Origin of the sequence: Acinetobacter faecalis, from assembly GCF_034187745.1 — a bacterium.
Taxonomy (GTDB): Bacteria; Pseudomonadota; Gammaproteobacteria; order Pseudomonadales; family Moraxellaceae; genus Acinetobacter; species Acinetobacter faecalis.
In genome coordinates, this window is record NZ_JAXHPF010000010.1 from 1 (window position 1) to 95409 (window position 95409).

The 95409-nt window shown below is 37.0% G+C and carries 91 protein-coding genes, 2 tRNA genes and 2 pseudogenes; 31 read left to right on the plus strand and 64 right to left on the minus strand.

The genetic code is table 11. From position 1 onward, the window contains the following. Positions 1-357: 357 nt before the first annotated feature. The 3 genes from SKM54_RS10615 to def form a co-directional block, all read right to left on the minus strand. Entirely contained in the window at positions 358-2418 is a 2061-nt protein-coding gene (locus tag SKM54_RS10615; RefSeq protein WP_321095319.1) for a TonB-dependent copper receptor, read from the minus strand. A gap of 70 nt (positions 2419-2488) precedes the next feature. Next, positions 2489-2911 (minus strand): DUF2946 family protein, encoded by a 423-nt coding sequence (locus SKM54_RS10620; RefSeq protein ID WP_321088812.1) that lies wholly within the window; start codon positions 2909-2911, stop codon positions 2489-2491. Between the two features lie 84 nt (positions 2912-2995). Then, complete coding sequence (def, locus tag SKM54_RS10625) at positions 2996-3526, minus strand: peptide deformylase (RefSeq protein WP_154773704.1); 531 nt, start codon at positions 3524-3526, stop codon at positions 2996-2998. A gap of 120 nt (positions 3527-3646) precedes the next feature. Here def and SKM54_RS10630 point away from each other — a divergent pair, with 120 nt between their 5' ends. From SKM54_RS10630 to SKM54_RS10640, 3 genes are read left to right on the plus strand one after another with little or no spacing between them, the layout of a single operon-like run. Beyond that, entirely contained in the window at positions 3647-4804 is a 1158-nt protein-coding gene (locus SKM54_RS10630; RefSeq protein ID WP_248103087.1) for a LysM peptidoglycan-binding domain-containing protein, read from the plus strand. A 10-nt stretch (positions 4805-4814) separates the two neighbouring features. Next, complete coding sequence (gene dprA, locus SKM54_RS10635) at positions 4815-5972, plus strand: DNA-processing protein DprA (protein ID WP_321095320.1); 1158 nt, start codon at positions 4815-4817, stop codon at positions 5970-5972. Between the two features lie 39 nt (positions 5973-6011). Beyond that, on the plus strand, positions 6012-6581 hold the full coding sequence (locus tag SKM54_RS10640; RefSeq protein ID WP_321095321.1) for an L-threonylcarbamoyladenylate synthase: 570 nt from the start codon (positions 6012-6014) through the stop codon (positions 6579-6581). Between the two features lie 394 nt (positions 6582-6975). On the opposite strand, the gene SKM54_RS10645 is transcribed toward SKM54_RS10640, so the two are convergent. Beyond that, the gene (locus tag SKM54_RS10645; protein WP_321090169.1) at positions 6976-7860 is read right to left on the minus strand and encodes a DMT family transporter; all 885 of its coding nucleotides are present in this window, start codon (positions 7858-7860) and stop codon (positions 6976-6978) included. 150 nt (positions 7861-8010) lie between these two features. Here SKM54_RS10645 and SKM54_RS10650 point away from each other — a divergent pair, with 150 nt between their 5' ends. The 4 genes from SKM54_RS10650 (at position 8011) to SKM54_RS10665 (ending at position 10690) form a co-directional block, all read left to right on the plus strand. After that, complete coding sequence (locus SKM54_RS10650; protein WP_321090168.1) at positions 8011-8760, plus strand: helix-turn-helix transcriptional regulator; 750 nt, start codon at positions 8011-8013, stop codon at positions 8758-8760. A 189-nt stretch (positions 8761-8949) separates the two neighbouring features. Then, the gene (locus tag SKM54_RS10655) at positions 8950-9492 is read left to right on the plus strand and encodes a glutathione peroxidase (protein ID WP_321095322.1); all 543 of its coding nucleotides are present in this window, start codon (positions 8950-8952) and stop codon (positions 9490-9492) included. A 141-nt stretch (positions 9493-9633) separates the two neighbouring features. Then, complete coding sequence (locus tag SKM54_RS10660; RefSeq protein WP_321095323.1) at positions 9634-10203, plus strand: hypothetical protein; 570 nt, start codon at positions 9634-9636, stop codon at positions 10201-10203. 43 nt (positions 10204-10246) lie between these two features. Beyond that, entirely contained in the window at positions 10247-10690 is a 444-nt protein-coding gene (locus SKM54_RS10665) for an AAA family ATPase (RefSeq protein WP_321095324.1), read from the plus strand. Positions 10691-10701: 11 nt separating this feature from the next. Here SKM54_RS10665 and SKM54_RS10670 read toward each other — a convergent pair whose 3' ends face one another. From SKM54_RS10670 to SKM54_RS10720, 11 genes are all read right to left on the minus strand, one after another. Next, complete coding sequence (locus SKM54_RS10670) at positions 10702-11364, minus strand: hypothetical protein (protein ID WP_321095325.1); 663 nt, start codon at positions 11362-11364, stop codon at positions 10702-10704. 77 nt (positions 11365-11441) lie between these two features. Beyond that, positions 11442-11861: a F0F1 ATP synthase subunit epsilon gene (locus SKM54_RS10675; protein ID WP_154773164.1), complete on the minus strand. Its 420-nt coding sequence runs from the start codon at positions 11859-11861 to the stop codon at positions 11442-11444. A gap of 26 nt (positions 11862-11887) precedes the next feature. Next, entirely contained in the window at positions 11888-13282 is a 1395-nt protein-coding gene (gene atpD, locus SKM54_RS10680) for a F0F1 ATP synthase subunit beta (protein WP_104221778.1), read from the minus strand. A 26-nt stretch (positions 13283-13308) separates the two neighbouring features. Continuing rightward, positions 13309-14178, minus strand: coding sequence for a F0F1 ATP synthase subunit gamma (gene atpG / locus SKM54_RS10685; protein ID WP_154773165.1), 870 nt, complete (start codon positions 14176-14178; stop codon positions 13309-13311). 89 nt (positions 14179-14267) lie between these two features. Continuing rightward, entirely contained in the window at positions 14268-15812 is a 1545-nt protein-coding gene (gene atpA / locus SKM54_RS10690) for a F0F1 ATP synthase subunit alpha (protein WP_154773166.1), read from the minus strand. 42 nt (positions 15813-15854) lie between these two features. Beyond that, positions 15855-16391, minus strand: coding sequence for a F0F1 ATP synthase subunit delta (locus SKM54_RS10695; protein WP_154773167.1), 537 nt, complete (start codon positions 16389-16391; stop codon positions 15855-15857). A 12-nt stretch (positions 16392-16403) separates the two neighbouring features. After that, the gene (locus tag SKM54_RS10700; protein ID WP_154773168.1) at positions 16404-16874 is read right to left on the minus strand and encodes a F0F1 ATP synthase subunit B; all 471 of its coding nucleotides are present in this window, start codon (positions 16872-16874) and stop codon (positions 16404-16406) included. Between the two features lie 38 nt (positions 16875-16912). Next, entirely contained in the window at positions 16913-17158 is a 246-nt protein-coding gene (gene atpE / locus SKM54_RS10705; RefSeq protein WP_000424060.1) for a F0F1 ATP synthase subunit C, read from the minus strand. Between the two features lie 87 nt (positions 17159-17245). Then, positions 17246-18121: a F0F1 ATP synthase subunit A gene (gene atpB / locus SKM54_RS10710; RefSeq protein ID WP_154773169.1), complete on the minus strand. Its 876-nt coding sequence runs from the start codon at positions 18119-18121 to the stop codon at positions 17246-17248. A gap of 106 nt (positions 18122-18227) precedes the next feature. Beyond that, entirely contained in the window at positions 18228-18626 is a 399-nt protein-coding gene (locus tag SKM54_RS10715; protein WP_154773170.1) for an ATP synthase subunit I, read from the minus strand. A gap of 171 nt (positions 18627-18797) precedes the next feature. Further along, entirely contained in the window at positions 18798-19637 is an 840-nt protein-coding gene (locus tag SKM54_RS10720; protein WP_321095326.1) for a metal ABC transporter solute-binding protein, Zn/Mn family, read from the minus strand. Between the two features lie 134 nt (positions 19638-19771). On the opposite strand from SKM54_RS10720, the gene SKM54_RS10725 reads away from it, so the two are divergent. The 3 genes from SKM54_RS10725 to znuB are packed head-to-tail and all read left to right on the plus strand — an operon-like array spanning position 19772 to position 21837. Then, positions 19772-20269, plus strand: coding sequence for a transcriptional repressor (locus SKM54_RS10725; protein ID WP_154773172.1), 498 nt, complete (start codon positions 19772-19774; stop codon positions 20267-20269). Continuing rightward, a complete protein-coding gene (gene znuC / locus SKM54_RS10730; protein ID WP_248103060.1) occupies positions 20251-21033 on the plus strand; it encodes a metal ABC transporter ATP-binding protein in 783 nt (260 codons plus the stop codon). Before SKM54_RS10725 ends, znuC begins: the two co-directional genes overlap by 19 nt. Positions 21034-21036: 3 nt before the next feature. Beyond that, positions 21037-21837, plus strand: a complete 801-nt coding sequence (znuB, locus tag SKM54_RS10735; protein WP_321095327.1) for a zinc ABC transporter permease subunit ZnuB — start codon at positions 21037-21039, stop codon at positions 21835-21837. A 259-nt stretch (positions 21838-22096) separates the two neighbouring features. Here the strand turns inward: znuB and SKM54_RS10740 are convergent, their stop codons facing one another. After that, entirely contained in the window at positions 22097-22717 is a 621-nt protein-coding gene (locus tag SKM54_RS10740; protein ID WP_248103054.1) for a LysE family transporter, read from the minus strand. A 161-nt stretch (positions 22718-22878) separates the two neighbouring features. Between SKM54_RS10740 and SKM54_RS10745 the strand changes: the two genes are divergently transcribed. Continuing rightward, positions 22879-23799 carry a Dyp-type peroxidase gene (locus SKM54_RS10745; protein WP_321095328.1) on the plus strand — a complete coding sequence of 307 codons (921 nt, stop codon included), beginning with the start codon at positions 22879-22881 and terminating at the stop codon, positions 23797-23799. A gap of 48 nt (positions 23800-23847) precedes the next feature. Here SKM54_RS10745 and SKM54_RS10750 read toward each other — a convergent pair whose 3' ends face one another. Beyond that, a complete protein-coding gene (locus SKM54_RS10750) occupies positions 23848-25548 on the minus strand; it encodes an NAD-dependent malic enzyme (protein WP_248103051.1) in 1701 nt (566 codons plus the stop codon). Positions 25549-25897: 349 nt separating this feature from the next. Further along, positions 25898-26164 carry a DUF2798 domain-containing protein gene (locus SKM54_RS10755; RefSeq protein ID WP_248103095.1) on the minus strand — a complete coding sequence of 89 codons (267 nt, stop codon included), beginning with the start codon at positions 26162-26164 and terminating at the stop codon, positions 25898-25900. Positions 26165-26379: 215 nt separating this feature from the next. Here SKM54_RS10755 and argS point away from each other — a divergent pair, with 215 nt between their 5' ends. Together argS and SKM54_RS10765 are read left to right on the plus strand one after the other, a co-directional pair. Continuing rightward, positions 26380-28170 (plus strand): arginine--tRNA ligase, encoded by a 1791-nt coding sequence (argS, locus tag SKM54_RS10760; RefSeq protein ID WP_321090161.1) that lies wholly within the window; start codon positions 26380-26382, stop codon positions 28168-28170. Positions 28171-28461: 291 nt separating this feature from the next. Next, positions 28462-29058 carry an SPOR domain-containing protein gene (locus SKM54_RS10765; RefSeq protein ID WP_321090160.1) on the plus strand — a complete coding sequence of 199 codons (597 nt, stop codon included), beginning with the start codon at positions 28462-28464 and terminating at the stop codon, positions 29056-29058. Between the two features lie 52 nt (positions 29059-29110). Here SKM54_RS10765 and SKM54_RS10770 read toward each other — a convergent pair whose 3' ends face one another. The 3 genes from SKM54_RS10770 to SKM54_RS10780 all read right to left on the minus strand — a co-directional run bounded on the left by SKM54_RS10770 (position 29111) and on the right by SKM54_RS10780 (position 31210). Beyond that, positions 29111-29764, minus strand: a complete 654-nt coding sequence (locus SKM54_RS10770) for a glutathione S-transferase (protein ID WP_321090159.1) — start codon at positions 29762-29764, stop codon at positions 29111-29113. A gap of 83 nt (positions 29765-29847) precedes the next feature. Beyond that, positions 29848-30246 (minus strand): OsmC family protein, encoded by a 399-nt coding sequence (locus SKM54_RS10775; RefSeq protein ID WP_154773180.1) that lies wholly within the window; start codon positions 30244-30246, stop codon positions 29848-29850. 16 nt (positions 30247-30262) lie between these two features. Continuing rightward, on the minus strand, positions 30263-31210 hold the full coding sequence (locus SKM54_RS10780; protein ID WP_321095329.1) for a pirin family protein: 948 nt from the start codon (positions 31208-31210) through the stop codon (positions 30263-30265). 395 nt (positions 31211-31605) lie between these two features. Here SKM54_RS10780 and SKM54_RS10785 point away from each other — a divergent pair, with 395 nt between their 5' ends. Beyond that, positions 31606-32775, plus strand: a complete 1170-nt coding sequence (locus SKM54_RS10785) for a GGDEF domain-containing protein (protein WP_321090157.1) — start codon at positions 31606-31608, stop codon at positions 32773-32775. 17 nt (positions 32776-32792) lie between these two features. On the opposite strand, the gene SKM54_RS10790 is transcribed toward SKM54_RS10785, so the two are convergent. The 6 genes from SKM54_RS10790 to SKM54_RS10815 all read right to left on the minus strand — a co-directional run bounded on the left by SKM54_RS10790 (position 32793) and on the right by SKM54_RS10815 (position 37860). Beyond that, complete coding sequence (locus SKM54_RS10790; RefSeq protein ID WP_321095330.1) at positions 32793-34169, minus strand: L-serine ammonia-lyase; 1377 nt, start codon at positions 34167-34169, stop codon at positions 32793-32795. Between the two features lie 251 nt (positions 34170-34420). Beyond that, the gene (locus SKM54_RS10795; RefSeq protein WP_321095331.1) at positions 34421-34894 is read right to left on the minus strand and encodes an HNH endonuclease; all 474 of its coding nucleotides are present in this window, start codon (positions 34892-34894) and stop codon (positions 34421-34423) included. A gap of 56 nt (positions 34895-34950) precedes the next feature. Continuing rightward, entirely contained in the window at positions 34951-35094 is a 144-nt protein-coding gene (locus SKM54_RS10800) for a hypothetical protein (protein ID WP_321095332.1), read from the minus strand. Between the two features lie 142 nt (positions 35095-35236). Further along, entirely contained in the window at positions 35237-36805 is a 1569-nt protein-coding gene (gene guaA / locus SKM54_RS10805; protein WP_311918101.1) for a glutamine-hydrolyzing GMP synthase, read from the minus strand. Between the two features lie 140 nt (positions 36806-36945). Continuing rightward, positions 36946-37314 (minus strand): NirD/YgiW/YdeI family stress tolerance protein, encoded by a 369-nt coding sequence (locus tag SKM54_RS10810; RefSeq protein ID WP_154773184.1) that lies wholly within the window; start codon positions 37312-37314, stop codon positions 36946-36948. A 129-nt stretch (positions 37315-37443) separates the two neighbouring features. After that, a complete protein-coding gene (locus SKM54_RS10815; protein ID WP_321095333.1) occupies positions 37444-37860 on the minus strand; it encodes a DoxX family protein in 417 nt (138 codons plus the stop codon). A gap of 193 nt (positions 37861-38053) precedes the next feature. On the opposite strand from SKM54_RS10815, the gene SKM54_RS10820 reads away from it, so the two are divergent. Beyond that, positions 38054-38692 carry a DedA family protein gene (locus tag SKM54_RS10820; RefSeq protein WP_321095334.1) on the plus strand — a complete coding sequence of 213 codons (639 nt, stop codon included), beginning with the start codon at positions 38054-38056 and terminating at the stop codon, positions 38690-38692. Here the strand turns inward: SKM54_RS10820 and SKM54_RS10825 are convergent. The 5 genes from SKM54_RS10825 to SKM54_RS10845 form a co-directional block, all read right to left on the minus strand. After that, a complete protein-coding gene (locus tag SKM54_RS10825; protein WP_321095335.1) occupies positions 38689-39279 on the minus strand; it encodes a LysE family translocator in 591 nt (196 codons plus the stop codon). The two genes, SKM54_RS10820 and SKM54_RS10825, sit on opposite strands and share 4 nt — an antisense overlap. A 214-nt stretch (positions 39280-39493) precedes the next feature. Continuing rightward, positions 39494-39883 carry a hypothetical protein gene (locus SKM54_RS10830; RefSeq protein WP_321095336.1) on the minus strand — a complete coding sequence of 130 codons (390 nt, stop codon included), beginning with the start codon at positions 39881-39883 and terminating at the stop codon, positions 39494-39496. 4 nt (positions 39884-39887) lie between these two features. Then, entirely contained in the window at positions 39888-40730 is an 843-nt protein-coding gene (locus SKM54_RS10835; protein ID WP_321095337.1) for a ParA family protein, read from the minus strand. A gap of 80 nt (positions 40731-40810) precedes the next feature. Beyond that, the gene (locus tag SKM54_RS10840; protein WP_321090151.1) at positions 40811-41200 is read right to left on the minus strand and encodes a SirB2 family protein; all 390 of its coding nucleotides are present in this window, start codon (positions 41198-41200) and stop codon (positions 40811-40813) included. A gap of 15 nt (positions 41201-41215) precedes the next feature. Beyond that, complete coding sequence (locus tag SKM54_RS10845) at positions 41216-41527, minus strand: BolA family protein (RefSeq protein ID WP_154773191.1); 312 nt, start codon at positions 41525-41527, stop codon at positions 41216-41218. Positions 41528-41760: 233 nt separating this feature from the next. Between SKM54_RS10845 and SKM54_RS10850 the strand changes: the two genes are divergently transcribed. The 10 genes from SKM54_RS10850 to SKM54_RS10895 all read left to right on the plus strand — a co-directional run bounded on the left by SKM54_RS10850 (position 41761) and on the right by SKM54_RS10895 (position 50555). After that, positions 41761-41833, plus strand: a tRNA-Gly gene (locus tag SKM54_RS10850). A 47-nt stretch (positions 41834-41880) separates the two neighbouring features. Continuing rightward, positions 41881-41956, plus strand: a tRNA-Gly gene (locus SKM54_RS10855). A 446-nt stretch (positions 41957-42402) separates the two neighbouring features. Continuing rightward, a complete protein-coding gene (ribBA, locus tag SKM54_RS10860) occupies positions 42403-43518 on the plus strand; it encodes a bifunctional 3,4-dihydroxy-2-butanone-4-phosphate synthase/GTP cyclohydrolase II (protein ID WP_248103292.1) in 1116 nt (371 codons plus the stop codon). Between the two features lie 18 nt (positions 43519-43536). Next, positions 43537-44007: a 6,7-dimethyl-8-ribityllumazine synthase gene (gene ribH / locus SKM54_RS10865; RefSeq protein ID WP_152873952.1), complete on the plus strand. Its 471-nt coding sequence runs from the start codon at positions 43537-43539 to the stop codon at positions 44005-44007. Between the two features lie 3 nt (positions 44008-44010). Next, positions 44011-44460 (plus strand): transcription antitermination factor NusB, encoded by a 450-nt coding sequence (gene nusB / locus SKM54_RS10870; RefSeq protein ID WP_154773158.1) that lies wholly within the window; start codon positions 44011-44013, stop codon positions 44458-44460. A gap of 19 nt (positions 44461-44479) precedes the next feature. Then, positions 44480-45397, plus strand: coding sequence for a thiamine-phosphate kinase (thiL, locus tag SKM54_RS10875; RefSeq protein WP_154773157.1), 918 nt, complete (start codon positions 44480-44482; stop codon positions 45395-45397). After that, positions 45375-45896: a phosphatidylglycerophosphatase A family protein gene (locus tag SKM54_RS10880; RefSeq protein WP_154773156.1), complete on the plus strand. Its 522-nt coding sequence runs from the start codon at positions 45375-45377 to the stop codon at positions 45894-45896. The genes thiL and SKM54_RS10880 overlap by 23 nt, the downstream gene beginning before the upstream one ends. Before the next feature lie 21 nt (positions 45897-45917). Then, positions 45918-47282 carry a bifunctional UDP-N-acetylglucosamine diphosphorylase/glucosamine-1-phosphate N-acetyltransferase GlmU gene (glmU, locus tag SKM54_RS10885; RefSeq protein WP_321095338.1) on the plus strand — a complete coding sequence of 455 codons (1365 nt, stop codon included), beginning with the start codon at positions 45918-45920 and terminating at the stop codon, positions 47280-47282. A 12-nt stretch (positions 47283-47294) separates the two neighbouring features. Then, entirely contained in the window at positions 47295-49133 is a 1839-nt protein-coding gene (gene glmS / locus SKM54_RS10890) for a glutamine--fructose-6-phosphate transaminase (isomerizing) (RefSeq protein WP_321095339.1), read from the plus strand. A 51-nt stretch (positions 49134-49184) separates the two neighbouring features. Then, positions 49185-50555, plus strand: coding sequence for a phosphohexomutase domain-containing protein (locus SKM54_RS10895; RefSeq protein ID WP_154773153.1), 1371 nt, complete (start codon positions 49185-49187; stop codon positions 50553-50555). 65 nt (positions 50556-50620) lie between these two features. On the opposite strand, the gene galE is transcribed toward SKM54_RS10895, so the two are convergent. The 17 genes from galE to dapB all read right to left on the minus strand — a co-directional run bounded on the left by galE (position 50621) and on the right by dapB (position 69104). Next, positions 50621-51640 (minus strand): UDP-glucose 4-epimerase GalE, encoded by a 1020-nt coding sequence (gene galE / locus SKM54_RS10900; RefSeq protein WP_321090146.1) that lies wholly within the window; start codon positions 51638-51640, stop codon positions 50621-50623. Further along, positions 51633-53306, minus strand: coding sequence for a glucose-6-phosphate isomerase (pgi, locus tag SKM54_RS10905; protein WP_321095340.1), 1674 nt, complete (start codon positions 53304-53306; stop codon positions 51633-51635). The genes galE and pgi overlap by 8 nt, the downstream gene beginning before the upstream one ends. Continuing rightward, the gene (locus SKM54_RS10910) at positions 53306-54562 is read right to left on the minus strand and encodes a nucleotide sugar dehydrogenase (RefSeq protein WP_321095341.1); all 1257 of its coding nucleotides are present in this window, start codon (positions 54560-54562) and stop codon (positions 53306-53308) included. Before SKM54_RS10910 ends, pgi begins: the two co-directional genes overlap by 1 nt. Before the next feature lie 13 nt (positions 54563-54575). Then, positions 54576-55454: a UTP--glucose-1-phosphate uridylyltransferase GalU gene (galU, locus tag SKM54_RS10915; RefSeq protein ID WP_154773149.1), complete on the minus strand. Its 879-nt coding sequence runs from the start codon at positions 55452-55454 to the stop codon at positions 54576-54578. A gap of 26 nt (positions 55455-55480) precedes the next feature. Further along, positions 55481-57355, minus strand: a complete 1875-nt coding sequence (locus tag SKM54_RS10920) for a polysaccharide biosynthesis protein (protein WP_321092265.1) — start codon at positions 57353-57355, stop codon at positions 55481-55483. Between the two features lie 119 nt (positions 57356-57474). Further along, the gene (locus SKM54_RS10925) at positions 57475-58644 is read right to left on the minus strand and encodes a DegT/DnrJ/EryC1/StrS family aminotransferase (protein WP_321095342.1); all 1170 of its coding nucleotides are present in this window, start codon (positions 58642-58644) and stop codon (positions 57475-57477) included. Between the two features lie 21 nt (positions 58645-58665). Then, positions 58666-59337, minus strand: a complete 672-nt coding sequence (locus SKM54_RS10930) for a NeuD/PglB/VioB family sugar acetyltransferase (RefSeq protein WP_321090138.1) — start codon at positions 59335-59337, stop codon at positions 58666-58668. Continuing rightward, positions 59330-59938, minus strand: a complete 609-nt coding sequence (locus SKM54_RS10935; protein ID WP_321095343.1) for a sugar transferase — start codon at positions 59936-59938, stop codon at positions 59330-59332. The genes SKM54_RS10930 and SKM54_RS10935 overlap by 8 nt, the downstream gene beginning before the upstream one ends. Continuing rightward, entirely contained in the window at positions 59935-61077 is a 1143-nt protein-coding gene (locus SKM54_RS10940) for a glycosyltransferase family 4 protein (protein ID WP_321095344.1), read from the minus strand. Before SKM54_RS10940 ends, SKM54_RS10935 begins: the two co-directional genes overlap by 4 nt. Beyond that, entirely contained in the window at positions 61074-62168 is a 1095-nt protein-coding gene (locus SKM54_RS10945; RefSeq protein ID WP_321095345.1) for a glycosyltransferase, read from the minus strand. Before SKM54_RS10945 ends, SKM54_RS10940 begins: the two co-directional genes overlap by 4 nt. Then, positions 62165-63283, minus strand: coding sequence for a glycosyltransferase (locus tag SKM54_RS10950; protein WP_321095346.1), 1119 nt, complete (start codon positions 63281-63283; stop codon positions 62165-62167). The genes SKM54_RS10945 and SKM54_RS10950 overlap by 4 nt, the downstream gene beginning before the upstream one ends. Before the next feature lie 24 nt (positions 63284-63307). Next, positions 63308-63853 (minus strand): acyltransferase, encoded by a 546-nt coding sequence (locus SKM54_RS10955; protein ID WP_321092281.1) that lies wholly within the window; start codon positions 63851-63853, stop codon positions 63308-63310. Positions 63854-64013: 160 nt separating this feature from the next. Continuing rightward, positions 64014-64619 (minus strand): acyltransferase, encoded by a 606-nt coding sequence (locus SKM54_RS10960; RefSeq protein ID WP_321092284.1) that lies wholly within the window; start codon positions 64617-64619, stop codon positions 64014-64016. Further along, positions 64616-65791: a lipopolysaccharide biosynthesis protein gene (locus SKM54_RS10965; RefSeq protein WP_321092287.1), complete on the minus strand. Its 1176-nt coding sequence runs from the start codon at positions 65789-65791 to the stop codon at positions 64616-64618. The genes SKM54_RS10960 and SKM54_RS10965 overlap by 4 nt, the downstream gene beginning before the upstream one ends. After that, on the minus strand, positions 65788-66813 hold the full coding sequence (locus tag SKM54_RS10970) for an NAD-dependent epimerase/dehydratase family protein (RefSeq protein WP_321095347.1): 1026 nt from the start codon (positions 66811-66813) through the stop codon (positions 65788-65790). The genes SKM54_RS10965 and SKM54_RS10970 overlap by 4 nt, the downstream gene beginning before the upstream one ends. Positions 66814-66839: 26 nt before the next feature. Next, positions 66840-68117 carry a Vi polysaccharide biosynthesis UDP-N-acetylglucosamine C-6 dehydrogenase TviB gene (tviB, locus tag SKM54_RS10975; protein WP_321092293.1) on the minus strand — a complete coding sequence of 426 codons (1278 nt, stop codon included), beginning with the start codon at positions 68115-68117 and terminating at the stop codon, positions 66840-66842. A gap of 165 nt (positions 68118-68282) precedes the next feature. Beyond that, positions 68283-69104 carry a 4-hydroxy-tetrahydrodipicolinate reductase gene (gene dapB / locus SKM54_RS10980; RefSeq protein WP_321095348.1) on the minus strand — a complete coding sequence of 274 codons (822 nt, stop codon included), beginning with the start codon at positions 69102-69104 and terminating at the stop codon, positions 68283-68285. A gap of 379 nt (positions 69105-69483) precedes the next feature. Between dapB and SKM54_RS10985 the strand changes: the two genes are divergently transcribed. Next, complete coding sequence (locus SKM54_RS10985) at positions 69484-70176, plus strand: outer membrane protein (protein WP_321095349.1); 693 nt, start codon at positions 69484-69486, stop codon at positions 70174-70176. Positions 70177-70237: 61 nt separating this feature from the next. Here the strand turns inward: SKM54_RS10985 and dnaJ are convergent, their stop codons facing one another. Both dnaJ and SKM54_RS10995 read right to left on the minus strand, forming a co-directional pair. Continuing rightward, complete coding sequence (gene dnaJ / locus SKM54_RS10990; protein WP_154773136.1) at positions 70238-71350, minus strand: molecular chaperone DnaJ; 1113 nt, start codon at positions 71348-71350, stop codon at positions 70238-70240. Between the two features lie 104 nt (positions 71351-71454). Then, on the minus strand, positions 71455-71832 hold the full coding sequence (locus SKM54_RS10995) for a hypothetical protein (RefSeq protein ID WP_321092297.1): 378 nt from the start codon (positions 71830-71832) through the stop codon (positions 71455-71457). Positions 71833-72433: 601 nt separating this feature from the next. Between SKM54_RS10995 and ppc the strand changes: the two genes are divergently transcribed. The 3 genes from ppc (at position 72434) to SKM54_RS11010 (ending at position 77717) form a co-directional block, all read left to right on the plus strand. Then, the gene (gene ppc / locus SKM54_RS11000; RefSeq protein ID WP_321095350.1) at positions 72434-75118 is read left to right on the plus strand and encodes a phosphoenolpyruvate carboxylase; all 2685 of its coding nucleotides are present in this window, start codon (positions 72434-72436) and stop codon (positions 75116-75118) included. A 296-nt stretch (positions 75119-75414) separates the two neighbouring features. Continuing rightward, on the plus strand, positions 75415-76716 hold the full coding sequence (locus SKM54_RS11005) for a solute carrier family 23 protein (protein WP_154773133.1): 1302 nt from the start codon (positions 75415-75417) through the stop codon (positions 76714-76716). A gap of 95 nt (positions 76717-76811) precedes the next feature. After that, positions 76812-77717 carry a LysR family transcriptional regulator gene (locus SKM54_RS11010; RefSeq protein ID WP_321095351.1) on the plus strand — a complete coding sequence of 302 codons (906 nt, stop codon included), beginning with the start codon at positions 76812-76814 and terminating at the stop codon, positions 77715-77717. A gap of 74 nt (positions 77718-77791) precedes the next feature. On the opposite strand, the gene SKM54_RS11015 is transcribed toward SKM54_RS11010, so the two are convergent. The 8 genes and pseudogenes from SKM54_RS11015 to SKM54_RS12395 all read right to left on the minus strand — a co-directional run. Continuing rightward, a complete protein-coding gene (locus tag SKM54_RS11015; protein WP_321095352.1) occupies positions 77792-78514 on the minus strand; it encodes a sulfite exporter TauE/SafE family protein in 723 nt (240 codons plus the stop codon). A 143-nt stretch (positions 78515-78657) separates the two neighbouring features. Beyond that, positions 78658-78942, minus strand: coding sequence for a chorismate mutase (locus tag SKM54_RS11020; protein WP_321090122.1), 285 nt, complete (start codon positions 78940-78942; stop codon positions 78658-78660). After that, positions 78939-80240, minus strand: coding sequence for a hypothetical protein (locus tag SKM54_RS11025; RefSeq protein WP_321095353.1), 1302 nt, complete (start codon positions 80238-80240; stop codon positions 78939-78941). The genes SKM54_RS11020 and SKM54_RS11025 overlap by 4 nt, the downstream gene beginning before the upstream one ends. A gap of 257 nt (positions 80241-80497) precedes the next feature. Beyond that, complete coding sequence (gene ilvD, locus SKM54_RS11030; protein ID WP_154773807.1) at positions 80498-82327, minus strand: dihydroxy-acid dehydratase; 1830 nt, start codon at positions 82325-82327, stop codon at positions 80498-80500. A gap of 314 nt (positions 82328-82641) precedes the next feature. Further along, positions 82642-83049, minus strand: coding sequence for a hypothetical protein (locus SKM54_RS11035; protein ID WP_321095354.1), 408 nt, complete (start codon positions 83047-83049; stop codon positions 82642-82644). 125 nt (positions 83050-83174) lie between these two features. Further along, positions 83175-83969, minus strand: coding sequence for an OmpA family protein (locus tag SKM54_RS11040; protein WP_321095355.1), 795 nt, complete (start codon positions 83967-83969; stop codon positions 83175-83177). 70 nt (positions 83970-84039) lie between these two features. After that, positions 84040-84555: pseudogene (locus SKM54_RS12390) on the minus strand (YadA-like family protein); the annotation flags it as partial. A 954-nt stretch (positions 84556-85509) separates the two neighbouring features. Beyond that, positions 85510-86988 (minus strand): annotated as a pseudogene (locus tag SKM54_RS12395) (ESPR-type extended signal peptide-containing protein); the annotation flags it as partial. A 271-nt stretch (positions 86989-87259) separates the two neighbouring features. Between SKM54_RS12395 and fmt the strand changes: the two are divergent. Both fmt and rsmB read left to right on the plus strand, forming a co-directional pair. Continuing rightward, positions 87260-88219, plus strand: a complete 960-nt coding sequence (gene fmt, locus SKM54_RS11050) for a methionyl-tRNA formyltransferase (RefSeq protein ID WP_321095357.1) — start codon at positions 87260-87262, stop codon at positions 88217-88219. After that, positions 88219-89523: a 16S rRNA (cytosine(967)-C(5))-methyltransferase RsmB gene (rsmB, locus tag SKM54_RS11055; RefSeq protein WP_321095358.1), complete on the plus strand. Its 1305-nt coding sequence runs from the start codon at positions 88219-88221 to the stop codon at positions 89521-89523. Before fmt ends, rsmB begins: the two co-directional genes overlap by 1 nt. A gap of 61 nt (positions 89524-89584) precedes the next feature. Here the strand turns inward: rsmB and SKM54_RS11060 are convergent, their stop codons facing one another. The 5 genes from SKM54_RS11060 to SKM54_RS11080 all read right to left on the minus strand — a co-directional run bounded on the left by SKM54_RS11060 (position 89585) and on the right by SKM54_RS11080 (position 95249). Beyond that, entirely contained in the window at positions 89585-89692 is a 108-nt protein-coding gene (locus SKM54_RS11060; RefSeq protein WP_154773724.1) for a methionine/alanine import family NSS transporter small subunit, read from the minus strand. A gap of 1 nt (position 89693) precedes the next feature. Continuing rightward, the gene (locus SKM54_RS11065; RefSeq protein WP_154773725.1) at positions 89694-91178 is read right to left on the minus strand and encodes a sodium-dependent transporter; all 1485 of its coding nucleotides are present in this window, start codon (positions 91176-91178) and stop codon (positions 89694-89696) included. 344 nt (positions 91179-91522) lie between these two features. Beyond that, positions 91523-92092, minus strand: a complete 570-nt coding sequence (locus tag SKM54_RS11070) for a DUF1287 domain-containing protein (RefSeq protein ID WP_407060936.1) — start codon at positions 92090-92092, stop codon at positions 91523-91525. Positions 92093-92168: 76 nt separating this feature from the next. After that, positions 92169-93614, minus strand: a complete 1446-nt coding sequence (locus SKM54_RS11075) for an aldehyde dehydrogenase family protein (protein ID WP_321095359.1) — start codon at positions 93612-93614, stop codon at positions 92169-92171. Between the two features lie 369 nt (positions 93615-93983). Beyond that, positions 93984-95249: a glutamate carboxypeptidase gene (locus tag SKM54_RS11080; RefSeq protein WP_321095360.1), complete on the minus strand. Its 1266-nt coding sequence runs from the start codon at positions 95247-95249 to the stop codon at positions 93984-93986. Between the last annotated feature and the right edge of the window lie 160 nt (positions 95250-95409).

The following is a 95409-nucleotide window of genomic DNA, read 5'->3' on the forward strand; positions in this document are numbered from 1 at the left end:
TCAGATGTGTTGCAACACCTTTTATAAATATTTTATTTTGCATGTTTATTTTATAATCCACAAAATTCATAAACACCTGAAATTTAAATAAAATTTATTTTAAATATATTTAATTTCTATTAAAGAAAATCACAAATCAAGAATAAATTATTGTTTTATATTAATTTATCTAAAAATAAACATCCAACTTGCTTAAAGAAAATCCTATTATTGTTCTATTTACCAACAATATGATGAATATATATTCAATATCAATATGTCTTTTAAGAAAATATGAGATCACAAGCTATATCTTCCTATAAAAAAAGCCACTACTAGAAAGTAATGGCTTTTAAAATATTTAAAATTTCAATTTAATTAGAACTTCATACTCATACGAGCCCAATAATTGCGTCCCGTATTATTAAATTGCTGATCACTTGCAAATCCATCTCCAAAACCTGCGTTACCCATTTTATTCAAATGCTCGGTATAGGTTTTATCTAATACGTTATCAATACCAACCGATAAATCTATATCTTTCGTTAAGTTGTATGAGCCATTAATAGACAAGGTCGTAAATCCTGCACTTTCTTTCAGGTCATAACCAACAATATTACCTTCGTTTTGACTAATACGATTTTGACCATCGACTACGCGCCACAATAATCCAAAATTATATTTGTCTTGCACATAACGTAAATTCACACGTGCTTCTAAAGGTGAAATTTGTGGTAACGGCGTATTGTCTGTGGTGTTTTTACCCCATGCATACATTGCGCTCACATCTGCCTGAATTGCATCTGTAAATTGATAACCAATTCCTGCTTCAGCACCTGCAATAGTTGCATCCACATTACGCGTATGAGCTTGCAACATTTTCATATGCCCTGTTGATGGCAAATACGTCGTAAGAACATAATCATTGATGATACCTGCGTATGCAGAAACCCATGAATTAAAAGCACCATGTTGATGTTGATATCCAGCATCTAACTGCAAAGTTTTTTCGGTATCAATATTATTAAATGTATTTGGATTGCCATTACCAGATTTTGGGCTAAACAATTCCCAATAATCAGGCATACGCTCTACATAACCTAAACCTATATATGTTTTACCATCATCATGGTCGGGATGTGTATTTTCAAATCGAATAAAACCGCTCGCTAATGTTTTATCTAATTTGCGGTTATAACTACTATCAATAGAAGCCTGACGTTCATCTTTTACATTCACTTGATCTAAACGAAGACCTGAAACCAAACGATTTTGATCATCGAAGTGATACGTTAACTCACCAAAACCACCAACCGATTGATATTTCATATCTGTCATACGTGGTTGATCTTGATACGAGATTTTAGAGTCGCCACTACGCTTTGAATGTTCGTTATTTTGGCTATCTACACCTGTAACAAGTTGAACTTTATCCCACTCACTTGTTACAGCCACTCGAGCGTTTAATGTTTTACGTGCCACATTCGTTGCCGTTCTATCAGGCATCATCATGCTTGGCTTAAAATCACGTAAGCTATAATTATCCATCACATGATCATTAAAGTTATAGTTGACTTGTGCTTCAATTTTTTTAATGACCTCTGTGACATTTTTCTTTTCAAAGCGCAGCCCTAAGCTTTCACGCGCAAATTTAGAACCATCCATGCCACGACCTACATAAACAGCCTCACCATCTGCTTTACCACCCGTAAGTTCTAACCAAGTGTTTTCATCAGGCGTCCAACCCAGCGCAAGATCTGTATTCCAACGCTCCCAATCCGATGGAACTTTGTTTCCATCACCATCTTTATAGCTATCTGAAACTGAACGATTGGCATTTAAGCGGACATATTTATGTTCATCACCAATTGCGGTTTCAAGATTATGATCTAAACGACCAAATGAACCCATCAGCACACTTGCTTGCCCACGATAATGCTTATCTTCTGTGAATTTTTCTGGTGTACGTTCAAAAATTACTGTTGCCGCTGAACCAGTATTTGCATATTGAACTGTTTGAGGTCCTTTAATCACTGAAATTCGATCGTAACTTTCAGGTGAAATATAAGATGTAGGTGAATCCATACGACTTGGACAAGCGCCTAAATTTTCTGTGCCATCTGTCAAAATTTTAATACGTGAACCAAACATACCGCGGAATGTGACATCACCATTTGTACCTGCACCACTATTTACAGAACTAAAACCCACAATACTTTGCAAGTAATCTGCACCATCTGTTGCAGGAATTGGCTGAATAGGTTGCTTAGGATCTGCACGTACAATTAGACCGTGCGCATCATTACCCGCTTGAGCAGTAACCGTAATTGGCGCAAGTTTTTTCGAATCATTTAAATCATCTGCAAATACAACAGTTGAATAACAAGCAACACAAATTGCAGCCGCAAGAGGCTGTAAAAAGAATTTTGGCTGAGCCATTTTTTTCTCACTTAAAACATAAATAAAACAAGGCTGGAATCAGTAAAGACCCAAATTAAAAAGTTTTGATTTATGCAGAAAGTGGTGGGGCTCGCCCTTGAGGAATAAGAAAAAGTTGCTGAAGTACAAACCAAACATGTGTAAATGTTTTTTGAAATGCAATTAAACGAATTTGAATTCGGTCAAAGACTTCTTTTACATCAAGCTCTGGAGGTAAAACTAAATTTGCATGTACCGTACAATATTGACAGTGATGATTTGCATCATGCTCATGCCCTGCATGTTCAGCAGTTTGCGTATGATGTGAATGAGATATGTGGTTTGAATGAATGCTATATTCAGAATGTACAGAAATTTTTAACAAAAGCGCACGCGTAATGGTTTCACAGACCGGAGCAACTTGATATTGCTTCGGCAATAAAGGCTGTATATAAACAGCAATTTGTAAAAATACTGCAAAAGCTGCCAGCAGTAAGCCACCACGTAATAGCAAAGGCAAATCCTAAAATTTGTCGCGAGCAAGTATAACAAAGCCCAATAAAAATTGGGCTTTGAGTTACAAACTTTTGCTAAGGAATTAGCGTTTTGCTGGAACCTTTTCTTTTTGACGCTGACGAGCAGCTTTTTCAATTTTCTCACGCGCACGTTGACGCTTTAAAGGAGAGAGATAATCTACAAAAAGTTTACCGTTTAAGTGATCCATTTCATGCTGAATACAAACAGCGAGAAGTTCATCTGCTTCCAACTCAAAAGCATTACCCTCTAAGTTGATTGCCTCAATTTTTACGCGTGACGGACGTTCAACTTTATCGTATATTTGAGGCACTGAAAGACAACCCTCTTCATAAGGTTGAGTATCTTCAGTTAATGGGGTAACTTTCGGGTTAATAAAAACCATGGGTTCATCTTTGTTTTCAGATAAATCCATAACAATAAGCTGAATATGTTTATCGACTTGCGTAGCAGCCAAACCAATTCCTGGCGCAGCGTACATCGTTTCAAACATGTCTGCAGCAAGCTGACGAATTTCATCAGTAACTTCTTCGACTGGTTGTGCAATGGTACGAAGACGTGGGTCGGGGAAACTTAAAATAGGTAATAAGGCCATATTGCGTCCTCACTTATGCCATTGATCAAAAAACCAAAATGAAGGAATGCTTCATCGAAAAAATGTGTGTAAGATCGTTATTATAACGCAACTACATACATAATTTTAGGAATTATGATAATGAAAAAGGTTTTGAAGGACACTTCTTCTTTGCGTGTCTTGGGGTTTAAAAAACAAATTCTAGCTCTTGCTGTTTGCTTTGGCGTTGGTCTAGGTACAATCAGCATTGCTGAAGCTGCGCCTTCTCGCAATGTTAATCCGCCTGCATTAAAAGTAAATGCACCCAATGTTTATATTGTGAAAAAGGGCGATACGCTTTGGGATATTTCAAAAAAATTCCTCAAAAACCCGTACCGCTGGCGTGAAATTTGGGCAGGTAATAAACACGTTAAAAATCCACATTGGATTTTTCCTGGCGACCGTTTACTCATGTGTACCTATAACGGTAAGCCTTTAATTGGAAAAGATGAAGGTGATGGTTGTGATGGTATTATTCGTCGCTATGACAATCAAACCATCAACTTACAACCACAAGTTCGCGTAGAATCTTTAAACAATACTATTCCAGTCATTCCACTAGATAGCATTAAAAACTGGTTAGAACGCTCAACTATTGTTCCTGTGAATTCTACCAAAAACATACCTTATGTTGTTGGTGCTAAAGATCAGCGAGTTCTAGCCGCAAAAGGTCAGAATATTTATGTTCGTGGTAATGGCTTAGAAATAGGTCAGCGTTACAGCGTTTACCGTGAAAATGATCCCTACATCATGCTTGATGCTAAAGGTAAAAAGTATAATGCAGGCTTAGAGCTTGTTGAGGTTGCATCTGGTATTGCAACAAAGCAAGCTGGCGATATCACCACACTAGAAGTTACAGATTCTTATAATTCTGAAATTCGTCGTGGTTATTTCGTAATGCAAGAATATGAAGCAATGTTGCCAACACTATTTTATCCTGTAAATGCTGAAGAAGTGATTGCAGGCGGTAAAGTTATTCGTGTTCAAGGCTCTATTGGCGCTGCGGCTGTTGGAAGTGTAGTTAGCCTTGACCGTGGCACAAACCAAGGTGTTAAAGTTGGACATGTTTTCAACGTAAATGAATTAGGTCAAACCATAAAAGACCAAGTTACAAATGAAACAATTCAGCTTCCTTCTGAAAATGTCGGTAGTGTTATGGTATTCAAAGCTTTTGACAACATTAGCTATGCTTATGTACTAGAAAGTTCACTGCCTATTAATGTTGGTGCAGCACTTACGCCACCCATTATGAATGACTAGTTGAACGAAGATGTTGAGCCATTTATCAAAATCTCAAACTGAAACAATTGCGATCTGGTACGTGGTTCAACATTCACTATCTAGTTTTTATAAAATTCAAAAACATTTCAAAACACTTGAACAAGCATTAAAACCTGAAAATATTAGCCAATGGCAAAATTTAGCATTACATAAAAATCATCTTCAGCGTTTAGAAAAATTTCATACTTTAGAAGGTCAAAATGACTTTCAACAATTACTCAACCAAATTAAGCAATCTTCAGATTTTGTTCTTATAGAAACAGATTCTTGCTATCCAACTCAACTTTTACCTTATAGCGATAGACCGCCGATTCTTTTTGGGCAAGGCAATGCGCAAACCCTTTTACAGCCACAAGTTGCAATTGTAGGTAGTCGTAAATCGAGCACGCATGGTCGACAAGTTGCTTATGACTTCGCTTACTATTTAAGTGAAAAAGGTTTTTATATTAATAGTGGATTAGCACAAGGAATAGATGAAGCATCACATCAAGGTGGATTAAAAAATCAACGCACAATTGCTGTTATGGGTACAGGTTTAGACATCACCTATCCATCTCAAAATACAACATTAAGACAAGACATTATTCAGAATAATGGTGCAGTGATTACCGAATTTTTACCCACAACTAAACCATTACAACAACATTTTCCAAGAAGAAATCGAATTGTTAGCGGATTAAGCCTAGGTGTTATCGTAGCTGAAGCAACTTTAGAGAGCGGTTCACTTATTACCGCCAAACTTGCTGCTGAACAAGGTAAATTAATTTTTGCAATTCCCGGACATATTTACAGTGAATTTCATCAAGGATGCCATCAACTTATACGTGAAGGTGCAATTTTAATTGACCATCCCGAACAAGTTGTTGAAGATTTAGCCTTACCAACACAATGGCAAGCAAAACAAGCAGAAACCCAAAACACACCATCAAAATTATTTGAAAAAAATAATGAAGAATCATCTGATATTCCAGATTATTTAATTACTTTATATAAACAACTCGATTGGGTTGGACAAGATATAGACCAACTTGCAGCAATACTAAATCTTGATATTGCTACGCTTACAGCTTACTTAATGGAATTAGAATTAAGTGGATTATGCATGCAACAATCAGGTTTATATGTACGTTGTCGTTCCAATAAATAAGGTTCACAATAGCCCTTTGTTTTTGAAAGGCTCCCTCCCATGATCACTACTTCTGCCACTGAAGCTGCGAACCTCCTTAAAAATGGACAAGTACTCGCCTATCCAACAGAAGCTGTTTGGGGATTAGGTTGCGACCCTCACAATGAACAAGCATTCCAAGAAATTCTTAGGTTAAAACGAAGACCTATTGAAAAAGGCGTTATTCTGTTAGCAGGTCAAATTTCACAAATAGAACATCTACTAGTAAATTTAGACCGTGAAATGCAAAAGCAAGTTATCGATTCTTGGAGCAATAGACACCCTGCTGAACGTGCCACAACATGGCTTTTACCTGCAACCAAAGACATTCCTGCATGGATTAAAGGCAATCACCCCAAAGTTGCCGTTCGTGTAACAACACACCCTTTGTGCATTGCTTTATGCCATGCGTTTAATGGCTATATTGTTTCTACAAGTGCTAATTCTGCAGGCTTAGAACCTGCACGCTCATTACAAGAAGCAAATACTTATTTTGCAAATAAACTCAATTATTTGAACGGTGATTTAGGCTTAAGCCGTGAACCAAGTAAAATTATAGATGCAGAAACCGGCGAGATAATTCGTGCTTAATATTTTAAAAGTATTACAAGCTAAATTTATTAGACAAAAAAAAGCTCAACCATATAGGGATGGTTGAGCATAAAAAGGATGTGTAATCACATCCAGAGGGTCTTGCATATCTCTGGGTTAGTAACAAGGATGTTTAAAAAAACAAGTACTTAATTAACTAACTGAGACTATTATTAATTAAATATTATTCAATATGAAATATAATAAAATTATCTATTAATATAAAAAATCTATTAATAACCAACTGTTAAAATTATAATCAAATTATCTCACTATTTTATTGAACATTTTTTTAAATTTGTATTTTTATTCAACATATAAAATTTATATATATCGAATAAAAAAATATTAAAATAAAATTCAATTGATTATTATCCAACCAAAATGCTTGGTTTTAGGCTTTCTTTTGCGCCAAAATAATTCCCAAGACAATAATAATGCCACCAATCGTATGATAAATCGTCCATGCTTCCTTTAACCATAAATATGCAATGAGTGCTGTAAAGACAGGCATTAAATTCATAAAAATACTGGTTCTATTTGGACCATTTTTTTGAATAGAGAGCATCCAAATTAACGGTGCTATAAAAGATGGGAAAATACCTGCATATAAAACGCTTGCTACATTTTTTGTGTTTATAGCATCTAAACCCAACCACATTAAAAATGGTAAATGATAAATAAGCGCGAAAATAATCTGCACATACAAACTGAGCATCAGTGGAATTTGTAGCTTCCACTTTTTAAGAAACACACCATAAAATGCATAAAAGAATACGGCTGCAATCATTAGCAAGTCACCTAAATGACCACCTAAATTCAGTAAACTTGTAATACTCCCCTGTGCAATCACAAATATAAGACCACTAAACGAAAGGATTCCACCGACCACGGCAAACTTACTTGGAAAATCTTTAAGAATCACCATCGACACAAAAATGGTAAATATTGGAATAAATGCGTTAATAATCCCCATATTTGTTGCACTTGTATAATGGGCTGCAGCATAGGCAATCCCTTGATACAGCACCATGCCAAATGCAGATAACACAGCAAGTTTTGGTAAATAAGGACGTATAGAAGACCATTCTCGAATAAGCTTTATAGACATAAATGGCGTTAAAATAAGAAAGGCAACCAACCATCTATAAAAACTAATGCTCACAGGCGAAATATAGTCTGCAACATAGCGTGTTACAGCAACATTCAGTGCCCAAATAAACACGGCAATTAATGGCAATAAAACTGCCCAATTATTTGTTTTGGCTTGCTGATTCATAAATATTTCATGTCTTAAATGCGAGTGATTATTGTGCAAAAAGTCTGAAACAATTTAAATACTGAATTTCAGACATCTATACCGTATATTCGACATTGTAAAAATAAGAATAATTTCCTAAAACTCACCAACTCATTGAACCTATACGACATGATTGAACTTGAAAAATATATAACAGTAGAAGAATTTTTTTATGAAAAAGATGATGTTGTGAATCCCCATGCATCTATTTGGGGAGATTTTAATTTTTGCCTAAATGGTATTTTAGAATATGAAATTGATGGGCATACACAATTATCTCCACCTAGCTACGGTATTTGGATTCCATCTCGTACAACGCATCACTGTAAAGCAATTGAACAAACCAAAATTCATTATGTCGCTATTCGTTTTCATCCAAACTTATGCCAAAATTTTTCTAAAAATGCAGAGATTTTAGGAGTAAGTTTCTTTCTTAGAACATTGGTTGAGGAAATTCTAAATTTTAAAGTTAATGCTAAAAATTTAAATATTTACCGTAACTTACTTCAAGTTTTATTAGATCAACTGATTGTAGCACCCAAATATAATCACTACTTACCGCAAAGCCATCACCCTGTTTTAAAAGAAGTTTTAGAAAACTTATCTTCTCCTAAAAATTTAGCATGCAGTCTTCATCAACTCATTTCACAAGCTCCAATTACAGAGCGTCACTTATTACGCTTATGCCAACAGGAACTGAATATGACGATTTCTGAATGGCGTAATCGGGCTAAAATTTTATATGCCATTACCCAATTACGTCAGGGTGAATCAATAAAAAAAATTGGATATGATTTAGGCTATAACCACAGCTCGAGCTTTATTGAATTTTTTAAAAGATATACAGATCAAACACCGAATCAACTTAAATCTTCCTAATGCAGGCTTGAAAGAACAGCATTCTAAAAACATCATCTTGGTTAATTCGGCATTAAAAAATAACATTGCTGTTTTCATATTCAATTATTTTAAATGTACAAATTTACCTCAAATTCAGCAAAAAATTCACTTGCTCCTCTCATTAATAACCGCTAAAACATTTGAGTACTTATTATTAGAGAATTTGTCATGGCTTCTGTATACAACATTCCAGTAAAAACCATTCAAGGTGAAAATATCACGTTAAATCAATATGAAGGTAAGGTTTTACTTCTTGTAAATGTTGCGTCTAAATGTGGTTTAACACCTCAATATGAAGGCTTAGAAAAACTTTATACAGAAAAGAAAAATGCAGGATTAGAAATTTTAGGATTCCCTGCAAATAACTTTTTGGCACAAGAACCAGGTTCAGATGAAGAAATTCAAGAATTTTGCTCTGTAAATTACAAAGTAGACTTCCCTCTTTTCTCTAAAATTTCTGTTGCGGGTGAAGACAAGCATCCACTTTACCAAACTTTAACGCAAGCTATTCCAGAACGCATTGGTGAAGGTCCTTGGTGGAAAGACCTTGTAGATTATGGTTTAACGCCAAATGAACCACCTGAAGTTCTATGGAATTTCGAAAAATTCCTCGTATCTAAAACAGGTGAAATTGTTGCGCGTTTTGCACCAGATATCGCTGCAGATGATTCTCGCATTGTAGATGCAATTAATGCTGAACTGGCAAAATAAGCTTCATTTAATCCATTAAGAAGAAAAGAGCATACACATGCTCTTTTTTTACAAAAGTAATGTTATAACTTTGCAAAAATCTGTTTTTTCTCCACATTTCCCCCTTATATTAAAACTCTCTTTATCAATGCTGTGCTGATTATGAAAAAAGTTATTCAAGGTGCGTTACTCCCTTTTGTTATTTTTAGCGCAGGAGTTCTTTTAATTGGTTGTGAACAAAATCAATTACCTGAAACCACATCAGATAAAGGTGAAACTGAACAATCTCTTGATGTTTCATCTAATAATGAAGCACCTGAAAATTTAAAAAGTGGCAATATGCTTTATATTGTTCGCGATGTTGCAGATATGCAAATGAAAGCTGGCGAATATATTGAGCAATTAAAACAAACGCAGACCGATCTTGAAAGTGCGGTTAATGCACAAAATCAAGAACAACTACAAACAGCAGCAACCCAGCTACAAACTCAATTGAAAGAGTTGAATCAAGTTTTAGAGTCTTTAAATTTAAAGAGTCAGGAAATTGATAGTATCCGTGCAAATATCTTATCTGCCAATGAAAAAGTCCTAAATTCATCTTTCTTGAATGGTGATCTAGATTTATCTAAGGTCGATTTAGAGAAAATTGAACAGCAAATGGGTAGCGTTCAAGATGAAATGATTAAACTTGCAAGCATGATGATTTCATCAAGTGACAAAAGTTCATCATAAGTTATGATAGGTTTAATCTACTCTTTTCGTTGATTTTGCTTTTATGCAACTTATTATTTTTACAGGTGTTCAAGCTTCTGGAAAGTCGAGTTTTTATTTATTGAATTTAGCGCATAGTCATTTGCGTATAAATTTAGATATGCTAAAAACTCGCCATCGCGAAAATATTATTTTTGAAGCGGGTTTAGCCTCTAAAACCAAAATGGTTATAGACAATACCAACCCCACTAAAGCAGACCGAGCGCGTTATATTCAACGCGCTATCGACGCAGGCTTTGAAGTCATTTCTTATTATTTTGAAACAGATTTTCAAAGTACTTTAGAGCGTAATAGTCAACGCGAAGGTAAAGCAAATATTCCAGAAGTTGGTGTTCGAGCAACCTATAAAAAATTAGAAATACCAAGTTTAGATGAAGGCTTTGATGAAATATTTAAGGTGCAGATTTTGGGGAATGGGGAGTTTTCGATTCACCCCCTAATCATTTAACAAAACATGAATCACATTAAAAGGATATGTTTAGACATCAAATCACATATTCTTCTATCATATTGCTCTATAATTATTGGTAGTTGCTCTTTTAAATTCTTAGCATCATCAAAATGTTCAGAATGAAAAACCTCCCCCTCCCTTTCGTGATACTCATCCAAAATTGGATTTAAAATCCCCTCAAGTTTTTCTTCAAATTCTTGGATTACTTCTTTATAAGTGTCATCTTTAAAAATAATTGCATAATAATCAAATTTGTTAATTAATTCTTTTAGTCTAAATTTAACATTAGATGTACTATTAATTAATCCACCATCTTCAAAGTCCTCAACTTCACCCTGATTTCTATAAATATCTTCAAGCCAAGAATTATGAATATTTTGAAGCATATAGATTGCATCTTTTAACTCTACATACTTATTAAAGTTTTTCTGAAGATAAGTACTTTTTAAGTTTTCTCTATGTTGAATTTTCCAGTTATCAAGCAAAAGATACGCAACAATTGCAGCATATAACGTCGCCCCCATACTCAAACAGGTTGCTAAGGTAGCTCCCTTATCGGTTGATATAGGTAAAATAAATAGAATTGTAACTAACAATACATATGTAAAAATAAGTAAGAACATTGAAAGCATTCTTCTATAAAGGCTTAGTCCTGAAAACTTTTTCAACATTAATTCCTATTTTTTTGATTACTTATACCATAAAAAAACCACCCTTTCGGGTGGTTTTTTTAATCTCAAACCATCTCTTATTGAGCGCGGTTTTTGATTTTGCGGATCGTTTCCAACTGAGCAGCAGTTTCTGCAAGAGCAGCCAATGCAGCAGCAGCGTCCAAATCGCTCTTTTGATTCGCAAGCAATGCTTCAGCGTTTTTACGCGCTTCAATAATTGCAGCTTCATCTAAGTTGTCAGCACGAACTGCAGTATCTGCAAGAACAGTAACAACATGCGGTTGAACTTCTAGAACACCACCCGATACATAGATTAACTCTTCTGTACCGTTTTCCAACACAACGCGGATTGCGCCAGGTTGAAGCAAAGTTACTAACGGAGCATGTCCAGGCATAATACCTAACTCACCGCCAGCACCTTTAGCAATTAGCATAGTTACAGTGCCAGAGTACAAAGACTCTTTTACACTTACAACGTCACATTGCATAGTCGCCATGAGAATCTCCTAAATTAGGGAACTAATTAAAGTTTCTCAGCTTTAGCAATAACTTCGTCAATACCACCAACCATGTAGAACGCTTGTTCTGGGATATGATCGTATTCACCAGCTAAAAGACCTTTAAAGCCACGAATCGTTTCTTTAAGTGGTACAAGTTTACCAGGAGCACCAGTAAACACTTCAGCTACGTGGAACGGTTGAGAGAAGAAACGTTGGATCTTACGTGCACGGTATACAGTAAGTTTGTCTTCTTCTGCCAATTCGTCCATACCAAGAATTGCGATAATGTCTTTCAATTCTTTGTAACGTTGAAGAACGTTTTGAACTGAACGAGCAATTTCGTAATGCTCAGTACCAACCACTAATGGGTCTAACTGACGTGAAGTAGAGTCTAGTGGATCGATCGCTGGGTAAATACCAGAAGATGCGATATCACGGCTCAATACAACAGTTGCGTCTAAGTGAGCAAACGTTGTAGCAGGCGATGGATCTGTTAAGTCATCGGCAGGTACGTATACCGCTTGAATAGACGTAATAGAACCAGACTTAGTAGATGTAATACGTTCTTGAAGAACACCCATCTCTTCTGCAAGAGTTGGTTGGTAACCTACAGCAGACGGCATACGACCTAGAAGTGCTGATACTTCAGTACCTGCTAGTGTATAACGGTAGATGTTATCTACGAACAATAGAACGTCACGGCCTTTACCGTTTTCGTCTTTCTCGTCACGGAAATACTCAGCCATAGTAAGACCAGTCAACGCTACGCGTAAACGGTTACCTGGTGGCTCGTTCATCTGACCGTAAACCATCGCTACTTTGTCAAGTACGTTAGAGTCTTTCATCTCGTGATAGAAGTCATTACCTTCACGAGTACGCTCACCAACACCAGCAAACACAGATAAACCTGAGTGAGCTTTAGCGATGTTGTTGATCAACTCCATCATGTTTACAGTTTTACCAACACCGGCACCACCGAATAAACCAACTTTACCACCTTTAGCGAACGGGCAAAGTAAGTCAATTACTTTAATACCAGTTTCTAAAAGGTCAGTAGAAGCAGCTTGTTCAGCGTAAGATGGCGCTTGACGGTGAATTGGTAAACGCGCTTCAGTAGCAACAGGACCAGCTTCGTCGATAGGGCGACCAAGAACGTCCATGATACGACCAAGAGTCGCTGTACCAACTGGTACAGAGATAGGCGCGTTAGTGTTAGTTACGTTCAAACCACGCTTAAGGCCTTCAGTAGAACCCATTGCAATAGTACGAACTACGCCATCACCAAGTTGTTGCTGAACTTCTAATGTAGTTTCAGTACCATCAACATGGAGAGCGTCATAGATCTTAGGAACGCTGTTGCGTTCAAACTCGACGTCGATAACCGCGCCGATGATCTGAATGATACGACCGCTACTCATTGCTGTCTCCTCAATTCAAAATAATGTTAAACGGCAGCGGCACCACCAACGATCTCAGAAATTTCCTGAGTAATCGCGGCTTGACGCAGCTTGTTATAAATAAGTTGTAGGTTCTTGATGAGATCACCAGCGTTATCAGTTGCAGCTTTCATTGCAACCATACGAGCAGACTGCTCACACGCGATGTTTTCAATCACACCTTGATACACCACAGACTCAATGTAACGAACTAATAAACCATTTAAAAGCTCTTCAGCTTCTGGCTCATAGATATAGTCCCAACCATATTGACGGTTTAGACCCTTGTCATCTTCAGACGCAGCTAAAGGAACAAGTTGTTCGATCTTTTGATCTTGAGTCATGGCGTTTACAAAGCCGTTAGAAACTAAATAAATACGATCTAAATCGCCTTTATCGTAAGCATCTAACATTACCTGTACAGAACCAGTTAACTGTTCAAGACTTGGAGTATCGCCTACATTCGTAGTCGCACCAAGCACTTTACCGCCGTAGTTTTTAAAAAACGAAACCGCTTTTTGACCAATTAAAGCAAATTGAACTTCAATTGACTGCTCTTGTTGTTGCTGTACATGTTTAACAACTTTCTTGAACAAGTTAATGTTCAAGCCACCTGCCAAACCACGATCTGAAGAAACAATGATATAGCCAACGCGCTTAACAGGACGTTCAACCATATAACGGTGTTTGTATTCAGGATTCGCTTGTACCAAATGAGCAATTACACGGTGCATATTTTCGGCATACGGACGGCCTTGAGCCATGCGCTCTTGCGCACGACGCATCTTAGAAGCTGCTACCATCTGCATCGCGCGAGTAATTTTCTGCGTGCTTTTGATACTAGCTACTTTGGCGCGAATTTCTTTTAAATTTGCCATACGCTTAACCTAGTATTCGAAGGCCCTTGCGAGCCTCCGAAGGTTGATTCCGTGAACCAAACCAACACTAAATTTCAACAGTTTGAAACTTAGTAAGTTTGAGTCGCTTTAAAGCTTTCAATACCTGCTTTGAATGTTGCTTCGATATCTTTATCCCAAGCACCAGTCTCATCAATTTTTTGCATTAACGCTGCGTGTTCTGAACGGAAGTAAGAAACTAACGCAGCATCAAATGCAACGATTTTCTTAACTTCTACGTCAGCCATGTAGCCTTCGTTAGATGCATAAATTGAAACAGCTTGGTCAGCAATTGAATATGGAGCATATTGTTTTTGCTTCATTAATTCAGTTACACGTTGACCATGTTCTAATTGCTTACGAGTTGCTTCATCAAGATCAGAAGCGAACTGAGCAAATGCTGCTAATTCACGGTATTGCGCTAAAGCAGTACGGATACCACCAGACAATTTTTTGATTACTTTAGTTTGCGCAGAACCACCAACACGAGATACAGAGATACCCGCGTTCACAGCAGGACGAATACCTGCGTTGAATAATGATGTTTCTAAGAAGATCTGACCATCAGTAATCGAAATTACGTTCGTTGGTACGAATGCAGATACGTCACCCGCTTGAGTTTCAATAATTGGCAATGCAGTTAATGAACCAGTTTGGCCTTTAACTTCACCATTAGTGAATTTCTCAACGTAGTCAGCAGATACACGAGAAGCACGCTCAAGTAGACGTGAATGTAGATAGAACACGTCACCTGGGTAAGCTTCACGACCTGGTGGACGGCGTAAAAGCAATGAAATTTGACGGTAAGCAACAGCTTGCTTAGACAAGTCATCATAAATGATTAACGCATCTTCACCGCGGTCACGGAAGTATTCGCCCATTGTACAGCCAGAGTATGGAGCAAGATAAAGCATTGCTGCTGGATCCGCTGCCGCTGCTGCTACAACAGTTGTATACGCCATAGCGCCAGTTTCTTCTAGCTTGCGTACAACGTTAGCGATAGTCGATTGTTTTTGACCAATCGCTACGTATACACATTTAATGCCAGAGTTTTTCTGAGCGATGATCGCGTCGATCGCCATTGCTGTTTTACCAGTTTGACGGTCACCAATGATCAACTCACGTTGACCACGGCCTACAGGGATCATTGTATCTACTGATTTATAACCAGTTTGTACAGGTTGATCCACTGATTGACGCCAAATTACGCCTGGTGCTACTTTTTCAACAGCATCGGTTAATTTTGCATCAATAGGGCCTTTACCATCAATTGGGTTACCCAAAGCATCTACTACACGGCCTAAAAGTTCTGGACCAACCGGAACTTCTAATACACGACCTGTGCAACGAGCTTTTTGACCTTCTTGAAGGCTTAAGTAGTTACCTAAAACAACGACGCCCACTGAATCCTGTTCTAGGTTCAGTGCCATACCATAAAGGCCGCCGTCGAATTCGATCATTTCACCGTACATTGCATCAGCAAGGCCGTGAATACGCACAATACCGTCGGAAACCATAACAATGGTTCCTTCGTTCTTAGCGGTTGCGCTGGTGTCCAGATCGCCGATACGCTGTTTAATGAGCGCACTGATCTCGGATGGATTCAGTTGTTGCATTGCGCTATACCTCAATCTTTTTAAAGTTCAGTCTTCGAGCCATTAAGCAAGAAGACGAGTCCGCATTTTTTCAAGCTTGTTAAGCGCAGAATCATCTATCACTTGGTCGCCTGCACGAATAACCACACCAGCAATTAACTCTGGTTTAACTTCTACAGAAACGTTTACTGCTGCTTCGAATTTTTTCTCTAATGCATGTGCAAGTAATTGTTCTTGTACAGAAGTCAATGGGAATGCTGATTCAATCACAACATCCACAGTATTGTTATTCTGTGATTTGAGCTGTTCGTATTCTGCTGCAATTTCAGGAAGAAGAGATAAACGGCCATTTTCGGCAAGCAATGTCAAAAAGTTAGACACTGAAACGTTTTGGTCTTCACCTAAAACTTTAACAATAACACTTACCTGCTCAGCAGGAGTAAGCTCAGGGCGATTTAGATAAGCTGAAAATGCTTCGTCTTGCACCGCAGCACTGAGCAATTCAAGTGCTGTTGACCAAGAGTCAGTCGCACTTTGCTCAGAAGCGTACGCAAATGCTGCTTTAGCGTATGGGCGTGCCAACGTCAAGAGTTCAGCCATAATCCGCCTCTCTTAAAGTTTAGCAGCCAGCTGAGTCAGCATGGCATTGTGAGCTTCTGCGTCAACTTGTTGGCTAAGAATTTTCTCAGCACCAACAACTGCAAGAGCAGCAACTTGTTGACGTAATTCTTCACGAGCAGAATTGATTTCAGTATCAACAGCTTCTTTAGCCTGTTGACGAATACGCTCACCTTCAGCAGATGCTTGAGTACGCGCTTCTTCAATCAATTGCGCACCGCGACGGTTCGCTTGTTCGATCAATTGAGCCGCTTGTGCTTTAGCCGCGTCTAATTCCGCTTTCACTTGAGCTTGCGCATCCGCAAGATCAGCTTTCGCTTTTTCAGCTGCGTTTAAGCCATCAGCGATTTTACGCTGACGCTCACTAATCGCATTGATTAGTGGTGGCCATACAAACTTCATGCAGAATGCGACAAAAATCGCAAAAGCAATCGCTTGGCCAATCAATGTGAGGTTGATATTCATTGCTATTCCTCAATAGTTTAATTTAGGAATTAAGCTGATTAACCTACAAATGGATTAGCGAAGATGAAGAACAAGCCAATACCAACACCGATCATAGGCACAGCATCAAGAAGACCCGCGATTAAGAACATACGAGTTTGAAGTTGTGGAGCCAATTCTGGTTGACGAGCTACAGCTTCAAGGAAACGGCCGCCTAATAGACCAAAACCAATCGCAGTACCTAAAGCACCAAAAGCGATCAAGATAGCAGATGCGATTGCAACTAGACCTAAAGTGAGTTCCATGATAATTCCTCAGAGGTTAGGTTTTATACCAAGTTAAATTAAAGAAAATTATAGGCTTAACCATCTTATGATAGTTAAGCATTACCATTAATGTTTTTCGCTAGCCATACTCAAGTATACGATAGTTAGCATCATGAAAATGAATGCTTGTAGCGTAATAACAAGAATGTGGAAGATCGCCCAAGGCACAGACAGAGCCCATTGGATCCAGAACGGTAATAACGCGATTAAGATGAAGATTAACTCACCTGCATACATGTTACCGAAAAGTCGAAGAGCCAATGAAACTGGACGTGCAAGGAATGTTACTAATTCAAGAATTAAGTTAACTGGAATTAATAACGCTTTTGCAACTGGGTTACTTGGGTTAAATGGGTTAAGTGCCAATTCGCCAACAAAACCACCAATCCCCTTTTCACGGATACTATAGAACAAAATAAGAACAAATACAGACAATGACATACCAAGGGTAATGTTAGGGTCAGTAGATGGAACAATTTTGAAGTAAACGTGGTGAGGATCCATACCAAATACGTGTGCACCAATCAATTGAGCTGTATACGGGATAAAGTCAACTGGTATTAAGTCCATCGCGTTCATGAGGAAAATCCACACGAAGATGGTTAATGCTAATGGAGCAATTAAACGTGATTTGCCATGGAAAGTGTCGCGAACACTTGAGTCAACAAACTCAATGATCATTTCAATTGCAGACTGGAACTTGGTAGGAACACCAGAGTTTGCAGCTTTCGCTACACACCAGAATAACAAACAGAAAATCACACCGAGCGTGATAGACCAACCCATAGAATCCAAGTGAATAGCAGTGAACCCCATCTGTTGAGCTTCATCAGCAGTTTCAGCTAACTTCCAAGAACCGTCCGGCATTTTGCCGTAAGTCATGTTCGTTAAGTGATGCTTGATATACTCGGTCGAAGTAAGGGCATGTTCTTCAGCAGCCATAAATCACACCTGGTCAATGTCAAATACTAATATAGAGAAAACGAATATCGCGTGCTGCTTGATATCTCGCTCCACTCCAAAAAAACTTTTCAATTTTTTGTTGCGTTTAAACTCGTTTCTGAAGGCGTGATACACAAAAAGGTGCAACCCACGACATGGCTTGAACGAGCATAAACCCACAAAACAATGCTCCCGCTGACAACGGTTTAACATTGCTCAAAATTAAAATGAATCCAATGATCACTATAGCAAACTTGCCCATCATGCCCCTATACATGTTCAAAAGAACTTGCTTCGTTGCTCGCGCGCCTGCCGTTCGAAACGACTGCCAAGAAAAATAACTACTCGCTAACCAGCAAACTAACGCTCCAAGAGCGGCGCTATAAGCGGCAGTTGTGTCTTTCAAGACCAACGCAATCAAGGCTGAAACAGGAATCATACATGCTTGTATGAGGATTAAAGCTTTCGCTAATCGTCGATCAATCATGCGACTAGTTCGGCTCATATACATTTCCACTTACAGCACTAATGCTTGACAAGTTTATCAGGTGATCGATTTTTATCGGAGGCATTATAGAGTTAGCCCCCTAAACATGCAATCGTTTCCCGACCTAAGTCGAGTTTTTTTGCAACTATGTAACATTATCTTTATGTTTATTTTTGCTTAATAAATAGTTTACTTTCGTGTACTTAATACGCATTTTTGAACTTCTTGAGTCAAATTAGCCCAACCTACAACAAAGTCCCCTTCCCCACTCATGCTTTCATCAACCTTTTGGAAGGAGATATCACCTAATTTTTGATATTGGTTTTTACTTGCATGACCTTCAGCAAGTAAGCACATTTTTGTCATTGGACGACTGTCATTTAAGTATTTAATTTGAGTTACCGTTGGTGCCATATGCGAATCTGTCGTTAAAGCGCCCGAAAATTTCAAATTCAATGAACGCTCTAAATATTGGTATGCATCATGAAATGACCAATAAGGCTTTGCCGCAGAAGTAGTATTTAACTTGTTTGCAGCCAATAACATATCTTTTGCAAACTTCTGAGCATTCGCCCAATATTCAGCTTTAAATTCTGGTTTTTGCTGTGAACGTAATGCTGCAATAAAGAAACCAATACGAACAGCATTATTTGGATCTAACCAAACATGCGTATCTAAAGTACCTTTAATTGCTTTTCCACGAGCATCACGTTGTGGCAATGTTTGCACAATTCCAGATTCTAGAATTGAAATTGCTGAAGCATTATTTACCAATAATTTATTTAATGGTGCTTCATGCTGGGGGCCAAGCCAAACAACCAATTCAGCTTCCTGAATAGTTTTACGATGTGCAGGCGTTAATGTTACATCATGACCTGACTGATCTTTTAATAATAAAGTTGGCTTTTCCACACCTTCTGTAATTTTTTCAGCAATTAAATAAATTGGATGTGTAGAAACCACGATCGCTTGAGACCAACTCAAACTACTCATCACAGTAAATATACAAAATGCAAAAAAACGAGACATGGAAAAATCGCTTAAAATTTTTGAGGATGTTATAGTATAACAAATTAATAAAAATATATATCCTGAATCGAAACTCCACTCACTTCATGTTAAAATTCAACGTATATTTTTTACTCTAAATCCATGAGGTTGCTATGGGCTCATGTTCTCATGAACATCACGATGCTTTACACGGCGTACACGGTCATCACAATGTTGATCAACGCCTAGCAGATGCCGAAAGTCTTTGTGCATCGACAGGTGCACGCCTCACTCCATTGCGTAAAGAAGTTTTAGAACTCATTCTTTCTGCTTCAGGACCTGTTGGTGCGTATGACCTTTTAGCAAAATTAAAAGGCGGTTCAGAGCGACCTGCAGCCCCTCCTACCGTTTATCGGACTTTAGATTTTTTATTAGAAAAAGGGCTTATTCATCGCCTCACTTCTATTAATGCTTATATTCCTTGTTGCCATCCTCGTGAAGGACATCAAGCAGCATTTTTAATTTGTACAGAATGTAAATCTGTTACTGAAGCATCTGCCCAAGGATTACTACAACAACTTGCAACTTTATCTGCTGCAGACAACTTCACAGCCCATCACAGCATTATTGAAATTTCTGGAGTTTGTCAGCAGTGTCGCAACAAGCAATAACTGGAACTCCTGTCATTGAGCTAAAGAATATTTTTGTTCATATAGATGATAAAGAAATTTTAAAAAATGTTGATTTCACTTTGCATGATCGTGAAATTGTCACGCTTATTGGCCCAAACGGTGCAGGAAAATCAACATTAATTAAAGTTTTGCTTGGAATTGTGAAACCAAAATCAGGCAGCATTCACACAAATGCTCATCTTAAATTTTCTTATGTGCCACAAAAGTTCAACCCGTCTCATAGTTTACCTTTACGTGTAAAAGACTTATTAAATTTAGAAGTTTGCTCACCAGAAATTAAAGCGCAAATTATTCAAGATACAGGTATTGCTAAACTAGAGAATGCAAAAGTTCAGCAACTTTCAGGTGGTGAACGTCAACGTGTTTTATTAGCACGCGCTTTGCTCAGACAACCGAATGTTTTAGTGCTTGATGAACCTATGCAAGGGTTAGATATTCAGTCTGAAGCCGAACTTTATGATTATGTTCGTAGCCTTCCTAAAAAATATGGTTGCTCAATTTTAATTGTTTCACACGATTTACAATGGGTGATGCAGGGTACACAACGCGTTGTTTGTTTAAATAAGCATATTTGTTGTAGCGGTCTGCCTGAAAACATTCAGCAAGATCCTGCATACCAAGCCATTTTCGGCACAAATCGCGTTTTCTATCAACATCATCACAATCATTGTGCTCATGGTGATACAGCAACAACTTGCGAACATGATTCACGCCCACACATTCACCCAGAACCGGAAGCTTAAGCCATGATGGAATGGTTACAACTACTATTACCTGCATGGACAATGGGAACATTACTTGTGTTTCTAACTGCACCACTAGGATGTTTGATGTTGTGGCGTCGTATGTCATTTTTTGCTGACACGATGGCGCATGGAACACTACTTGGCGTTGCTGTCGCAGGTATTTTAAGTTTGCCTTTATGGGTTGGTGTAACTTTTTTAGCATTATTATTAGTTGCTGTTTTATGGGTTCTACACGATCCTAGACTTCCAAATGATGCACTTCTTGCACTTTGTTCAGCAACACTCTTATGCTCTGGTTTACTGCTCATTCAGTATTTACCTACGCTACGTCCCGAACTTTTAAGCTATTTATTTGGCGATCTTTTACAAATTTCTTGGGCAGATTTACCTGTATTTGCAACTGTTATTGCAATTTCGCTTGCTATTCTTTACAAGTACTGGACAGCACAAATTCAAATTGCGATTGATCCAGACATTGCAATAAGTGAAGGTGTGAATGCAAATTGGCAACGCCTAATTTTCATGTTATTACTTGCATTATTTACAGTATTGGCTTTACGTGCTGTTGGTTCTTTACTTATGGGTGCTTTGTTAGTTATTCCTGCTTTAACCGCTCGCCTACTTGCACATTCACCCAAACAAATGGTTATTTGGGCATTTGTAATCGCACAAATTGGCGTAAGTGTTGGCTTATGGTCAAGTGCAGGTCTAGACATCTCTACAGGACTAAGCATTGTTTTAACGATGTCTATTCTGTTTGCCACAATATTTTTCATTCAAAAAGTTAAAAAAATCGTTTAATTCATACATAAATGAATAAATAGAAAGCCATCTTTAAAGATGGCTGTTTTTATTTTGAGCTTTGATTTTTGAAAAAGTGTAAATAAAAAGAGACTCCTTAGCTTGGGGGAGCTAAAGAGTCTTAAAATGCAAAACTTGTGGAGTTTTTTCTTATTTTGTTTTTATATTGTGAAATATATCACATTTTAAAAAAGAGTCAAACACTTTCTGTTCTTTTTTTAATCAAATTTTCATTTCTTCAAAATTTATTCAAATCACTCTACTGATGCACAAAACTAAGTAAACTTGCAGCACATGCAAAGAGCACAGCAAATGTACGATTCATCATTTTTTGCTGTTTCGCAGATTTCAACATTCTTAATACTTTCGCAGCTAAGCCTGTATAACCCGCCATTACAATCAAATCTATACTAATCATTGTTATTGCCATAATTGTATATTGAGGCCACTGAGGCTTTGCCAAATCTAAAAATTGAGGCAACACAGCTAGTAAAAACACAATCGCTTTCGGATTACTCATATTGACTAAAAAACCATAGAGCACAAGCTGAGTCCGAGATTTATTTGGCAAATCATTTTTAATATCTATAGATTGCGCAGGTGCATTCCACTGCAAATAAGCCAAATATAATAAATAAGCCACACCAAACCATTTCACAACTAAAAATGCCCAAGGACTTGTGGTAAATAAAACCCCAACCCCTGCTGCAACAATTGCAATTTGTACTACCAATGCCAATTGCAACCCTAGAACATTCCAGTATCCGTGTCGAAAACCATAGTTGAGCCCACTCGACATAGATGCAATAGCACCCGCTCCTGGAGAAATACTAATCACCCAACATGCAAGCATGAAGGCAATCCACATTTGATAGGACATGATTGAACCGCATAAAATAAAATCGACGTATTATAAAACTATTCCACTTTTCATAGCTTTAAAATTCAATAGTGAATTATTTGTTTTATACTATTCACAGCTTTTACCATCAGGCACAATAAGCAAAGTCTGCAAAAAAGATAAATTTTCAGGAGCCATGAATGACCGCCCAATCTGTAATTTTGCCATTACCATCAGATCATGCTCGATTTATTATTTTACGTTTAAAAGATTTAAGCATTGAAGAACTTAAAGAAAAATTTGAAGATTTAATATCAACACGTGATCGCCTTATTAGCCAACATCCACAAGCAGATATTAAGACCGCAATTGCATTTGGACCTGAACTTTGGGACAAACTTTATTCAAAACGCCCTGAAGGTTTCAATCAACTTGCACCCATTCACGGTTCATTTGAAATGCCAGTTGTTCCTGCCGATGTGATTATTCATATTGCAGCTCAACGCGCAGATTTATGTTTTGCACTTAGTCAATCATTCTTTGATGGCATTCAAGACAAAGTTGAAGTTTTAGATGAGCGCGTTTGCTTCCGCCAATTTGATGGTCGAGATTTAACAGGTTTTATTGATGGCACCGAAAACCCCCAATTTCCAGATGATCGCGCTGAAACAGCCCTTTTACCTGAAGATGCAGATGAATTTGCGGATGGATCTTTCATTTTTGCACAGCGCTACGCACACAATTTGGAAAAATGGAAAAAACTAAAAGTTGATGTGCAAGAGCAAGTGATCGGTCGTACTAAATTAGAAAGTATTGAACTAGATGATGATGTTCAACCGAATAACTCTCACGTTTCTCGTACCGTTGTAGAAGATGATGAAGGTGAAGAAATGGCTATTCTTCGTCACTCACTTCCTTATGGTGATGGTAAAGGTGACCAAGGTCTATTTTTTATTGCATATACCAACAATTTATCAATTATAGATTCAATGCTTTTACGCATGTTTGGTACAAGTGGCGATGGTATTCATGATCGTCTACTTCACTTTGTAACACCAAAAGATGGTGCATATTACTTTGCGCCAAGCGAAGCATTACTCGAAACAATTTTAGAAAGTTGATTTTCTAAATAAAAGGGAGTAATTGCTCCCTTTTATTTAGAATGCTAATTAATAAGTAACGCGTTTATAATCTCGATACTCTGGTTTCCAGAAATTATTTTCAATTTCTTTATTTAATAAATCATCACTTATAATAGGAGCGACACCTGTTTCCATTGCTGCTTTTGCAACTTTAAATGCAATGATTTTTGAAACTTTTTGAATCTCATTTAAATCAGGTAATAAATCTGCATCAATATTTTGCAATTTTGGAGAACAGTCTGCCAAAGCATTACTTGATGCCATTAGCATGCTTTCAGTTACACGCGTTGCACCAACGGCTAATACACCCAAACCTATACCTGGGAAAATATAAGAGTTATTGCATTGAGAAATATTAAATGTTTTACCCTCATATTCTACAGGTTCAAATGGGCTACCCGTTGCAATAAGCGCTCGACCTTCCGTCCATTTAATAATATCTGCTGGCACAGCTTCAACTCGCGAAGTTGGGTTAGATAAAGGCAAAATAATTGGACGTTCGCAATGCTGAGCAAGCGTTCTAATAACTTCTTCTGTAAATAAACCCGGCTGACCAGATACACCAATTAATACAGATGGCTTGGCATTTTTAACAACATCTAATAATGTGATGATGTCACCTTCAGATGCCCACGCAGAAACATCGTCATGGTTTTGTGCCAATTTGCTTTGAAAGTCGAGTAAATCTGGTTGCTTATGTGTGACTAAACCAAAGCGATCAACCATTAATACACGTTTACGTGCTTGCTCATCCGTTAAACCCTCTGCAACCATTTGCGAAACAATTTGTTCCGCAATACCACAACCCGCTGAGCCAGCACCCAAGAAAGTAACAACCTGATCTTTTAATTGCTTACCTGCTGCACGTGAAGCAGCTATTAAACTACCTACTGAAACTGCTGCCGTACCTTGAATATCATCATTAAAGCAACACACTTTATCTCTGTATTTGTTCAATAAAGGCATTGCATTTACTTGTGCAAAATCTTCAAACTGAATTAACACTTTTGGCCAACGACGTTGAATCGCAGCGATAATTTTATCAACAAAGTTATAGTATTCTTCACCTCGAATACGCGGGTGCTTTAACCCCATATAAATAGGATCGCTTAACAATTCTTCGTTATTTGTACCTACATCAATGGTGATTGGTAATGTGTATGCAGGGCTAATACCGCCACATGCTGTATATAGCGATAATTTACCAATTGGAATACCCATACCACCAATACCTTGGTCACCTAGACCAAGAATACGTTCACCATCCGTAATTACGATAACTTTCACATTTTTTTTATTCACATTATGTAAAATTTCATCAATTTGATCACGGTCTGAATATGAGATAAACACACCACGATGACGGCGATAAATATCAGAAAAACGCTGACATGCTTCACCTACAGTTGGTGTATAAATAATTGGTAACATTTCACTTAAGCGATTTTCAACTAAGTGATAGAACAGTGTTTCGTTGGTATCTTGAATATTACGTAAATAGATATGTTTATTAATGGCTTCATCAAAAGCGCTATATTGCTGATATGAACGCTGACTTTGCTCTTCGATTGTTTCAACTACGCGCGGAATTAATCCATTTAAATTAAAAGTTGTACGCTCTTCGTCGCTAAATGCTGACCCTTTGTTTAAAAGAGGCAATTCTAAAAGGGTGTTACCTGCGTAAGGAATATATAAAGGTTTTTTAACTTTGCTTAAATCTGATGTCATTTCCGATCTCATTGTGCGGGTCATCGGATGAAATAAAATGGGAAAATTTATTCCATCTCTATTTTCTTGCTATAGCTTAGCGTCATTTCATCAAAAAATGTCATTTAGTTAATTGATAGTAATTTTAAGATGATTTAGCCAATAAATAAAAATGGTATTTTTTATAATTTTTATCTAAAAAATTGCTTATTTTGATGAATAAAGGGTAATTTTATTATTATTTTTATAAAAAACTTAAATTTTGTGAATTAGTACTATTTCTTATAAATCTGAAAATGATTCCATTTTACGAAATTTGTCATTTCTTAAAGAAATACCAAATAGCATATTTGACTTTTATTTAAGCAAATTACTTTGGAGGCATAATCTGTCTCATATCAACAAAAATACTTGCCAAACATCTCACCCAAGGCAATAAAACCAATACCACAGGAAATGCGACAACCCAAGACAACATCCAATTTTCAAACCAAAATGCAAGAAAGCCGTCGTACCAACCCACATTTCGTAGCATATTAATAAAGGAAATAATTCCACTCATTAAGCATGATAGAAAAAACGGGATAACAACAGCTGCCCATTTCACTGAAAGCTTTGGAACATTGCCAAATATCATTGGAGGTTTTCTAGACACTTCAATTCCATTTTTATTTATTAAATTTGGCTTAGAATATGCCACAAACCAATTACTTATTCTTATTTATTCACTAAAAACTCATTAAATATTAAAAAAATCATCGAACAACATTCATTCAATACAATTGCGTTTACCTAAAGACCTCGAAATTTGCTATATTTAGCGTTTTTCTGCGACATCTTTTTCGACTGATTATGAATACGGCAATACAAGCAGCGCTCGATCATGCAGTGCAATCCCTTCAAGCTGAAGGTGTACTCCCATCTGACTGGAACAATACAAGCATTTTGACTCGCACTAAAGACCGAAGTCATGGCGATTTCGCATCTAATATTGCGATGATTGGTTCTAAAGCTGCTGGTATGAAACCACGTGATTTAGCCGAAAAAATTCTTGCGAATCTTCCTGAAGTTGCAGACATTAGCAAAGCAGAAATTGCAGGTCCTGGTTTTATCAATTTCTTCTTAAACGCAGACCAACGCTTTGTTGTTTTAGATCAAATTCAAGCACAAAAAAATCTATTTGGTCGTACTCAAGCAAATGCTGAAAAACGCATTCAAGTTGAATTTGTTTCTGCAAATCCGACATCAAGCCTACACGTAGGTCATGGTCGTGGTGCTGCATACGGTATGACTGTTGCAAACTTACTTGAAGCAACGGGTGCTAAAGTTGACCGCGAATATTATGTAAATGATGCGGGTCGTCAAATGGACATCCTTGCAACATCTACATACCTTCGTTATTTAGAGCTTACGGGCCAAGAACTTGTATTCCCTAAAAATGCATACCAAGGCGACTATGTAAAAGAAATCGCACAAAGCATTATTGATAAAGACGGCAATGCACACGTACGCCCTGTTGCAGACGTATATAAAGATGTTCCTGAAGATGTTCAATTTGCTGCTGAGCTAGATGCTGATGGCAACAAAGTTGTACTTTCAGGCGACAAAGAAAAGCACATTGATGGTTTAATTTTTAACGCTCAAACACTTATTGGTGAAGGCTACCGCGTTTTCCATCAAGCAGCTTTAACTGCCATTTTAGATGACATTAAAGATGACCTTGGTGAGTTTGGCGTAACATTCAATAATTGGTTCAGTGAAGCAACTTTAACTGAAAAAATTGAAGAAGCACTTCAAACTCTAGATCAACGTGGCTTCTTATACGAAAAAGATGGCAACATTTGGTTTAAATCGACTGAGTTTGGCGATGAAAAAGACCGTGTTGTAAAACGTCGTAATGGTCAAACAACTTACTTCGCATCTGACATTGCATATCACTTGAACAAACTTCAACGTGGCTACACAGATATTATTGATATTTGGGGTTCAGATCACCACGGTTATATCGCACGTGTAAAAGCAGCAATTGATGCTTTAGGTTATGACTCTAAAAAGCTAACAGTTCTTTTAGTTCAGTTCGTAAGCTTGTGGCGTGGCGGTGAGATGGTTCAAATGTCATCTCGTTCTGGTCAATACGTAACTTTGCGTGACCTTCGTAAAGAAGTGGGTATTGATGCTGCACGTTTCTACTATGTAATGCGTAAGTCTGAACAACACATTGATTTTGACTTAGATCTTGCAGTTTCGCAAAGCAAAGATAATGCTGTGTATTACATTCAATATGCACATGCACGTATCTGCCGTATGTTAGAAAAAGCTGCTTCAACAGGCATTACTTTCTCTACTGAAAATGCGCGTCAATTCGCTGCAAAACTTGAGCTTGATGCAGAAACTGAAGTACTTGCTAAACTTGCTGCATACCCAGAAATTTTAACTCGTGCTGCGAACAGCTATGAACCTCATCAAGTTGGTAACTACTTAAAAGAACTTGCTGCATTGTTCCACGGTTGGTACAACGAAAATAAAGTTTTAGGTGATGATGCTGAACTTACTCAAGCACGTTTATTGTTATCTGCAAACGTTCAACAAGTACTTAAGAATGGTTTAGAACTTCTTGGCGTATCTGCTCCTGAGAGCATGTAAGCAAAGCATTGCTTTGCATGCTCGTAAGACGGAGAGCTTTCTCGAAGTGAGTAGCAAACATTGCATGTTAGACATTGTTGATATGCAATGAAGCAAAACCAAAAGCTTTGAAGCAATTCAAGAAAGATCATGTTTTTTAGCATGATCTTTCTATTCACAAAAAGGAGATTACAGGAAACACCTTTTCCTGTAATATCAACAACTAAGCAAGATACTAAAAGCAATAAGTTCTCTGTCTTACTAAGTATCATCTTATGGTCATATCGTAACGAATAATAATGAGGTTCCCTCGTGTTTGGAAAAACTCAACGCGGCGTATCAGAAAGACCGAATAAACCTAAAAAGCCACTTTTTCCTGCTTGGCTAGGAACACTTGTGATTATTTTAATTGTGCTTTCTTTTGCTGTAGCACTTTTATTATGGAAACCTTGGGAGCCTGTTAAACCCAAAGACCAAATCACTTCTCAACAAAATAAAGAAGAAACCAACAAAGATTACCGTTTTTACGATTTATTGCCTCAACAACAAGTTACACCTATTCCTGAACAAGCAGTTCCTGAAACCAAAGATAAAAGCCCTGTAGTCATTATTGAAGCACCTGCAAATAATCAACCTGCTTCTGAAGCAACAGGATTAAGCGCACAACCAGTTGCGCCAAAAGCAAACTACATATTACAAGTTCGTAGTTATAACGACCCTGATGCAGCAGATGCTCGACGCGCTGAAATTATTTTGAATGGCTTATCTGCCGATGTGATGAAAACAACAGAAGGTGGTCAAGTTTGGTACCGCGTTATTTCAGGTCCTTATGATTCACAAGAAGCAGCTCTTATTGCTCAGCAAACCTTACAACATAGTGGTATCGACTCAATTGTTGTAAAACGCTAATTAAATTTATAAAAAAAGATGCTTAAAGCATCTTTTTTTATTTTCAGAATTCTTATGATTTAGATAAATTTTGTTCTCGAATTTTTGCCCGATTAAATGCAACTCTTTGCTTAACTCGCGCTAAATAAGTAGAAATATTTGGATAATCACCGCCCATTCGGTCTTGTATTGCCATCAATGGAAATGACATTTGAATATCAGCAAAAGAAAAATCTCCTGCAAAATAATTATTCTTTGCCAAATAATCTTCCAAAAATAAAATATGCTCTTTCATTCGAGGATGAATAAAACCAGCCTTAATACCTCCTGTAATTTTTTTAGCAACAGGCTTAATTAACCAAGGCACATGCTTAGGTACATTTGTAAGTACTAATGTCATCACTAAATAAGGCATAAGAGAACCTTCGGCATAATGCATCCAATATTTATATTGGTTTAAATTAGCTTTATCAGTTGGTTTAAACTTTTGTTCTTTATCGTAATTGTCTTGAAGATATTCCAAAATAACAGCAGATTCTGCTATCACCTCTTCATTAACACTTAAAACAGGTGATTTTCCCAAAGGATGTACTTTTCTTAACTCTGGTGGTGCTGCAAATGAAGGTAACCGCTTATATAGCTTTACCTCATACTCAAGCCCAAGCTCTTCAAGCGCCCATATAATGCGAGATGAACGTGATTGTTCTAAATGATGTAATACCAACATAAGCAATCTCTTTTTTGTTTTAGTGATCTTTCGCGTCATAAAAAAAGAAGATATTTCAATTTTAGAAATATCTTCTTTTAGTTTTATACAAGTTGCGTATTAATTTTCAAACTGCGTAATAGTGTTTTAGTCACTGGTGTTTTTGAGCAAATATCCAAAACCTTTTTCTGCAATTCTTCACTCAATGAATCTACAAAATGTAAACGTCGCTCAATCCACTCTTCACCTTCCTTATTGGCTTTAAAGTCAGCTTCAACAGTGAACTCACCCAACGCTATACCTTTATGTTGAGCGTACATTCTCAAGGTAATCATTGTGCAAGAAATTAATCCTGCACAAATAAAATCGTAAGGTGCTAAACCTTGATCTTGCCCACCAAAGGATTCAGGCTTATCTGTAATAAGTTGATGTTTACCACTATTCACCTGACCCGACCAAGGCTCCTTTAAAGTTAAAACTTTTGCATTTGCAATAACTGCCATGTTGAAGCTCCTTCTTTTATTTTGATGCTCTCATTTTATCTGGGAATGTAGGAGCTTCTAATCTTGGGCCTTCATAGCTTGGAATTGTACCAAAACGTGCATCGTGATTATTCCATTGCTCGAGTGCTTGTTTCAATTCTTCTTGAGTACGCCCAACAAAGTTCCACCACAATAAAATTGGCGATTCAAATGGTTCTCCGCCTAACAATAAAACACGTGAATCTTCATGAATTTGAACGTCAATTTCTGTAACACCTGGTTCTAATACTAAAAGATTGTCATTGTTTAGCTCATGCCCATTAATTGTTGCAGTACCTTCCAATGCCATAAATCCATATTCAAATTTAGGATTCAATTTTAAACGTGTTGTTGCAGGCATTTTTGCAGCTAAATCTACACCTAAAAGTTCTGTATGCACTTCAACTGGAGACTTTGTATTTAAAAACTCACCAACTAAAACTGTAAATTCCACACCATCTTTTTCTACCACAGGTAGCTCAGGATAATGATCAAAACGCGGTGCCATATTTATTTTGTCATCTGGCAATGCAATCCAAAGCTGTGCTGCGTGCATTTTAGTTTCTGTATCTGGTGCAACTTCTGTATGAGAAATACCGTGACCCGCTGTCATTAAATTTACTTGTTTCGGTTTAATTAATAACTCAGAACCCACGCTATCTTGATGAATCATCGTACCTTCAATCATCCACGTAAAAGTCTGCAAACCAATATGCGGATGCGGACCTACATCTAGACCTTCACCTTCTGGAAAAGTTACAGGCCCAGCATGATCTAGAAAACACCATGCACCAATCATTCTTTTATGACGGCTAGGTAACGCACGTTTAATAATTGTGCCACGACCAATTTCTGCACTACGTAATGGAATGTCTTGGATAAATTGATTAATAAACTTTTCACATTCATCTGACTTTGACAGTTCTGTATAATTTGTATTTGTCATAAATTTATCCTTAACATGAGTGGCTATCTTTTTAGATAAAATGGCTACATAGAATAATGAGATATTAGCCTTTATTTTGATATACGCCCATCCCTATATTGGTATTCAGAATATTACTTATAGGACAATGCTACATTCAACAATGTGAATATTTAATAAATAGAAAATTCAATTAACTTATAAACTTATATTTAAATAAGTAACTCACTTGAGAACCCTCTACCAGTTAACTTTCTACACATAAAACTTACAAAAGCTTACATTTTATTGTTTTGATATCAAATTTACTCATTTCAAAATACGATCATTTGCAAGTAATATACCCGCATATAATGAGTATTTTTTAATCGTTTTTTTTGCATATTCATGCAGTTTCTAATTTTTGGGGTTAATAAGTGATTTATCAAGAATATGAACAAGAGTCTCGCTTATTGGTGCAAAAAGCATTAAAAACCATGTTGGCACGCATTCCCAAGCAATATGATGATGAATATTTAGAATATCAAAAAGACTTAAAACTCAAACATTTACTTCAGATCAATTTAATTGCTCAAGCTGCGTACGCTTTCTATAGCATTGCAGATTGGTATGTTATAGCTGATGTTGGAATGTTAGCAATCACCACTAAGCTTTTATATACAGCTATTATCTCTGTAATTACACTTTATTTATTTAAATATAATAGAAAAGTTGAACTTTTTGATTTAATTTTACCTTGTTCCATAATTGGTGCATCTGCACTTTGGTTTTACTTAGTTAACCTTTCTGCAAGCCCCAATGTAACCATCTATATTTATTCATCTTTAGTTTTTGTTTTATTGGCGAATTTATCGATACAAGTTCGCTTTCTGCCTGCACTTATTGTTTCTTTCACTATTACAATAATTGGCTTCGTGGGTGTTTATTATGCAATTGATGGTGCTTTTGAGCAGTTCGTTTTATATTTACTCAGTTATATGCCTATATTAGTGTTTAGTTTAGTTATGAGTTGGGTATCTACCTACAAATCTCGTAGTATTTTTTTGCATCATAAATTAGATAGTTTTAACCGACAAACCTTAGAGATGATGGCACATACAGATATGCTCACAGGTATAGATAATCGCAGATACTTTGAACGCAGAGCAAAAAAAACAATTAGCGACCATGCAAATAATGAACAACCAATTTCACTTTTAATGCTAGATATCGACCACTTTAAAGCAATTAATGATACTTATGGCCATGATGTTGGAGATGAAGTTTTAAAAAAAATGTCCGATGTTTGTAAGACTGTTTTACGTAGCAATGACTTATTTGCAAGATATGGCGGTGAAGAATTTATTGCACTTTTACCGCATACCCCACAAGAAAATGCATACCTTATTGCAGAAAGATTACGTCAGAAAATTGAAAAATCTCCTATTATTGTTCAGGGTTATGGTCCTATTTATTTTACAGCGTCTATTGGCGTAACCTTAATCGATTATGATAAATACACTTTTAATGATGCCATCAAACAAGCAGATATTGCTCTATATGTAGCAAAGTCGGCAGGTCGTAATTTAGTCATGAAAGCAAGTTAATTAAAAATATTAGATTGTTAACATTCAATTGCATTAACAGCCAATCCACCTTTAGAGGTTTCTTTATACTTTTCAGACATATCTTTACCTGTTTCTTTCATTGTCTGAATTACTTTATCTAAAGAAACATGATGCTCTCCATCACCACGCAAAGCCATTTGAGCAGCATTAATTGCCTTTACTGCAGCAATTGCATTACGTTCAATACATGGAATTTGTACCAATCCACCAATAGGGTCACACGTTAAGCCAAGATTATGTTCCAACCCAATTTCAGCAGCATTTTCAACTTGTTGTGGTGAACCACCAAACATTTCCGCAAGTCCCGCTGAAGCCATTGCACATGCAGAACCCACCTCGCCTTGGCAACCCACTTCTGCTCCAGAAATAGATGCATTGAGCTTACATAAAATGCCTATTGCTGCCGCTGTAAGGAAAAATTCAACAATAGAATCTTCATTAATTGATGGATCATTATGTAAATAGTAATACAGCACCGCAGGAATAATTCCTGATGCTCCATTCGTTGGTGCCGTAACGACACGCCCGCCTGCTGCATTTTCTTCATTCACCGCTAATGCATATAAATTGACCCATTCCATTGCTTGAAAAGATGAAAAAATCAGTTCTTTACGCGTATGATTTTGCAGCATTTCATGCAGTTTTTTTGCTCTGCGTTTTACAAATAAACCACCAGGAAGTATGCCTTCATTGCTCAAACCATTTTCAATGCATTCCTTCATAACTGCCCAAATCGACAGAATTTTTTCACGAATCTGATTTTCATTGAGCCATGTTTTTTCATTCTCCAACATAATTTGGCTAATGCTACTGTTCTGCGCTTCACAATGTGCCAACAACTCTGCTGTATTTTGAAAAGGAAAAGGAACGTCTAGAGCAGCTTGCGTAGAAACTGGGTGTGACGTTTCGTGATGCTCCAAAATAAATCCACCACCTACCGAGTAATATGTATTTTCATAGATAATTTTCCCATTAGCTTCAAAAGCTTCTATGGTCATTGCATTTGGATGGTACGGCAAAGACTCGCTAGAAAAGATCAAATCTGTTTCAGAGCAAAATTTAATTTTATGTTCTAAATTGAGATTCAAAACTTGTTGTTCTATTTCACTTAAATATTTGGCGTTGTTATTGGTATCTATTGTTTCAGGATGAAAGCCCATTAAACCTAATAGCACAGCTTGATCTGTTGCATGCCCAACGCCTGTTGCAGACAACGATCCGTACAATGTTATTTGAATACGTGCTATGTTTTTAATTACATGTTGCTGTTGAATATTCTCTATAAATTGGCAAGCTGCACGCATAGGGCCAACAGTATGGGAGCTAGATGGACCAATTCCAATTTTAAATAAATCAAATACGCTCAGTGTCATTGGGTCTTATTATCTCGAGTGTGTTTAGGTTTAATTTTCACAATATTCTTTTAATAGAATGTTATTTTTATGGGCTTACCATAAAAGTCATAATCATCCATAAAATGACTTTATTGTTTTAATAATATTGCCTTAATTTTTCTTTATTTTATATTCTTTGAATGTATTGTTATGGTTTCATCTGTTGATAGAGTTATCAAACATACCGAGATTTTAAAATTTCGCAATGTTACTCATAGAATAATTTTTATCTATTTTTTAAACACGACATCTGAATGATATTCCAAATAAGCATTATGATTTGAAGATAACTGAATGCACAAATTTTTAGGTATATTAAAAAATTCCTCTTCATCTTTTGTTAACTTTGTAGAAACTATGATCTCTCCACTTGGTCTAAATGAAATAAAACCTCTATCAAACAATCGATCATAGTTAGGTGTTAATAGCAGACCATTATATGAATCCATACGCTCCAATTCTGTACTTACTGCCCAAGGTTTAATATGTGATGCAATTAAAAATTGAAAGCTATTAAATCCCGTCACTGCACAAGTTTTACTTAAATCAAATAGACCTTTTCTAAACTTATTTTGTATTAATCTTACTTTTATTAGTTTTTTTGCCTCAGAAGTAAATTCTTCATTTTCTTTAAAGATATTTCGATCTTTATGGTCAAAGATTCTTAAATAATTACCATAATGATTCAATGCAGATGAGTACATATTATTACCAACTCGATTTCTTTCTTGGTAAATATCTAACTCATAAATGGTTTGTTTTAATGCTTCAAATTCAATACTGTTTTTGGTAACTCATAACTTGGCAACCATTCCAATATTCTATTTTTAATAACCAAGTCATATTTAGAAGCCGTTGAGCTAGATAATTTCTTTTCTTCAATAAGCCATTGATAAAAACTCATATCTAACTCTAACTATCAAATAAATTTAATATACATAAAAAAGGACGCCTAAGCGTCCTTTTTTAATAATTTTCTTCAGTTGGCGCAGGCATAGCCTTTGCCGTAATTTAGGCAAGAAACGTTGTTTCTTGAAAGCCCTAAATTACTCCCATTCAATTGTTGCAGGTGGTTTAGACGATACGTCATAAACAACACGAGAAACTTCAGCAATTTCATTCATAATACGCGTAGAAATCTTATCTACTAAGTCGTATGGAAGATGAGCAAAACGAGCCGTCATGAAGTCAACAGTTTCAACTGCACGTAATGCAATTACCCATGCATAACGACGACCATCGCCTACTACACCAACAGATTTCACTGGTTGGAATACAGCAAATGCTTGAGCAGTTTTGTCATACCAACCACTAGCACGTAATTCTTGCATGAAAATATCATCTGCTAAACGAAGAATGTCAGCATATTCTTTTTTCACTTCACCAAGAATACGAACACCTAAACCCGGACCTGGGAATGGGTGACGGTAAAGCATTTCAAATGGTAAACCTAAAGTTGTACCTAAACGGCGAACTTCATCTTTGAACAAATCACGGATTGGCTCAACCAATTCAAACGCTAAATCTTCTGGTAAACCACCCACGTTATGGTGTGATTTAATTACATGCGCTTTACCATTTTTAGTCGCAGCAGATTCGATTACATCTGGGTAAATCGTACCTTGAGCAAGGAAGTTTACGCCATCAAGCTTACGTGCTTCTTCAGCAAATACTTCAATGAACTCACGACCAATAATTTTACGTTTTTTCTCAGGATCAACTTCACCTGCAAGCGCAGATAAGAAACGATCTTCAGCATCGGCACGAATTACACGGATACCCATGTTTTTCGCAAACATATCCATTACTTGCTCACCTTCGTTCAAACGAAGTAAACCGTTATCTACGAATACGCAAGTCAATTGATCGCCAATTGCTTTATGAAGTAATGCAGCTACAACAGATGAATCCACACCACCTGAAAGACCTAATAATACTTTTTGGTCGCCAATTTGGTCGCGTAATTGTTGTACGCGTAAATCGATGATATTTTCTGAGTTCCACAAGTTACGGCAACCACAAATACCGTGAACAAAGTTAGAAAGTAATTCAGCACCTTTTGCAGTGTGTGTTACTTCAGGATGGAACTGGATACCGTAGAAACGACGAGCTTCGTCAGATACCATTGCAAATGGGCAGCTTGGCGTACTTGCAGTAACTTGGAATCCTTCAGGAATCGCAGTAACTTTGTCACCGTGGCTCATCCACACTTTTAATTGATTTGCAGTATCTTCAAGATCGCCAATCAATTTATCACGTACTTGGATGTCGACTTCTGCATAACCAAATTCATGTACATCACCTGGCTCTACTTTACCGCCAAGCTGTTGTGACATGGTTTGTAAACCATAGCAGATACCAAGTACAGGCACGCCTAAGTTGAATACAACTTCAGGGGCACGTGGACTACCAGCTTCATAAACACTTTCTGGACCACCTGAAAGAATGATCCCGTTTGGGTTAAATGCACGAATGTCTTCTTCAGACATATCATATGCGTACATTTCTGAATAAACACCAGCTTCACGTACACGACGTGCAATAAGCTGGCTATATTGAGAACCGAAATCCAAGATAAGGATACGATCTTCAGTAATTTGGGTATTGGTAGTCATGGCAAACAACTATGCAGGCAACGAATATAAGCGCGGTATTCTAACATTTTTAAAGCAACTACGCACACTATTCGGACAAGCTAAATAAAAAGGTATTTTTCAAAACAATCTGCTGAAAAATACCTGCTCAATATGAAAAGTTAAGGTGCAATTTTTTCGAGTAAAACAACTTCAATATCAGTTGGTTTATAACGATGCGTATCAACCTCACCAACTACTTTTACTTTATCACCCACTTTAATTGGCGTTGCTCTAGAAATATCATCATCAATCTCTAATAAAATTGTGCCTGTTGCATCTTTAAGTTCAAATTTTTCTGCATCAATTTGCTTAACCAAAGTACCTGTTAAAGTCACAGCAGTTTCATCTGCTAATTTTATAGCTTGAGCTACTTGAACATGATTATTAACAGCTTCTTGAATAATCACATGATCATCTTTACCTGCCCATGCACTCAAAGATGTTGCTAAAGAACCTGCTATTACAGCCAATAACGCAATTTTTTTCATATAATTTACTCACGTTTAAAAATTAATCATATTATTTAAACAAATTAAGCATCTTCAGTACGCTGACTTATTGTAACTAGACAAAAAAAGGCCTTACCTTGTACAGCCTTTGTGCAAATCCATTTTTTATTATTTTTCAACTAAATGATCGATACTCAATTTACCTGCACCATGTAACATCACAAAGAATAAACCACCAGCGATAGATAAATTTTTCATTAAATTAATTGCATCTTCTGCGCCACCATGAAAAATAAAGGCAGTGATTAAACTAAATACAGCTAAACCAAATGCTGCAAAGCGAGTTTGAAAGCCAAGTAAAAGCGCCAAACCACCACCTAATTCAACCAAAATGGTTAATGGTAATAATGCCGATGGAACACCCATTGCTTCCATATAACCTGCTGTTGCTTCGTAACCTGAAATTTTTCCATAGCCAGCAACAATAAAAATATACACAACTAAAACACGAGCAAGAGTAGAAACAATCGTATTTACTTGATCTTGATTAACAATATTTTTTACAACAACATTTGGATTCAACATTTTCAAACCTATTTTTAGATTAATTCGGAAGATGTGCCCATTTTATGCATCACGAAATATAGAATAAATATACAAAATAATACCCATCGTTTTATATATAGGACAAAAAGATCGGAAATATTTATCTTTTTAATGCTGACTTTAAATACGTTGACTGCTAGGATTTGTGTACATTTTTTAGTGTTTAGCCCCAATGGATCTCGTTAGTTTTATATTGCATGTAGATGACCATCTCTTAGAATTCATTACCAATTATGGGGTATGGATTTATGCCATTTTGTTTCTCATTATTTTTGTAGAAACAGGTTTGGTTGTAATGCCATTTTTACCTGGTGATAGCTTATTATTTGCAGCAGGCGCACTTGCTGCATCTACAGGTGTAATGGATCCGTGGATTTTAATTCCTCTTCTTTTTATTGCAGCTGTACTTGGCGATACCTTGAATTACCACATTGGGAAATATATTGGGCCACGTGTTTTTGAAATTGAATCTCGTTTCATCAATAAACAACATTTAATGAATACCCAAAAATTCTTTGAAAAACATGGTGGAAAAACCATTATTTTTGCACGCTTCGTACCTTTTGCCCGTACATTTGCGCCATTTGTAGCAGGCGCAAGTAGCATGAACTACAAATACTTTTTAAGCTATAACGTTATTGGTGGTTTCCTTTGGATTTCATCTTTTGTTATTTTAGGTTTCTTATTTGGCAACATGCCTATCGTTAAAGATAATTTCACACATCTTATTTTTGGCATCATTATTCTGAGTGTATTGCCAGGCGTTATCGGTTTCATTAAACAGAAATTTTTTAAATCGAAAACTAACTAAAAAAATCTCGCTACAACTGGCAACATACACACAATAAGTAATAAAGCCGATCCTTTGTAAAATTGATCGGCTTTTAATTTATTCAGCTGACCAGATAAAATTGCACGCCCAAAAGACATCCAAAACATTGCTGTAGGAACTAATACCAAACAAAATACGGCATAAACCAAAAGACAATTTGTCGCACTATCCCATGTTTCCGCAGGAAAAATACCCGCAGCAAAAAGTAATGCTTTTGGGTTTTTTAATGTCGCGAAAAATAATTGACGTGGTCGAATAGAAGTGTGACGCTGATTATGCTGTTCTAAGTAAGAAAGCTTCCATAAACGGAATGCAAGCCACAACACATATGCTGCACTAAAAAAATGCAAAATAGTAATAAGATGTGGCCATGTTGGCGAACACAAATGAATAAACAATGCCCACAAGCTTATTGCATACAGATAGCCTAATAGCTGGGTAGGAATAAAGAGGCTTGTTTTTGCTATACCTTGCTGATGTGCCGAACTAGCCAACAATGCATTGGTTGGTCCAGGAATCATCAATACCGCAATTACAGCTAAAGTAAAAAGCCAACTTTCTATCATCTATGTACATGTTCAACTATGTTTAAGCTGCACACATTAAACGAATGTTATGAAAAATAACAAGATATTGACTTTTTAAAAATAAAACTCACGAGGTCATTTTCACTCAATAATTTCCTTATATTATTGTTTTTATTTATTTTAATTGTGAAACATTTGCTAATATTTTCACTCTGTTATTTGCATAAAGCCCTATAACAGAGTGAAATTTCAATTATGAAGTTGCTTTATTTCGTACAATAATTGGGCAAGATTTAAATTGAGCAGATTGAACAATAGCTTCTTGCTCACCCAATAATTTCGAAATTTCTGTTTTTTGGGTATTTGAAGATTGCCCCATATTGACAGAAATACTTGGTCCAAAGCCCCAACCACCGCGTCCCCATCCACCGCCGAGTCCAACCCCAACACCCATACCTGTACGTTTCGCTGGCTGCACACCATTATCTAAATGTTGCTGAATGCGATTATATTCTGCCTGAAGTTGCTGACAATTTAATGCCTGAAACTGCGTAGGTGAAACATAAGTAGGTTTCGTTGTTGTTGCACATGCACCTAAAAATAAAGTACTGCTAGCAACTAAAAAAAGTGGGAGCACTTTCATATTATTATCTCGAATGTTGTTCTAGCTCATTGAACAATAATTGATAAGCTTTAGTCAATTTATGTTCTGTTGCTAAATAAATGAGTGGTAAGTTTTTATGATGCGATTCTTTCATAATAATTGAAGGTGGCAACATACTTTCTAAAACAGGTAGACCTTCATCTTTTAGCTGTTGCACAACTTCTTTAGGTAACTTCGCTTGATGTTGATATTGATTGACCACAATTCCCTCAATTGAAAGTCGATCATTATGATCATCTTGAGTTTCCAAAATATTTTCAATAAGCGTATATAAAGCTCGCTTAGAAAAAACATCACAATCGAAAGGAATAAGCACCCGATCTGCGGCAATAAGTGCTGACAAAGTAAAAAAATTAAATGCAGGCGGTGTATCTATAAAAATTCTATCGTAATGCCCTTCTAATTGTTGTAAGGCATCTCTGAGTTTATAAATTTTATGCTTCGATTCTAATGCATGTGCCAAAGCACCTAAACTAGGACTTGCAGGAATAACATCTAAACTTTTAAATGGTGATTGGTGAACAAATGCATCTAAACCTTTAGATCTATTTTTTAAAATATTTCCTAATGCATTTCCAATTAAACCTTTACTTTGATTTGTACCCAAAACTTCATCAAAATAATTTTCAATGTTAGGCTCTAAAGCAGGCTTATCTGTGGAATATGTTGCGTCATCACCTAATAAATATTGGCTAGAGTTGGCTTGGGGGTCTAAATCTATAACGAGTGTTTTAAAACCTTCATTTCCACTAATTGCTGCCAAATTTACCGCAATACTTGATTTTCCAACCCCACCCTTTTGATTAAAAATAACCCTTATTAGCATAAGACTCCCCCCAAATTTATTTTTATGTCATGCATGTAGATTAAGCTACATGCATTTTCACCAACAAGAAAGTCTAATAATCATCCAAATACAGGTTTCACTAAAACAAGACCATAAATTGCAACAAAAGCAACCAATGCAATAACCCATCCTGCTTTACGTTGAACCAGTAAAATTGTTTCATCTTTTTTATAGGCTTTAATTAAAGAAGAAACCATCACCAAAAACAGTACAACTTTGGCATAAAACCAAGTTTCTACCTGAAAGTCTTTCATCACCAATAAGGCAACGCCTGTGAATACAACAATGGTTAAAGATGAATGCTGAAGCGCAACAAAAAGCTTTCTTGAAGATTGATTTGGCTGATTGTTTTCTACACCTTTAAATAGTGTCATTCCACGTAAAAGAATAACCACAAAAAGGAGTGCAATTCCTACAAGGTGTATTGAGGCAAGGAGTGTCGGATTCATCTCAATTCGTTCCTTTTAAGATGTTTTTGGTGCATGCGCACATTCAGGGCTTGAAGTATCTTGGTTTTTCCATTCATCGGCAATAAATGCATGAATCGCAAGTGCATGAATATTACCTGCGCCTAAAAGCTCACCTACTGCTGCATAAACTTTTTGGTGGCGTTGAACCAAACGTAATCCTGCAAAACACTCGCTCACAATAACAACTTTAAAGTGAGATTCTTTGCCAGGGAAATATCCACCATGACCTGAAGATTCATTTACAATTTCTAAATAGCTTGGCTCTAAAGTTTGTAAACGCTCATTAAGTTGCTGTTCTAAGCTCATATTCAATCTTCCAATAGTTCAAACGTCTTCATCTTTGAGTATAGCCTGTTATTGCTTTTCAAGAAAAATATAATAACGACAATACAAACTTGCATGATTACCAACTAAATTTTGCATATTTTTTCTACGAATAATAAAAAATATCTCTAAAATGGTTTTTATTTATGCAAATGATTAAAGTTTTTAAATAAAAATGTTGACCCTATTTTTTCATACTGTATTATACACGGCATGCGGGAATAGCTCAGTTGGTAGAGCATAACCTTGCCAAGGTTGGGGTCGGGAGTTCGAGTCTCCTTTCCCGCTCAAAATTTTTTCATTTAGTTTTTTATTTAAAAAACTTTATAGACTCCGCGGGAATAGCTCAGTTGGTAGAGCATAACCTTGCCAAGGTTGGGGTCGGGAGTTCGAGTCTCCTTTCCCGCTCCAGATTCTAAAAAAAGCCCTCATCTAAAGATGGGGGCTTTTTTTATGAAACTAACTATTCATATACAAAATTAAATTCACATAATTTAGCAACCACAGCTACCTCTTTTTAAACCTGAAATAAATGCATTTTGTATCTATTCAGTTTTCTTTTTACACTTAAATTTCACTCTCACCCACTCAATAAAACAATGGCTTGGCCATTACCCAGTCACTAATTTCAATAGTGAATATCCATCTCAAAAATTCTGCAAACCAACTGATTAAACATTCAACATAATTACATCTTTCAAAAGAATGTTCGCTTTTCAATATTTTGAAGACTGTGTATAACAATGAACCAGTAAGTAAAAATCAGAAGCATAGGCAAAATGCTGTAAAAAGCGTTAAACTATGCAACCATTTAATGAATTTAAACGTCATTAGTGACTTAAAAAAGGTGAAGGTTGATGCCGCTCAATACTGTTGAAGAGCTTGTAGCAGATATCCGTGCAGGAAAAATGGTTATCCTGATGGATGACGAAGATCGTGAAAATGAAGGCGACTTAGTTATTGCTGCTACTCACGTTCGTCCAGAAGATATCAACTTTATGATTACGCATGCTCGTGGTCTTGTATGTTTAACTCTAAGTAAAGAACGCTGCCAGCAGCTTAATCTACCTCTTATGGTCGATGCGAACGGCGCTCAGCATGGTACAAACTTCACTTTATCTATTGAAGCTGCTCAAGGTATTTCGACAGGTATTTCACCTGCTGAACGAGCGCATACAATTCAGACTGCAGTAGCAGCACATGCAAAGCCTGCTGACATTGTTCAACCAGGTCATATTTTCCCACTTATGGCTCAGCCAGGTGGTGTATTACACCGTGCAGGTCATACAGAAGCAGGCTGCGATTTATCTCGTTTAGCTGGCTTAGAGCCTGCATCTGTAATTTGTGAAATTATCAATGAAGATGGCACGATGGCACGTCGTCCTGACCTTGAAGTTTTTGCAGAAAAACATGGTTTAAAAATTGGTACTATTGCCGATCTTATTCACTACCGCATGACCAATGAGCAAACGGTAGAACGTATTGATCAACAAACACTTGATACTGAATACGGTACATTTGAACTTTTCCGCTATCGTGAATTAGGTAATCCTGATATTCATTTAGCATTAGTAAAAGGCGAGCCAAAAGAAGGCGTGACCACTGTTCGTGTTCATGGTTTTAATCCAACACGTGATTTACTTAAAATCAATAAGCAAGATGGCGAGCCTGCTTGGAACTTAGATCGTGCTTTAAAAGAAATTTCGAACAGCGATCGTGGTGTTTTAGTTTGGATTGGTCAGCGTCATTTACAAGATTTAGGTCCAGCACTTGATGTGTTAACAACACCTAAAAATGTGAAATCGAATTCTGCTCTTTCACAGCAATATCAAACAATTGGTGTGGGTGCACAAATTCTTCGCGATTTAGGCGTAGAAAAAATGAAGTTATTAAGTTCGCCTTTACGCTTCAACGCATTATCTGGTTTTAATTTAGAAGTGGTGGAATACATCACAGCACAACAAACATCTTAAGAAATAATCGAGGTTGTTATGGCTATTCGCCGTATTGAAGGTATGTTACATCTCGCTAGCGAAGGCCGTTATGCGATTTTAGTTGGGCGTTTTAACAGCTTTGTTGTTGAACATCTGTTAGAAGGTGCAATTGATACATTGAAACGTCATGGCGTATCAGAGGATAATATCACTGTTGTTCATGCACCAGGTGCTTGGGAACTTCCTGTTGTTGCGAAAAAACTTGCAGCTTCAAATGGTTTCGATGCAATTATTGCGCTAGGTGCAGTGATTCGTGGTAGCACGCCTCACTTCGATTTTGTTGCTGGTGAATGTGCCAAAGGTTTAGGCGTTGTTGGTCTAGACACAGGCTTACCAGTAATTAATGGTGTATTAACTACGGATAGTATTGAACAAGCGATTGAACGCTCTGGTACAAAAGCAGGTAATAAAGGTGGCGAAGCTGCCCTTACTGCGATTGAAATGGTTAACTTGTTAAAGGCTATTTAAAGCATGTCGCAAACACTTCAAGCTACTTATGCAGCAAAACGTAAAGCACGTCGCTTTGCTGTACAAGGAATTTATGAATGGCAAATGAGCCACAATCCAGTACATGAAATTGAGGCACGTACACGTGTTGAAAATGCCATGCACAAAGTGGATCTTAGCTATTATCATGAATTGCTCACTCAAGTGGTTGCAAATCATGAAGCGTTAGATGCGCTATTAATTCCTGTATTGGATCGCGAGCTTAGCGCATTAGATGGCGTTGAACTTGCGACCCTTCGTCTTGGCGCATATGAATTGAAAGAACATCTTGAAATTCCATACCGCGTTGTTTTAGACGAAGCAATTGAGCTTGCTAAACACTTTGGTGGTGCAGACAGTCATAAATACATCAATGGTGTATTAGATCGTTTAGCAACTACTTTACGTGAAGCAGAAAAACAACAAGCTAATTAATTTTAAGTAGTTTCGTTGTATGGCTGAGTTTTCTATCATTGACACTTATTTTAATCGAAAGGCTTTCTCGTCAGTCGATTTAGGTGTGGGTGATGACTCAGCCTTGCTCTCTCCTCCTCCACAGCAACAATTGGTCATTTGTGCCGATACACTCGTTGCAGGAAGACATTTTCCTTTAGATACAGATCCACATGCAATTGGCTGGAAATCTGTTGCCGTAAATTTATCTGATATTGCAGCTATGGGCGCAAAGCCTCACAGCATATTACTCGCATTGAGCTTACCCCAAATTGATCATGACTGGCTTAAAGGTTTTAGTCAGGGTTTATACGATTGTTGCGATCAATTTGGTGTAAGTTTAATTGGTGGTGATACCACTCAAAGTCCCCATTTAACGATTTCTGTTACAGCGCTTGGCTGGGTAGATACAGGACAAGGTGTTCTACGTTCAGGCGCACAAGTTGGCGACTACATTTGTGTCAGTGGACAAGTTGGCGATGCGGCTTTTGGCTTAAAGCATCGTGATCATCCACTGAAAAAACGCTTAGATTATCCAACACCACGTTGTGCCTTAGGACAAAGCTTAAAAGGCTTAGCCAACAGCATGATTGATGTATCTGATGGCTTAGCTCAAGATCTCGGGCACATTTTAAAAGCATCCAATGTTGGGGCTAAAATTGATCTTCATCAATTACCTATAGATATTTCATTAAAAGAATTACCACTAGAACAGCAATGGCAATATGCACTTGCAGGCGGTGATGATTATGAATTGTGCTTTACAATTAGCCCAGAAAATCATGCTAAACTTTTGCAACAACAACTCGATATAAATATCAGCACCATTGGGCAAATTACAGAACATAAAGAATTATGCTTTGTCCAAAATGGCACAACAAAGACATTAAAATTTAATGGATATCAACACTTTGCATAAGCCTGCAATCAACTTTAAAGAGATGTCTTGGAAAAATCGTTTTATCGTCTTTTGTGGCGTCGGTTTTGGTTCAGGACTATCACCCAAAGCACCTGGTACAGCAGGTTCTGCTTTCGCTTTATTATTTGTGCCTATCTGGCTTGCAATTGGATTTTTCAACTCCATTTTAGCCATGCTTGTAATGTCTTTAGTTGGCATCTATATTTGCGGACAAACAGCAAAAGTCATGAATGTCCATGATGATGGTCGTATTGTCTGGGATGAGTTTGCAGGTCAATCAATTACATTTTTACCACTCATTTATTTGGGACAAATGAGTTGGTTATGGTTATTAGTTGGTTTTGCACTATTCCGCTTATTTGATGTTTGGAAACCATGGCCAATACGTGTGATTGATCGCCAAGTCGGTGGTGGTTTCGGTATAATGTTCGACGATATTATTGCAGGTCTATGGGCGGCAATATGTATTCTTGCGTACCTCTATATTTCAATGGCTTAAGCCAAATTTTCAAGGTGTATTATGTCAACTTCTGTGATTATTCTTGCTGCAGGTAAAGGAACTCGAATGCGTTCGAGCTTACCTAAAGTATTGCAGCCACTCGCAGGACGCCCTTTACTTGGTCATGTCATTGAAACTGCAAAAAAATTAGATGCAAAAAACATCATCACCATTTATGGTCATGGTGGTAACTTAGTACAACAAGCATTTGCACATGAAAATGTTCAATGGGTAGAACAAACCGAACAGCTTGGCACAGGTCATGCAGTAAAAGTTACGTTACCAGTACTTCCTAAAAATGGTATTTCACTTATTCTTTCAGGTGACGTACCTTGCATTACCCAAGAAACACTTGAGAAGCTTCTTAATGTTTCACGTGAAACAGGTATTGGACTTGTAACACTTACACTTCCAGATGCAACTGGCTACGGTCGTATTGTGCGTGAAAATGGTAAAATTCAAGCCATTGTTGAACATAAAGATGCATCTAGTGAACAACATAAAATTAAAGAAATTAACACAGGTATTTACTGTGTTAGCAATGCGAAATTACATGAATGGTTGCCTCGCTTAAGTAACAACAATGCTCAAGGTGAATATTACCTGACTGATATTGTTGCTATGGCAATTGCAGATGTTTTAGAAGTTGCATCAGTTGAACCACTTATGCCATTTGAAGTTGAAGGCGTAAATGATCGACTTCAACTTGCGGCCTTAGAACGCGAGTATCAAGCAGACCAAGCTAAAAAATTGATGCAACAAGGCGTTCATTTAATTGACCCTACTCGCTTTGATTTGCGTGGTTCACTAAAAGTTGGGCAAGATGTTCGTATTGACATTAACGTGATTATTGAAGGTGATTGCGAGCTTGGCAACAATGTAGAAATTGGCGCGGGTTGCATCATTAAAAATACTAAAATTGCTTCAGGTACTAAAGTTCAACCATATAGCGTATTTGATAATGCTGTTGTGGGTGAAGATGCTCAAATTGGTCCATTTGCACGTTTACGCCCAGGTGCGCAACTTGCAAACGAAGTCCATATTGGTAACTTTGTTGAAGTTAAAAATTCAAGCATTGGATTAGGTTCAAAAGCAAACCACTTTACTTACCTTGGCGATGCTGAGGTTGGCGCAGGTTCAAATATTGGTGCAGGTACAATTACCTGTAACTACGATGGCGCAAATAAATTCAAAACCATTATTGGCGATAATGCCTTTATTGGTTCAAACAGCTCACTTGTTGCTCCTATTCAAATTGGCAATGGTGCAACAGTTGGTGCAGGCTCTACAATCACTCAAGATGTTGCAGAAAATAGCTTAGCTGTAGAACGTTCTAAGCAATTTGCTAAAGAAAATTATCAACGTCCACAAAAGATTAAGAAATAAGAGGAATTCACTATGTGTGGTATTGTCGGTGGCGTTGCAGAACGTAATATTAGTAATATCCTTATTGAAGGTTTAAAGCGCTTAGAATACCGTGGCTACGATTCAGCAGGTTTAGCTTTAATTAATCAAGGGCAAGTGCTTCGTGAACGTCGCGTTGGTAAAGTTGCCAATTTAGCAGATGCTGTTTCAGAATCTCAAATTTCAGGTGCGCTTGGTATTGCGCACACACGTTGGGCAACTCACGGCAAACCAACTGAAGAAAATGCTCATCCGCATACTTCTGGTCAGGTTGCTGTTGTTCACAATGGTATCATCGAAAATTATCAAGAACTTAAAGATGATTTAATTGCTCGTGGCTACATCTTCACATCACAAACCGATACTGAAGTGGTTGCTCACTTAATCAATGATACACTAAAAACATCAAAAGATTTATTAGAAGCTGTACGCAAAGTAGTACCACAGCTTAAAGGTGCTTATGCACTTGGTATCGTACATACAGATCATCCTGATGAATTAATTACAGTTCGTGAAGGCTCACCACTTGTGATTGGTGTAGGCATTGGCGAGAACTTTATCAGCTCTGATCAACTCGCACTCCTTCCAATTACCAACCGTTTTATCTATCTTGAAGAAGGTGATATTGCACGTTTAACACGTAATTCTATTGAAGTATTTGTTGATGGTGTCATTGTCGAACGCCCTGTAAAAGAACTTGATGCAACAGTAAGTAATGCATCAAAAGGTGAGTATAAGCACTACATGCTCAAAGAAATTTATGAGCAACCTGAAGCAATTAAGCAAACGATTTCACAAGCATTAAATGGCAATGCACTTCGTGAAGATTTCTTAGCTTCTGCAATTGAAGATTTCTCGAATATTCAGCAAGTTCAAATTATTGCTTGTGGTACAAGTTACCACGCAGGCATGATCGCAAAATATTGGTTCGAGCAACTAATTGATCTGCCTTGCCAAGTTGAAATTGCGAGTGAATTCCGCTATCGCTCACCTGTAATTGTAAACAACACACTTTATGTGTGTATCTCTCAATCGGGTGAAACAGCAGATACTTTAGCTGCACTTCGTGACACACAAAAACGTGCTGCAACTAAAGGCTTAAACATCACAACAATGACGATTTGCAACGTCGCAACATCTTCAATGGTACGTGAAACCAATCATAGCTTATTGACGCTTGCAGGTCCTGAAATTGGCGTTGCATCAACAAAAGCATTCACGACTCAGCTTGCTGCTTTAATGCTACTTGTATTGAAAATTGGTCAAATTAAGCAAACAATTTCAGAAGATCAAATTACAAAAATTGTGACTGAACTTTGGCATACACCAAAAGTTATTTTAGATACCTTGCAAAATGATAAAGAAATTTTGCGCTTGTCTGAACTCTTTGTTGAAAAGCAACACTGCCTATTCTTAGGTCGTGGCACACACTTCCCTATTGCATTGGAAGGCGCTTTAAAACTTAAAGAAATTTCATATATTCATGCTGAAGGTTATGCAGCAGGCGAACTTAAACATGGTCCACTTGCTCTTGTAGATAACGACATGCCTGTTGTTATTCTTGCGCCTAAAGATGACATGCTAGATAAGCTAAAATCGAATATGGAAGAAGTTCAAGCACGTGGTGGTGAACTTTTTGTATTTGCAGATGAACATAGCGGTATTAAAGGCAAAGATCGTCAACACGTGGTAAACGTACCTACAGTTGATCCAATTCTTGCGCCAATTGTTTACAGTATTCCTGTGCAATTACTGTCTTATCATGTTGCAGTACTTCGTGGTACTGACGTAGACCAACCACGTAACCTTGCAAAATCTGTGACTGTTGAATAATTGAATAAAGGGCTGGATTTTCCAGCCTTTTTTCTAAAGTTGGAAATAGAAATGACAAAACTCACTTGCTTTAAAGCCTATGATATTCGTGGCAAACTTGGCACAGAACTGAATGAAGATATCGCCTATAAAGTAGGTCGTGCTTACGGTCAAATTTATCAACCCCAGACTATTGTTGTTGGCTGTGACATTCGCTTAACTAGTGAAGATTTAAAGCAAGCAACGATTAAAGGCTTAAATGATTCAGGCGTAAATGTTTTAGATTTAGGCATGACAGGTACTGAAGAAGTTTATTTCGGAGCTTTCCATCTTGATGTTCAAGGTGGTATCGAAATTACAGCAAGTCATAATCCTATGGACTATAACGGCATGAAATTAGTCCGTGAAAATGCACGCCCAATTGGTGCAGATTCAGGTCTAAAAGAAATTCAAGCACTTGCTGAATCAGGTCAATTTAAAGAAGTTACTAAAAAAGGTAAAACTGAAAAATACAATATTTTGCCTGAGTTTATCGATCATTTGATGACATACATTGACCCTGCAAAAATTAACCCATTAAAACTTGTTGTAAATGCCGGTAATGGTGCAGCAGGACATGTGATCGATGCAATTGAAGATAAATTTAAAACACTCAATGTGCCTGTAGAATTTATTAAAATTCACCATGAAGCAGATGGTACGTTCCCGAATGGCATCCCTAACCCAATTTTAGTTGAAAACCGTGATAGCACGCGTAAAGCTGTTCTTGAGCATGGTGCAGATATGGGGATTGCATGGGATGGTGACTTTGACCGTTGTTTCCTTTTCGATGAAAAAGGGCAATTTATCGAAGGCTATTACATTGTAGGTTTACTCGCACAAGCATTCTTACTGAAACAATCAGGCGAGAAAATTGTTCACGATCCACGCTTAGTTTGGAACACACTTGATATTGTTGAACAATTCAAAGGTGAAACAGTCCAATCTAAATCTGGTCATTCTTTCATTAAAGAAAAAATGCGTGAAGTAAATGCAGTTTATGGCGGTGAAATGTCTGCACATCACTATTTCCGTGATTTTGCCTATTGTGACAGCGGTATGATTCCTTGGTTATTGGCGGTTTCTGTACTTTCAGAAACACAAAAACCATTATCATCACTTGTTGAAGAAATGATTGAAAAATTCCCTTGTTCAGGTGAAATCAACTTTAAAGTTGCGGATACACAGGTAACCATTCAAAAGATTTTTGATCATTTTGCAGATCAAAATCCGACTATTGATAAAACGGATGGTGTGAGTTTAGATTTTGGTTCTTGGCGTTTAAACGTGCGTGCTTCTAATACAGAGCCACTATTACGTTTAAATATAGAAAGCCGTAAAGATAAAAATCCTAAACCAATGCAAGCTTATGTTGATGAGCTTACACAGCTTATTCAGTCTTAATTTTTAGACTAATCCCACAATAAAAAAGAGCCTTAAAGGCTCTTTTTTATTGTGGGATTAAATCATTAATCACGATATCCATTTGGATTTTGTTTTTGCCAATTCCAGCTATCGGCAAGCATATCTTCCAAACCAAATTTTGGTGTCCAACCTAACTCTTTCACTGCACGTGCATTATTCGCAAATGTCGTTGCAACATCACCCTCTCGACGTGGTGCAAACTCAAATGGAATTTCAATACCATTTACTTTTTCAAAGGTATTTTTAATTTCTAATACTGAACAGCCATTGCCCGTACCAATATTCCAAGCACGGCAACCTTGAGCATTTAAGCGATTATTTAAAGCGCATAAATGTGCATTTGCTAAATCGACCACATGAATATAATCTCGCACGCCTGTGCCATCTACTGTGTCGTAATCATTGCCAAAAATAGACAATTTTTCACGACGACCTACCGCAACTTGCGTCACATAAGGCATTAGATTATTTGGAATACCTTGTGGATCTTCGCCCATTAAACCACTTTTATGTGCACCTACTGGGTTAAAATAACGTAATAATGCAATCGACCAACGCTCATCTGCTTGAGCAAGTTTTTCTAATAACTGCTCAACAATAAGTTTGGTATAACCATAATTATTACTTGGCATACCTGTTGGCATATCTTCATTGAGTGGAGATACATTGCTTTCATCATATACAGTTGCAGACGAACTAAAAACTAAATTGAAGACATTGGTCCGCTCCATTGCTTTCACTAAGCTAATAGAGCCTGAAATGTTATTTTCAAAATATTTCAAAGGAACTTGCTGGCTTTCACCCACTGCTTTTAAACCCGCAAAATGAATCACCGCATCAATGTTATAATTTTGAAAGATCTGATCTAAAATTGCTTGATCAAGAATATCGCCCTCTACAAAATCTACAGATTTTGAAGTTAGTGTTTGGACTCGGTTCAAAGCTTCTTTTGAGCTATTTGATAAATTATCAAGTACAACAACTTCATGTCCTGCATTTAATAGTTCAACACAGGTATGTGAACCAATATAACCTGCACCACCTGTGACTAAAACTTTAGACATGCTCTTTCCCCATCAAAATATGTATTAACCCTTGTGTCGATGCATCAAGGGTCGATAAATCGGTTTGTTCACCATTCAAAATTGGAAGTAATTGATTGGCAATTTCTTTGCCCTTTTCAACACCCCATTGATCAAATGGATTGATATTCCAAAGCACAGATTGCACAAAAACTTTGTGTTCATACATCGCAATGAGCATACCTAAACTATAAGGATTCAACTCTTGCATTAAAATAGTCGTACTTGGCTGATTACCAACATATTTTTTATATTCAGGTAAATCTGCAACTTCATTTTGATCAAGCGCTTCATTACCAAAAGCAAGTAAACGTGATTGTGCTAAACAGTTTGATAATGCCAAATGATGCTGTTCAACTAACGCATCTGCATTATCAACATAGGTAAATTGCTGACTGTTATAACGATTTACAGGTGCAATGAAATCACTGCTCACCGACTGCGTACCTTGATGTAATAATTGATAAAAGGCGTGTTGAGCATTTGGTCCCACTTCACCCCAAACAATTGGGCAAGTATCAAACTCGACTTTTTCACCGCTGCGTTGAATCGACTTACCATTCGATTCCATTTCCAATTGCTGTAAATACGATGCGAAATATTTTAAACGACCATCGTATGGCAACACTGCATGGGTTTGAATATCTAAAAAATTATTATTCCAAGCACCCAACAAGCCCATTAAAACTGGAATATTTTGATCAAAAGAAGCCGATTGAAAGTGCTGATCAATGGCATAAGCACCTGCCAATAATTGCTTAAAGCCTTCCACACCGATCGTTAAAGCAATTGGTAAACCAATACACGACCATAATGAATAACGACCACCCACCCAATCCCAAAGTAAGAATTGATTTTCAGGGGCAATACCCCAAACGGTCATTTTTTCAGGTTTGGTTGAAACACCAATAAAGTGATGCTTTAAAATTTGCTGATCTTGCCCCAATGCTTTTTCTAGCCATAAACGTACAGTTTGCGCATTAGATAAAGTATCAATCGTGCCAAAAGACTTCGATGAAATAATAAATAGCGTTGTTTCAGGTCGTAGCTTATGCAATAAATCTGAGAGCTGACTTCCATCAATGGTCGAAACAAAATGTGTATTTAACGGCTTTGCTGTGGTTTTCTTAAAATCCGAAAGCGCGTGACTGACCATCAGTGGACCTAAATCAGAACCACCTACACCAATATTCACTACATCTTGAATGACTTCACCCGTTGAACCACGGTATTGCCCATCATGAATTTTATTCACCAAGGCATACATGCGATCTAACTGCTCATGCACTTGCTTGGCAAGTTCAGGATGCGTTTGGTCATGTTTAGGCAAACGAAGTGCCCAATGCATCGCAGCACGATGTTCTGTGTAATTGATTTGTTCAGTTGAAAATAAGCGTTTAATCCACGGCGTTAAATCTTGTGCATTTGCCCAAGCGACTAAAGCTTTTAATACCTTTTGATTAATACGATGCTTACTAAAATCAAAAACAATTGGAGCTAAAGACACAGAAAATTTTTGAAAACGTGTCGTTTCTTCAGCAAATAACTCTATTAAATGCTTTTTCTCAAATTCAGTTTTTAATGCTTGTAAATTCTGAATCACCGAATCTAAATTTTCGACTGGATAAGGATGAATTTTACCGACCATTAGCGCCCTACCCCCATATATGCAAACCCTTGAGCTTTAACATAACTTGGATCATAAATATTTCGACCATCCAAAATAAGCGGATGATTCATTGTTTTTAATAATGTTGAATAATCTGGACTCCAATATTGCTTCCACGCAGTTAATAAACAAAGTGCATGTGCATTTTGAGTCGCTTCATACTGGTCTGTACAATAAATTAAATCTGCACGGTGACCATATTGTTTTTCAATTTCAGCTAAAGCTTGAGGATCATGTAACTTCACAGTAACACCCTGTGCCCATAACGCTTTTAACATGGCATGAATTGGAGATTGTTGAATACGAGCTGTATTTTCTTTAAATGCCGCACCCCAAATTGCAACCGTTTTACCGTTTAAATCACCATGGTAATAGTTCCACAATTTGCGAAATAAAATCTCTTTTTGCTGCTCGTTAATGTCCCAAACTTGTGCCAATAACTGACTTTTCGTGCCTGTATCCGACACTGTATTCGACAAGGTTAAAATATCGTGTGAAAAGTTTTCACCACCAAAACCCGCACCAGGATATAAATATGATGCACCAATTCGACTATCTGCCGCCATACCTTGGCGAACATGCTCAATATCAATCCCTAATTTTTCTGCAACCACTGCAAGATCATTAATATAACTAATGCGTGTTGCCAACATGCCTGAAACACTCAGTTTAGTAAACTCAGCATCAAGCACAGGCATAAATAAGTACTGATGTGCCCGTGGAAAAAGTGGTCTTAATAACTCTTTAATTTTATTTTCACTACGCTCAGAAGATCGACCAACGATTAATTGTTCAGCTCGAACTAAACTTTGCAAGGCATTTCCTTCTTGAATGATATCGGGTAAATACACCCAATCATCTTCCGACAATACTTTTTCAAATTTCTCTGTACCATGAAGCCCTAAAGTTGAAGCATTAATCATTAATTTAGGATGAATAATTGGACGAAGCTTCAATTCTTTTAAAATTTCAATGCTTTGCGCTTCTTCAGTCGGATTAAAACTAAAGAAGTAAGCATCAATATCTAAAGGGATATGTGAAAAGTTGCAATAGGTCAAAAAACCATTTTCTTGTTGTTTATCAAGTAAACGTTTTACAGCTTCATCTTGCGTATAAGCTTGTTCTGTTGTTGGTTTTTTTAGTACATCACACCAAAATACTTGATGACCACACTCAGCCAACAACGCGGAAAATACGCCTGAATAAAGGGTTTGTCCAAATACGGCAACTTTCATAAAAGGTCCTTTTTTATAGTTTCAATTCTTTGATGAGATCCTTAAACGCTTCACCTAATTTTGGATGATCTACACCATAATGAAGTACAGCTTTTAAATAGCCAAGCTTGCTACCACAGTCAAAGGTTTGACCTTTCATACGATAAGCTTCAACAGTATCTGTTTCTTGCAACATCGCAATTGCATCGGTCAATTGAATTTCATTACCTGCACCTTTTGGTGTTTGTTCAAGTAATTGCATAATTTTTGCAGGTAAAATATATCGACCAACCACTGAAAGATTAGATGGTGCCGTACCCACAGCAGGCTTTTCAACAATGCCTTGCATTTGAATACTGTGACCTTCCGCAGGTGAAGATGCAACATCTACAATACCGTATTGATCTACCAAGTTATCAGGAACAGCTTCCACCATAATTTGAGATGCTTGAGTTTCGTTAAAACGCTGAATCATCAAACTTAAATCATTTGTTTCAGATGGATCTTTCACCAAAACATCAGGTAGAAGAACTGCAAAATCATCATCACCTACCACAGCTTTTGCACATAATACAGCATGTCCCAAACCTAGAGGTTGTGGCTGACGTACACTAATGACACTGACATGAGGTGGTAAAATTTCAGTAATTTCTTTGAGTAAATCAATTTTCTTTTTATTTTCTAAAGTTGTTTCTAGTTCAAAATTACGGTCAAAATAATTTTCAATAGATGCTTTTGATGAGTGTGTAACCAAAATAATTTGCTCAATCCCTGCAGCAACAGCTTCTTTCACTACATATTCAATTGCAGGACGGTCAACAACAGTCACCATTTCTTTTGGAATTGACTTACTTGCAGGTAGAAAACGTGTGCCCAAACCTGCAACAGGAAGAATGGCTTTTTTAATACTCATAACTTAACTCAAATATATTTATAGGATTAGTTTACCTGAATCTGATTACCACGCTGATAGCCATCGACATAATGTTCTAATTGGCTAAGCGCCCAATTCACATCATCTTCAACAGCTGAGAGCGATTCAATTCGATTAAATAATTTTAAAATTTCATCTAAAGCATAATGCTTTTCATACGATCTTAAAATACGGCTATGTTCTGTTGTTTCCGTATTTTCTTGGTCAATCAGTAATTCTTCATACAACTTTTCACCCGGACGTAAACCTGTATATTGAATTTCAATATCACCATCTTGAGTGTTTGCATCTTTCACTTTTAAACCGCTGAGTGAAATCATTTGGCGTGCTAAATCCTGAATACGTACAGGCTGTCCCATGTCTAATAAGAACACATCACCACCTTTACCCATTGCACCTGCTTGAATAACCAACTGTGATGCTTCAGGTATGGTCATAAAGTAACGTGTCACTTCAGGGTGAGTCACGGTAATTGGTCCACCTTTAGCAATTTGCTGTCTAAATAAAGGAACAACTGAACCAGATGAACCCAAAACATTACCAAAACGAACAATGCTAATTTGCGTTTGATTTTGTGCCTCAGCCATTGCCTGACAATACAACTCAGCCAAACGTTTTGAAGCACCCATCACATTGGTCGGACGCACCGCTTTATCTGTCGAAATTAAAACAAAGGTTTCAACGCCCTGTTTGACAGCTGCATTTAAGCTAAAAGCTGTACCCACTGCGTTATTTTTCAAGCCTGCAATTGGGTTGCATTCTACCAATGGCACATGCTTATATGCCGCTGCATGATAAACTGTTTGAACTTGGTATTGCTGAATCACACGTTCCAGTTTCATCTGATCAAGCACTGTGCCCAAAATAGGAACGATGTCTGCATTTGATAATAAACGTAATTCTTTTTCAATTTGATACAGTGCAAACTCTGTCATTTCATAAATAATCAGCATATTCGGCTGATTTTTAATAATTTGGCGACACAGCTCTGAACCAATTGAACCGCCTGCACCTGTTACCATCACCACTTTATTTTGAATATTTTTTGCTAATAATTCAGGTACAGGTGGAACAGGATCACGACCTAATAAATCAATAATATCAACTTCTTGGATATCAGAAATGCGGACTTCACCATCTACAAGACGAGTTAAACTAGGAAGCTCTGTAATTTTAAGATGGGTTGGTTCTAAAAATTTAATAATTTCGCTTTTACGCTCACGACCGACCGATGGCAATGCAATTAAAATTTCATCAACCGTGTCTTTCTTTAAAATTTTTAAAGCGTGTTTGGCATTATGGACTTTTAAACGCCCTACCATTTGACCCGATAAAGATGAATTATCATCAATAAAAAATACAGGTAAATGTTCATCTGACTTATTTAAAAGTGCAGCAATTTGTTGACCGGCAAAACCTGCACCATAAATCGCCACACGTTTACGCAGTACATCTGACTGAAAATGCGAACGTACCACAAAACGAATTACACCGCGGCTAAACCAAATCCATGCAAACATCATGAAACCAAACATGAGCGGAATAGACATTGGAATAAATGCAGGCGTTAAATATGCCAAAAGATATAAAGCAAAAACGGTTAAAGATGTCGCAAGTGCTAATTTAGCAATAAGTGCTTCATTAAAGGTGCGAACAATAAACTTATAAACACCACATGCCACCAAAATCAAACTGGCAATCGCAGCAACCCACAGCGGACCAAATGGGATATTTGGCACAGCTTCTACACCTAAATTCACCAAACGAATGGCATAACATAGCCAAATCAGGATGGGGAAAATAAGAAAATCCATCAGCACCAAGAAGCTTTGCTTCACAATACGAGGTGCTGTAGATAGTGGCAGAATGATTGATTTCACAGAGTAAGATTCGATCCAAGCATGTGTTGTACTAATAAAATAAATTGCGAGCTTTCAACACTATTTTAAATGTTATACGCCAAATGATTATACCTGAGTTCATCATTTGGCGAATCTTTTTAGATTTGAGCAATCACCTGTTGAATCGCATTCACCGTTTTTTGAATACTGTCTTCAGATAATGTCGGATGAACCAAAAACATTAAACTTGTTTCACCCAATGCTTTTGCATTTTTTAAAGGTTTTTCAGGACGCCAATTTGTACCATCAAATGCATTTTCCAAATACACTTCAGAGCAAGAACCACTAAAACATGGCACATTGAGCGCACTAATTTCCGCCATAATGCGATCACGTGACCAAGCTTCAGGCAAAGCATCTGTATTGACTTGCACATAGCATTTATACGCAGCATGTACATAATCAGCCGATGGTTTTGCAACAGTGAAATATGGACTGTTTTCAAATGCCGACTGAATACGTGCCATATTGGCATTACGTTTTGCAGTCCATTCAGGCATTTCAACAAGCTGTAAACGACCAATTACCGCTTGCATTTCCATCATGCGCCAATTAGTACCAAATGAATCATGCAACCAACGAAAACCCGGTGGGTGTTGTTTGTTATAAATACTGTCGTAATTTTTACCATGGTCTTTATAAGACCACATTTTTTTCCAAAGCGTTTCATCATTGGTGGTAACCATACCGCCTTCACCACCTGTGGTCATAATCTTATCTTGGCAGAAAGACCATGCTCCAATATGACCAATTGAACCTGCAGGCTGACCTTTGTACATTGCACCATGCGCTTGAGCACAATCTTCAATCACGAAAATGCCTTTTTCTTCTGCCAATTGCATGATTGGATCCATATCACACATCCAACCTGCCAAATGCACACAAATAATGGCTTTGGTCTTTGGTGTAAGTACCGCTTCAATCGTACGACGTGAAATATTTTGTGAATCAAGTTCAACATCCGCAAAAATCGGGTTTGCCCCTGCGGTCACAATTGAACTTGCCGATGCTAAGAAAGTACGTGAAGTGACAATCACATCATCGCCTGCACCTACACCCAGTGCTTTTAATGCAACATCCAATGACACCGTACCATTTGCTACGGCTACTGCATATTTTGTCCCTGCAAATTGCGCAAATTCCTTTTCAAATTCGCGACATTCTTGACCCGTCCAATAATTCACTTTATTCGACAACAGAACTTTTGATACCGCGTCTGCTTCTGCTTGAGTAAAGCTTGGCCACGGTTCAAATGCAGTATTTAACATGGATTTTTCCTAGTTTAAAATTTATTTTGGTTCGACAATTCGAGCCGGATTGCCAACCACAGTAACACCTGCAGGTACGCTTTTCGTCACGACAGCACCCATACCTACAATTGCACCTTCTCCAATTACTAAAGGCTTTTCAGGTGTTCCCTGTTTAATTACAGCACCTGCACCTATATAAGCATGATCTTCAATATGAATATTGCCGTTACATTTTACGCCTGGTGCAAAGGTAACGAAATCACCAATAACACAATCATGCTCAACATAACTATATAAATTGGCGTGGAAGCATTTTCCGATTTTAATATTTGAAGTAATGCTAACAAATGGGCTAATTGCACAACCTGTGGCAATCTTTGTTTCATCCATCAACACGGCGTTATCTGCAAATACAGACCACAATGCAATACCATCTTCATTTAAACGATTTGCTATTTTTTCACGCACACGACTATTTGCAATCGCGATGAGAACCGATTTTTCTGATGCTTGTTCTTTTAAAAATTGCGCATAGTTCATTGCCCGATGACCATTCACCATGGCAACGTCCGTCAGTGCATCATCAATAAAGACAATTTCTGATGCATCTTGTTCTTGTGCTAATTGCTGGCGTGACAGTTGTTGACGGGCAATAGGCATAAGACTACGTCCACATCCTGAAACACCATACACCGCATAGAGTTTAGTCATTTTTATGTTCCACAGTACCTGTGAATTTACTCATGGTTGCTTCGCCTTCAGCACTAATATCATCTTTTGCGAGCACTTTCTTCACTGTTTTTAACATGATTTTGAAATCGAGCCAAAGCGATTGATTTTCAACATACCATGTATCGAGTTCAAATTTATTTTCCCAAGAAATCGCATTGCGCCCATTCACTTGCGCATAACCTGTAATTCCGGGGCGAACATCATGACGTTTCGACTGTTCTTCATTATATAAAGGCAAATATTCCATGAGTAATGGACGTGGTCCAACAATGCTCATATCACCTTTAATCACGTTCCAAAGTTCGGGCATTTCATCCAAACTTGTTGCGCGAAGCATTTTCCCAAAAGGGGTTAAACGCTCACTATCAGGTAACGGATTGCCATTCGCATCAACAGCATCCTTCATGGTTCGAAACTTAATCATTTCAAATGGTTTACCATGCAAACCCGGACGCACTTGACGAAAAAGTACAGGTGAACCCAAATTCTTTTTGACTTTGTGAGCCACAATAAAATAAACAGGCGACAATAAAATCAATGCGATAGATGCAATCACAATATCGAGTAATCGTTTGATCATGGCAACATCCCCATCTCTGTCATCATATGCTTATTCACTTGATGTACATCGTATTTATTCAATGCAATTTCACGTGAATGCTGTCCCATATAACGAATGAGTTTTGGATCTTCAATGAAATATTGCATGGTGTACACCAAGTCATCGACCGATTTTACCCCAACCAAATAGCCATTTTGACCATGAATTACCGTTTCACGACAACCTGGTGCATCTGTGGTAATTATCGCTCGACCCATTGCCATTGCTTCTAAAACTGTGCGTGGCGTACCTTCTCTGTAAGATGGCAATACATACACAGAACTCTCCTGAATTGCAGAGCGTACGTCACTCAACTTACCCCAATAATTCACGGTTTTATCTGCCACCCAAGCATCTAGTTCAGCTTGAGAAATTGCAGATGGATTATCATCAATCCAACCGACCAAATGAAACTCGGCATCAGGATGTTTCGCTTTTACAATACGTGCAGCTTCTGCATATTCACGTACGCCTTTATCTCCAAGCAAACGTGCAATAAGTAAGAAAGATGCTTTAGCTTCGCCTTCATCATTTTCAGGCAATGGCATGACATCGAAATCTTGAACATTTACGCCTGAACCATTCACGACAACCGCTGGCTTTTTGGCATCAAGTAAATGCATATCTCGAAATAGTTTTAAATCATCAGGGTTTTGGAAAAAGACTTTATCAGCAAATTTCAAAGCTTGTGCATATAAGCCATGCACCATTTTTTGGAAAATACTACGCTTACCCGACTCCACATTTTGAAATGCATAACCAAGCCCCGTAATCAACGCAAAGCTATGTGGTACTTGTGCCAAACGAGCTGCAAATGTGCCGTAAATAACAGGTTTAATGGTATAAGACAACACATAATCGGGCTGAATTTGACGCATTAATGCAACCAAAGCCAATAAGGTTTTTAAGTCTTGAATTGGGTTTGTTCCTGTACGTTGCATGGGCACAGAATGAACCTGATAACCCATATTTTTGAGTTGTTCGAGCTCTTGAGGAAAGTCTGTTAAATCGGGCGCGCAAATATGTATTTCATAACCTTTTGCATGAATAGCCTCCAATAATTTGCCACGGAAATTCAAGACAGATGGTAAAAAGCTACTCACCATTAAAAATTTCATCTGCTCTTACTCCACATTGCCAAATATTGTTGGCTCACGCTTTCAATGCCAAAATTCTGCTCCACACGTAAACGTGTTGCCTGTTTCAATTGCTGTTTTTCTTCAAGGGATGAATGCACATAAGCCAAAATTGCTTGCGCTAATGCATCTGCATCGCGTGGTGGAACAATCCAACCATGATCATTCACAATATATTTTGCATCGCCAACATCGGTACTGACACAAGGTAAGCCCGAAGCCATCGCTTCAACCAAAACATTCGGAAAACCTTCTGTAATCGAAGTCATTAAAAAGGCATCAATTGACCTATAAAACTCAGACATATTTGAAACTTGATCGAGCAATTGAACTTGGTTTTCATCTAAATGGTATTGTTCAAAATATTGCTGAATTTCAGGGTTTTCTAAGTTTGCCCCTGCCCCTGCAATTTTAAAAATGATCGGCTGATCTTTTAGTTTCGCAATCGTTTCAAATAAATATGGATAGCCTTTCGCAGTGTGATAACGCCCTGCAAAGCCAATAATAATAGGCTCGTGAAACTGTGGATTCGGCTGATATTTTTCTAAAACCACACCATTGGCAATAACAGCAGAATTGATATTTTTAAAACCAAATTTTTTATGCTGTTCTAACGATGAATGCGCACAATAAATAATACCTTCAGGCTTTTTCGCTAAAAATTTACTAAAAGCTAAAGCCACTTTTGTGCTAATAGACTCATCTTTGGGTGAAGCCAATGAGTGATGAATACCCCAAAAAACTTGAGGCTTATTCTTCATTTTTAATGTTGCAAGAGAACTCATCACATTGGCGTGATACATCCAACATTGCACAGTTTCGGGCGCTAAACTTTCAAGCAAATTACGTAATTGAGCTAAAACAGAAATACTATTTAAACCATTCCAACCCAAAGCATAATGAGATGAGCACATTGCCAAAGCATCTGCATAAACTTCGGAGGTTTTCATTAATGAAATAATGATGTGTTCACATTCATGCTGAGTTTGCTGAATCAAGCGAGACAGCATCATTTCTGCACCGCCAACGCCTGCAAAATTGGTAATCACATGAACAACTTTTTGCTTATTCAAGATGGGTTCTCCATCATGTTCAAATAGCGTTGAAGTACATTTTGCTTATGAAACTGCCTGCAATGTTGTTCAAACTCAGCATCGCTATAATCGACATAATTTTCAAATAATGCTTTTTTCATAGCTGAAGTCATTGCCGTTTCATCGTTACATTCAACCAATAAGCCGAATTTCGAATTCACTAAAATTTCCATTGGACCACTTGGGCAATTGGTGCTGACCACTTTAATTTTTGAAGCCAATGCCTGAATTAATACGCCCGGCAAACCTTCCCAATTTGAACTTAAAACGAATAAATCGGCATATTTAAAATATGCATATGGATTTGGGTCAAAACCTGCTAAATCAATCACATCGACCAAGTTTAAGTCTCGAATGAGTTGTTCAAGTTCGCTACGTAATTCACCCTCACCCAAAATAAGTAACCGAGTTTCAGGATGTTCTTGATGCAACTTTGCAAATGATCGAATGAGAAAACTAAAATTTTTCGCTTCGGTCAAACGCCCGACTGCCATCACCACTTTATTGTTTTCTTGAAAAAAGCGATGTGCTGTTGGTACTTTTAATTTTTCAAAATAAGCATCATCAATAACAGGGTTATAAATGGTGATTAAGTTTTGTTTTTGATACGCATAATATTCACGAAAATCTTCCAATACCCCGTTAGAAACACAGACCACTTGATCTGCCATTGGGTAGGTAAAATTCACTAAACTTTTTAAAATGAATTTCGATAATCCTTCATTTTTCATATTTTTAGAAGGTGTTGAAACTTCACGGAAAATCATTTTTGTTTTTACCCCTGCTAATTTTTTAGCAAAGGCACAAATCACATTGGTATGCGTTTGAGTTGCAACAACACAATCGTAATGTTCAGCTTGAAGCCTTTTTTTCAAAGGAAATAAAGCATTCACTACACGCCCACAATCAAAATTCACCAATTGAATTTTAGGGTTTACTTCAGGCAGTAATTTTCCTTTTTCACCATGAATATTACAAACTGCTAAATGAATATTTAGACCTTGCTCAACGAAACTATTCGCCAGTTGAATGACGGTACGCTCTGCCCCACCGCCACCAAGCGTGGGTAAAAAGAACATGACTTTATTCAGCATAACAAGACCTAAAAAAATATGAAATTAAGAGTGTTTTTGATTTTGCAATTCAATGGCACGTTGTACGCGTTCAGCATAGCCGTGGACATCCGCCAAGTCTGTATCACTTGCACAGGTCGCTTTAATTTTGGCTTGGTAATCTTCAAAACTTGATACCACTTTTGCAGGCACACCAATTGCCACAGAATTATCTGGAATGTCTTTAGTGACGACCGAACCTGCACCTATCACCACATCTGAGCCAATTGTAACACCCGGCATAATAATGGTATTTACCCCAATAAAAACGCGTGAACCTACAGTAATAGGTGCAAACTTTTGATAGCGCTTACCATGTTCATCTTTAACCAAACATGTACTGCCATCATGGGTAATAAATTTTACGCCCGATGTTACTGTTACATCATCACCAATCTTCACTAAAAATGGTTCTGAACCCCAGCTTCTAATATAAATTCGGCAACGCTCACCCACGACCACGCCTTTCTTACGTGAGTAAGCAACACTACCTTTTATAAAGAAATAAGCTAAATCAAAAACTTGGCATAAAATCGCTTTCAAAATTTTCATTACGAAAAACCTTTGATTTAGTGAGGGGAATTGAATTGAAACGGGTGATGTATCAATAAATACATAACAAAATCGAATGCACTTATTTTAACTGAAAATCTACTTTTCAGATATGACATGACCATTGAGGATATATGTATTGATGTCCGTTTGAATCGAATTATTCTTTTGACTTTTGTTGCAGTTTTTTCGCAGGTATTCCCACATACACACCTGCTTCCGTAATATTTTTACTGACCAATGAACAAGCCCCAACCACAACATCATCGGTAATATGTACACCATCTAATACAGTTACACGTGCGCCAAACCAAACATTTTGACCAATCTCAATGCCTTCTTTGGTAATGGCATCTTTGAACAAAATATCAGGATCATCAAATTTATGGTTACTCGCAATCATAATACTTTGCGTGCCAATGCGGGTGTTATCCCCTATTTTTAAGCCACCACAACCATTTAAAAATGACTTGGAATTGATGCTCACATCACGTCCAATTTCAACTTTTCCACCAAAGCATTTGATATAGCAACTTTCACCAATAAAACTGTTGTCACCAATGACCAATGAAGCCCCATTTTCCACAATTAGCGTGACATCATCACCAATGTAGACATTTTTACCAATGTGAACTTGCCCTGAAATATCTAGTTTTGTACGTTTTCCAAAGTATTTAAATTGGCTAGAAAATGCCATGTTATATAGGCTTTTTCGGCACAATGCAGAAAACCAATTGAGTACTTTTAAGCATTTAAAAAAGATCACTTTGGGTTTCTCCAAACCACGTACAAAATGGCAAAGTTATAGAAAATTAAAGACGCTGGCACAGCCAAAAGCATATACATTTTATTGTCTATCAACATATACAATGCTGCAAACAATGTAAATTTTATAATCAGTTCAACAATTTGCAATTTAAATAATTGTTGGCTATTTCGTTTTGCAATTAAATAAGCCGAACTTGGTGGATTACAAAATACCGCCCAATAACCTAATGCTAAAATTTGGAAATAGAGCGAAATACCCACCCAATGCTGACCAAAAATCATTAAATATAATGATTCAGGCAACACAAAAAACAGCGCAAAAAATGGCAGTGAAATCACACTTAAAAACACACTACTTTTTAAGGCTTCACATGGCGAATCTACATGTTTAAATTTACGAATGAAGAACTGACGAATGGTTTGCGACATTAAATTAATAGGTACGCGTAATGTCCGCTCAACTATCGAATAAAAACCAACGGCTTGATAACCAATAAAATGTGACACCACGTAATACGGCAAATTATGTGAAAAGCTGTTTAATAATGCATGTGGCGTATTGGAAAAAATGAAATCTTTGTAATTTTTATAACTGCTCCAACTCACTTGGTATAAACCGTGAATCGCTATATAAAATAAGACGGTAAATAACATAATCACCGAACTTACCGCATAGCTATTCACCAAGCTAATACTCATCAATAATGGCAAACTTAGCTGTGCCACCACCACAATTAAACTACGGTAAATATTTAAGCCAGCACAAAAAACTTCAGCTTCTTGGGAAAATTTATAATTATATAAACTTTGTAAAACAGTATTCGATAACACGCCAAAGCAAATGGCAAGAATCATCGAACAATCAAAAAAGAAGCTCAGAACTCCTGCCGATAATATGCAAAAAATAAAGGAAAAAACTGAACCCTCAAATATTAAACTTTTTTGATCTGCATCATCTGCGACAAGTTGCGCTTGATCTAAACGTAAATTGGCAATGGTGGAAAGTACACTCACTATTGCAAGTGCCACGCCATATTGACCAAAATCGTGTACAGAATATAGGCGCGTTAAAAAAGGAAGTGCGATAAATGTAATTATCGCACCCACTAATAAACTGGATGTAATTAATCCAATTGACTTATATTTTGAAACAAGCGTTCGAATGCTCATGTCAGATTTTTAACGTACCACTGCATTGCAAGTTGAATCCCTTCTGCAATTTTAAATTTCGGATCGTAAGCTAAATGATTTTGGATTTTCGCAATGCTTGCTTGAGAATGACGCACATCCCCTGCACGAAATTCACGATAAACCGCATCTTTCTTATAATTCACTGAATTTTCAACCAACGCAACTTTAATTGCATTGAACAAATCATTCAAAGTCGTACGGTCGCCCACAGCAACGTTATAAACTTGATTTTTCGCATCTTCATTTGTCGTTGTTGCTGCTAAAATATTGGCTTGAACCGTATTATCAATAAAGCAGAAATCGCGACTTGTTTCGCCATCACCATTAATGAAAACGTCATCGCCTGCAATCATGGCTGCTGTCCACTTTGGAATAACCGCAGCATATGCACCGTTTGGATCTTGACGTTGACCAAATACATTAAAGTAACGTAAACCAATGGTTTTAAAGCCATACGTACGTGCAAATACGTCTGCATAAAGCTCATTGACGTATTTTGTTACCGCATATGGTGATAATGGATTACCAATATGTTCTTCAACTTTTGGCAATGCAGGATGATCACCATAAGTCGAGCTACTTGCAGCATAGGTAAAACTTGAAACGCCTGCATCACGTGCAGCAGTCAGCATATTCAAGAAACCACTAATATTGGTTTCGTTTGTTGCAATTGGATCTGCAATAGAACGTGGAACAGAACCTAAAGCCGCTTCATGGAGCACATAGTCCACACCTGAACATGCTTTTTGGCAATCTTCAAATTTACGAATATCACCTTCAATGAAGCTAAAACCCGCCCACTGTTCTGCCGATACTAAGCTTTTTACTTCATCTAAATTGTGCTGATGACCTGTTGCAAAGTTATCTAAACCCACCACTTTTTGGTTGAGCTTTAATAAAGTTTCTAACAAATTCGAGCCGATAAAGCCAGCAACACCTGTCACTAACCAAGTTTTTGGTGTTTGTTTTAATTGCTCACAAACCACTTCAAATTGGTTCATTGTTTCTTTCCTAATTTCTATTTCAATTACAGACGAATATCTGATGCAGTTTGCGGTAAAACATATTTCAAGTCGTACAACACGTGGCTTTCTTTACCCAATGCACGAATTTTCTCTGCACCTAAAGCCACAAATTGCTCGTGTGCAACAGCTAAAATTACAGCATCGTAGATACCATTTTGCAGCGCTTCCGTGGTACGAATGCCATATTCATGTTCAGCTTCGTCCGCATTTACCCAAGGGTCATAAATGTCTACATCAATATGATATTCTTGAAGTTCTTTCACAATATCAATCACTTTGGTATTACGAATATCTGGACAGTTTTCTTTAAAACTTAAACCAAGCACAAGAACTTTCGCACCTTCAACCTGAATTTTTTTCTTAATCATGCTCTTCACAAGTTGAGTCACAACATAAGCGCCCATCGCATCATTTAAACGACGACCTGCCAAAATAATTTCAGGATGATAACCAATCGCTTGTGCTTTATAAGTCAAGTAATACGGGTCTACGCCAATACAGTGACCGCCCACTAAACCCGGACGGAACGGAAGAAAGTTCCACTTTGTACCCGCAGCTTTTAATACCGATTCTGTATCGATGCCCATTTTATTGAAGATGAGTGCAAGCTCATTAATGAGTGCAATGTTCACATCACGTTGCGTGTTTTCAATTACTTTTGCAGCCTCAGCCACTTTAATGCTTTCCGCTTTGTGCGTGCCTGCTTCAATCACTAATTTATAAACTTGATCGACAAATTCAGCCACTTCAGGTGTAGAACCTGATGTTACTTTGAGAATATTGCTTACGCGGTGTAGTTTATCGCCTGGGTTAATACGTTCGGGACTATAGCCTGCGTAGAAGTCTTGGTTAAATATTAAACCCGATACTTTTTCTAATACTGGAATACAGACTTCTTCAGTTGCACCCGGATATACCGTCGATTCATACACTACGATATCGCCTGCATTTAACACCTGACCAATGCTTGTAGACGCTTTTACAAGCGGTGTTAAATCAGGTTGTTTGAATTCATCAATAGGCGTTGGGACAGTCACAATAAAGAAGTTACAGTCTTTTAAATCTTCTAAATTTGCGGTGTAACTTAATTGAGCTGCTTGTGCTAATTCTTCAGGTGATACTTCTAATGTATGGTCATTACCCGATTTTAATTCATCAATTCGTTTTTGATGAATATCAAAACCGACAACGGGCACTTTCTTGCCGAACTCAACGGCCAAAGGAAGACCAACATAACCCAATCCAATAATTGCGATTTTTAGTTCAGCGAGTTGCAACATACAGAGCCTTATGGTTTTGTGTATATAATAAAAAAGAGCCTTTTAGAGGCTCTCTTTATTATAACAGAAATGGAATTTTTCCCGTTATTAAAAGGTTTTGTAAATTTGTGTCTAATAAGATATTTATCCGATTGAACATATTCATCTTACAAAACCAATTACGCTTTAAACTTGAATATCATTAAAGCCTAAAACATCTTTCATATCGTATTTTTTAGCTTCACGACCCACCACCCAAGCAGCGGCACGTACAGCACCTGAAGCAAAGTTCATGCGGTTTGTTGCTTTATGGGTAATTTCAACACGTTCGCCATCTGTAATAAACATTGCTGTGTGTTCACCTACAATGTCGCCACCACGAATGGTTTGGAAGCCAATGCTTTGACGTTCACGCGCACCTGTATGACCTTCGCGGCAATATACCGCATCTTCTTTAAGGTCACGACCTAATGTATCTGCAATTGCCTCGCCCCACATTAAAGCGGTACCCGATGGTGCATCTACTTTATGGCGGTGATGTGCTTCAATAATTTCGATATCTACGGTATCGCCAAATACTTTTGAAGCAAGTTCAAGCAGTTTAATTGATACGTTTACACCAACTGAGTAGTTTGCAGCATAAACTACAGGTGTTTGGGTTGCTGTTTCTTCTAAATATGCTTTTTGCTCGTCATTCATACCTGTAGTACCAATCACGATTGCAACGCCAGCTTCACGGCAAAGCTTTAGGTGATTTGCTGTTGCCACAGGTGCTGTGAAGTCAATCACGACGTCACAGTCTTTTAATACTTCTTCTAGGCTACCTGAAACTTTTACGCCAACTGCTCCAATTCCTGCAAGTTCGCCCGCATCTGAACCAATCAAACTGCTTTCAGGGCGTTCTACTGCTGCTGCAAGTTGGTAGCCTGCTTGTTGAACGGCTTGAATTAGAATGCGTCCCATACGACCGCCTGCACCTAATACACCAATGCGTGGAGCTGCTGACATATCATTTTCCTAAAGATGATTCGAAATTGTTCTTACTATAGCAAAAGTCGTGCTGAACTCTAAGATGCTGTCTATAAAATTGTGTGTTATTTGAAATTTGTTTTGCTGATGATTGCTTTCACTGTTCTCTTTTAAATTATAAAAACTTGATACAAAAACCGTATCTTTAACCATCTATTTAAGAAGATGAAATCGCGTTGGTAAATGTTTTTATTAAGTAAAACTAATCAATATAACCATAAATTAAAAATTTCAACATCATAATTAACAAATATTAAATAATATACACAAATACACCCCTTGTAATTACCGGCTCAATACAACTTGCTCATAAATTACCTAGATAATGGATTATTCACTTGATTTATTGTGTAGTTTTATGAAAAAAATCTTAATGCTAGTTGCCCTCTCAACAGCTTCTGGCTTAGCTTTAGCTAGCGAAAATACAACGGATTGGAACGGCTTTTATGCTGGTGCTAATATTGGATATGGTTGGGGTAAAACAAATGACCAACTTAACTCAGATGCATCAAAACAGGACTTAAGCGGTTTCACTGGTGGTTTTCAAATTGGGCATAATTGGCAACTAAACAATAATATTGTTCTAGGTCTAGAAACAAACCTAGCATTTAACAATATTAAAGAAAATTGGAAAGATCGAGATAATAATCAATATAGTCCATATTACGGTAAAGATGCTGTAAAAGAAGCTGGTTCACTCACTGTAAAAGCTGGCTATGCTATTGATAAATTCTTACCTTATGTACTTACTGGTGTTACTGTAGCAAAAACAAATCATGAAGTAGGTTGTGACAGATCCCTAGTATCAGCAACAAATGGTTGTAAAACTCAATACAACTCATCAAATAGCAATATTTCTGTAGGAGCTACTGTTGGTGCAGGTGTCTCTTACAAAGTAACTGACAACCTATCTACAAGTCTTGAATATCAATACACAAACCTAGGAAAGAGCTCTGTTCACTTAACAGATCCTAACTATCCAGCAGCAGGCGAACGTGAATTCAAAACTAGCTACAGCACTACTGCCCTTAAATTGAACTATCATTTTTAATTTAATTAAAATATAAACCCATAAAAAAGGACGCCTCAGCGTCCTTTTTTATTCATATTAATTAGTCAAACAGACCAAAGAAAGACTTTTTCTTCGGAGAAGATTTATTGTCATCTCCATCCATAGAAGCTTGAAGCTCTTCTAATAATTCACGCTGACGTGCAGTTAAATTCACAGGCGTTTCAACCACAATACGGCAAAGCAAATCACCCGTCATACTTGTACGAACAGGTTTTACACCTTTACCACGTAAGCGGAATAACTTACCAGTTTGCGTACCTTCAGGCACTTTCAAACTCACACGACCATCAAGCGTTGGAATTTCAATTTCTTTACCCAAAGCAGCATCGGCAATGCTTACAGGTACATCCATATAAAGGTCTGCACCATCACGTTGGAAAATCTCATGCTCACGCACTTGAACTTCTACGTATAAATCACCCGATTGACCATCACGAATCGCTTCACCTTTACCAGATAAACGAACGCGATCGCCATTATCTACACCCGCAGGAATAGTCACTTCAAGTGTTTGCTGACGGTCTGCTACACCAGAACCATGACAAGACTTACATGGGTTCTTAATTGTTTTTCCTTGTCCACGACAGGTACTACATGTTTGCTGAACAGAAAAGAAACCTTGTTGCATGCGTACTTGACCAGCACCGTGACACGTTTTACAGGTTTCAACATCTTTAGGATCTTTAGCACCCTTGCCGTCACATGGTTCACATGGTGCAGGAGCTGTAAAAGTAATGGTCTTTTTAACGCCTTTCACCGCTTCTTCAAGCGTAAGATCCATAACATAACGTAAGTCAGATCCACGGCGTGCGCGTTGTTGCTGACGACCACCGCCACCAAACGCACCACCAAAAATATCGCCAAACTGGCTAAAGATATCTTCTGCGCTAAAACCACCACCAAAGCCGCCACCGCCGCCCATACCACCTTCAAAAGCTTGATGCCCCATACGGTCGTACATGCTGCGTTTTTCGCTATCAGATAAAATTTCATAAGCTTCTGCAGCTTCTTTAAATTTCTCTTCAGCTTCAGCATTGTCTGGGTTTCTATCTGGATGATATTTCATCGCCAACTTGCGGTAGGCTTTCTTAATTTCATCATCACTAGCAGTTTTAGAAACGCCTAAAACCTCATAATAATCACGTTTAGCCATGTCAGGCGATGCTCCTCACGGAATTTTATTAATACTTAACTGTGGTCTGAATTGGGGGTCAAACCAAATTTTACAAGAGGATGTTTGAAAAAAATTATATCTAATTAAAAAACGGCTTTGTTTTTGAAAAACTTAGACATGCCTTTTAACCATGCATTTAATAAAAATAGGAAAGCAACGATAGCAAAAACCACACCTATCACAGTGCAAGCAGTTACCCACATGTAGGTATCCCAATAGTAAAAATACAGTGGAATAAACCATACAGAAGCAAATAGAGAAAGAAGTGTATAAATAACGATGTTACGCATAATCCAAAAGGAATGCGTTTGTAACCAAACTTCCATACCTTGTACTAAGGAGATTTTTCTAGCAAAAAAATAGGCAAATAGACCAAATACAATTGTAAATAAAGTAAGAAACATAAACACATACGAAATCGCGATGTTTCGACGACTCTTTGTTATGCTGTCCTTTGCCATATTGGTTACTACCCCATTCTATACATATTTCGTTTTATGATTTTTAGCAAAATTATGTATTAAATATCTTAATTTATTAAGGTGCTACTATAGTTAATTTTACAGTGTTTCGCACTTAATATTGACAGAAAATTATGCACAAATGTTATTTTTTTTACTTTAAATAGCTGTCTGTATAAAGGTTCTAAGAAAATTGCGCTAAAAGTGACGTAAGTATTATTTAATCCTAAAATCATACACCATTGCATTCCCCGCTAAATAATTTGAAACATGCTTTTTCTTATATTTGTCTCCGATATTTTTACTTTAATATTGCAAGATAATTGACTAAACTTTTCATTCAAATGAAAATTATTTACTCTGAAATTCAGCATTTATTTATCACATTATTTTTATGTTCCACGTGAAGTCGATAGATTTATTTTATTGGCTTATCTTGGCTATTTTTTCCATTTTATTTATAAGCTCACTTGCTCATTTTAAATAGAAATTCATTTGCAGGTTTTATCATCAATATTTGTGCTACTTTTGTCTGTAAACACCTAGAAATGTCATCTATTCACGGTATATTCAAATTAAGAACAAGCGGGGAATGATTAAAATGATTCAACAAATTGCTGCTCCATTACGCGAAGACGTACGTTTACTTGGAAACTTATTGGGTGAAACACTCAAGGAGCAAGCAGGACAAGATTTGTTTAATCAAGTCGAGCAAATTCGTGCTTTATCTAAAGGTGCGAGAGATGGACAAGTTGAAGCGGAAAGAGAATTAGAAAAATTATTATCTAGCTTAGGTGATGAAGAAATTTTACCTCTCACCCGAGCATTCACCCACTTTTTAAACTTCTCCAACATTGCCGAACAATATCATGTGGTTCGTAGCCGTCGCCAAAGTGAGTTTGATGAATCTTTACCATCACCAAATCCGCTCGATCATTTATTTGAAAAATTTAAACAACATCAAATTTCCGCAGAAACTTTATATAAACAAGTTTGCGAACTTAAAATTGAATTGGTTTTAACAGCCCATCCTACAGAAGTAAGTCGTCGTACGCTTATTCAAAAGTACGATGATATTAACGATTGTCTACATAAATTTGATCAGCAAAAGCTGACGCCACGTGAACGCCAAACTGTTTTAGATGATTTAAAACAACTGATTTGTTCTGCATGGCAAACAGATGAAATTCGTCAAAACAAACCAACGCCAATTGATGAAGCAAAGTGGGGCTTCACAACCATCGAACAAACTTTATGGAATGCGGTTCCAAAATTTGTGCGTGAATTAAATGGCATGGTGCAAGATCAATGCGGTAAAAGTTTACCTTTAACTGTTGCGCCTGTTCGCTTCGCATCTTGGATGGGTGGTGACCGTGACGGAAATCCAAATGTAACGCATAACGTTACTCAAGAAGTTTTGTGGCTTTCTCGCTGGCAAGCATCTGAATTATATTTACGTGATATTGAAGACTTACGCTGGGAACTTTCAATTCAGCAATGTTCAGATGAGTTAAAACAAGCTTTAGGCAAAAATCATGCAGAACCATACCGTGAATATTTACGTGATACTCGTGAACGTTTAAAAGCAACACGCCATTGGCTATCTGAAAAACTTGCAGGTCGTGATGCAGATAACAGCCGTGTTATTCAAAGTAAAGATGAACTTCTGCAACCTCTTCTTTTATGCTATCGCTCTTTAATTGATTGTAATTTGCCTGAAATTGCCAATGGTAAATTGCTCGATTACATTCACCGTGTAAATTGTTTTGGTATTGAACTTTTAAAGCTCGATATTCGCCAAGAGTCTGGTCGTCATCGCCAAGCAATTTCAGCAATTACGGAATATTTAGGTTTAGGTAATTTTGAAACGTGGACAGAGCAAGCGCGTCAAAACTTTTTGTTGCAAGAATTACAAAGCAAACGCCCTCTTTTACCTAAATATTTGAATGAGCCTGCAGGTAGCCTTATTGAGCATCCCGATGTTCAGGAAGTATTTGCAACCATGCGTACTTTGGCAGAGCAGCCTCAAGAAAGTTTAGGTGCTTATATTATTTCTATGGCGGAATATCCAAGTGATGTTTTAGCTGTTCTACTTCTGCAAAAAGAAGCAGACATTAAGCATCCTTTACGTGTAGTTCCACTATTTGAAACTTTAAAAGATTTAGATGGTGCTGCATCAACCATGAATACCTTGTTTGGTATGCATTGGTATAAGCAACATATTCAAGGCAAACACGAAGTCATGATTGGCTATTCTGACTCTGCGAAAGATGCGGGTTTCATGTCTGCAAACTGGGCACAGTATCGTGCTCAGGAAGAGTTAACAGCAGTAGCACAAAAACATGACGTTCAATTAACGCTATTCCATGGTCGTGGTGGTTCAATCAGCCGTGGTGGTGCACCAACTCAACAAGCTTTGTTCTCTCAACCACCTGGTTCAATTTCAGGTGCAATTCGTGTGACTGAACAAGGTGAAATGATTCGCTTCAAATTTGGTTTAGAAGGTATTGCGCTCCAAAACTTAGAGGTCTATACGGCTGCAACTTTAGAAGCAACACTTCTACCACCGCCTGTGCCAAAAGATGAATGGCGTGCGCTTATGGATGAAATGACAGATTTATCTGTACAGGTATATCGTCAAACTGTTCGTGAAAACCCACATTTTGTGAAATATCTACGTACGGTAACGCCTGAGTTAGAACTTCAAATGCTGCCACTTGGTTCTCGCCCTGCAAAACGCAAAGTAAGTGGTGGCATAGAATCTTTACGTGCTATTCCATGGGTATTTGCTTGGACACAAATTCGCTTAATGCTTCCTGCTTGGTTAGGAACAGGTGCTGCAATTAATCAAGTCATTGCAAATGACCAAAAAGGATTGCTAGATGAAATGCTTCAAGAATGGCCTTACTTCCAAACACTTATTGATATGCTCGAAATGGTACTTTCAAAAGCAGATGGTCATGTAGCACTTTATTACGAAGCACACCTTACAGATGATGAAGATTTAAAAGTTTTAGGTGAACAACTACGCCAACGCTTAAAAGATGCTGTAAAAACATTATTGGCACTTAAAGGCGAATCTAAACTTTTAAGTAGTAATGAAGTTTTAGATCAGTCCATGAAAGTGCGTAAGCCATACTTATTACCATTACATCTATTACAAGCGGAACTCATGAAACGTCGTCGTTTATATATGAATGAAAAACAGGCTGAAAATACCCCTGTCGATCATGCATTAATGGTTACTATTGCAGGTATTGCTGCTGGCTTACGCAATACAGGATAATTTATAAACACATACAAAAAAGCACACTTTTAAGTGTGCTTTTTTAATAAACGTTCATTAAAAATAATTATTATATATATAAGTAAAATTACAAACTTTAAACACTACAAAAACATATAAATTTGAGCGGTTAAGTGCTGATTTTATGCCATTTTTTATAAAAAAATCTTTTATCACTCGTTAAAAAAACAAATAAAGTCATGCAATTAGTTTGAATTTTTTTTTTGTTAAAGACATTAAAACTTTTTTACAACAAGAGTATGATGTGTTCAATTTATCTTTTGAGTGCTCATTTTATGTCCAATTGGTTTCCAAAATGGCGCGCATACGAGGGCAGTATTGATGCCCGTCCTGTAGGTACAAACGAATATTTACCTCCTGCACAAAGTGTTGTATTAGGCATACAGCATGCTTTTGCTATGTTTGGTGCGACCGTTTTAGCTCCTTTTTTAATGGGCTTCGATGCAAACCTTGCCATTTTAATGTCAGGTATTTGTACCATCCTGTTTTTCTTTATGACAGGTGGTCGTGTTCCTAGTTATTTAGGTTCTAGTTTTGCATTTATTGGTGTTGTTATTGCCGCAACAGGCTATGCAGCCTCAGGCACAGGCGCGCCAAATGCAAATATCGCCCTTGCTGCTGGCGGTATTATGGCATGTGGTGTTTTATATGCCATTTTCGGTTTTATTGTTATGGCAACGGGTACCCGTTGGATCGAAAAGCTCATGCCACCTGTTGTAACAGGTGCTGTAGTAATGATTATTGGTCTAAATTTAGCACCAATCACCATTAAAGGTGTTGCAGGTAATAACTTTAATATGTGGATGGCTTTAGTGACTGTGCTTTGCATGGGTTCAATTGCAGTATTCACTAAAGGCTTGCTACAACGTCTATTATTATTAGTTGGCTTATTATTGGCTTACTTAATGTATTACATTATTTCAAATGTAATGGGTTATGGTACACCAATTAACTTTGCACCTATCCAACAAGCATCTTGGTTTGGTTTACCACAGTTTCATGCACCTGAATTTAGCACAAATGCAATGCTCATTATTGCCCCTATCGCGCTTATTTTAGTGGCAGAAAACTTAGGTCATATTAAAGCTGTTGGTGCAATGACAGGTGAAAACCTAGATCCACATATTGGTAAAGCATTTGTTGCTGATGGTATTGCAACTACGCTTTCTGGAGGTGTTGGCGCTCCAGGTATGACAACTTACGGCGAAAATATTGGTGTAATGGCGGTTACTCGCGTTTACTCTACTATTATCTTTGTTTTTGCAGGTGTCTTTGCAATTTTCCTAGGCTTCTCTCCTAAGTTTGGCGCAATCATTCATACCATTCCAACTGCAATTTTAACAGGTGCCTCAATTGTGGTATTTGGTTTAATTACTATTGCTGGTGCAAAAATTTGGATTGAAAACAAAGTCGATTTTTCTAAGAACAAAAACCTAATGGTTGCTGCAGTAACTATTATTTTAGGTACAGGCGACTTTGCCCTTCAATTTGGTAGCTTTAACCTTGGTGGTATTGGTACAGCTACATTTGCTGCACTTATTTTGAACTGGTTCTTCAGTTTAGGCGACAAATCATAATAAAAGTTATTAAATATTTATAGCAGTCTTCGGACTGCTTTTTTTATGCTTCATTTTTTCATAAGATAAAGCTACATATAAAATGATTATTTACTATGCGCTTAGATTTGTTCGATCTACAACTCGTGCTTCATATTGTTGATACAGGAAGCCTAACGAAAGGTGCAGAACGTTCTGCTATTTCACTTCAAGCCTGTAGTGAGCGCATTAAAAAGCTCGAAAAATTACTTTCTGTTAGTTTGTTTACGCGTCACTCTTCTGGCGTTCAACTCACTTTAGCAGGGCAAACTTTTGTAGAACATGCACAACAAATTTTGCAACAAACCAAGCAGATGCAACAAGCGATGGCACCTTTTTCTGAGGGTTTAAGTTCTAGTATTACGCTTTGGTGTAACTCTTCTGCGCAAAGTGAATATTTACCTTTATTATTACCGCAATATTTGGTTAAAAATCCGAATACTCAAATAGATTTAAAAGAAGCAGAATCGAATGATATTGTGCAAGCAATTGAATCGGGTATTGCTAAATTGGGTTTAATTTCAAGTTTTTTTAAGTCACATGAATTGCAAACTTTGGAATTTTCAGATGATCCTTTGGTGCTCATTTGCCCTATTCATCATGAACTTGCAACACAAAATCAACTACAGCTTTCCGACCTACTTTCACATGCTTTTGTGGGGCTCATGCAATACCACTCTTTACAACAGTCGATTGAAACTCAAGCGAAGTTATTAGGCTGTACAATCCAATACCGTTTACGTCTACCCAATTTTGCGGCAATTGCGCAAGTTGTTGCCAATGGTGTTGGAATTGCGATTATGCCTAAACGTGCCGCTTTACGTTTAAAGGAGTTATATGCTTTTCAACATGTGGAATTGACAGGTGAATGGGCGAATCGGAAGTTATTACTAACTGCTAAAAATTTTGATGATCTGCCTGTAACATATCAGCACTTTGCACAGTTTTTAATATCGCAGAATAGTCAGTTAAAATTTGAATGAGTTATTAAAATATTAGCTCAAGCACATATTCTTAGATTTTATATATTCAAAATTAATTTATCTGAAAATTGCGATTACCGTAAAATCATATAACTACCCAAAGCAATTAAGCCAAAGAAAAATACTTTACGAAACTTTTGCTCAGAAATTCGGTAACGAATTTTTGTACCTAACCACATACCTATCAAAGCAGGAATCAATGCAATCATAGACATTACATAATCAATTGGCATATTTTCAACAGGATTTTGATGTAAAAATACTGCTAAACATATAGTCGATGTTGTAAATGCCAAACCAAGCGATTGAACCAAATCATCACGTTGTAAATTCAAGGTCTGTAAATACGGTACAACAGGGATAACTACAACTCCCGTCGCAACAGTTAAAGCACCGCCTAAATACCCCATAATTGGCGACAACCAATTTTCATACTTTGATAAATTAGGCATACTTTTGGCAAACAAACCATACAAACCATAGAGAGCAAGCATTCCGCCCAACAAAGCTTCACTATTAAAATCGCTATGGCCTAAAGTTGGGAAAACACTCCAAATAGAACCAACAATAATACCAATCAATAACAACCAAAATCGAAGAATTAACTGTAATACACGACCTTCAGCAAAAAGTTGCCAAATATTCGTCACCATAGATGGAATAATCAATAACGTTGCCGCTTGAAATGGACTAATCACCATGGTCAATAACCCCATAGACACAGCAGGCAAACCTAAACCAATTGTGCCTTTAATCATGCCTGCAAGTGCAAATACGGTAATTACAAACCAAACCATGTGATAAATCCTTCAATACGTTTGGCTATGCTAAATAAAATTTCGTCTTTTAAAAATCAGGGTTTAATGTAGCAAGCCTCAATAAAATATTGAGGCTTGCTTTAAAATGCACCTATAAAAAAAGGCATGTTAAACATGCCTTTTTATGGTCGTATTTCTTTCAATTCACGACGAATAAAATGCTGAATCATTTCTCTATAAATATTTTCAATTAACTCTGGATCTAAACCTTGTTCAGATGCTTGCACGCAAACTTTTTCGATCACTTCTTCAATACGTGGTGACTTTATATCTTCCGATTTACGCTTAAAACGAATGACCTGATCTACATAAAATTGACGCGTTGCAATGAGTTCAATCAATGCATCATCTATTGCATCTACTCGATTACGTGCATCTTCTAGCGATTCCACTTTTTCTCTTTTCATTTTAATTCGCTATCCGTATTACTTTCACTTTTATATCTATGTTCTAACACGTTACTGAAAATACTTTCAATCATCCAAACACGATATAAGCTATTAAATACATAACTTTGCTCGTCAATTCTTAAATCAAGCACAGGAAAGTTTGGTTGAGATTTCATTTCACAATGAATATCATTTTCTTGAAGCTTTGACGTTACATCTAAATTTGTAAGTTCTTTAATATCTAAATCATGCATTAATTCATTTAAATGAGATGCATAAGACAAGTCTTTTCCTTCAGTCCAAACTGCTTTTAAAATATGATAAATAGCATCTATTTGTTGTTCTTCAGGCACACTATAAAACAACTTCGCCATATTGATTGTGCTTGTTTCAGTTGGGCGACAAAATGGTGTAAAAGCAACTTCTGTACGCTTCGATAAGCGTGTTGCCAGACTCCAATCAAATTGATCTCGCCCTTGATAACTTAAAGGATAGATCTTCAATTGAATATTATAATAATTCGCCAATTCTTCTTTTATATATGCCAATAGCAACCACGAAATTGGATCTTCTAAAGCAATGTATAAATCTAATTCAGGATCTAATCCCTGAATTTCATTCAGCTCTTCTGCATCACTAATTAAATGCTCACGCCATTCAATATGATTAATTAAGAAAATTGGATTACCTGTAAGTAAGTTTTGACGTTTTAAACGGCGCGTTAACCGTAATAAATCATCTACAGCATGATACTTTCGGTCAGCAAATTGGAAATAACTAGTAAGAACCTCATCATTATTAAAAATACGCTCTTCAAAATTTTGAGCTTTATGGTGTTGGCTTGCCATCGCATACAGTGTACGTAATTTTCCATACTGCTTTTGCCAGAGCATATGAAATACATCTTCCAATAAATATAGAAAATCCTGCCCTCTTAATGGCGTATTTTTTAAGATAACTTCAGCTTGTTTTAAAGCCTCTTCTGTTGGCTGTTCAGGTGCTTCATGAAAGCTAAAACGGTGCTGTTTAGACAAAATTTTGGCATCATTTAAACAATAATTTTGCCATTCCATTGCAGACATATTATTCGGTGGTTCTGCCGCTTTATCTGAAATTATGACTTTTAAAGGTTTTAATTCTTCTATTAATATTTCTTCTAATTGTGGTAATTGCTGAACCGCTAAATAGCTATAAACATCATCCAAACGCAAATGAATAGTCAATCCCTGATCTATAGATAACACCTCTTGGCGAATTGGTTTTTGATAAAACCAATTCGATCGAATTGGATCGAACCAACGGCGTAGCAATGACATGAGATAAACCTCGAAGAATGTTTGATATTCAACGTTTACATTGAATCAACATGCAACATAAAAAATTAAAAGTAAAAATAATTAAAATAGTATAAGCCTGATGAAAAAGTTATAGCAATTCGAAATGAAATGTTCAATCTTTAGATAAATTTCATTTTGAAAAATCCAGCAATATTTAACCAATTTCATGAATTTATTTCATAAAAAAGCACTCAAAAATGAGTGCTTTTTTTATGTGCTAATCTAATAATAAATACTTAGATTTCGCGTACTGCACCTTTCGCAGCACTTGTTGTGTGCATTGCATAGGCTTTTAAAGCTTTTGAGATTTTACGTGGACGTTCTTTTGCAGGCTTCCAACCTTTTGCTTCCTGAACTTCACGACGTTGTGCCAATACATCATCCGCAACTGCTAAATGAATTGTACGGTTTGGAATATCAATTTCGATACGGTCGCCATCTTCAACTAAAGCAATTGTACCGCCTTCAGCCGCTTCTGGTGAAACGTGACCAATTGAAAGACCTGAAGAACCACCCGAGAAACGACCATCTGTTACCAATGCACAATCTTTACCTAAACCTTTCGATTTTAAGTAACTTGTTGGGTACAACATTTCTTGCATACCCGGACCACCTTGTGGACCTTCGTAACGGATCAGAACCACATCACCCGCAACAATTTTGCCACCAAGAATTGCCTCTACTGCATCATCTTGGCTTTCAAATACGCGTGCTGTGCCGTTAAATTTAAGGATAGAATCATCTACACCCGCGGTTTTTACGATACAGCCATCAAGTGCGATGTTACCGTAAAGTACTGCTAAACCACCATCTTTAGAGAAGGCATGTTCTGCATTACGAATCACACCATTTTCACGGTCACCATCAAGGCGTGAATAATAACGATCTTGCGAAAATGCTGTTTGAGTTGGCACGCCGCCCGGTGCAGATTTAAAGAATTTATATACGTCTTCATCTTCAGTACGGATAATATCCCACTTGTCTAATGCATCTTTTAATGTCGCTTCGTGAACTGTTGGTACAGACGTATCTAGTAAGCCTGCACGGTCTAATTCACCTAAAATTGACATAATGCCGCCCGCGCGGTGAATATCTTCCATATGGACATTTTTTACCGCAGGTGCAACTTTACATAGCACTGGCACTTTACGAGATAAACGATCGATATCGTCCATTGTAAAATCAACTTCTGCTTCGTGTGCAGCCGCCAACAAGTGAAGTACAGTATTGGTTGAACCGCCCATAGCAATGTCCAAAGTCATTGCATTTTCATACGATGCTTTAGTGGCTACATTACGTGGCAATACGCTGTAATCATTTTGTTCATAATGACGTTTAGTAATTTCAACGATCAATTGACCAGCTTTTTCAAATAACTTTTTACGGTTTGCATGTGTTGCAAGCGTAGAACCATTACCTGGTAAAGATAAACCCAAAGCTTCAGTTAAGCAGTTCATTGAGTTGGCAGTGAACATACCTGAACATGAACCACATGTTGGGCATGCAGAACGTTCATACGCTTTTACTTCTTCATCTGTAAAGTTGTCATCTGCTGCCACAATCATGGCATCAACAAGGTCAATTGCTTGTTCATTACCACGAATTTGGACTTTACCAGCTTCCATTGGACCACCAGATACAAATACCACTGGAATGTTTAAGCGCATAGATGCCATTAACATTCCAGGTGTAATTTTGTCACAGTTTGAAATACACACCATTGCATCGGCGCAATGTGCATTCACCATGTATTCAACTGAGTCTGCAATTAAGTCACGTGATGGCAATGAATACAGCATACCGTCATGCCCCATTGCAATACCATCATCAACAGCAATCGTATTAAATTCTTTTGCTACACCACCAGATGCTTGAATTTGTTCAGCAACCAACTGACCTAAGTCTTTTAGATGTACATGACCTGGTACAAATTGAGTAAATGAATTGACGACAGCAATAATTGGCTTACCGAAGTCTTCATCTTTCATACCTGTTGCACGCCATAAGCCACGTGCGCCGGCCATATTTCTTCCGTGTGTTGATGTTTTTGAACGATAGTCTGGCATGGTGTTTTCCAACAATGTATATGCTTGAATAAGTACTTGCCCTATTCTGGCGAAATATTCCTATTAATATTCAATATATCAGCCAAAGACTGAGCTTTCATACTATAACTTGTGTTTACAGCATGATCACTGAAATTTTCATCATCTATATGAAATTTCTTAATCAATCTTCAATTCAATACATGATTCTTTTTCTACTATACCGCTATATGCTTAGAGAAAATATAAAACTTATATGAATAATTTTTCAATTTTGCATAAATAAAAGCTATAAAAAAAGAGCTCCTAAGAACTCCCTTTTTATAACCTTTATTTCACTTTTTATTTAAATATAAGCCTGTGCATTGCTTACCAATATTGTCCGTGCATAATTCAGCAGACTTGTCCGAAATCCATTTTAAGGAGAGGACAGATTGTTTACCTTGATAATTATTGGTATCAGATCCACAACCAATTAATCCATTATCACTTTTAATATCTAAGATAAGCGTATCTAAAGTTTTTGAATCATTATGACGAATAACAGCAAACTCGCCCGTTAATTTCTTTTTATTTGCTTGATATACAACATTACCTGGTTTTTTAAACTCATACTGTTCAGTACATGCAAATTTTGTATTAATAAGCTCCCACGTACCCCAAAAAGTTCTATCTAAATCAATTTTATTTTTTTCCGTAGCATTCGTTTGTGAAATGCTAAATATTACAACGAAAGAAATCATTATTTTTCTTAACATTTTATTCCCCTACTAACATTATGTACTTTTATAATTTGTATATTTAAATATTAGAAAAGAAGATGAAAAATATTCATTTCTAATACTATTAAACGATCAATGACAATATATTACCAAGAAACATTAACTCGACGATTAGAGGCTAAACATTCTTTCTTAGCACTTTTAGCCGTTATAGTCTCACAAGATGTATATTGTTCAGTTGAACCTTTAGCAATAAGCGAAATATGGTTTGGATTTACACCTTTGTCTGCTAAATATGTTGCAACAGTATGTGATCTTTTTTCTGATAAATGCTGATTATATTTAACATTTCCCACAGGGTCAGCATAACCGCTTACGACTATATTTTGACTGCCTGACTGATTAATTAATGTTGCAACCTGATCTAGCGCCGAACTTGAAATAATACTATTTACATTAGATCGATCAAATTGAAAAAATACACTCGCATTTTTTTTTGCCAAACTAGGCTTTTCAACAACTGATTCATTCATAACACGATAATTGATCAGCTCTTTACACTCTTCACCTTTCCAATAATATGCCTCTACCAGCGTATCTTTATCAAAATCTATACGAAGTTGGCAACGTTTATATTCAGTAGAATTTGGCACTCTAATATCTAAAACATAATTCCACTTTTTAATATTAAATAGCCCTTCATTAAAATGAGGATTCCCTAAAATATGACGAACTTGATCTTTATTTAAGCCTATCTCTAAACTTTTAACCTGATCAACTTCAAAGTGATGTACTTTTTTTAAATAACTTTTATCAATTTCTGGAAATACAATTTCTTGCTTCGCACTATCTACATCAAGCGGCTCGTTTGCAATTGCAGCTCCCTGTATTAAAAAACTCAAAATTAATGCGCTCGTTAAATTTTTCTTAATTTTATTCATAAGTCTATAGCCTTTATTAGCTTTGTAAAAAAAGGGAATTACTTCCCTTTTTTGTAAGATTTTCTACTTATTAATCAATCACACCACTGATACCAATACGAACGCTTGGATCACCTTGCGATGCAGCTGCAATACCACCTGTAATAGACCAACGACCATTATCAGCTGTTTTACGTAAGGTAACACCTACCGCATTTTCACCACCATGGTAAGCGGCACCAACAGCATATGTATATTTACCAGCTATATATGGTGCAGACTCAAGAGCCATTGCCGCAGCAATACCTGCATTTGCTTTTTTCTCTACAGAGTCAATTTTCTTATTTGTAGTATAGAAGGCTTGTTCTAAATTATTAGAAACTTGGTCAATTTTACTATTTAAAGTCTGATCTGCTTGATTTAATGCATCAACCGCACCAGCTACGTTATTGTAAGTATTACCTCCAACTTCATAAGTTGGTCCCGTATAAGCACCTGTTGTAGCATCATAAGTTGCTGTTCCACCTAAAGCACTAATAAGCTGTGATACATTGATCGCATCGTTAGCACCAGTACCAGCAGCAATATTAGTAATAGCTTTGTTACCAGCATTAATACCTGAAGCTTTATCAATTACAACATCACCAACGGTTACACTATCTGAGGTCACATTCTTAATTGCTGCATTATCTGCTACAACATCTTTAGCTGTAACTTTATCTGCTACAACATCTTTGGCTGTAAGAGTATCAACAGTAATATCTTTTGCTAAAGCAATTGATATAGTATTTCCAGTTACTGAAGTAGAAATATTTGCATCAGCACCCTTTACTTCAACAGTCGTACCAAGTTTGGCATTGGTTGTACCAGTATCACCTTTGAAGCTTAAACCCTTATTAGTTAATTCATTTGTAACATTAGTTACAGCTGTATTTAAGTCACCAGCATTTACTGCATTATTTGCATTTGCAGCAACAGTATAATCACCAGCACTAGCTAGATTTGTAATTTGTGTCCCATTTGCACCATCTAGTACAATTGAGTCTTTATTTACGTTTCCATTAGCATCTGTTGCATATTTCACTGAACTTTCAGTTAACTCAGTCAATTGACTACCAACACTATCAATAGCTGCTTTATTATCAGCAATGTCAGTTGTATTCTTAGCTATATCATCCTTATTCTGTGCAATGTCAGCTGTGTTTTGAGCAATATCAGTCGTATTTTTAGCTATATCATCCTTATTTTGTGCAATGTTAGCTGTGTTTTGAGCAATATCAGTCGTATTTTTGTCTGTTGCTGTTTTCACATCTGCAATATCGGTTGCATTTTTTGCAATATCCGTCGTGTTTTGAGCGATATCAGTCGTATTTTTGTCTGTTGCTGTTTTCACATCTGCAATATCGGTTGCATTTTTTGCAATATCCGTTGTGTTTTGAGCGATATCAGTCGTATTTTTGTCTGTTGCTGTTTTCACATCTGCAATATCGGTTGCATTTTTTGCAATATCCGTCGTGTTTTGAGCAATATCAGTCGTATTCTTATCAGCTACAGTCTTAACAGCATCTAATTGAGAGAAGTTTACTGCATCATTTGCTGTTGTACCATTTGCTACACCAGTAACTTTTTTATTACCTGCATCAATACCATCTGCCACTACTTTTGGTCCATTTGTAATAACAAGACCTGTATTATCAAGTTTCGAGTTACCAATTGTTAAAGAACCAGCAGATGTTAATGATAATGTATCCGCCAATGCAATTTTTAAACCGTCAGTTCCTGCTTCAGTTGTAATATTTGAATCAGCACCAACAATGTTTAAAGTTTCATCTAATTTTTTCGTTGTTTCGCCTGCTGTACCTGCAAACTTAATACCTTTATCTAATACACCTTTAATTGCATCATCAACAGTATTCGCACCTGTAATACCGCCAATATTCGTTGCTGTAATTAAACCTGAATTTGCATCTACTGTTGCGCTTGTACCAATAACACCCGCAACATTTGTTTGTGTAGCTTTCAACTGTTTAACAGTTACAGCATCTGTATCATCAGCACCATCTGCAAGGTTTTGAATACGACGTTTTAATGTTGCACTACCAACAGAAACTACTGGTGCTGTAGATGTTACACCTTCCGATGTGAATGCCGTATGTGAAGCTACTGCTTCTAAAGTTTTTGAAGAGCCGCCAAGCGCAACCGAGTTTTCCAAAGAGGCATTAGCACCACTCCCCAGAGCTACTGCACGTGTTGCTGAAGCTTTAGCACTATAACCAACTGCAACACCATTACCAGCAGTTACCGATGAAAGTCCACCTGCAGCAACCGAGAATGCGGAACCAGCATTAGAGCTTGCCCCTAAAGAAAGTGCATATACTCCTGCTGCATTAGCAGATGCACCTATAGCGACAGCTAACATACCAGATGTTACAGTACCTCTACCTAAAGAAATGGAATTTGCAGCAACTGCACTAGCTTGAGTACCAATAGCTATTGAATCATTTGCTGTACTATTAGCGAAATACCCCATTCCGATCGCTCTATCACCTGAAGCTGCAGTACCAACACCAACAGCAGTCGTACCCTCCTTACTTGCTACAGCCTGAGTGCCCAATGCAACACCATATTTACCTTCAGCTTTAGCAAGATAACCTAATGCATAAGCTCTTTCTCCTGAGGCATTAGCAAACATTCCCAGTGCTCCGGCGGACAATCCAGAAGCAGCTCCTCCTGCACCAATTACAAAAGCACCTTCACCTGAAGCCTCTGTACTTACACCTATTGCAATAGCACCATTTGCAGGTGATTTAGCATCTTTACCAATAGCTATTGACTCAATACCATCTGCTAATGCTCCAGTACCAAGTGGAACAGCATTAGCACCAGCAGCATATGCTTGACTAACAAATGCTAGCGAACCAACAGCAACGGTCATTTTTAATAATGATTTAGAAGATTTTTTATGACCTTTAGCAATTTCAGATACTGCAACCCAAGCATTTAATGTTGAATTCCATACTAATTTATAAACTTTATTCATTTATGTATTCTCTGTATTGTTTTAACCAAACAATGTGTTTAGTTTTGTAGTTTTATGCAATTATAGATTCATATTTAACAATTTCAATATTTAATTGATAACTACATCACATTTTACGACGAATGGTGGATGTGCTTACTATTATTTTTTTGATTTTTAATATGTTTTTTTTTTGTTAAATACTACTATTCATGCATTTTTCATTACTAATTCATTGTTTTTTTCTTAAGCGTTATAATTGCTATATAAATTGATGAAAGGTTTTTAAATTTTGAAAATTATTTTTGCAGGCACGCCTGAATTCGCAGCATCTGCTTTATCTGCTCTAATCAAAACCAAACACGAGATTGTTGCTGTGTATACTCAGCCAGATCGTAAAGCTGGTCGTGGGCAAAAATTGACAGCTTCAGCCGTTAAACAGCTTGCTTTAGAACACAATATTCCCGTTTATCAACCTTTACATTTTAAGTCTTCGACTGAAGAAGGTTTAGCAGCACAAGCAGAGCTCAAAGCATTAAATGCTGACGTAATGGTGGTTGCCGCTTATGGTCTAATTTTGCCGCAAGTAGTTTTAGACACTCCTAAATACGGTTGTTTGAATATTCATGGTTCATTGTTACCCCGTTGGCGTGGTGCAGCGCCTATTCAGCGTGCTATTGCAACGGGTGATGCCGAAACAGGCGTAACTATTATGAAAATGGCAGCAGGCTTAGATACTGGTGACATGATGTTTAAAACTGTTTGCCCTATAGAAGCAACCGATACATCTGCAAGTTTGCATGACAAATTGGCAATACAAGGTGCAGAAGCAATTGTTCAAGTACTAGAAACAGAGGAAAGCCTACAACAGTATTTAAATGATCGTGAAGTTCAAGATGAAGCTTTAACCGTTTATGCACATAAATTGTCTAAGGCAGAAGCACAAATTGATTGGTCTATTGATGCTAAGCAAATTGATTTGAATATTCGCGCTTTTAATCCATGGCCTGTCGCATTTATTGTTTTAGATGAAAAAAATAACTTACGAGTTTGGAATTCACAAATATCTCCGCTAACTACAAACAATGCTAAAATAGGGGAAATTCTTGCCATAGATAAACACGGTGTACATGTTGCATGTGCAAATAATACCGTGGTTATGCTCACATCTCTCCAATGGCCGGGGGGTAAACCTCTGAATGCCGTGCAAATTATGCAAACCCAAAAATTGAATATTGGACAAATTTTATAATGAAGCAATCTCCCCACGCCTCAGGTAAAAACCTCAACTTACGTGCTCAGGTTGTTAAAACGTTATTGGCTGTCCAAAATGGACAATCTTTACAATCTGTACTCGCTCAACATATGAATATTGTGTCAGATAAAGACCGCGCGCTTTATCATGAGCTAGTATTAGGTTGTTTACGTCAGTGGCATTCACTTAAACAGTTAACATTACCATTACTTGCTAAGCCTTTAGAAAATCAAGTTGTAGAAACTTGTCTTTATCTTGGCTTATATCAATTATTGTGTACTCGAGTTGCAGCACATGCGGCAATTTCTGAAACTGTTGAAGCCACTAAACAGCTTGGCATGGAAAGTTTAAGTGGCGTGGTGAATGCTATTTTACGTCGTGCTACACGTGAAACTGAAGAATTTTACGACGTACTTGAACAAGCACCTGGTTTACCAAGTTGGTTATCTAAGCGCTTGAAAAAAGACTGGCCAGAACAACTTGCTGAAATTAGTTATGAACTCAAGCAAGTTGCTCCACTTACTTTACGTGTAAATACACGCCAAGTGGGTCGCGATGAATATCTTGATATTTTAGAAGATGAAGGTATTGATGCACATCGTTGTGAAATTTCAGAAGTTGGTATTGTGATGGACGAAAGTTTACACATTCCAAGCTTGCCTGGTTTCGAAGCGGGCGGTTTTTCTGTTCAAGATGAACATGCTCAACTTTGCGCAACTTTATTACCTAATTTAGATGGTAAGTTCGTGATTGATGCTTGTGCAGCACCAGGTGGTAAAACTGCCCATATTTTAGAGACCTTCGATCCTAAAAAGCTAATTGCTCTCGATCAAGATGAAAAGCGATTAAAACGTGTTTCTGAAAATCTAGAGCGTCTTCTTTTAGATGGTAAGCACGTCGAAATTATTACAGCAGATGCTATAACTTGGACTGCACCTGAACAAGCGGACTGTATTGTTTTAGATGCGCCATGTTCTGCTGTTGGTGTAATGCGTCGTCATCCTGATATTCGTTTACTTCGTCAATCTACAGATATTGCTAAAACTGTAGAATTGCAAAAGCAAATTCTTGAAAATATGTGGCAACAACTAAAAGTTGGTGGAACATTGCTTTACATTACCTGCTCAATTTTAAAAGCAGAAAATGAACAGCAGATGATTGAATTTTTCAAAAATCATTCTGATGCTCAAGAAGTTAAAATTGATGCAGATTGGGGTATTGAACAAATTCATGGTCGCCAACTTTTACCACAAGTTGGTCGTGGCGATGGTTTCTACTACTGCCGTATTCAAAAAGTTTAATTTCAGATTTATTTAAATTAAGCCATAAAAAAAGGAACCTTTGCGGTTCCTTTTTTTATGTTTATTCGTCTTCGTCAGGATGTTTAATTAAGTGAACTGTTGCCAAAATTAAACCACCCCAAAGTAAAACCGTTGAAATAATCAACATAATTGTTGCCGATGTATTCATCTTAGTTCTCCTCAGAATCTTTATCTTTTAAGCAACTAAATGCAATTGCACCAATAATAAATACAGCAAGAACAGCGCCTGCAATTGGCCATAGCACTTCAGGTGCGTATCCACCGTAACCTTCAGTTACTACAGCTTTAAGTGTTAAACCTAAAGCAACTAATAATGACAGTGGTGTAACTACTGTTAATAAGAAATCCCAACCTTTACCCAATTTAATACTTGAGTATTGGTTAATATGATCTTTTAACTGAGCCAATAAAGGACGACGGAACCAAGTTACCAATACAATAGAAAGTAAGCCACCCAATACAATACCAATGTTATTGGCAAAGTAATCGATAATATCTACAAAGGTGATTGCACTTTTTGTCGAGAAAATTAAAGTAGAAACAATAGCAGAACCACCAGCAACAATGGTTACGGCTTTCTTACGTGACCAACCCAATTTATCTTGGAAAGATGCAATTGGCACTTCTAAAATACTTACCATAGAGGTGATACCTGCTACAGCAAGAGATGAGAAGAATAAGAAACCAAATAAATCACCACCCGCACCTAAACTTGAAATAATTTTAGGGAATGCAATGAAGGCTAAGCCAATACCACCAGATACCACTTCATTTACAGGTACGCCTGCGCTAAATGCCATAAAACCTAGTGCAGCAAAAATACCAATACCTGCCAAAATTTCAAATGATGAGTTTGCTAATGCGACCACAACACCTGAACCGGTTAAGTTGGTTTTTACTTTTAAGTAAGATGCATAGGTCAACATGATCCCGAAGCCAATAGATAACGAGAAGAAGATATGACCAAAAGCAGCTAACCATACTTTATAGTTCGCCATTGCTTCCCAGTTTGGTGTAAAGAATGCATTTAAGCCCTCTACAGCACCTGGTAAACGCACAGCTTGAATCACTAAAATAGTAAATAAAATAACAAGTAATGGAATAAAAATCTTATTTGAAAGTTCTACACCTTTTTTCACACCACCATACAGAATGAACATGGTAATTGCCCAAACAATCACTAATCCAAAGAATAGTGTTGGAACAAAACCAAATTCCAAACCTGTACCATTTTGTAAATAGGTATTAAAGAAGAAGCCTTGTGTATCTTCGCCCCATTTTTGACCAATGGAATAGAAGATATAACTACCAGCCCAAGATAGTACGCTTGCATAGTAAATACCAATGATGAGCGTGACCATCACTTGCCACCAACCTAAAGCTTCACTGTTCATAAGCTTTTTATAGGCTGTTGGTGGTGCTTTTCGGAACTTATGCCCTACAGCATAATCCAAGAATAATAATGGTAGCCCTGCTGCAAAAATAGCAACTAAGTATGGAATTAAAAATGCACCTCCACCATTTTCATAGGCAACATATGGAAAGCGCCAAATATTACCAAGGCCAACGGCAGAACCAATTGCGGCAATAATGAAGCCTGATCGTGCAGACCAATTTTCACGAGAATTTGTCATAAAACACCTAAATTTTGGGTACTCAATTGCTGCTTGTTATTAGGATGTATACGCAAGCAAGAAAGCGACCACTTAAAATATTTTTTGTCCGATTTAGTTTTATGCCTTTTGAGCATGCTGTTCTAAATATCAAACAGAACACCGTCAAAAATGCCTTGGTTAAAGTCCATTTTTAAATACGTGTCTTATATGAAAACAACAATAACGAGTTTTTACTTCTTTTTGTGTATTTTTTGCAAATTTTTTAGTTTTTATAATCTATATATTAATAAAGGATTAAAAATTAATCATATTTTGCAAAATAACTTAAAAATTATAATGTAAATTTATCATCAACCCTAGTTTTACCTAATTAATTTGAGTCGATAATGACCAATAATTTTATAATCATAAAGGATATTTGTTTCTTGAGTCCCTAAACCAATGTTATGTATGATCAGTGGCGTGTCACTAAAAAGTGCTTTTTTATTAGACACAATACCAATATGAACCAAGCCTTTCCCTAAATCCCAAGCCACAATATCTCCAGCCGTATACTTTTTATCTTTCACTTCAAAGCCTTTTCTTTTTAGATAAGTTTGAATATTGGGAACTCGTCTGTGATCAATATTTTTATCAGGTGATTTTAAACCCCATTTTTGTGGGTAAAGTTTAAAATTCTTTTTCATATCTTCGTGAATTTCTTTTTGTAAATCTATGCCTTGCTTGCGTAAAGCACGAATCACAACATCTGTGCATACACCTTTATATAAAGGAACATCTCCCATAGGGTATTTAAGTTGCGTGTATGCAGGATCATATAATAAAGTTTTTCCTATTTGGCTTTTTGCATCCTTCACCAATTGATCATTCGAAAAAGCCCAACTTGTTATCGAAAATAAAAGGCTTAGGATAAAAACTAATATTTTTTTCATTTCAACTATCATTATTTTTCTCAATATCTGCAACCATATTTTTATAGTTGCAGATTCAAATCATTAAATTTAAAGATTAAAGTTTAATCGCTAACACTCGCTCTTCTTGCATATCACGAATGGCCGACTGAATACCTTCACGACCTAATCCTGAATCTTTCACACCGCCATAAGGCATGTTATCTACACGGAAAGATGGTATATCATTAATAATAACACCACCAACATGTAAGTTATTCCATGCATACATCATCTTATTTAAGTTCTGAGTATAAACCCCTGCCTGTAAACCAAAACGACTTGAATTGATTTTATCTATACCTTGTTCAAACGATTTATATTTTTCAATCACCGCAACAGGGCCAAAAACTTCATCTTTATAAACTTCAAGTGATTCATCTACTTTTTCAAGTAAAGTTGGTTCAAACATCACACCATTAACATCGCTACCAGACAATAGTTTGGCACCTTTTTTTACCGCTTTATCGACCCATTTTTTCAAACGATTCGCTTCTGTGTCTTTAATCATCGGCCCTACCATCGTTGTATCTAAAGATGGATCTGCTGCTTTTAGCTTTTTCAGTTTTGAGACAAGCTTTTTCTTCACTTCTGCATAAATATCAGCATGAATTAAAATGCGTTGAACGCTAATACATACTTGCCCTGCATGGTTATATGCCCCTCCAACCAAACGATCTATGAAAGCATCGGTAATATCTGTGTCGGGTTCAACTAATACAGCTGCATTACCACCTAATTCTAAGGTTACTTTCTTACGACCTGCTCGTGCTTTCATATCCCAACCAACTACATCTGAGCCTGTAAAACTAAGCAGCTTAAAGCGATCATCTGTGACTAATACATCTGCATGTTCACGTGGGCATGGTAAAACTGAAAATGCACCTTTAGGTAGATCAGTTTCTGCTAAAACTTCGGCAATTTTAATTGCTGAAATAGGCGTTAAACTTGCAGGTTTAAGTACAAAAGGACAGCCTGCTGCAATTGCAGGTGCAATTTTATGTGCTGTTAAGTTAAGTGGAAAGTTAAACGGACTAATGAGAGATACTGCACCAATTGGAACCTGTTTGATAAAACCTTGATAGCCTGAAGATGCTGCTGTAACGGCAAAAGGAATCAGTTTTCCTTCATCTAATTGTGTCACTGCATCTGCCGCAATTTGGAATGTATTAATTAAACGCTCGACTTCTGCCACAGCTGCTTTACGTGGTTTTCCACCTTCTGCAATTAAAATTTCGGTCAGTTCATCACGCATTTCATTAAATCGTTTTACACAATGTAATAAGATTTTTTGCTTTTGGAATGGTTCAAGTTTTGCCATTTCTTTTTCTGCTTTAACCGCAGATTGAATCGCTTTTTCTAATGTTTTTTCATCTGCTAATGCCACACGTGCAAATGTAGTTTGCTTATATTTATCTTGTACGTCTAACCATCGTTCAGTTTTGTAAGCCTTACCTGCAACATAAAGTGGATAATATTTAATGTGTTGATTGCTTTCGGTCATTACAACATCCTCTTTTTTATAAAACATCTATATTTACTTGCCTTATATAATGCGCTTAGTTGGCTCAAGCTTCATTATTTTTAAGTAACAATTTGATGTTTCTAACATGTACGCTATTTCGTACATTTATTGAGGAAAATGTCGAATATCTATCACTTTTAAGTTTGTATATATTTAAATCATACAGAGACAGGTAGGTCTCAACATAAGAAAGAATAAAAAGAAGAAAATAATAGACAGCAGGATGCTAGGTACAACAGGAGTTTTACCTTTCATTGAATACAAAGAAACCCCGTCAGGATGATGGGGTTTCTTTTATGAAAAGAATGATAAAAAAGAAGTAGTCACACTACTTCTCTTAAAAAAACTTTATTTTTTAGATGATTCAATAATTAAGCGTGTTGCCAAATAGAGACGAGGGACAATCGTATCTAACAACACATATTCTGCATTAGTTGAATGTGCACCATCTCCAGATAAACCCATACCTTCAATTACAGCAGCTTTAGATCTTAAACCAGCAAAAGCAGCATCTGTACCACCACCTGTAGCTGTACTTAATACATTTAATGGTAGATTTAATTCATCTTTGTAAATAGATTTAGCTTTATCTGTTAATGATATTGCTTTGTCATTGGCAACCAATGGTGGGCGACGAACTTCAAATTTAACTGCGACTTGACTATCTGCTAATTTCTTATTTTTCACTCGGTCTTGAAGTGTCTTTTCTACTAAATCAAAATCTTCAACCTTTAATGCTCGGACATCGGCTTGAGCTGATGCAGCATCAGGTATTACATTACGTGTTTTCCCTGCCGTTGCTACAGTCCAATTTAATTTTAACCCAGTTTTAGGATTAGATAAGTCTTGCATTTGTGCAATTTGATGAGATAACTCAGTTAAAGCATTTACTCCATCTTCAGGACGAACACCTGCATGAGAAGACTTTCCTTTAATATCTAAATATGCCGCGCCAATACCACTGGTTGCTAATCGAAGGCTACCATCTTTACCACCACCTTCAAATGATAAAACTACATCTTGATTTTGAGCCGTTTCGGTAATTAATTTTCGAGAGCCCGGTGAACTAATTTCTTCATCAGCATTAATCAAAACTGTAATTGTTCCAAAATCTTTATAATTTAATTTTTTTATAGTTTCTAAGGTATGAATGATTGAAGCTATTCCTTGCTTATCATCTAAAATCCCTAAGCCGTACACCTTATTGCCTTCAATTTTAAACGGTTGATCTTTTAATTGTCCTTTCTGATATACCGTATCCATATGCGCAATAAGCATAATCTTGCTAGTTCCAGTTCCTTTTACAACGGCTTTAACAACAGGTCCCACTTTTTCGGGAGTATCATCCATTCGATAAATATCAGTTAATTGATGTACGCTAACTTCAGCACCAGCTTGCTTTAGTCGCTCAGCAATTAGTGTAGAAATTTTATTTAAGCCATCTAAGTCTTTACTACCAGACTCTATGTTCACAAGCTCTTTTAAAGTATTTAAATACGTTGATTGTTGTGCTTCTACCACTGACTTCACATCTTGATTACTAACAGCAAATAAAGATGTAGACATAAAACTGGCAACCGTAAATGCAAGAATATGCTTTGTTTTCTTCATCATGAATAATTTCCTTTTCTTCTTTTCGATTTAAAAATTGCTAAATACATTATTGTTCTAAGCAATTTAGATTCCAATCTCACATAAATTTGGATAAAACTCAATCAGATAACGTAAAATATGATAATTATTTAATCAAATTGTAATTTTTTCCAGCCATATA

Excerpts from the sequence above, each read along its gene's own strand:
- SKM54_RS10615 (WP_321095319.1), bottom strand. The coding sequence starts at position 2,418 with ATGGCTCAGCCAAAATTCTTTTTACAGCCTCTTGCGGCTGCAATTTGT.
- def (WP_154773704.1), bottom strand. The coding sequence starts at position 3,526 with ATGGCCTTATTACCTATTTTAAGTTTCCCCGACCCACGTCTTCGTACC.
- SKM54_RS10630 (WP_248103087.1), top strand. The coding sequence starts at position 3,647 with ATGAAAAAGGTTTTGAAGGACACTTCTTCTTTGCGTGTCTTGGGGTTT.
- dprA (WP_321095320.1), top strand. The coding sequence starts at position 4,815 with ATGTTGAGCCATTTATCAAAATCTCAAACTGAAACAATTGCGATCTGG.
- SKM54_RS10640 (WP_321095321.1), top strand. The coding sequence starts at position 6,012 with ATGATCACTACTTCTGCCACTGAAGCTGCGAACCTCCTTAAAAATGGA.
- SKM54_RS10645 (WP_321090169.1), bottom strand. The coding sequence starts at position 7,860 with ATGAATCAGCAAGCCAAAACAAATAATTGGGCAGTTTTATTGCCATTA.
- SKM54_RS10650 (WP_321090168.1), top strand. The coding sequence starts at position 8,011 with ATGATTGAACTTGAAAAATATATAACAGTAGAAGAATTTTTTTATGAA.
- SKM54_RS10655 (WP_321095322.1), top strand. The coding sequence starts at position 8,950 with ATGGCTTCTGTATACAACATTCCAGTAAAAACCATTCAAGGTGAAAAT.
- SKM54_RS10660 (WP_321095323.1), top strand. The coding sequence starts at position 9,634 with ATGAAAAAAGTTATTCAAGGTGCGTTACTCCCTTTTGTTATTTTTAGC.
- SKM54_RS10665 (WP_321095324.1), top strand. The coding sequence starts at position 10,247 with ATGCAACTTATTATTTTTACAGGTGTTCAAGCTTCTGGAAAGTCGAGT.
- SKM54_RS10670 (WP_321095325.1), bottom strand. The coding sequence starts at position 11,364 with ATGTTGAAAAAGTTTTCAGGACTAAGCCTTTATAGAAGAATGCTTTCA.
- SKM54_RS10675 (WP_154773164.1), bottom strand. The coding sequence starts at position 11,861 with ATGGCGACTATGCAATGTGACGTTGTAAGTGTAAAAGAGTCTTTGTAC.
- atpD (WP_104221778.1), bottom strand. The coding sequence starts at position 13,282 with ATGAGTAGCGGTCGTATCATTCAGATCATCGGCGCGGTTATCGACGTC.
- atpG (WP_154773165.1), bottom strand. The coding sequence starts at position 14,178 with ATGGCAAATTTAAAAGAAATTCGCGCCAAAGTAGCTAGTATCAAAAGC.
- atpA (WP_154773166.1), bottom strand. The coding sequence starts at position 15,812 with ATGCAACAACTGAATCCATCCGAGATCAGTGCGCTCATTAAACAGCGT.
- SKM54_RS10695 (WP_154773167.1), bottom strand. The coding sequence starts at position 16,391 with ATGGCTGAACTCTTGACGTTGGCACGCCCATACGCTAAAGCAGCATTT.
- SKM54_RS10700 (WP_154773168.1), bottom strand. The coding sequence starts at position 16,874 with ATGAATATCAACCTCACATTGATTGGCCAAGCGATTGCTTTTGCGATT.
- atpE (WP_000424060.1), bottom strand. The coding sequence starts at position 17,158 with ATGGAACTCACTTTAGGTCTAGTTGCAATCGCATCTGCTATCTTGATC.
- atpB (WP_154773169.1), bottom strand. The coding sequence starts at position 18,121 with ATGGCTGCTGAAGAACATGCCCTTACTTCGACCGAGTATATCAAGCAT.
- SKM54_RS10715 (WP_154773170.1), bottom strand. The coding sequence starts at position 18,626 with ATGAGCCGAACTAGTCGCATGATTGATCGACGATTAGCGAAAGCTTTA.
- SKM54_RS10720 (WP_321095326.1), bottom strand. The coding sequence starts at position 19,637 with ATGTCTCGTTTTTTTGCATTTTGTATATTTACTGTGATGAGTAGTTTG.
- SKM54_RS10725 (WP_154773172.1), top strand. The coding sequence starts at position 19,772 with ATGGGCTCATGTTCTCATGAACATCACGATGCTTTACACGGCGTACAC.
- znuB (WP_321095327.1), top strand. The coding sequence starts at position 21,037 with ATGATGGAATGGTTACAACTACTATTACCTGCATGGACAATGGGAACA.
- SKM54_RS10740 (WP_248103054.1), bottom strand. The coding sequence starts at position 22,717 with ATGTCCTATCAAATGTGGATTGCCTTCATGCTTGCATGTTGGGTGATT.
- SKM54_RS10745 (WP_321095328.1), top strand. The coding sequence starts at position 22,879 with ATGACCGCCCAATCTGTAATTTTGCCATTACCATCAGATCATGCTCGA.
- SKM54_RS10750 (WP_248103051.1), bottom strand. The coding sequence starts at position 25,548 with ATGACATCAGATTTAAGCAAAGTTAAAAAACCTTTATATATTCCTTAC.
- SKM54_RS10755 (WP_248103095.1), bottom strand. The coding sequence starts at position 26,164 with ATGATATTTGGCAATGTTCCAAAGCTTTCAGTGAAATGGGCAGCTGTT.
- argS (WP_321090161.1), top strand. The coding sequence starts at position 26,380 with ATGAATACGGCAATACAAGCAGCGCTCGATCATGCAGTGCAATCCCTT.
- SKM54_RS10770 (WP_321090159.1), bottom strand. The coding sequence starts at position 29,764 with ATGTTGGTATTACATCATTTAGAACAATCACGTTCATCTCGCATTATA.
- SKM54_RS10775 (WP_154773180.1), bottom strand. The coding sequence starts at position 30,246 with ATGGCAGTTATTGCAAATGCAAAAGTTTTAACTTTAAAGGAGCCTTGG.
- SKM54_RS10780 (WP_321095329.1), bottom strand. The coding sequence starts at position 31,210 with ATGACAAATACAAATTATACAGAACTGTCAAAGTCAGATGAATGTGAA.
- SKM54_RS10790 (WP_321095330.1), bottom strand. The coding sequence starts at position 34,169 with ATGACACTGAGCGTATTTGATTTATTTAAAATTGGAATTGGTCCATCT.
- SKM54_RS10795 (WP_321095331.1), bottom strand. The coding sequence starts at position 34,894 with ATGTACTCATCTGCATTGAATCATTATGGTAATTATTTAAGAATCTTT.
- SKM54_RS10800 (WP_321095332.1), bottom strand. The coding sequence starts at position 35,094 with ATGAGTTTTTATCAATGGCTTATTGAAGAAAAGAAATTATCTAGCTCA.
- guaA (WP_311918101.1), bottom strand. The coding sequence starts at position 36,805 with ATGACTACCAATACCCAAATTACTGAAGATCGTATCCTTATCTTGGAT.
- SKM54_RS10810 (WP_154773184.1), bottom strand. The coding sequence starts at position 37,314 with ATGAAAAAAATTGCGTTATTGGCTGTAATAGCAGGTTCTTTAGCAACA.
- SKM54_RS10815 (WP_321095333.1), bottom strand. The coding sequence starts at position 37,860 with ATGTTGAATCCAAATGTTGTTGTAAAAAATATTGTTAATCAAGATCAA.
- SKM54_RS10820 (WP_321095334.1), top strand. The coding sequence starts at position 38,054 with ATGGATCTCGTTAGTTTTATATTGCATGTAGATGACCATCTCTTAGAA.
- SKM54_RS10825 (WP_321095335.1), bottom strand. The coding sequence starts at position 39,279 with ATGATAGAAAGTTGGCTTTTTACTTTAGCTGTAATTGCGGTATTGATG.
- SKM54_RS10830 (WP_321095336.1), bottom strand. The coding sequence starts at position 39,883 with ATGAAAGTGCTCCCACTTTTTTTAGTTGCTAGCAGTACTTTATTTTTA.
- SKM54_RS10835 (WP_321095337.1), bottom strand. The coding sequence starts at position 40,730 with ATGCTAATAAGGGTTATTTTTAATCAAAAGGGTGGGGTTGGAAAATCA.
- SKM54_RS10840 (WP_321090151.1), bottom strand. The coding sequence starts at position 41,200 with ATGAATCCGACACTCCTTGCCTCAATACACCTTGTAGGAATTGCACTC.
- SKM54_RS10845 (WP_154773191.1), bottom strand. The coding sequence starts at position 41,527 with ATGAGCTTAGAACAGCAACTTAATGAGCGTTTACAAACTTTAGAGCCA.
- ribBA (WP_248103292.1), top strand. The coding sequence starts at position 42,403 with ATGCCGCTCAATACTGTTGAAGAGCTTGTAGCAGATATCCGTGCAGGA.
- ribH (WP_152873952.1), top strand. The coding sequence starts at position 43,537 with ATGGCTATTCGCCGTATTGAAGGTATGTTACATCTCGCTAGCGAAGGC.
- nusB (WP_154773158.1), top strand. The coding sequence starts at position 44,011 with ATGTCGCAAACACTTCAAGCTACTTATGCAGCAAAACGTAAAGCACGT.
- thiL (WP_154773157.1), top strand. The coding sequence starts at position 44,480 with ATGGCTGAGTTTTCTATCATTGACACTTATTTTAATCGAAAGGCTTTC.
- SKM54_RS10880 (WP_154773156.1), top strand. The coding sequence starts at position 45,375 with ATGGATATCAACACTTTGCATAAGCCTGCAATCAACTTTAAAGAGATG.
- glmU (WP_321095338.1), top strand. The coding sequence starts at position 45,918 with ATGTCAACTTCTGTGATTATTCTTGCTGCAGGTAAAGGAACTCGAATG.
- glmS (WP_321095339.1), top strand. The coding sequence starts at position 47,295 with ATGTGTGGTATTGTCGGTGGCGTTGCAGAACGTAATATTAGTAATATC.
- SKM54_RS10895 (WP_154773153.1), top strand. The coding sequence starts at position 49,185 with ATGACAAAACTCACTTGCTTTAAAGCCTATGATATTCGTGGCAAACTT.
- galE (WP_321090146.1), bottom strand. The coding sequence starts at position 51,640 with ATGTCTAAAGTTTTAGTCACAGGTGGTGCAGGTTATATTGGTTCACAT.
- pgi (WP_321095340.1), bottom strand. The coding sequence starts at position 53,306 with ATGGTCGGTAAAATTCATCCTTATCCAGTCGAAAATTTAGATTCGGTG.
- SKM54_RS10910 (WP_321095341.1), bottom strand. The coding sequence starts at position 54,562 with ATGAAAGTTGCCGTATTTGGACAAACCCTTTATTCAGGCGTATTTTCC.
- galU (WP_154773149.1), bottom strand. The coding sequence starts at position 55,454 with ATGAGTATTAAAAAAGCCATTCTTCCTGTTGCAGGTTTGGGCACACGT.
- SKM54_RS10925 (WP_321095342.1), bottom strand. The coding sequence starts at position 58,644 with ATGTTAAATACTGCATTTGAACCGTGGCCAAGCTTTACTCAAGCAGAA.
- SKM54_RS10930 (WP_321090138.1), bottom strand. The coding sequence starts at position 59,337 with ATGACTAAACTCTATGCGGTGTATGGTGTTTCAGGATGTGGACGTAGT.
- SKM54_RS10935 (WP_321095343.1), bottom strand. The coding sequence starts at position 59,938 with ATGATCAAACGATTACTCGATATTGTGATTGCATCTATCGCATTGATT.
- SKM54_RS10940 (WP_321095344.1), bottom strand. The coding sequence starts at position 61,077 with ATGAAATTTTTAATGGTGAGTAGCTTTTTACCATCTGTCTTGAATTTC.
- SKM54_RS10950 (WP_321095346.1), bottom strand. The coding sequence starts at position 63,283 with ATGCTGAATAAAGTCATGTTCTTTTTACCCACGCTTGGTGGCGGTGGG.
- SKM54_RS10955 (WP_321092281.1), bottom strand. The coding sequence starts at position 63,853 with ATGAAAATTTTGAAAGCGATTTTATGCCAAGTTTTTGATTTAGCTTAT.
- SKM54_RS10965 (WP_321092287.1), bottom strand. The coding sequence starts at position 65,791 with ATGAGCATTCGAACGCTTGTTTCAAAATATAAGTCAATTGGATTAATT.
- SKM54_RS10970 (WP_321095347.1), bottom strand. The coding sequence starts at position 66,813 with ATGAACCAATTTGAAGTGGTTTGTGAGCAATTAAAACAAACACCAAAA.
- tviB (WP_321092293.1), bottom strand. The coding sequence starts at position 68,117 with ATGTTGCAACTCGCTGAACTAAAAATCGCAATTATTGGATTGGGTTAT.
- dapB (WP_321095348.1), bottom strand. The coding sequence starts at position 69,104 with ATGTCAGCAGCTCCACGCATTGGTGTATTAGGTGCAGGCGGTCGTATG.
- SKM54_RS10985 (WP_321095349.1), top strand. The coding sequence starts at position 69,484 with ATGAAAAAAATCTTAATGCTAGTTGCCCTCTCAACAGCTTCTGGCTTA.
- dnaJ (WP_154773136.1), bottom strand. The coding sequence starts at position 71,350 with ATGGCTAAACGTGATTATTATGAGGTTTTAGGCGTTTCTAAAACTGCT.
- SKM54_RS10995 (WP_321092297.1), bottom strand. The coding sequence starts at position 71,832 with ATGGCAAAGGACAGCATAACAAAGAGTCGTCGAAACATCGCGATTTCG.
- ppc (WP_321095350.1), top strand. The coding sequence starts at position 72,434 with ATGATTCAACAAATTGCTGCTCCATTACGCGAAGACGTACGTTTACTT.
- SKM54_RS11005 (WP_154773133.1), top strand. The coding sequence starts at position 75,415 with ATGTCCAATTGGTTTCCAAAATGGCGCGCATACGAGGGCAGTATTGAT.
- SKM54_RS11010 (WP_321095351.1), top strand. The coding sequence starts at position 76,812 with ATGCGCTTAGATTTGTTCGATCTACAACTCGTGCTTCATATTGTTGAT.
- SKM54_RS11015 (WP_321095352.1), bottom strand. The coding sequence starts at position 78,514 with ATGGTTTGGTTTGTAATTACCGTATTTGCACTTGCAGGCATGATTAAA.
- SKM54_RS11020 (WP_321090122.1), bottom strand. The coding sequence starts at position 78,942 with ATGAAAAGAGAAAAAGTGGAATCGCTAGAAGATGCACGTAATCGAGTA.
- SKM54_RS11025 (WP_321095353.1), bottom strand. The coding sequence starts at position 80,240 with ATGTCATTGCTACGCCGTTGGTTCGATCCAATTCGATCGAATTGGTTT.
- ilvD (WP_154773807.1), bottom strand. The coding sequence starts at position 82,327 with ATGCCAGACTATCGTTCAAAAACATCAACACACGGAAGAAATATGGCC.
- SKM54_RS11035 (WP_321095354.1), bottom strand. The coding sequence starts at position 83,049 with ATGATTTCTTTCGTTGTAATATTTAGCATTTCACAAACGAATGCTACG.
- SKM54_RS11040 (WP_321095355.1), bottom strand. The coding sequence starts at position 83,969 with ATGAATAAAATTAAGAAAAATTTAACGAGCGCATTAATTTTGAGTTTT.
- rsmB (WP_321095358.1), top strand. The coding sequence starts at position 88,219 with ATGAAGCAATCTCCCCACGCCTCAGGTAAAAACCTCAACTTACGTGCT.
- SKM54_RS11060 (WP_154773724.1), bottom strand. The coding sequence starts at position 89,692 with ATGAATACATCGGCAACAATTATGTTGATTATTTCAACGGTTTTACTT.
- SKM54_RS11065 (WP_154773725.1), bottom strand. The coding sequence starts at position 91,178 with ATGACAAATTCTCGTGAAAATTGGTCTGCACGATCAGGCTTCATTATT.
- SKM54_RS11070 (WP_407060936.1), bottom strand. The coding sequence starts at position 92,092 with ATGAAAAAAATATTAGTTTTTATCCTAAGCCTTTTATTTTCGATAACA.
- SKM54_RS11075 (WP_321095359.1), bottom strand. The coding sequence starts at position 93,614 with ATGACCGAAAGCAATCAACACATTAAATATTATCCACTTTATGTTGCA.
- SKM54_RS11080 (WP_321095360.1), bottom strand. The coding sequence starts at position 95,249 with ATGATGAAGAAAACAAAGCATATTCTTGCATTTACGGTTGCCAGTTTT.